Below are 113970 nucleotides of genomic sequence, written 5' to 3'. Positions count from 1 at the left end.
CTTCTCCGCCCGGTCCTCGTCATCGCCCGGGTTCCGCTTCTTCCCGTTCTTCCCGTCGTCGAGCATCCGGGCGCAGAACGCGTCCACCCCGTCGGGGCCCCCGGCGATCCGCTCCAGGCGCCGCTGGCGCCCGGGGTCGAGGGTGCCGGCCCGGTGTTCACGGCACGCGGCCTTCAGCCGGTGGCGCTTGCCCTCGCCCCACTCGCCGGTCCACCCGTCCCGGTCGGCCTCGTCCCGGTCCGCGTCACCGTCACCATCCGCGTCACCGTCGCCGTCACCGTCCGCGTCGCGGTCCCGGTCGTCGCCGGTGTCCCCCGGTGGCCGGGTCCCGGGTCCGGAAGGTGCCGGGGTCTCGGTGCCGGGCGCGCCGTTCACCCTCGGGGGCACCGACGGCGGCACGGCGGGAGGGGACGCGGGCGGTGCCGATCGGGGCGGCGGGGACGGCGGCTCACCGATGGCGAACCCGGCCTCGCCCCCGGGAACCCCGGCTCCGGCCGGGCTCCTGTCGAACGGGGAGGGCAGCAGTCCGGAACCCGCCGCCACCGCCACCCCGCCGAAGGCGAATCCGGCGACCGCGGCGACCAGACCGAGGCGTACCGGACGCAGCAGCCGGCGCCGGGCGCGGTGGGAACGCGGTGACGGAGTGAGCCGTACGATGCCGAGGCTCACGCCCTCCGCCGGTGCCGGGTGGTCCCCTCCGGCCGTGCGGGGGCCCGGGTCCGCCCGCGCCTTGCGGAAGGCGGCGGTCGCGGCGGCCTCTCCCTGCATGTCGCCGCCCTCGGGGTGGAGGGGGAGTCGCGGCCTGTCCACCGAGCGCAGGGCCCGGTTCAGCCGAGCGGCCTGGGTACGGGCTTCGCCCTCGGGCGCTTCGACGGGTTCACCGCGCAACAACCGTTCCGCTGTGTCCTTGTCAAGCCACTCGTACCGCTCGTCGGCCATCACATGTCCTTCTGCGTCCTCAGCCGTGTATGCGTCACACCGGCGGGCGCTGTGGCACCCGCCCGTGACACGCGCTGCGGAGGCACACCCTGGAGATCCGTATCACGGTCGGCGGGACCGGCGCTCACGCCCCTGTCATCGGTGCCGACACCGTCCGCACCGTACGCTCTCGGGACCGGATCGACGTATTCCGCTCTCGCCCGGGGGTCCTGGCCGCCGCCGTAGTCGGCATGCGCGCCGAGCAGTTCGGCCAGTCGCTTGAGCCCCCGGTGGGCGGCGGTGCGGACGGCTCCGGGGCGTTTGCCCAGGGTCTGCGCGGCGCTCTTCGCGTCGAGTCCGACCACGACGCGGAGCACGACGGCCTCGGCCTGGTCCTGCGGCAGCTGGGCGATGAGCGCCATGGTGCTGCCGGTGGCGAGGGCCTCCATCGCCTCGTCGGCGGTGTCCGAGGCGGCGGGTCTGCCGGTCAGCTCGGTCTCGTCGCCGCCGACGGCGGGGCGGCGGCCCCGCATCCGCACATGGTCGAGCGCCCGGTTGCGGGCTATGCGCGCGGCCCAGCCCCGGAACCGGTCCGCGTCGCCGCTGAAGCGGTCCAGATCGCGGGCTATCTGGAGCCATGCCTCGGATGTCACGTCCTCGGCGTCCGGCTCGCCCACGAGAGTCCGTACATAGCCGAGCAGTCGCGGATGCACGGCGCGGTACACAGTACGGAAGGCGCTCTCGTCCCCGCCCTGCGCCGCGAGCACCGCGGCGGTCAGCTCCGCGTCGTCCCCCAGCACTACCTCAACCTGTTTCCGAATCGCAGCTGGTCACCACTGCTCGCGCCACCGGGCGCGCATCTGCACGCTACGGCGTCCCCAGTCGCCGCGTCCATGGTTTGTACAACTTGCAACAAAATGAGGACTCAGTTGGGTGTGACAGAAATCGCCTGCCCGGCGCTGAGTGAAGTACGGGGACGCGACGCGACCCCGTCGAAGGACGACCGGTGCCTCTCCTGTGGGGGGTGGCGGCATCCGGTCGTCCTTCCATCTGCCACGGCTCGCGCCCGGTAAACCCGGGCCCCCGTGGATCACCACGCGTTGGCCGGTTCTGGGCGGTCCGGGGCCGTGATCCGCTCCTCGGGGCCGGGCCCCCGGCACGTCCCGTACCGGGCGGACCCCGCCCCGGCCCACGGCCCTACCGGGGCATCGGATCAGCGGGGGATCACCGGATCGGCTCGGACCGGATCGGCCCGGACCGGCTCAGCCCTGGACACGGGCCCGCCGCGACACCACCGCGCGCAGCACCCGCTGCCCCTCGGTCGAGACCCGCAGCACCTGGCGGAGCCCCGCCCCGCCCTCCCCCGCGGCGAGGATCTCCAGCACCCGCAGCTGGCGCCGCAGCTCGCCCGTGACCAGCGGACCGGCCCCGGTGGGCTCGCCCTCGCGGCAGCCCTTGAGCACCTCGACGACGGCGGCGGCGGACGGCTCCGTCTCGCCGGGGCCCGCGTCGAGCCGGTGGTGGAGTTCGAGGGCCGCGACCGAGCAGTCGTCGGCCCACTCGCGCAAGGGGCCCGTCTCCCACGCGGCGGGCGCCGCGTCCAGCATCTGCTGGACAAGGGCGACGGCCTCGTCCCCGGTGTCCGTGTCCGCGTCCGCCATCGCCTCCCTGCACCGGGCCAGCGAACCGGACCAGCCGTCCGTGCCCTTCGCCAGGCCGGTCCACAGGGGTGCCAGCGCGCCGGACCCGTCCTCCAGCGGAGGCAGACAGCGCTCCAGACAGGCCACACCGCTCGCCGCCAGACCCCGCTCGTCCGCCGCGGCGATCAGTTCCCTCAGACTCTTGGACCTCTTCGACGTCATGGACGCCTCCCCTCCCGTACGCGCCCGCAGAATCCGGAGGACGCGTCCAGCGGCGCGGTTTTCGGGCCGCTTGGCGCAAAGTACCCCCTTCCGCACCCCGGCCGCCATGGGTTCCACGGAGCTGGGGGGAGTTGCCCGCCCTGCGCCTTAATCCATCAAGTGCGTGCTAACCACACACATTTGCGCCACATATCTGTTACATTCTGCCCACTCGGAGCCGGCCGAGGAGCGCCCCCGCGCCCCCGCCGGACCTCCGGGACCAGCGGTGCGAGTCCGCACACCCCCGGGCGGACTCGCACCGCGCCCCCCTGCCCCGGACCGGGCGGCGGGCAACCGGCGGCAGGCGACCGGCAGCGGAAAGCGGGCAGCCGGCGGCAGGCAGCGGGCGCTCAGTCCAGCTGCCCGGCCAGGGCGCGGAACTCCGGCCAGCCCCGCTCCGGGGTGCGCGGGTCCCAGACTTTCTGGGCCGTCGCCGCCAGCGGCAGCGCGATGCCCTCGGCGATCCGTTCCGGGGTCTGCGCCTGGGCCAGGTCGCACCAGATGGCGAACCGGGCGCCCAGGATCTGGTCCGAGTACTTCTCCGGCACCGGCCGGGTGCCGCGCAGCACCAGCGGGGTCCACTGCTCGTAGATCCGCTGCCCGGTCGGATAGGTGAACTCGTTGGGCTCGCCGAGGACGTAGTAGAGGTACTCGTCGTTGAGATTGATCACCGGCCGGCCCTCGTCCAGATACTCCAGCGGCGGGCGCGCGCCGATCTCCTTGCCCGTCCAGTACTGGACCTGGATGTCCTGGTCGACACCGACCCGGCCGCCCCGGAAGTAGCCGTCGTTCCACGCCTGGAGCGTGCGGCCGTCCGGGCGCAGCACCGCGGCGCGGTCGTTCACCCAGGCGCTCGCCAGGTCCTGGATGCGGCCCTCGGGTCCGTACTCCTCGCGGGCGAGGGCGGCGAGGGAGGGGAAGGACGCCTCCGGGTCCCGCCGGGTGAGCGCCTGGTACTCGTCGCCGCCGAGGTTCCAGTAGGCGCCGTCGAACAGCTCGGCGTACTCCTTCAGCAGCCCGTCCACCAGCCGGCCCGACGCGGGGTTCCCGATGTCGATCGCGCCGGGCACGACCCGGCCCGCCGTGTCCTTCAGCTTCAGCTCGGGGTACTGGGCGAGCACCGCGCCGAGATGGCCCGGGGAGTCGATCTCGGGGATGACGGTGATGTGGAGCGAGGCGGCCAGCTTCAGAATCCGCCGGACCTGGGCCTTGGTCAGATGTTCGCGGGAGACGATCCGCGGGTGGGTGTCCGAGGCGATCCGGAAGCCCTGGTCGTCCGAGAAGTGCAGGCCCAGCTGGTTGAGCTTGAGATCGGCCATCTCCCGCACCCGGTCCTCGATCCAGCCGGCGCTGAAGCTCTTGCGGGCGATGTCGACCATCAGTCCGCGCTGCGGCCGGTCCGGCGCGTCCCGCACCGTTCCCTCGGGCATCGCCCCGCCGGAGCGCACCGCCTGTTTGAGGGTGCGGGTGCCGTAGAAGACCCCGGCCTCGGCGGGGCCCGATATCCGCACCCGGCCGCCGGAGGTGACCAGGGTGTACGACTCCGGGTCGGCCTTGGCGCCGCCGGGGGCGGCCGGGGCGAGCGCCAGTTCCACATCGCCCGCGCGGGCCGGCACCGCCCCCCGGAAGGCGATCCTCAGCTCCCCGGCGAGCAGTCTGGCCTCGTCGTCGAGCCTCTCGGCGCCCTCGGCGACCACGACCCCGGCGCCCGGCCCCGGCCGCCAGCCCGGGCCCCGGGCCGGCTCATGGGTCCGTACGGCGGGGATGGTCGCGGGCGCCGAGGAGAGGGGATACGTCCGGGAGGGTGACGGGCTGGTGGCGTCCGTCCCGGGTATCCGGTCGCGGCCACCCGCTTCCGTACGACCGGAATCGGGCGATCCGCCCGACTCGCCCGAGCCTCCGGCGGAGCAACCGCTCAGCGAGAGGGACAGCGCGGCGGTCGCGGCGAGCGCCGTGACCGCGAGACGAGCGCCAGAAGAGTGCCGTATCACTCGAATACCTCCAGATTGGTAAGAATGCCGATGAATCGCCCCATACCGCCCATCAATTCATGGGGATCTCCCGTTCGGGTGAAGATCGCGCATCCATCGGACCGCCACTCGCCCACGCCGCTGCCATGCGACCCGTCCATCCCTCCAGCCTCACCGGGCCCGGCCGTCCCGCAAGCCGAGCGGCGCCGGGCGCCACGCGCCCGGGGAGGGCGAGCGGCCCGGCACCGGCGCCGCGGGGGCGGCCGTATCCGGCCGGGAGACCGGTCGTGAGCGCGCCGCGGCGGCGGAGGGACCGGGCGGGCAGGCCCGGGCCCGGCCGGCCCGCCCGGCGGCGCGGCCAGTGCGATATCCGGCGCGCGAGGGGCTTTTCGATAGCCCGTCCGAGGCTGTTTGATTGCCTGTTTGATCACACCTGAGGACCCGGCGCGAACGAACCGACAAGTCGTCGCTACGATGGCCGGGGCCGGTGGACCGTACCCGGCCGGGTCAGACCGACAACCCAAGCCGGCAGGCCCTAATCCCCGCTCCCGGAGGGTCTTCCGTGCCGGCTGGAACGCTGTACCGCGGCCGGGAAGGAATGTGGTCCTGGGTGGCTCATCGAGTCACCGGCGTCCTCATCTTCTTCTTCCTGTTCGTCCATGTCCTGGACACCGCACTCGTCCGTGTCTCCCCCGAGGACTACGACAAGGTCGTAGCCGTCTACAAGACACCGCTCGTCGCGCTGCTGGAGTACGGCCTCGTCGCCGCAGTCCTGTTCCACGCGCTCAACGGCCTGCGCGTCATCGCCGTGGACTTCTGGTCCAAGGGCCCCCGCTACCAGAAGCAGATGCTCTGGACCGTGGTGGGCATCTGGGTCGTACTGATGGCGGGCGCGCTCTACCCCGTCCTCGGCCACGCCGCACGCGAAGTCTTCGGGAGCTGACGCCGGACATGTCTGCTGACACCTCTTCCGCGATCGGTCCCGTCGAGGGCGAGAAGCTCTACGACGTGGACAACCCGGCGCCCCTCATCGAGGCCCCGCGCAAGCGCACCGGGAAGACCCCGCGCGCCACCCGCGGCAACTTCGAGATGGCCGCCTGGCTCTTCATGCGCCTCTCCGGCGTGGTGCTGGTCGTCCTGGTCATCGGCCATCTGCTGATCCAGCTGGTGCTGGACGGCGGCGTCTCCAAGATCGGCTTCGCGTTCGTCGCGGGCCGCTGGGCGTCCCCGTTCTGGCAGGTCTGGGATCTGCTGATGCTCTGGCTCGCCATGCTGCACGGCGCGAACGGGCTGCGTACCGTCATCAACGACTACGCCGAGCGCCCGAACACGCGCCTGTGGCTCAAGGGCCTGCTGTACACCGCCACGGTGTTCACCATCCTGCTGGGCACGCTGGTGATCTTCACCTTCGACCCGAACATCCGCTAAAGCCGGGGCTGACGAACCAATGAAGATCCACAAGTACGACACCGTCATCGTCGGCGCCGGCGGCGCGGGCATGCGCGCGGCCATCGAGGCCACCAAGCGCAGCCGTACCGCGGTACTGACGAAGCTCTACCCCACCCGCTCCCACACGGGCGCGGCGCAGGGCGGCATGGCCGCCGCGCTCGCCAATGTGGAGGAGGACAACTGGGAGTGGCACACCTTCGACACGGTCAAGGGCGGTGACTACCTGGTCGACCAGGACGCCGCCGAGATCCTGGCGAAGGAGGCCATCGACGCGGTCCTCGACCTGGAGAAGATGGGCCTGCCGTTCAACCGGACACCGGACGGCACCATCGACCAGCGCCGGTTCGGCGGGCACTCCCGCAACCACGGCGAGGCCCCGGTCCGCCGCTCCTGCTACGCCGCCGACCGCACCGGTCACATGATCCTCCAGACGCTGTACCAGAACTGCGTCAAGGAGGGCGTGGAGTTCTTCAACGAGTTCTACGTCCTGGACCAGCTGATCACCGAGGTCGACGGGGTCAAGAAGTCGGCCGGTGTGGTCGCCTACGAGCTGGCCACCGGCGAGATCCATGTCTTCCAGGCGAAGGCCGTGATCTACGCCTCCGGCGGCACCGGCAAGTTCTTCAAGGTGACCTCCAACGCGCACACCCTCACCGGCGACGGCCAGGCGGCCTGCTACCGGCGCGGGCTGCCGCTGGAGGACATGGAGTTCTTCCAGTTCCACCCGACGGGCATCTGGCGCATGGGCATCCTCCTCACGGAGGGCGCCCGCGGTGAGGGCGGCATCCTGCGCAACAAGGACGGTGAGCGCTTCATGGAGAAGTACGCGCCCGTCATGAAGGACCTCGCCTCCCGCGACGTCGTCTCCCGCTCCATCTACACGGAGATCCGCGAGGGCCGGGGCTGCGGCCCCGAGGGCGACCATGTCTTCCTGGACCTCACCCACCTGCCGCCGGAGCAGCTGGACGCGAAGCTCCCGGACATCACCGAGTTCGCGCGCACCTACCTCGGCATCGAGCCCTACACGGACCCGATCCCGATCCAGCCCACCGCGCACTACGCCATGGGCGGCATCCCGACCAATGTCGAGGGCGAGGTCCTCCTCGACAACACCACGGTCGTCCCGGGTCTGTACGCCGCCGGCGAGGTCGCCTGTGTCTCCGTGCACGGCGCCAACCGGCTGGGCACCAACTCGCTGCTGGACATCAATGTCTTCGGCAAGCGCTCCGGCATCGCCGCCGCCGAGTACTCCGCGACGGCCGACTACGTCGACCTCCCGGAGGACCCGGCGTCGCTGGTCGTGGCGCAGGTCGAGCGGCTGCGGAACTCCACGGGCAACGAGCGGGTCGCGGAGATCCGCCGTGAGCTCCAGGAGACCATGGACGCCAATGTCATGGTGTTCCGCACCGAGCAGACGATCAAGACCGCGGTCGAGAAGATCGGCGAGCTGCGCGCCCGCTATCTGAACGTGTCGATCCAGGACAAGGGCAAGCGGTTCAACACGGATCTGCTGGAGGCCGTCGAGCTGGGCAACCTGCTCGACCTGGCCGAGGTCATGGCCGTGTCGGCCCTGGCCCGCAAGGAGTCCCGCGGCGGCCACTACCGCGAGGACTACCCGAACCGCGACGACGTCAACTTCATGCGCCACACCATGGCGTACCGCGAGGTCGGCGACGACGGCACCGAGACCATCCGTCTCGACTACAAGCCGGTTGTCCAGACCCGCTACCAGCCGATGGAGCGTAAGTACTGATGGCTACCCCCGTACTGGACAAGGCCGAGGCGGACTCCGCCGCCTCCCCGTACATCACGGTCACCTTCCGCATCCGGCGCTTCAACCCGGAGCTGTCGGAGCACGCGGTCTGGGAGGACTTCCCGATCGAGATCGACCCGAAGGAGCGGGTCCTCGACGGCCTCCACAAGATCAAGTGGGATGTCGACGGCACCCTGACCTTCCGCCGCTCGTGCGCCCACGGCATCTGCGGCTCCGACGCGATGCGGATCAACGGGAAGAACAGGCTCGCCTGCAAGACCCTGATCAAGGACATCAACCCGGAGAAGCCCATCACGGTCGAGCCCATCAAGGGCCTCACGGTCCTGAAGGACCTGGTCGTGGACATGGAGCCGTTCTTCCAGGCCTACCGCGACGTGATGCCGTTCCTGGTCACCAAGGGGAACGAGCCGACCCGCGAGCGCCTCCAGTCCGCCGAGGACCGCGAGCGCTTCGACGACACCACCAAGTGCATCCTGTGCGCGGCGTGCACCACCTCGTGCCCCGTGTTCTGGAACGACGGCCAGTACTTCGGCCCGGCGGCGATCGTCAACGCCCACCGCTTCATCTTCGACTCGCGCGACGAGGCCGGCGAGCAGCGGCTGGAGATCCTGAACGACAAGGACGGTGTGTGGCGCTGCCGCACGACGTTCAACTGCACGGACGCGTGCCCGCGCGGCATCGAGGTCACCAAGGCCATCCAGGAGGTCAAGCGGGCCCTGATCACCCGCCGCTTCTGACGGCGTCCGCACGCGCGCCAGGGCCCCGCTCCGGGATGGGAGCGGGGCCCTGGCGCGTTCGGCGGGCGCCTTTCGCCGCGGGATGGCGTACGGGGTTCACCGGGCCGGGGCGGACCTGGCAGGATCGGTGGGACATTCGATGTGAACGTGGTGGAAGCGGGGAACACGACGATGACCGAACCGAATCCGTACCGGTCCGACGGGGAGCCGGAGTACCAGTGGGGGCCGGACCAGCCGGCCTACGGGTATCCGCAGGAGACACCGCCGGGGTACGTCCATCCGCCGCAGCATCCGGGGTACGCGCCGGTGCCGGCCGTCGGGGCGACCGTGCCCATGGGAATGGGCGGGGCGCCGCTGGTGGCGATCGGGGACATCACGGTGGTGGGTGACTCGATCATCACACCGGCCGGGTCCCTCGCGCTGCGGGGCGCGGTCTGGAACGCGACGGATCTCTCCAGGACGGAGGAGAAGATCCCGGTGTACGCCATCGTGCTGGCGGTCCTCTTCTTCGGCGCGTGCGGTCTCGGCCTGCTCTTCCTGCTGATCAAGGAGAAGTCGACCACGGGCTTCGTCCAGGTCACCGTCACCAACGACGGGCGGCACCACGCCACGATGATTCCGGCCCACAACCCCTATGTCTTCCAGCAGATCATGGGCCAGATCGGCTACGCCCGGTCGATCAGCAGCATGTAGCGGCACCGCCCCGGGCCCGTTCACCCCGCGCGGGAGAGGAACTCCTCGTGCGCGGGCAGCAACGGGAGCCCGAAGCGGCGGTGGAGGGCGAGGACATCGCGCAGGTCGTCCTCGTCGATGGCGTACCCCGTGTGGCTCGCGATCTGGGAAGCGGCCGACATGCAGTCGACCGTGCGGCCGAGGACGGTGCCGGTCGCGGTGAGCGAGCCCACGGGGTACGCGAGCCCGAGGGGGCCGTGGATCTCGGTGCCCGCCCCGTCGCGGCGGGTGGTGGCGAAGTCCACCTGGTGGATGTCGACATGGCGGCCCCCGGGGTCGGCGAGGACCTCGTTGAAGGGGCCGTCGTGGAGTACGTGGGTGAAGCCCGCGTCCGTCAGCGCCGCGCGGAGCCGGGCGAAGTCCAGCCGGTCGACGGCGATGTCGAGATCCTGGTGGGGACGGGTCTGCTCGCCGAGGAGCGCGTCCACCCCCCAGCCGCCGTCGACCCACACCCGGACGCCCGCGCCGGCGAAGAGGTCGAGCAGCAGATGGACGTCCCGGGCGCTCATACAGGGGCGGGCGTGTTCGGTGAGGAACTCCGTCAGCGCCCCGTTGATCTCCGCCGGGCGCTCCAGACCGGGCAGATGCCCCGCCCAGGGCAGCTCGCGGTGGCGGGCGCGCGGCAGTAGCCGGGGCAGCCGGGCCGCCGTGGCGCGGAAGTCCGGCAGGTCGTGGGCGCCGGAGAGGACCAGGGCGGGCGCGCGGACCGCCGTGAGCGCCGATACGTCGAAGTCGGTGTCCCCGCCGTACTCCTCGGCCGCCGCCGACTGCACCCGGAAGGCGTGCAGTTGCATGCGCCGTACCGCCTCCCGGGTCGCCTCGCCGGCCTCCGGGCCGAGCCAGGTCTCCGCGTTGAGCGCAGCGGCCCGCTCCAGGTCGCCGGCCTCGAAGAGCGCGGTCTCCGCCTCGTCGAACGCGGCGAGTCGGGGGCTCTCGCCCTGGTCGGGGAGGCCCGGGCAGAGCAGGGCGAGCGCGGTCACCCGGTCCGGTTCGCGGGCCGCGATCTCCAGGGCGACCCGGCCGCCGTAGGAGGAGCCGACCAGCGCGGCGCGCTCGATGCCGAGGGTGTTCAGCAGCGCGAGCACATCGCCGGCGTCGGTGTACGGGGCGGTCGCCGCGGGCGTCTCGCCGTACCCCCGGAAGTCGGGGCGCACCACGCGCAGTCCGGCCTCGGTCAGGGCGGGGAGCTGGGGGTCCCACATCCTGCGGTCGCAGACGGTGGAGTGCAGCAGTACGGCCACGGGGCCCGAGCCTGCCAGGTCATGAGTAAGCGTCACCGGGCCGAGGGTAGGTCGTCCCGTCCTCCGCCGCCTCCGGATTTCCGCCCCCGCCTCTCGTCTTGAACATGTTCAAAAAGAGGTCTACTGTCATCGTCGACAGCCTTTTTGAACGCGTTCAAGGAGCGTGGGGCATGGACCTCAATGTGGTCGGGTACATCGTCTATCTGCTGATCAGCGTGGCCCTGACGGTCTGGGTGGCCCGCACTCTCAGCCGCAACGGCAGGATCTTCCTCGCCGATGTGATGCACGGGAACGAGCGGCTCGCCGACGCCGTGAACCATCTCCTGGTCGTCGGCTTCTATCTGGTGAACCTCGGGTTCGTCGCTCTCTATCTCCGGGTCTCCAAGACCGTCGAGGACACCCGGGGACTCTTCGACGCGCTCTCGGTGAAGCTCGGTGTCGTCCTGCTGGTGCTCGGCGTGATGCACCTGTGCAACGTCTACGTCCTCAACAAGATCCGCCGGCGCGGTGTGATGGAGCGCGAGATGGTGCCTCCCGTACCGGCGCAGGGGTGGACCGCGCCCGCCGGCGGCCCGGCCGGAGCGTGACGCCATGACCGCGCGGCAGATCCACGGCACCCCCGGCGCGCACGGCCCCCACGGACGTCTCCCGGTCCGCCGGCTGACCGTCCTCTACGACGCCGGCTGCTCGCTCTGCGTCCATCTGCGGCACTGGCTCGGGCGCCAGCGCCAACTGGTGCCGCTGACGCTGGTGGCCGCCGGGTCCGAGCAGGCCCGGCGGCGCTACCCCGGACTCGACCACAGCCGGACACTGCGGGAGATCACCGTCATCGGCGACCGGGGCCAGGTCTACAGCGGGGCCGCCGCCTGGGTGGTGTGTCTGTGGGCGCTCGCCGAGCACCGGCCCAAGGCCCACTGGCTGGCCACCCCCGCCGGAGCGCCCTTCGTCCGGGTCACCATGCTCGCCGCGGCGAAGTACCGCGAGCTGTCCGGTTCCGGACCGGGCCCGGTGGGCGGAGCCGGGGCCGGGGCCGGCGTCCGCGCCGGGCCGGGCGATGTGGCGGGGGCCGGGAGCGGGGCCGCCGCTCCCTGCGACGACCGGTGCGCGATCCCCCGTTAGGCTCGGACACCGTGACAGACGCGCCGGCCCCCAAGAACGCCCCGAAGAGCGAGCAGACCCGCACGCTCATCCTCGAAACGGCCCTGCGGCTGTTCCAGGAGCACGGTTACGACAAGACCACGATGCGGGCCATCGCCAAGGAGGCCGGTGTCTCGGTGGGGAACGCGTACTACTACTTCTCCTCCAAGGAACACCTCATCCAGGGCTTCTACGACCGGATCGCCGCCGAGCACCGGGCGGCGGTCCGGCCCGTGCTGGAGGCGGAGACCGCGCTGGAGGCGCGGCTCGCCGGGGTGATGCTCGCCTGGCTCGACATCGCCGAGCCGTACCACGAGTTCGCGGCGCAGTTCTTCAAGAACGCGGCCGATCCCGAGAGTCCGCTCAGCCCCTTCTCGCAGGAGTCGGAGCCCGCCCGCGAGGAGGCCATCGCGGTCCACCGGCAGGTCCTGGCGGGGACGCGGACCAAGGTGCCCGCCGAACTGGCCGGCGCCCTGCCGGAGCTGATGTGGCTCTCCCAGATGGGTCTGGTCCTCTACTGGGTCTTCGACCGCTCGGAGGGCCGTGAGCGCAGCCGGAAGCTCGCGGCGCAGGGCGCCCGGCTCACCGCCCGGGGGATAGTCCTCGCCCGGTTCCGGGTGCTGCGGCCCCTGGTCCACGATGTGCACGAGCTGCTGACGGATCTGCTGCCCGGGATGGCGGAGTCGGTCGCGTCGCGGCGGACCACCGGTGCCGGGGGCCGGACCGGCGCGCGCGCCGGGGTCAGGGCCCGGAGGAAGACCGCCGGGGCCGGGGAGCGGGAGACGAAGCCGGAGGCGGAGTGATCCCCCGGGGGCACCGGGAGGGGCGCCGGGCCGCCGTCGGGCGGCCGGGAGGTCCCGGATTCCCGGGTCGGGCCGTCAGGCCTGGCGGGAGGCGAGCTGGACGATGGTGATGTCCGACGAGGCACCGACCCGCACGGGCGGGCCCCAGGCACCCGCGCCCCGGCTGACGTAGAGCTGGGTGTCGCCGTACCGCTCCAGGCCGGCGACGGTGGGGTTGGCCAGGGCGGCGAGGTGGTTGCCGGGCCAGAGCTGGCCGCCGTGGGTGTGGCCGGAGAGCTGGAGATCCACCCCGTGGTCGACGGCGTCGTGGATGACCACGGGCTGATGGGCGAGGAGCACCGAGGCCCGGGAGCGGTCCCGGTCGCCGAGCGCCCGGACGAAGTCGGGTCCCTGGCCGGTGTTCTCGCCCTCGATGTCGTTCACTCCGGCGAGGTCGAAGCCGCCGGCGATCTCCACGCGCTCGTTCTCCAGCGGTCGGAGCCCCAGCTCCCGCACATGGTCGACCCACTCGTCCGCGCCGGAGTAGTACTCGTGGTTCCCGGTGACGAAGAAGGAGCCGTGCCGCGCCCGGAGCCCGCGCAGTGGTTCGGCGGCGGTCCCGAGGTCGGCGACGGTGCCGTCGACCATGTCGCCGACGATCGCGACGAGATCGGGCTGGGCGGAGTTGATGGTGTCGACGATCCGCCGGGTGTGGCCGCGGCCGAGGATGGGCCCCAGATGGATATCGCTGACGACGGCGATCCGGAGGCCGTGGGCCGAGCGCGGGAGCTTGGCCAGCGGGACGGTGACCCGCTTGATCCGGGGGCCGCGCAGCACGCTGTGCGTACCGTGGCCGACCGTGGCCAGCGCCGCCGCCGCGGCTCCCGCGCCCACCGCCCGGGAGACGAACAGCCGCCGGGAGAGGGCGCGCCCGGCATCGGGCGCCCCGGGGGACGCCTCGGCCTTGACCTCGGCCGAGCCGCCGGCGGAGGGGGTGTCGAGGCAGGTGGGGAGGGAATTGGCGGGGGCGGGAGTGGGAGTGGAAGTGGGTGCGGGTGCGGTCGGGTCGGTGGTCCCGGCCAGGACGGGCCCGGGCGCGGATTCGGACGCGGGCCCGGAAGCCGACGCGGACACGGGCGCGGGCGCGGGTCCGGAGGACCCGGAGGAGGGCGCGGGCCCGGAGGGCGACGCCGGCACGGACGCAGGCCCGGCAGAGGACGCGGGCACGGGCTCCGACACGGAGGACCCGGAGGAGGGCGCGGGTCCGGAAGGCGACGCCGGCGCGGACGCGGGTCCGGCGGAGGTCTCAGGCCCGGAAGGCGACGCCGGCCCGGACTCCGGTCCGGCGGAGGACCCGGGGGTCGATACGGAGTCGGCGGGTCGCGCCGGGGGGCGGCGGGCCCCGTCGCCGGAAGCGGCCGGGGCTGCCGGGCGGCGGCGGTCGCGGCGCAGCCAGAGCGCCCGTACCACCTCCCCCACCCCCAGCCACAGCACCAGATAGAGCAGTACCACCAGCCACAGAAAGCCCGGCCAGGCGAGAATCTGCTGTACCCGGAACGGGAAACCCGCCCGCCCCGACACCAGGGCCCCGATGGAGAGCACCGGCAGGATGAGAATCGCCACCGTGCCCGCCCGGCGCGCCGCCCCTCCGCCGCGCGTCGTGTCATGGACGAGTCTCCGCCACACATACCAGTGCGCCCCCGCGAGGACGGCGATCACGGCGACCATGACCAGCAGGACGACGACCATCACAGGAAGCTCCCCTATCCTTCGCGCCGCAAGGCGCGGACCCCGCGCAACCCGATGACTCCGACGACCGTCCCCAGCAGCAGGGACGTAAGGGCGAGCAGCAGGTGGACCCAGAAGTACGCCGTCGGGTCGCCGGCGTCGTCGAACGCGAGCCCGCTGCCGTCCTGCCACAGGTTTTTGACGAAAGTGACCCAGATGAACCAGCTCCACACCCCGAAGGCGAGCAGGAACCAGGACACGGGGCGGCTGAGCTTCATGGACCCAGTATCCGGGGCGGCCCCGGACCGGGGCTTCCGGGGTGGGCTGTCCCGGCGGCCTCCCCGGCGAGTCACCGACCCGACAAGCATATTTTCTCTTTTTCCCTGTACTTTCACGTCCGTGCCCGCCCTGAAGAAGACCGTGAAGCGATCGCTGCTGACGGTCACCGCCGCCTCGCTCCTCCCCCTCCTCCTCGCCGTGCCCGCCTCGGCGGACACCCACGACGACAAGCCGAAGGGGAAGGCGGGCAGCAGTGAGAAGCGGAAGCGGCCGGACAAGCCGAAGAAGCCGGGGCACCCGAATCCCCCCGCGGCCATGTCCACCGTCGGCGGCTCCCTGCTTGGCAAGGCGGGCACCCAGGTCAGTCTCGGCGCGGGGGCACCCGTGCTGCCCAAGGATCTGAGCGGGCGCTCCTGGATCGTCGCCGACGCCGAGAACGGCGATGTGCTGGCCGCGCACAACGCCCACTGGCGGCTCCCCCCGGCCTCCACGATGAAGATGCTCTTCGCGGACACCCTGCTGCCGAAGCTGCCCAAGGCCACCACCCACAAGGTGTCATCGGAGGAGCTGGAGAACGTCGGCCCCGGGAGCAGCCTGGTCGGGGTGAAGGAGGATCTGAGCTACTCGGTCCACGATCTGTGGCTCGGGGTCTTTCTGCGTTCCGGCAACGACGCGGTCCATGTGCTCTCCGCGATGAACGGCGGCATCGACAGGACCGTCGAGGACATGCAGGCCCACGCCGAGGAGCTCCAGGCCCTCGACACCCAGGTCGTCTCGCCGGACGGCTACGACGCGGCCGGCCAGGTCTCGTCCGCGTACGACCTCACCCTCATCGCCCGCAGCGGGATGCAGAAGAAGGACTTCCGCGAGTACGCCTCCACCGTCAGCGCCGACTTCCCCGGCGGGACGGACGGCGGCAAGCGGGAGACCTTCGAGATCCAGAACACCAACCGGCTGCTCACCGGCGACTACGGCATCGCCCCCTACAAGGGCATCGCGGGCATCAAGAACGGCAACACCACCCACGCGGGCGCGACCTTCACCGGGGTCGCCGAGCGGAACGGGAAGGTGCTGCTGGTGACCGTCATGAACCCGGACTCCGGCGGGGGCAACGCCGTCTACCAGGAGGCGGCCGACCTGCTGGACTGGGGCTTCGCCGCCACGGGGAAGGTCGTCCCGGTGGGCGAGCTGGTCGCGCCGAGGTCGGCGCCCACCACCGCCACCAGCGCCGCGCCCAGCGAGGACACCGGCAAGGCGGGACCGGCGAAGGACGACGGCGACGCACCGGCGCGGACGGTCGCCACCGCCTCCGGCGAGGAGTCCTCCAGCGGTGTGGGGACAGCGCTCGCCATCGCCGGCGGGGCGCTGATCGCGCTGGCGGCGGCGGTCTTCGTGGTCAACCGGCGCTGGCCCTCCCGGCGCGGCTGAGCACCGGGAACACCGCGAGCAACGCGAGCACTGCGAGCACCGCGGACACCGGCCGCACCGGCCGCACCGGTCCGGTGGTGCCCGGCACCGCTCACGCCGCCCCGGTGGGGGCGGGAGCGCCCTCCACGGGGGTGCTCCCGCCCCCGGGAGCGGCCCCCGCCTCCTCCTCGCCGGACACCGGCGCCTTGCCGGTGGCCGTCCACGCGGCACAGAACAGCAGCAGCTTCGCCGTGAAGTTCATCCACAGCAGCAGGGCCACCGGCACACCGAAGGCCCCGTACATGCTCTTGGACGCGACCCCCTGCATATAGCCGCTGAGCAGCAGCTTCAACAGCTCGAACCCGATCGCGCCGATCAGTCCGGCGACCACCAGACGGCGGCGCGGCGGATGCACCCCGGGGAGCAGGGTCAGCAGATAGAGCAGGAGCAGGAAGTCGGCGACGACGGCGATGGCGATGGCCGCCGCCGACAGCAGCACCCCCTCGGCACCGCCCCGGTCGATCCCGAGCCGGTCGGCGCCCCAGCCGACCGCCGATGAGCCGAGCGCCGACGCGGCCAGCGAGGCGAGCGCGGTGGCGCCGAGGCCGAGCAGCACCCCCGCGTCCTTGGCCTTGCGGACCAGCGGATTTCCCTCGTCCACACCGTCGAGGCCCCACACCGCCCGCAGGCACTCCCGTATCGAGCCGACCCAGCCGATGCCGGTGAGGAGCAGCAGGGCGCCCGCGACCAGTCCGACCGTACCGGCGTTGGCGACCAGCGAGCCGATGTCGAGCTGGTCGGAGATCCCCGGGACCTGGTCGCTGATCCGGCTCTCCAGCCGGTGCAGCGCGTCATCGCTCAGCAGGGCGGCGCCGGCCGCCGCCGCCACGGTGATCAGCGGGAAGAGGGCGAGAAAGCTCAGGAAGGTGATGGCGGCGGCGAGCCGGGCCCAGTGCACCCGCTCCAGCGTTTCGTACGAGCGCCAGGCGTGGGTGCGCATCAGCCGGGCGAGCCAGGGGCCGATGAGCGGGAGCCTTGTCAACCAGTCCATGCCGGTACGCCTACCCTGCCGGGCCCGGTTTGTGCCACCCGGGTTCCGCGGCGCCACAGGTCACCGGGGCCGCTCAGAGACCGGCGACGGCGAGTGCGTACATCGCCGCCCACACCAGGCCGATGACGGCCAGCGCCCGGTCGCGCAGCACCACGTCCTCGGGGGCGCCCGCGGTGCCGCGGTCCGCGAAGACGGCGTACCGCAGCACGGCCAGGATGAAGGCGATCATCGAGAGCTGCCGCCAGGGCAGCAGGGACCGGTCGTCGGCGCCACCGCTCTCCAGGGCCCAGAGGCAGTAGGCGAGGACGGCGACCCCGGCGGCGAGCTGCCAGACGAAGCGCAGATAGCCGGTGGTGTACTCGGTGAGCAGGGCCCGGGTCGCGCCCTTGCCGCCCGCCATCTGGACGGCCTCGGAGTAGCGCTTCGCGGCGACCATGAAGAGCGCGCCGAAGCCGGTGGTGATGAGGAACCAGCGGGAGAGCGGGATGCCGAGCGCGACACCGCCGATCATCGCGCGGAGCAGAAAGCCGGTGGTGACGACGGCCATGTCGACCACGAGGACGTGTTTGAGCCAGATGCAGTAGGCGAGCTGCATGGAGAGGTACGCGGTGAGCAGGGCGCCGGTCATGGCGCCGCACAGGGTGGCGGCCCCGCCGACGGCGACCGCGGCGAGCAGGGCGGCGGCGGCGTGGGCGACGGGGACGGGAACCTCGCCGGCGGCGACGGGGCGGCGGCACTTCACCGGGTGGGCGCGGTCGGCCTCGGCGTCGCGGGCGTCGTTGACGAGGTAGACGGCCGCCGCGGCGGCCGTGAAGAGCAGGAAGACGATCGCGAGGCGGCCCGCGTTGTGGAGGGATTCCAGCTCCCCGGCGGCGGCGGGGGCGGCGGCGACGAGGGTGTTCTTGACCCACTGGCGGGGCCGGGCGGTGCTGAGCAGACCGCGGGGGAGGCTCCGGGCACGGGTCGGGACGGGCCTGCGTGCGCGCCGCCCGGGACGCTCGGGCCGCTCCAGCAGCACGGTGCCGGGCTCGGTCACGGGGCTCCCTTCCCGGAGATCCATGAACGGAGGGAGCCCGGGAGACCGGGGAGGCGCCGGAGACCAGGGAAGCCGGACGAGCCCGGGAGGCCTGAGGAACCTGGGAAGCCCGAGGAGCCCGCCGAGCCCGGGGAAACCCGGGAAACCCGGAAGCCCGGGAAGCCTGAGGAGTCAGGGAAGCCTGAGGAGTCAGGGAGGCTCAGGAAGCGCCGGACTCCAGGGAAACCCGAGGAGCCCGACGAGCCCCGGACGCCCCAGACACCCCGGACACCCAACGAGCCCGGGAGGCCTGAGGAACCTGGGAAGCCTGGGAAGCGGCGGAGGCCAGGAAAGCCTGAGGAGTCAGGGAAACCCGGGAAGCCCAGGAGGCCAGGAAGACCCGACGAGCCCCGGAAGCCCCGGACACCCGACGAGCCCGAGGAACCAGGGAAGCCCGACGAGGCCGACGAGGCCGACGAGGCCGACGAGGCCGACGAGGCCGACGAGGCCAGGAAACCCAGGACACCCGACGAGCCCAGGACGCCCGACGCGGCGGAGAAGCCCCGGGAGCCCGACCAACCCCAACCCCGGGCGCTTCCGGGACGCACGGTGCTCCAGGCACCCGGGACCCCGCCGGCGCCCCCGCCCCCGCCCCCGCTCCCGCTCCCGGGGCGGAGCGCTCCCTTCACCCACCGGGCCCCGAGCCGTGCGACGGCTCCGCCGAGCGCGGCGCCCGCCACGACATCGGACGGGTAGTGCACCCCGGCCACGAGCCGCGACACGCACATGGCCGCCGCCAGCGGCACCACCACCCTCTCCCCCGCCGGGAAGAGCGCCCCGAAGGCGACCACCGCCGCCGCGGCGGATGTCGCGTGCGAACTGGGAAACGCGTACGGCCCGGCCGTCCCCACCAGGGGCCGGCGGAGTTCCCGTCCCACGGGCCCCGGAAGGGCACCGGGAGCCGGGCCCGGGCGGCCGGCCGCGTGGCCGCCCGGCGGCCGGGGCCGCTCCCCCCGGCCGCCGCCGTCCCCGGCCGGACCCGGCCCCGTTCCGCTCCCGCCGGGTGCCCGGGTGCGGCCGGATGCCCCGTACGGAAGCGGCTCCCCCGGATCGCCCCCTCCCGGGACCCCGCCGGACGGCCCGCCCCCGGCCCCGGCCGGAACCCGCCGAGCGGCCGGAGCCGGGGACGGATCGGGGGCGGGCCGGCCGGCGGCGGCCGGTCCGGCGCCGGTGAGCCGGGGAGCCGGGCCGCCGGGGACGGCGGCGGCCGGGGAGAGCGGCCCCGGTCTCCTGCGGCGGACGGTGTACTTCACCCCGAGGCTCGCCAGATGGGCCCCGGCCACCAGGGCGGTGGCGCGGAGCCAGGCCGGGCGGCGGGCGGCGTCCGCCGCGGCGGCGGTCAGGCCCCCGGCGAGCCAGAGGGCGGCGTGCTCCCCCGCGAAGGAGAGCGCCCGGGCCGCCGGGGCGATCCCCGGGCGGCTGCCGCAGTCGCGCAGCACCACGAGCACCGCCCTGTCGGCCGCCGCGCAGTCGGCGTATCCCATGCGCCACCCCTTCTTCCTCATGAGCCCGGGCCCGGTGCTCCGGCTCTCCACCCGGCCCCGGGGGCTCCACCCGGCCCCGGTCGGCCCCGGACGACTCCTCCGGTCGACTCTTCTGGGCGCCCACCCGACAACTCAGGCCATTCTTTGATGACACTCGTTTAATCACCCATTTCGGCGAGTCCATCCAGTACTCCAAAAATGTGGGCATAACCGGCTATACGGTCTTCCCCATGCCTGCCGAGACCCCCCGGTCCGCCGTCGCGGAGCCAGCAGCGGCCGACCTCGCCCACCCCCCTGACCCCTTTGTCTCCGTCAGCGGCTGGGGCCGTACCTCCCCCACCACCGCCTCCGTGCTCCGCCCCCGCTCCCCCGACGAGGCCGCCACGGCGGTACGGGAGTGGGGCGCGCGCGGCGGCATCGCCCGGGGGCTCGGCCGGGCGTACGGGGACGCGGCGCAGAACGCGGGCGGCACGGTCCTCGACATGACCGGTCTGCGCCGCGTCCACGCCGTCGACACCGAGGCGGGCACGGTCGTCTGCGACGCCGGCGTCAGCCTCCACCGGCTGATGGAGGTCCTGCTGCCGCTCGGCTGGTTCGTCCCGGTGACCCCCGGCACCCGGCAGGTCACCGTCGGCGGCGCGGTCGGCGCGGACATCCACGGCAAGAACCACCACGTCAGCGGCGCCTTCTCCCGCCATGTCGGCTCGCTCGAACTGCTCACCGCCGACGGCGCGATCCGCACCGTGACCCCCGGCACCGACCTCTTCGACGCCACCACCGGCGGCATGGGCCTGACCGGGGTGATCCTCTCGGCGACCCTCCGGCTGCACCGGGTGGAGACCTCGCTGATGTCCGTCGACACCGAACGGGCCACGGACCTCGACGACCTGATGGCCAGGCTCGCCGCCACCGACCACCGCTACCGCTACTCGGTCGCCTGGATCGATCTGCTGGCGCGCGGCCGGGCGCTGGGCCGGGCGGTCCTGACCCGGGGCGAGCACGCGCCGCTGGACGCGCTGCCGGAGCGCGCCCGGCGCGCACCGCTCGCCTTCCGCCCGGGGCGGCTGCCCGCACCCCCCGACCTCGTACCGGCAGGGCTGCTCACCCGCACCACGGTCGCCCTGTTCAACGAGTTCTGGTATCGCAGGGCCCCCCGCTCGCGCACCGGCAGGCTCCAGCCGCTGACCGCCTTCTTCCACCCCCTGGACGCCGTGCCGCACTGGAACCGGATCTACGGCCGGGAGGGGTTCGTCCAGTACCAGTTCGTGGTCGGCCACGGCCGGGAGGAGACGCTGCGCCGGATCGTCCGGCGGATCGCCCGGCGCGGCTGCCCCTCCTTCCTCGCCGTCCTCAAGCGGTTCGGCGAGGCCGACCCCGGGTGGCTCTCCTTCCCGGTGCCCGGCTGGACGCTGGCGCTGGACATCCCCGCCGGGCTCGACGGTCTCGGGGAGTTCCTCGACGAGCTGGACGAGGAGGTCGCGGCGGCGGGCGGCCGGGTCTATCTCGCCAAGGACTCCCGGCTGCGCCCGGAGCTGCTCGCCGGGATGTACCCCCGGCTCCCGGAGTTCCGCGCCCTGCGGTCCCGGCTGGACCCGCGCGGGGTCTTCGCCTCGGACCTCTCCCGCCGGCTCGGGCTCTGAACCCGCGCCCCACCGACGTACACGCACCTCTGGAGCAGTCATGAAGGACGCCTTCGGCACCCCGCAGTCCCTGCTCGTCCTCGGCGGCACATCGGAGATCGGGCTCGCCGTCGCCCGCCGGCTGATCGCCCGGCGCTGCCGCACCGTCCGGCTGGCCGGGCGGCCGTCGCCCGCGCTCGACTCGGCCGCCGACGGGCTGCGCGGCCTCGGCGCCGAGGTCCGCACCGTCGCCTTCGACGCGCTGGACCCGGACTCCCACGAGGAGGTCCTGGGCAAGGTCTTCGCCGAGGGCGACACCGACATGGTGCTGCTCGCCTTCGGGGTGCTGGGCGATCAGGCGAGCGACGAGGGCGACCCGCCGGCGGCCGTCCGGGTGGCGCAGACCAACTACACCGGGGCCGTCTCCTCCGGTCTTGTCTGTGCCGCCGCCCTCCAGAACCAGGGGCACGGCTCCCTGGTGGTGCTCTCGTCCGTCGCCGGGGAGCGGGCCCGCCGGACCAACTTCATCTACGGCTCCAGCAAGGCCGGACTGGACGCGTTCACCCAGGGGCTGGGGGACGCGCTGTACGGGACGGGGGTCCATGTGATGGTCGTGCGCCCCGGTTTCGTCCGCACCGCGATGACCTCGCATCTGCCCGACGCGCCGCTCGCCACCACCCCCGACGAGGTCGCCGCCGCCGTGGAACGGGGGCTGCGGCGCCGTTCGGAGACGGTCTGGGTGCCGGGGGTGCTGCGGGTGGTGATGTCGGCGCTGCGGCATGTGCCGCGCCCGCTCTTCCGCCGGCTGCCGGTGTAGCGGTGCTACGAGGTGCGGGGCGCGGGTTCGTCCACCGGGGAGCCCTGCGCGGGCACGGACCCGGCCGCGCCCCCGAAGGGGTAGGAGTTGAGCTTGCGCCAGACGCTGTCCGCGCCCTGCTCGTACAGCGCGAAGGAGGCGCAGGTCCAGGCCGCCTCGAAGTCGGCCAGCTCCGCGTAGGCGCGGTCCATGGCCTCCTCGGCGATGCCGTGGGCGACGGTGACATGCGGGTGGTACGAGAACTGGAGCTCGCGCACCAGCGGCCCGGAGGCGTCCCGGACCCGCTTCTGGAGCCAGGAGCAGGCGGCGGCGCCCTCCACGATCTGGACGAAGACCACCGGTGACACGGGCCGGAAGGTCCCGGTCCCGCTCAGCCGCATCGGGAACGGCTGGACCGCGCGGGCGACCTCCGCGAGATGCGCCTCGACGGCGGGCAGCAGCGCGGGATCGGCCTCGGTCGGCGGCAGCAGGGTGACATGGGTGGGAATGCCGTGCGCGGCCGGATCTCCGAAGCTCGCGCGCCGCTCCTGGAGCAGGCTGCCGTAGGGCTCCGGGACCGCGATCGAAACGCCGAGCGTTACGGTCCCCACGTCGTTCTCCTTCGCACTTCGGGTGGGCGGCCGGCCCAGCGGACGGCCGCCCCGTCACAACGGGTGGTGTACAGCCGCCAGTGTGGCGGCTGGACGGCGTGTGTGGCCAGAGGCGTTGGCCACAGCGGGGCGGGGCCGGCGGGCCCCATACTGGAGGGCTCGGCCCCGCGGACCCCTCGGCGACGCGCCCGGGGCCGGGTCCCGGCGGCGGCCGGTCAGGGCCTGGCGGGGAGGAAGCCCACCCGGTCGAAGGCCGTGGCCAGGGTCCGGGCCGCGACCGCGCGGGCCTTCTCCGCGCCCTTGGCCAGTACGGTGTCCAGCGCCGCCGGATCGTCCAGATACTCCTGGGTCCGGGCGCGGAACGGCGTGACGAACTCCACCATCACCTCGGCGAGGTCGGTCTTCAGGGCGCCGTACATCTTCCCCTCGTACTCCTTCTCCAGCGCGGCGACCGTGGTGCCGGTGAGGGTGGAGTAGATGGTGAGCAGATTGCTGACCCCGGGCTTCTCCACGGGGTCGAAGCGGATCACCGTGTCGGTGTCGGTGACGGCGCTCCTGACCTTCTTCGCCGTCGTCCTCGGCTCGTCCAGCAGATTGACCAGGCCCTTGGGCGTGGAGGCCGACTTGCTCATCTTGATCGCCGGGTCCTGGAGGTCGTAGATCTTGGCGACCTCCTTGACGATGTGCGGCGCCGGGATGGTGAAGGTGTCGCCGAAGCGGGTGTTGAACCGCTCGGCGAGGTCCCGGGTCAGCTCGATGTGCTGGCGCTGGTCCTCACCGACCGGGACGGAGTCCGCCTGGTAGAGGAGGATGTCCGCGACCTGGAGGATCGGGTAGGTGAAGAGCCCGACGGTGGCCCGGTCGGCGCCCTGCCTGGCGGACTTGTCCTTGAACTGCGTCATCCGCGAGGCCTCGCCGAAGCCGGCCAGGCAGTTCATGATCCAGCCGAGCTGGGCGTGCTCGGGGACATGGCTCTGGACGAAGAGGGTGCAGCGGTCGGGATCGAGACCGGCGGCGAGGAGCTGGGCGGCGGCGAGGCGGGTGTTGGCCCGCAGCTCGGCCGGGTCCTGCGGCACGGTGATCGCGTGCAGGTCCACGACCATGTAGAACGCGTCGTGGGTCTCCTGCAGCGCCACGTACTGGCGGATCGCTCCGAGGTAGTTCCCGAGGTGGAACGAGCCGGCGGTGGGCTGGATGCCGGACAGGGCGCGGGGTCGGTCTTGGGCCATGCCGGTCATTGTCTCAGGTGCCCGGCGGGGTCCGGTTCTCCGGTGGACGGCCCCGCCCGGCGGGCCCCCGAGGGCTCCGCCGGACGGGGCGGCGGGCGGCGCCGGACGGGGCGGGCCCGGGGTCCGCTCCGGCTGGGTCGTCTCTTTCGGATCGTGCCGGGCTCGCGAGCCCCGGCACCGCGCCTCGCCGCGTTGTCGTCGGTCGCCGACGCTCCGCGTGGGCTCCCTCCTCCGCCTCGCGATCCACGGCACCGGACCCCGCTCACCGATCCGGCCCGACCCGAAAGAAACTCCCTAGCGGGGCAGCCCGGGGGCCGGGTACGCGGCCATCAGCTCGGCGACCTCGCCCCGGATCGCGGTGAGCGCCTCCTCGTCGCCCGCGCCGGCTGCCCGCACGCCCCGGTCGATCCAGTCGGCGACGGCGGGCATGTGCGCGGTGGTGAGCCCGCGCGAGGTGAGGGAGGGGGTGCCGATCCGGATGCCGGACGGGTCGAAGGGCTTTCTGGTGTCGTAGGGGACGGTGTTGTGGTTGACGACGATCCCGGCCCGGTCCAGGGCCTTGGCGGCGGTCTTGCCGGGGATCTCCCGGGCGGTGAGGTCGATGAGGATCAGATGGTTGTCGGTGCCGCCGGAGACCAGGTCGAGGCCCCGGGCGAGCAGGGCGTCGGCGAGCGCCCGGGCGTTGGCGACGACCGCGTGGGCGTACGCGCGGAAGGAGGGCTGGGCCGCCTCGTGCAGGGCCACCGCGATCCCGGCGGTCGTCTGGTTGTGGGGGCCGCCCTGGAGGCCGGGGAAGACGGCCCGGTCGATGGCGCGCGCGTGCTCCGCGCGGGACATCAGCATCGCGCCGCGCGGGCCGCGCAGGGTCTTGTGGGTGGTTGTGGAGATCACATCGGCGTGCGGCACCGGCGAGGGGTGGGCGCCGCCGGCGATCAGTCCGGCGAGATGGGCGACATCGGCCGCCAGGACGGCCCCGGTCTCGCGGGCGATCTCCGCGAAGGCGGCGAAGTCGATGGTCCGGGGCAGGGCGGTGCCACCACAGAAGATGATCTTCGGGCGTTCGGCGATGGCCACGGCGCGGACCTCGTCGAAGTCGATGAGCCCGGTGTCCCGGCGCACCCCGTACCGCACGCCCCGGAACCAGGTGCCGGTGGCCGAGACGCCCCAGCCGTGGGTGAGGTGGCCGCCCATGGGCAGGGCCATGCCGAGCACCGTGTCGCCCGGCTCGGCGAAGGCGAGGTAGACGGCGAGATTGGCCGGGGAGCCGGAGTAGGGCTGCACATTGACGTGCTCGGCGCCGAAGAGGGCCTTGGCGCGGTCGACGGCGAGCCGCTCGACCAGATCGATGTTCTGCTGGCCCTCGTAGTAGCGGCGGCCGGGGTAGCCCTCGCTGTACTTGTTCTGGAGGACCGTGCCGGAGGCCTCCAGGACGGCGCTGGAGACATAGTTCTCGCTGGGGATCAGGCGCAGGGTCTCGGCCTGGAGCCGCTCCTCGGCGCCGACGAGCGCGGCCAGCTCCGGGTCGGCGGCGAGCAGCGCGGGGTGGGCGGCGGGGGCCGGGCGGGCGGAAGGGGCGGCGGGTGCGGGATGGGGAAGAGTGCTCATGGTGTCCTCCGTATCCGTGAGACGACGGGAACCCCGGGGCGTGCCCGTGCGGTCCTCCGGTCGTGCGCGGAGGCGGGCGGCACCCCTGGGGCTGTCATCGGGACGCGTCCCGAGATCCCCGCCCGGAGAGGCAGGAAGCGGTCGGCGCCCCGCTGACGGGTTCGCCGGGGCACCCAGGCGGGCGGCACCTCGTCTGCTCCTGCGCACACGGTTTCCCCGCGGTCTCTTCCGCGTTCGCCAGTCGCCGTGCGTACCCTCCACCTTAAGCGCCGGGCCCTTCGGCAAGGTTTCCCCGTCCACGATGCGAGCGACGATAGAACCAGGGGCACCACCCCGCCCCGTGCCGGATGCCCTGCCTCTGAGAGATCCGAGGAAGAGGAAACGGAGACCCCGTGTCTGTGTCTGAGAGCGCCATCGCCGCCGCCGAGTCCCACAGTGCCCACAACTACCACCCGCTCCCCGTGGTCGTCGCCACCGCCGAGGGCGCGTGGATGACCGATGTCGAGGGACGCCGCTACCTCGATCTGCTCGCCGGATACTCGGCGCTCAATTTCGGCCATGGCAACCGCCGGCTGATCGACGCGGCGCGAGCGCAGCTGGAGCGGGTCACCCTCACCTCGCGCGCCTTCCACCACGACCGCTTCGCCGAGTTCTGCACCCGGCTGGCCGAGCTGTGCGGCATGGAGATGGTGCTGCCGATGAACACGGGCGCGGAGGCGGTGGAGACCGCCGTGAAGACCGCCCGCAAATGGGGTTACCGGGTCAAGGGCGTCGCGGACAACACGGCCAAGATCGTGGTCGCGGCGAACAACTTCCACGGCCGTACGACCACGGTGATCAGCTTCTCGACGGACCCGGAGGCGCGGGCGGACCACGGCCCCTACACCCCCGGTTTCCAGATCGTGCCGTACGGGGACCTCACCGCGCTGGAGGCCGCCGTCACCGAGAACACGGTGGCCGTGCTGCTGGAGCCGATCCAGGGCGAGGCGGGGGTGCTGGTGCCGCCGCCCGGGTATCTGGCGGGGGTGCGCCGGGTGACCCGCGAGCGGAATGTGCTCTTCATCGCGGATGAGATCCAGTCGGGCCTGGGCCGGACCGGGCGGACCTTCGCCTGTGAGCACGAGGGCGTGGTGCCCGACATGTATCTGCTGGGCAAGGCGCTGGGCGGCGGGGTGGTGCCGGTCTCGGCGGTGGTCTCGTCCCGGGAGGTGCTCGGGGTCCACCGCCCCGGGGAGCACGGCTCGACCTTCGGCGGGAACCCGCTGGCGTGCGCCGTGGCGCTGGAGGTGATCGCGATGCTGGACACCGGTGAGTACCAGCGGCGCGCCACCGAGCTGGGCGACCATCTCCACCACGAGCTGGAGCTGCTGACCGGCGGCGGCGCGGTGCGGGAGGTGCGCGGCCGGGGCCTGTGGGCGGGTGTGGACATCGATCCGGCGCTGGGCACGGGGCGGGAGATCTCCGAGCGGCTGATGGCCCGGGGGGTGCTGGTGAAGGACACCCACGGTTCGACGATCCGGATCGCTCCCCCGCTGGTGATCGGCAAGGAGGACCTGGACTGGGGTCTGGAGCAGCTCCGGGCGGTCCTGTCGGCGTGAGCGTGGGCGGGCGCCGCGCGGAGGCCCGGCGCCCGGCGGGCCCCCGCGCGTACGGCCCCGCGCGTACGGCCCCGCGCGGAGGGGCGTCAGCGGATGAGGTGGGGCAGAAAGCGCGCGTATCCGTCGGTGACGAGGTCGGACGACTCGCGGATGCCGAGCCCGGCCGCCTCGTCCTCCACCACCCAGGCGCCGAGCACCACCCGGTTGCCGTCGAAGTCGGGCAGCGGCGCCAGCTCCTGGTAGCAGCAGGGTTCGTCCCGTACGACGGGGTCGGCGCCGGCTCCGTGGACGGTGACGCCCGCGCCCTCCCGGCCGAGCAGCGGCTTGGCCACATAGCCCCGCCGGGCGGCGAGTTCACGGGGGCCGTCCAGATAGGCCGGAAGCAGATTCGGGTGGCCCGGGTACAGCTCCCAGAGGATGGCGAGCAGCGCCTTGTTGGAGAGGAGCATCTTCCACGCGGGCTCTATCCAGCAGGTGGTTCCGGTGCCGCCCCCGTTGTCCAGGGTGTCCAGGACATGGGGGCCGAAGCGGTCGGTGGCGAGCCACTCCCACGGGTAGAGCTTGAAGCAGGAGCGGATGAACCGCAGCCGGTCGTCGACGAAGCGGCCGGAGAGCCGGTCCCAGCCGATCCGCTCCACCGACAGCGCCTCGGTGTCGAGCCCGGCCTGCTGGGCGGTCTCGCGCAGATAGGCGACGGTCATCAGGTCCTCGCCGAGTTCGTCGCCGTCCGAGTGGGCGAAGTGCACCGGTCCCGGCGGCAGCAGCGGGGCCTGCTTGCGCCAGGCATCCACCAGCCGTTCGTGGAGGGAGTTCCACTGGTCGGCCCCGGGGAACCGTTCCTCCATCCAGAACCACTGCGGGCTGGCGGCCTCGACCAGGGAGGTCGGGGTGTCGGCGTTGTACTCCAGCAGCTTCGCCGGCCCCGTGCCGTCGTAGCGCAGGTCGAACCGGCCGTATATGGACGGGAGTTCGGCCCGGCGCCGCCAGGACTCGGAGATCAGCGAGGCGAGCCGGCGATCGGTGACGCCGAGTTCGGCGAAGCGGTCCCGCTCGACGATGTGCGCGGCGGCGGCCAGGCTCATGGCGTGCAGTTCCTCGACCACCTCCTCCAGCGCCTCGACCTCGGGGAGGGAGAACTCGTAGTACGCGCTCTCGTCCCAGTAGGGGCGCAGGGAGCCGTCGGGGAAGCGGGTCAGGGGGTAGACACACCCCTGCTCCTCGACGATCTCCTGCCAGCCGGGGCGGGGTTCGATGGTGTGGCGCTTCATCGCTCGCCGCCCGGCTCAGCCGCCGCCGGAGCCGGAGCAGCCGAAGCCGCCTCGGTCCACCGCCGACTTGTTGAAGCTGCCGCCCTCCACCAGGCCGCTCTTGACCTTGCCGCCGTAGTAGTGGCTGCCGCTGCCGCTCGAGTCGTCGCACTCGGAACTGGACAGATGTTCCATGGTCGACCGGTTGGCGCAGCGCTTGTCCGGTTCGGACCCGCACGAAGTGATCGTCAGCGCCAGTACGCCCATTCCGCCCAGCACCACCGTGCTCGACCTCAGCCTGCGCCGTGCCATCAGCAGCCCGCCCCCGTTCACTGTCAAACTGTTGTTCTGAATCGCCGCAAGACTAGTGGTCAACCCACTCGCCCCGCCCCCTGGGCCCCCGGGTGCCCCTGCTGGTGTCCCACGCGCGCGGGTGCCCGGCCGGTTCCTGAGCGGGTCGCGGAAGGTGCGCCCGCCGCTCCGGCGGACCGCTCCGGCGCCGGACGCCCGGCGCCAGGACCCGTACCGGAATCGGCCCCGAATCTGTCATGAAATCGACCGTGCCCGGCCGTGCCCCGGCGTTAGATTCGGTCATATGAGCACCGACAGAAACCCCGAACACCCACAGCGGCTGCCCTGGGTGAACCTGGCCCCCGAGGTCTTCAAGGCGATGCGCGCGCTGGACGCGGCGGCCCGCAAGGGCGTCGATCCGGTGATCCTGGAGCTGGTCAAGATCCGCGCCTCGCAGCTCAACCGCTGCGCCTACTGCCTGGACATGCACAGCAAGGAGGCGCTCGCGGCCGGTGAGACGGTGGAGCGGATCATCCAGCTCGGCGCCTGGGAGGAGTCCCGGCACTTCTACACGGCCCGGGAGATCGCGGCGATCGAGCTGACCGATGCGGTCACGGAGCTGACCGACGGATTCGTGCCGGACGAGGTGTGGGAGCGGGCGGCGAAGGAGTTCGACGAGAAGGAGCTGACCCATCTGCTCGCCTCCATCACGGTGATCAACTCCTGGAACCGCTTCCAGGTCGCCACCCGGGCCGTCCCGGGCCACTTCACCCCGGCGGCACCGGGCCACGCCCACTGATCACACCGTGGTGACGCACGGGGAGCCGGGCGAGCCGTGAGGGCGCGAAGCCGGGCGGCCGGCGCGGTCATCGGGCGGGCGGGCGCAGCCCGTTGAGGGCGTGCTCGACGACCGCGTCGGCGAACTCGGCGGTGAGCGGCCCCTCGCCGTGGAGCCAGCGACCGCGCAGCGGACCCCAGATCAGGTCGATGGCCAGGTCGAGATCGGCACCGGGGTCGAGCTGCCCGGCCCGCCGGGCGGCGCGCAGCCGGGCGCGCTTCAGCTCCCTGAGGGGCCGGTCGAGCCGGTCGGCGCAGTCGGCGGCGAGAGCGGGATCGAGAAGGGCCTCGATGGCGAGGGCGCGCAGGGGGGCGCTCCGGCGGGGATCGTCCAGTTCGGCCGCGGTGGCGCGGAGGACGGTCTTCAGATCGGCTTCGAGGTCGCCGGTGTCGGGCAGTCCGGCCGGCTGCCCGCCCTCCCCCTCGGCGAGGGCGAGCAGCGCGTCGAAGAGGACGGCCCCCTTGGAGGGCCACCAGCGGTAGATCGTCTGCTTGCCGGCGCCCGCGCGGGCGGCGATGGCCTCGATGGTGAGGCGCGCGTATCCGACCTCCTCGGCCAGTTCCCGCGCGGCGGTGAGGACGGCCCGGCGGACGGCCTGGCTGCGCCGGGAGGGGTCGGGGGGCCTGGGCGTGGTCGTCATGGGCCCAGCCTAGCCCGCAGCCGAGACGAGACGGGTCGTCTTGAACAGATCCCCGCCCCGCTCTAGAGTCGGAGCGAGACGGGACGACTCGTCTCGCACAATCCCTCCGACCCTCAAGCCCCGGGAGCCCTCCATGACCAGCACCCCCTCCACCGCCGGCCGCGTCTGGCTCATCACCGGGGCGAGCCGGGGCCTGGGCCGGGCCTTCGCCGAGGCCGCGCTCGCCGCCGGGGACCGGGTGGTCGCCGTCGCCCGTACCGTCGCACCGCTGGAGCCGCTGAGCGCCGAGTACGGCGAGCGGCTGCTCGTACGCCCCCTGGACGTCACCGACCGGGCCGCCGTGCGCACCACCGTGGACGAGGCGGTACGCCACTTCGGCCGGCTCGATGTCGTCGTCAACAACGCCGGCTTCCTCGCCATGGGCATGGTCGAGGAGTTCGGCGAGGAGCAGGCCCGGGCCCAGATGGAGACCAACTTCTTCGGCGCGCTCTGGGTCGCCCAGGCCGTCCTGCCCCATCTGCGCGAGCGCCGCGCCGGGCACATCCTCCAGATCTCCAGCATCGGAGCCCTCGGCGGCTTCCCGCTCACCGGGCTCTACAGCGCGAGCAAGTTCGCCCTGGAGGGCCTGAGCGAGGCACTGGCCGCGGAGGCCGCCGACTTCGGGGTCAAGGTCACCATCGTGGAGCCCGGCGGCTACTGGACCGGGCTCTACACCCGGGGGCTGACCACCACCGAACCGCTCGACGCCTACGCACCGCTGCGGGCGGAGATGGAGCGGCAGTTCGCCGAGGGGTCGTCGGACAGCCTGCCGCACCTCGCCGCCGAGGCCGTCCTGGAGGTGGTGGACAGCGACGACCCGCCCCTGCGGCTGCTGCTCGGCGGGATGGCCTACGACCTCGCCTTCGAGACCTCGCGCCGGCGGATGGAGACCTGGGCCGCCTGGGAGGAGACCAGCCGGGCCGCCGAGCACGCGGTGGCGGCGCCCGAGGGGTACGACGAGGGGTGACCGGCCGGCGGGCCGGGCGGGGCCGGCCGGAGCGGGGGGAGCGGGGGGAGCGAGGCGGGGAGGCCGGGAGCCGGGGCGCGGGGAGGGCGGGGCGCGGGGAGGGCGGGGCCGGGCCTCCGGCAGGGGCGGTGGGCGGGGCCGGGGATGGCGGGATCACAGGGCAACCATTCCCCGGCTCAGCGGGTCAAGCAGGTGCGTGCCGCGCCTCCGGGGGCGGGACACGCGCCGCTCCCGTCCCCGTCCACCCGTCACCACACTCACCGTAAGGGCTGATCATGAACTCGCTCAGTGTGGCCCGAGCTCTGGGGCCGGCCCTCGCCGTCGCGGTCACCCTCCTCCTCGTCGCCCCGGTGGGGCACGCCGCCACCGTCCGGGGACCCTCCCGGGAGTTCGTGGCCCCGCCGCAGACAACGGTGCGCGCCCAGCCGGAGGACGACTTCAACGGGGACGGCTACCAGGACCTCACGACCGCGGCACCCTTCGGAACCGTGGACGGCGAGAAGATGGCGGGGTACGTCGCGGTGCTGTACGGCTCCGCGTCCGGCGCGACCGCCGGCCGCCGGCAGATCCTCCATCAGAACACCCCGGGCATCCCCGGGGTCGCCGCCGCCGAGGAGTCGTACGGCACCGCCCTCACCTCCGCCGATCTGGACCAGGACCGGTTCGCGGATCTGGTCGTCGGCTCCCCCAACGAGGGGTCGGACGGCGGCGGGACCCTCTCCGTGATCTGGGGCGGCCCGAAGGGCCTCACCGGCGGTACGGCCCTGCTGGACGGCTCCGAGCGGCGCTCGGGCAGCCACATCGTGACCGGGGACTTCGACGGCGACCGCGTCCCCGATGTCGCCACCACCGGGCACGGCGGCGAACTGTGGGTGCTGTCCGGGCCGTTCGACCGGGACGGCTCCCCGGCCCGCACCCTGTGCGTCACGGGCGAGCGGAACCGGCAGATCGCGGCCCTGGCCGCCGGGGACGTGACCGGGGACGGCATCACCGATGTGGCGGCCCTGCGGAGCCCGGTGGCGGGGGCCGCCCCCGCGCTCGTGTTCTGGAAGGGCACCCCCGAGGGGCCGGCCTCCGTGTACACCGGGGGTCCCGGGCGCACCACCGTCAGGGGCGAGACACTCGACATCGGCGATGTGAACCAGGACGGCTTCAAGGATCTCGTCGTCGGCCACACCCGCGCCCACGAGAACGAGCCCCCCGTCCCCGAGGGCGGCATGATCACCTATGTGCCCGGGGCCCCCGGCGGCCCGGCCACCGACCGCGCCGGGGGCTTCCACCAGGGCAGCCCGGGCGTCGCGGGGGACGCGGGCCCCTCGGACCGGTTCGGCTCCGCGGTCTCCGTCGGCGACATCGACGGGGACGGGTACGAGGACATCGCGGTGGGCGCCGAGGGCAAGACCGTCGGGGAGAGCGCCCGGGCGGGCGCGGTCTTCACCCTGCCCGGCGGACCGGCCGGACCGACCGGGGCGGGGGCCCGGAGCTTCGTCCAGGGCCGGGGGTGGATGCGCGGCACCGCCGAGACCGACGACCGATTCGGCGCGGCGGCCCGTCTGATCGACACCGACGCCGACGGAGAGACCGAACTGGCGGTCAGCGCACCGGGGGAGAACGGGTTCACCGGGGCGGTCTGGGTCTTCCGGCCGAGGGCGGCGGCGGTCTCCGACTCCTTCGTCTACGGGCCCCGGGCGCTGCGGACCCCGCCGGCCTGGGGCTGGTTCGGCAAGACCTACACCGGCTGACCGCCCCTCCCCGGCCCGGGGCGCCGGGCCCCGGCCCGTTCCGGGCCACCGCACCGCGAGGCCCGGCCCGGTTCGCGGAGATCCGGGAACGCGACCGCCCCCGGTCGCCGGGAGGGCGGCCGGGGGCGGTCGGTGTACGGATCAGAGCAGGCCGAGCTGGCGGACCGCGTCGCGCTCCTCCGCGAGCTCCCGCACCGACGCGTCGATGCGGGCGCGCGAGAACTCGTTGATGTCCAGGCCCTGGACGATCTCGTAGCGGCCGTCCTTGGTGGTCACCGGGAAGGAGGAGATCAGACCCTCCGGCACACCGTAGGAGCCGTCGGAGGGGATGCCCATGGAGGTCCAGTCGCCGTCGGCGGTGCCGTTGACCCAGGTGTGGACGTGGTCGATCGCGGCGTTTGCCGCCGAGGCCGCCGAGGAGGCGCCGCGCGCCTCGATGATCGCGGCGCCGCGCTTGGCGACGGTCGGGATGAAGGTGTCCGCGAGCCAGGCCTCGTCGTTCACCGTCTCGGCGGCGTTCTTGCCGGCGATCTCCGCGTGGAAGATGTCCGGGTACTGGGTCGCCGAGTGGTTGCCCCAGATCGTCAGGCGCTTGATGTCGGAGACGGCGGCACCGGTCTTGGCGGCCAGCTGCGAGATCGCGCGGTTGTGGTCCAGGCGGGTCATCGCGGTGAAGCGGTCGGCCGGGACGTCCGGGGCGGCGGCCTGGGCGATCAGCGCGTTGGTGTTGGCCGGGTTGCCGACGACGAGGACCTTGATGTCGTCCGCGGCGTGGTCGTTGATGGCCTTGCCCTGGGGCTTGAAGATGCCGCCGTTGGCCTCCAGCAGGTCGCCGCGCTCCATGCCCTTGGTGCGGGGGCGGGCGCCGACGAGCAGGGCGACGTTGGTGCCGTCGAAGGCGACGTTCGGGTCATCGGTGATGTCGATGCCGCGCAGCAGCGGGAAGGCGCAGTCGTCGAGCTCCATCGCGGTGCCCTGGGCGGCGCCCAGCGCCGGGGTGATCTCAAGAAGGCGCAGCTTGACCGGCACGTCCGGGCCGAGCAGGTGGCCGGAGGCGATGCGGAAGAGCAGCGCGTAACCGATCTGGCCGGCCGCGCCGGTCACGGTGACGTTGACGGGAGTGCGGGTCATGGCGATCTCCGTAAGACAGCTGGCGGTGGGGGGTGGTGCCCCGGGTCCGGATGGCCCTCCCCCGGGTTGTCCCGGGGACGAATCTTGATGTGAAGAGACATCCGGCGCCCAGGCTATCCTCTGCCGCCTCCCCCTCCCCCACAGCCCCCCGCCCGTGGACACCCCCCGGAGCCCGCTCCGAGAAACCCCACCCCCGCCCCCGCCCCACGGGCGCCCCGAGCCCACCAAGCCCGCCCGGGGGCACCTCCCGGAGGCAGCTCCGGTGAAGCTTGAGACCGCCCCCCGCACCACAGGCACCCCGCACCACGGGCACCCCGCACCACGGGCGCCCCGCACAAACCCAGCCCGCCCAGCACCCCCAAGCCCGTCCGGCACCCCCAAGCCCGTCCGGCACCCCCAAGCCCGTCCGGCGATTGAGGACGGACCCCGCACCACAGGTAGCCCGAACAAATTCAGCCCGCCCGGCACACCCCAGCCCGTCCAGCACCCCCCAGCCCGTCCAGCACACCCCAGCCCGCCCAGCACCCCCCAGCCCGTCCGGCGCTTGAGGACGGACCCTGTGCCACAGGACCCCGCACCCTGCGGGCCACGGTCGGGGGCCAGCCCCCGAACCCCCGCTCCTCAAACGCCGGAGGGGCTGGGTTTGCTCAGGTCCCCGGAGGGGCTGAAGTGGCGCGGCTCAATCGCCGGAGGGGCTGGAGTGGTGCGGCTCAACCACCGGCGAGGCTGGAGTGGTGCGGCTCAACCGCCGGCGAGGCTGGATTTCGTGGCTCGGCCCGCCCGGAAGGGCTGCTCGGGTCGCCCGGGAGGACGGGTCCTGGGGGGGCAGGGGCCCGCGGCGCGAGGAGGGAGCCCGGGGCGGAGGCTACTTGTCCGTGCAGGACCTTGTCGCCGACTGGGTCAGAACCCCGCACGCGACAGCAACCTCCCCTTCCCCCACCGCCGTCATCGGCGTAAACGCGTCCTTGTCCGCGTTCACCAACCCCGTCTGCTTCCCTTCCCCACCCACAGCGATCTCCACCGTGTCCCCCGGCGCCGCGTCCGTGATCCGCGCCCAGGCGGCCCGGCAGACCTCGCTGTAGCGAACCTCCACCTTCGCCTCCCCCACCGTCGCGGACGAGACCGTCTTCGCGTACTCCCCGCCGCACCCCATCACCTGCGGGTCCTCCCCCGCGCACTTCTCCCCGCTGCACTTCACACCCTCCGGCAGCGGCGGCGCGCTCCGGGACTGCGACGGCGACGGCTTGGCCGTGACCGTGGTGGTGTCGTCGTCGCCGTCCCCGCCGAGGTCGGTCAGCAGCACCGCCCCCGCGATGACCACCAGCGCCGCGACCACTCCCCCGAGGAACAGGAAGACCTTGCGCCGGCCGCCCCGGCCCCCGCCCCCGCCCCTGCTCTGCGGCGGCGCCGCCCGGTGCCTGCTCTGGCCGCCGGGACGGCCGAACGCGGGCGCCTGCGCCGTCGCCGGGCCCACCGCCTGCTCCAGCTGGTCCTTGTAGGGCGGCCAGGCCGCCCGGCCCGCCGCCGGTGCCGCCGGCTCCCCGGAGCCGTACTCCCCCAGCGCCTCCCGGGCCTGGGATATCCGTATCTGCTCCATGGTGCGGTCGTGCCGCGCCTCCGCGCGGCTCCAGGCCCGCTCCGCCAGCTCCCACATGGTGGTGAGGTGGATCGGGCTGGTCCCCGTCACCTCGGCCAGCGCGACGATCGCGCCCTTGGGCGCCAGAATCCGCCCGTTGAGATACCGCTCCCAGGACGTCTTGCTGTAGCCCGTGTGATCCGAGACCGCCGCAATGCTCAGCCCGCTCCGGTCGACGAGCCGACGCAACTGCTCCGCGAATTCACGGACCTCCGGATCAAGCTCTTCCGGAAGCGGCTTCCAACGAGCCATGGACTACCCCCTTGTCCCCCGAACGTAGGTGCTGTGACCCGCGCTCACCCACCCTGCACCGACCTCGGATGCCCGACTTGTCGGACAACCTGAAGGGATGCGCAGGGATCAGGATGTCAGGTCCTGACAGCGGCGCGCACGGGAGCATGAGGGATACCGGCTGCGCCCCATGTGCGCCCCCATCCCTGCTGCCGCCACAGTCTCGCATCCACGGCACAGCGATCACACCGCGCCGGAATGCTCACTTCCGTGCCGCCGGCCACACCCCGCCGACTCTCTCCCGGCAATCCGAAGCCCGCCCTCTCACCAGGGAAAGGGCGGGCGACCACGGGAGGACACCGGGGTGAACGGCCTACTTCGGCTCCCGGACGGTGAACCGCACCAGGTCCTCCACGAACGGCAGCTCCAGCCAGGGGCCCGGCTGCGCCACCAGCGCCAGCAGCGTGATGGCGACGCCCAGCACCCCGTACGTCACCATGTCGGTGAAGCGGGAGCGCACGGCGAGCATGCCCACGGAGGGCACCACCCTGCGCATCACGGCGCCGGTGAGCAGCCCCACCCCGACCAGGATCGTCCCGACGCGGAAGGCCTCGGCGAAGGGGTCCAGGCCGACGATCAGCAGACCGGCCCCGACGATCGCGAGGACCGTGAGCAGGGGCCACTGCCGCGCGGGGGCGGGAGCGTCCCCCGGGGCGGCGCGACCGCCGCCCTCGGGGCGCGCGGTGTCGGTGGTGAGGGTCGGCGGCCTGCGCCGCGGAGGCCCGGATTCCCGCTCCTGCTCCTGCTCCTCCGAAGGCGAAGGCGAAGGCTCGCCCCCGGTATCCGGCTCCGGCTCGGCCCCCCGCCGAGCGCCGGACCCGGGCCCGGCCCCGGGCTCGGTCTCGGCCCCGGGCTCGGCACCCCGGGCCTCCTCCGGCGCCCCCGCCCCCTCCGGCTCCGGCTCCCGGTCCCGCCCGGCCCCCGGGCCGCCCTCCACCGCGCGGTCGTCGTTCATGCGTACGCCCATGAGGGCAGCCTCTCCCGTCTCAGCCCGCCGCGCCGGCGCCCGCCGCGCGCTCCGCGGCCTCGACCACATTGACCAGGAGCTGCGCACGGGTCATCGGACCGACACCACCCGGGTTCGGGGCCACCCAGCCCGCCACCTCGGCGACGCCCGGGTGGACATCGCCCACGATCTTGCCGTTCTCGTCCCTGCTGACACCCACGTCGAGCACCACGGCGCCCGGCTTCACGTCCTCGGGCTTGATCAGATGCGGTACGCCCGCCGCCGCGACGATGATGTCCGCCTGCCGCAGATGGGCGGCGAGGTCACGCGTACCGGTGTGGCACTGCGTCACCGTCGCGTTCTCGGACTTGCGGGTGAGCACCAGCGGCATCGAACGCCCGATGGTGATCCCGCGCCCGACGACCACCACGTTCGCACCGGCGATCTCGACACCGTGGTGGCGCAGGAGCTGGACGATTCCGTACGGAGTGCAGGGCAGCGGCCCCTCGACCCCGAGCACCAGCCGGCCGAGGCTCATCGGGTGCAGCCCGTCGGCGTCCTTCTCCGGGTCCATCAGTTCCAGCACCCGGTTGGCGTCGATGCCCTTCGGCAGCGGCAACTGGACGATGTACCCGGTGCACTCGGGGTTCTCGTTCAGCTCCCGGACGACCGCCTCGATCTCCTCCTGCGTCGCGGTGTCGGGCAGTTCGCGCTGGAGGGACGCGAGACCCACCTGGGCGCAGTCCCGGTGCTTGCCATTGACGTACCAGCGGCTGCCCGGGTCGTCCCCGACCAGCAGGGTTCCGAGGCCGGGCGTCACTCCCTTCGCGTGGAGGGCCGCCACACGGGCGGTCAGATCGGATTTGATCGCGGCTGCGGTGGCCTTGCCATCGAGAATCTGGGCGGTCATGGCCCCATCCTCGCGGATGGACCCGCCCCGGTTCCACTTGCGCCCGCGCCCCGGACCCCGCGGCCCCCGAATCCGGCCCCGCGGCCCGCGCCCCCGCCCGGAACCGGACGTTGCACTTGCACAACACATACAGCTACCGACTGGACAAAATACCCGCGCCGAACCAGCATGACCGCTGCCAGTGCCGCGGAAAGGCTGGGGGGCGAACCGCCGATCATGTGATGCTCCTCCACTCGGACCGCGCAGTCCCCGCACCCCACACGGAGGAGTCCCCGCCATGAGCTTCGGCGACCCGAACAACCCCTACGGCCAGCAGCAGGGCGGTCAGCCGGGCTACGGCCAACCGCAGCAGGGGCAGGCGCCGGGGCAGCCCGGACAGCCCCCCTACGGTTACCCGCAGGCCCCGCCCGTCCAGCCCTACGACGGTGGTTACGGCGGCGGTTACGGCGGCCCGCCGACCACGATGCCCGGCACCCTGAGCGCCGCCCGCGTCATGCTCTATGTCATCGCCGCTCTCCAGCTGATCGGCGCGGCGCTGATCCTCCTGGGCGCCGCCGCCATCGACGCCGCCAAGAGCAACGAGGAGCTGAAGAACGACGTCCAGTTCCAGGAACTGGCCGAGTTCTCCAGCGGCCAGGTGTACGCCATGGGCGTCTTCGCGATCCTCTGGGGCGTGCTCGCCGTCTTCCTGGCCGTCAAGTTCGGCAAGGGCGGCAACGGCATACGCATCACCGCGCTGGTCTTCGGCGTCATCACGGCGATCCTCGGCATCTGGCCGTTCATCGTGGTCGGTCTGATCCACACGATTCTCGGCATCCTCATCGCGGTGTTCGTCGCGAAGTCCGACGGCTCGGCCTGGTTCAACCGTCCGCGCCACTGATCACATCCGCGTACCGAAGGCCGCGACTCCCCGGAAACCCGCCCGGGACGAGGGGAGTCGCGGCCTTCCGCGTGTCCGGACGGCCCTGGCGGACGGCGGGTCCCGGCCACGGCGGAGGCGTCCCGCGCGGGCGGTATGCATTCGTTGTGCAGACGTTTATCGCGCTTCCCTACCGTGAGCACCGTGCCCCATCGAGCGGGAGTCCACGGGAGGGAGCCAACCGTGTACGGAGCCATCGCGGTGGCCCGGGCCCGGCCTCTCCTCCTCGGTGAGACCCCAGAAGTCGAGCCTGGAGTGGAGCGGGTCCGATGACTATGCATTTCGACTCACTGGCACTGCCCGTCCCGCCCGGATACCGCGTCGGCCCCTGGGAGGTCCGCGAGCCGCTCGGCTCCGACGCGTTCGCGACCGTGTACGCGGCCCGCCGGACGACCCCCGCGAGGGACGCCCCCGCCCAAGTGGCCCTGAAATTCCTTCCCACCGGCACCCGCACCCCCCGCCAACTCCGCCACCTCGAAGAACTCGCCGCCCGCGAGGCCCAGGTGCTGCGCCGGCTCCGACAGCCCCGGCTGATCCGGATGTACGAGACCCTGACCGTGGACGACCCCGCCGAGCCCCTGCTGCACGGCGCCACCGTGCTCGTGCTCGAACGGGCCGAGGGCTCCCTCGACGCCCTGCTCCGGCGCTGCCCGCGCCCCGCCGACGGGCCCGCGCTCCTCGCCCAGGTCTGCGAGGGCCTCCATCAGCTCCACCACGCCGGCTGGGTGCACGGCGATCTCACCCCGGACAATGTGCTGCTGCTCCCCGACCGGAGCGTGCGGCTCGGCGACTTCCATCCGGCGGCCGAACCGCACTCCGCCCACGGCTACGCCCCCGCCTTCCGCACCACCGACTACACCGCGCCCGAACTCCTGTGGGCCGGAACCGCCGAGCGCGCCCGGCAGCCGCGCGGCGCCGCGGACATCTGGGCGTTCGGCGTCCTCGCCCATGTGGTGCTGACCGGCGAACTGCCCCTGGCCGGCGCCACTCCCGGAGCCCGCAGGGAGGCCGCCGCGCGGTACGCGAGCGGTGGCGCGGAGCTGACCCTCTCGCCCGCCCTGCCGCGGGAGTGGCGGGGGATCGTGGCGGGGTGTCTGGCCCGTACCCCGCGGGAGCGGGCGGAGCTGGACACGGCGGAGCTGCTGCGCCGGGTCGAGACGGTCTCGGGCACCCGGCCCTCGCCCCGGCTGCCGCGCCGTCTCCCGGGGCGGCGTCCCCTCGGACAGCGTCCCGTGCGAAGACGGCTGTTCGGGTGCCGGCCCGGATCGGCGCTCGGCTCCACGGTCGGCTGGGGCTCCACGGCGGCGGCGCTGGTCGCGGCCGTGCTCATGGTGATGGTGCTGCGGGACACCCCGACGGCGGAGGCGGCGGGGTACGACCGGTGCGCCCTGGGCCATGTCTGCTTCTTCAGCGAGCGGGACGGCGCGGGGGAGATGTGCGCCTGGTACGACGACGAGCGGGACTGGCGGTCCGGGCCGGCCGCGTGCGACTGGGGCCGGGCCCGCGCGCCGAAGTCGGTGATCAACAACGGCTATGTGGAGAACCACCCCGGCGCCCGGCTCTTCAGGGAGCGGGACTTCAAGGAGCCGGTGGGGTGTGTGCAGCCACTGGAACGGCGCAATCTCCAGGGCGAGGTGGTGATCCGCTCGCTGAAGCTGCTGCCGAGCTGCTGAGCAGCGGGACTTCCGGGCTGCCGGGCCGCCGGGCCGCCCGGCTCCCGGAGGGGGAGCGGCCCGGGCGGCCCGGTACCGATCAGCGCGGATCAGTACCGGACCGTACCCGGGCCGTACCGGGCCGTACCCGATCAGTACCGGGCCGTACCGGTCAGTGGAAGAAGTGGCGCGTGCCCGTGAAGTACATCGTCACGCCGGCCTTCTCCGCCGCCTCGATCACCTGCTCGTCACGGACCGATCCGCCCGGCTGGACCACGGCCCGGACACCGGCGGCCGTGAGGATCTCCAGCCCGTCCGGGAACGGGAAGAAGGCGTCCGACGCGGCGTACGCGCCCCGCGCCCGCTCCTCGCCCGCGCGCTCCACCGCGAGCTTGGCGGAGTCCACCCGGTTCACCTGACCCATGCCGACCCCGACCGAGGCACCGCCCTTGGCCAGCAGAATCGCGTTGGACTTCACCGCGCGGCAGGCCCGCCAGGCAAAAGCCAGCTCGGCCAGCTCATCGGCGTCCAGCGCCGTGCCGGAGGCCAGGGTCCAGTTCGCGGGGTCGTCGCCCGGCGCCTGGAGCCGGTCGGTCATCTGCACCAGCGCCCCGCCGTCCACCGGCTTGGCCTCGGCGGCGGCCGTGGGCGCCCCGGTACAGCGCAGCACCCGGATGTTCTTCTTGCGGGCGAGCACCTCGACGGCGCCGTCCTCGTACGCCGGGGCGACGACAACCTCGGTGAAGATCTCCGCCACCTGCTCCGCCATGGCCACCGAGACCGGCCGGTTGACCGCGATCACCCCGCCGAACGCGGAGAGCGGGTCGCAGGCGTGCGCCTTGCGGTGGGCCTCGGCGACATCCGCCCCGGTCGCGATGCCACAGGGGTTGGCGTGCTTGATGATCGCCACACACGGCTCGGCGTGGTCGTACGCGGCGCGCCGCGCGGCCTCCGTGTCCGTGTAGTTGTTGTACGACATCTCCTTGCCGTGCAACTGCTCCGCGCCGGCCAGCCCGCCGCCGGCGGCGGTCACGTACAGCGCGGCGGCCTGGTGCGGGTTCTCGCCGTAGCGCAGCACGTGCGAGCGCTGGTAGGTGACGCCCACGAAGTCGGGGAAGCCCGACTCGTCGGCGGGGGCGTGCGAGGAGGCGAACCAGGAGGCCACGGCGACGTCGTACGCGGCGGTGTGCTGGAAAGCCTCGGCGGCGAGACGCTTGCGGGCGGTCAGGTCGAAGCCGCCGCCGCGGACCGCGGTGAGCACGTCCTCGTACCGCCCGGGGCTGGTGACGACGGCGACCGAGGGGTGGTTCTTGGCCGCGGCGCGGACCATCGAGGGCCCGCCGATGTCGATCTGCTCGACACACTCGTCCGGGGAGGCGCCGGACGCGACGGTCTCCCGGAACGGGTAGAGGTTGACGACCACGAGGCCGAAGGGCTCGACGCCCAGCTCCGCGAGCTGCTCCCGGTGGGAGTCGAGCCGCAGATCGGCGAGGATTCCGGCGTGGACCCGGGGGTGCAGCGTCTTGACCCGGCCGTCCAGGCACTCGGGGAAGCCGGTCAGCTGCTCGACCGGGGTCACGGGCACCCCGGCGGCGGCGATCCGCGCGGCGGTCGAGCCGGTGGAGACCAGCTCCACACCCTCCTGGTGGAGACCGAGCGCGAGCTGCTCCAGGCCGGTCTTGTCGTACACGCTGATCAGCGCGCGCCGGATGGCCCGCTTCCCGGCCACAGCAGCCTCGGCAGCGACGGCAGCCACACTGGCCTCAGTAGCGTCAAAAGTCACGGGAAAACTACCTTTCGTCCCTCAATGCGATAGCCGTGACGGGCCAGACGCCCCACGACCTCGACGAGCAGCGCTCGCTCGACTTCCTTGATCCGCTCGTGCAGAGCGGCTTCATCGTCCGCGGTCCGGACCTCGACCACGCCCTGGGCGATGATCGGACCGGTGTCGACGCCGTCGTCGACGAAGTGGACGGTGCACCCGGTGACCTTGGCGCCGTACGCGAGCGCGTCGCGCACTCCGTGGGCCCCGGGAAAGCTGGGCAGCAGGGCGGGGTGCGTATTGACGACCCGTCCGCCGAACCGGGCGAGGAACTCCTTGCCCACGATCTTCATGAATCCGGCCGAGACGACGAGATCCGGCTCGTACGCGGCGGTGGCCTCGGCCAGCGCGCGGTCCCAGGCGTCACGGGAGTCGTGGTCCTTCACCCGGCAGACAAATGTCGGCAGCCCGGCCCGCTCGGCCCGGTCCAGGCCGGCGATGCCGTTCCGGTCGGCTCCGACGGCGACCACCCGGGCGCCGAAGCCCTCGGGGTCGGCGGCGATGGCGTCGAGAAGGGCTTGGAGGTTGGTACCGGAGCCGGAGACCAGGACCACCAGACGGGCGGGGCGGGAGGAGGGGGGCGGGGAGGCCACAGCGGGTCTCTTTCTCGCGTGCGTTGCCAGTGCGGTTGCCGGTGCGGTGCCCGTGGGACGGGCGCGGTCGTGCGTCATCGTGCGGGGGCCTGCGTGGATGGTTCGTGGACCTGCGTGGACTGCGTGGTGGACTGCGCGGATGCGGCCGGCCGTGCGTCTCCCCGCGGTTTTCCCGCGCGGAAACGGAAGCCTGCGTACTTGTACGGTCGTACGAACGAATCGTGATCCCCGATACGGGGAACTCTACGAAGAGGCCGACCGTCAGCAACGATACCGGCACACGGGACGGCCCCCACGGGACGGGGGCGTGGCCGGGAGGTAGCGTCAGGGGACAACCACCCGTCTTCCGACGGGCACGACGACACACGGCCCGTCTGCACAAGGGTCTGAGGGGAAGACGTTCACCAGATGCCGGACCGACGCCGCCGTACGGACCTCCTGTTGCCGCGGGAGCGCCAGTCCACCGACGACAACAACCCCTTCGCGCCACCGCCGGAGGGGAAGCCGGACCAGCCGTGGCAGCCGCGGCAGCCCTCGAACTCGAACTCGAACGACAATCCCGATCAGTCGGGGTCCGGCTCCTCCGACGGTTCCTCGGACGGCTCATCGGGCGACCGGGGCGGGCGGGGCGGCTGGGGCGGCCAGTGGAGCAGCCGCCAGCCGGGCCGCTCGTCCGGCGGCGGCTTCGGCGGCCGCCCCGGACCGAACGGGCAGAACGGCGACAAGCAGGGCCCCTCGGGGGGCATGCGCTGGGACCCGACCGATCCGTCCCAGCGCCGCGCGCGGTACGCGCTGCTCTCGGGCATGTGGGCGTTCTTCTTCGCGATCTTCGACTTCACGGAGATCGCGCTGCTGCTCGGCGCGCTGGCGCTGTACTGGTCGATCAGCTCGCTGCGGGCGCCGCAGAAGAGCGGACGCGTGGGCGCCGACGCGATGACCGCCCCCGCACCCGCACCCCCGGCCGGGACCGCGCCCGGTGCCGCACAGGGGGGCGACAAGTCGCTGTCCAACCGGTCGCAGCGGACGGCCGCGGTGACCGGGCTGGTGATGGGCGGCATCGCGCTGGCCATCGTGGCCGCGGCCTTCACCGCTCAGCTCGTCTACCGCGACTTCTACACCTGCGAGCGGGACGCGCTGACGAAGGAGGCCCAGCTCTCCTGCAACCAGGAGCTGCCGAAGCCGCTGCGGGATGTGATCGGCGTCAAGGAGTAGGCCGCTCCGGCCCGTCCCCGGGCGGTTGCGTTGGCGACTGCCCGGGGGAGGCGGCGGTGGCCTCGGGGCCTGCCGCCCTCTCCGTGTTCTTCGTGTGCTCCGTGCTCTCGGTGTTCTCCGTGTTCTCCGCGCTCTCCGCGCTCTCCGTGGATTCGGTGCTCGTCGGGGTTCCGGTGGCCCCGGTGCGCGTCGGGGCTCCGGTGGTCTCCCTGCCGGTGGGTGCGGGCCAGCCGAAGGGGGCGGGGGCCCGGGGCCAGGGGCTCGCGGGAGCCGCCCAGGGCTCGGGCAGCGGTGCCGGCTCGGGCTGCGGCTCGGGCTCGGGCCGTGCCTCGCGCTCGGGCTGCGGCTCGGGCTCGGGCCGTGCCTCGCGCTCGGGCTGCCGTGCCGGCTCCTGGGCCGGTCCGGAGCCGGGGTCCTGTGCCCGGTCGGGGTCCTGTGCCCGCTCCGGGTGCTCCGCCCGGTCGGAGTCCTGTGCCCGGTCGGGGTCCTGTGCCCGGTCGGGGTCCCGCGGCCGGTCCGGGTCCCGCGGCTGCCCGGGACCCGATGGCGCGGGGCCGTCCTGGGCCTCCCCCGCACCGGCCGCCCCCCGCACCGGGCGCTCCGGCAGAAAGTCGTACCCCTCGCCCGTCGTTCCGCCCACCGGCGGGACCGGCGCCCGGGAGAGCGTGTCGGACGGCGTCTCGTCCGGCGCCTCCCCGTGCGCCTTCGCGCCCCCCTCGCCACGCGTTCCGCCGAACGGCCACCGGCCGGGCCGGCCCACCCCCATGCCCCGGCCCGTCCAGGCCGCCATGAGCACCCGCCAGGTGCGCACCACCACCGCCAGCGGCACGGCGATCAGCAGCGACCAGCCCAGGGCCACCGCGCCCGTCCGCCACCACACCGGACCGAACGCCACCAGCCGCCCCGTCCCCATCGGGCCCCCGGCGGCAGCCGCCGCCAGCGCCATCAGCACCCCGCACCCGGCCGCGCCGAGCCCCGCGGCCAGCGCGGTGTCCCGCATGCTCCACGCGCTCTCCCGCTCCCCGTGGCGGGGCGCGGCCGCCTCCACCGTGAACCGGGCGATCACCAGCGCGGCCACCACGGGCAGGGCCGCACACGCCCAGTTCATCGGCGTGCCCGGCCCCTCCGCCGGGACGGCGGCGAGCAGCGGGAAGCGCGGCAGGGCGGGGTCGCCGGTGACCGCCAGCGGCGTGGCGACCGACCCCGTACCGAGCGCGAACCCGGGCCCGAGGCCGTACGCCGCCCCCCACACGGCCGCGTTGGGCACCAGCGCGACGGCCAGCAGCAGCACCGCGAGCCGGCCCGACCAGCCGCCGGCGAGGTGGAGAAAGGAGTCCTGGGCGGCGTCCGCGTGCCACACCAGCGCCGACCCGACCAGCAGCGCGCCGCCGCCGATCAGCACCAGCGCTCCGGCCGCCGCCGACCGCAGCGCCACGGTCACCCGGGTGCGGGCCAGCAGGACGCGTACCCGCCCCGGCAGCCACTCGGGCAGCGGCCCATCGGGGCGGCGGCTCGCCGTCCACACCCCGGCCACCGCCGCGCAGCCGGTCACCAGCGGCATCCGGACCAGCGCGCTCCAGGGGTCAGCGGTCAGCGGCCCGCCCGCCGCGTAGAGCGTCACCACCGCGCCGACCAGCAGATATCCCAGGCTGACCGCGCATACCGCACCCCAGGGGGCGGGCCGTGGCAGCCGTCCGTCCTCATCCGGCACCAGCCCGTCGCGCGCGGCCCGGTGGATCAGCCAGACCGGCAGGACCATCAGCAGCAGCGGTACGACACCGATCGGGGCGGGGGTCCCGGAGAGGGTGCCGGCGCGGACGAGTTCGGTGCCATGGGCCAGCAGCCAGCAGGCCGCGGCGGTGTGCAGCGCTCCCTCGGGCCCGTTGTCCGGGTACGGGGAGCTGATCCACACCGCCATCACCAGCACGGTGACCGCGCCGAGCCCCAGCCCGGCGGCGGTCGCCCCGCGCACGAGACACGCCATCAGGGCGGCTCGCCGCCCGCCCTGCACGAGGACCGGGGTCTGCGAGTACGGCGGGCCGTGATCGGTCATCTGGGTCACGCCGCCATGCTGCCAACGACACGCGCTTTATCCATGTAACAGGCGAATAACCGTTGTGTCGCTCAAGATACGGTTATGTACTTTTATGCCGAGTGCTGCGCTTCGGGGAGTTCTTCATGACGCAGGGCACCACCCACTCCGCCGCGGACAACCCCCTGCCCTCTCCCAAGGAGCGGCGCAGACTGCGCGAGGCGAAGTCGATGAGCGAGCAGGAGGTGGCAGCGGCGGTCGGCGTCACCCGGGCGACGGTCCGCGCGTGGGAGAAGGGCCGCAGCGAGCCGAGGGGCCGCAGACGCGAGGTGTACGCGAGGCTGCTGGAGTGCCCCGGACGGGCGCCCGGCACCGAGGGGTCCGGGTCCGGGCTCGCCCCCGAGGCCGGGGCGGAGGCCGGACACGCACCCGATGCCGGGGCCGAAGTGCTGACCCCGGCTCAGCCGGCAGCGGCAGCGGGAGCGGGAGCCGGGACGGGGGCCACGGCCGAGGCCACCGGCACGACGCCGGCCGAGCCCGAGGTGAAGGCCGAGGCGCAGGCCGAGCCCGAGGCGCAGGCCCAGGCCAAGGCGCAGGCCGAGGGCAAGGGCGAGGTCAAGGGCAAGGGCAAAGCCGAGGCCAAAGCCGAGGTCAGGCTCAAGGCCGGAGGCGCGATCGACGCGCGGAGCGACCCCGCGAGCGCGGGCGGGCCCGGAGGCACCGCCTCCCCCGAGAAGCCCGGACAGCCGCACTCCCTCACCCGTCCCGCCCCCGCCGTCAAGCGCGCCGCCCGCCCGGCCCCGTCGCACCCGCCGAGGACGGCACCCCCCGTCGTCCACCCGGCCGCCCGGCCGGAGCGGCCCGCGCCGCCCCCGGACGCGCCCCCTGAGCCCGTGGAGAAACCGGGCCCGGACGCGCGGCCGGTCCCGGGGGTGACATCGGAACCGGGGATGGAGCAGTCGCCCGCCGACGCCTTCGACGCGCTCTACGCGCACGCCGCCCCCGGTCTCGTACGCCAGGCCTATCTGCTCTCCGGCCGCCGGCGGCTCTCCCATGAATCCGTCGAACGCGCCTTCCACCTCGCCTGGCAGAGCTGGCCCGAGGTCGCCCGCGACCGGGACCCGGTGGGGTGGGTGCGGATCGCCGCGTACGAGTGCGCGATGTCGCCCTGGCAGCGGCTGCGGCCCTCCCACCGGCACCCCGACTCCCCTCCCCTGGACCCGGAGCGGCGGGCGCTGCTCGACGCGCTGCTGGAGCTGCCGCCCCCGTACCGGCGGACGCTGGTGCTCTACGACGGTCTGGGCCTGGATCTCCCGGAGACCGCGGCCGAGACCGAGGCCAGCACCCCGGCCACGGCCAACCGGCTGCTCAACGCCCGCCAGGCCATCGCCCGCCGGCTCGGGCTCGGCGAGCCCGACTCCCTCCACGATCTGCTGACGGACCTCGCGGACGCCTGCCCGGTCCCCCAGCCCGCCCCCGCGCGCTCGGTACGGGAGGGCAGCGAGCGGGTGGTCTGGTTCTGGACCAGGACCGCGCTCACCCTGACCGCGCTGATCATCGGCGCGACGGGGTTCACCCTGGTCACGGCGGACCGGAGCTATCAGCCGGAGGTGGCGCCGGGGCAGCGGGTCTCGGGCATCCCGCCGCACGCCGGCCCCCAGCGGCTCACCGAGGGGGACCGGAAGCTGCGCGACAGGCTGCGCTCCGAACCGGCCCACGGGCCGGGGCGGCTGGTCCCCCGGATTCCCTGACTCCCCCCGGGTCCGGGCCCCGGACACGGCACAGGGGCCCGTGCCTCCGGCTGAGCCGGGGGTCCGGGCCCCTGTGTCACGGGTGGTGCGGTACGCGTCAGCCGTTGAGCAGCTCGCGCGCCAGCTTGGCCGTCTCGGTCGGGGTCTTGCCGACCTTCACGCCCGCGGCCTCCAGGGCCTCCTTCTTGGCCTGCGCGGTGCCGGAGGAGCCCGACACGATGGCGCCGGCGTGGCCCATGGTCTTGCCCTCGGGGGCGGTGAAGCCCGCGACATAGCCGACGACCGGCTTGGTGACGTTCGCCTTGATGAAGTCGGCCGCACGCTCCTCGGCGTCGCCGCCGATCTCGCCGATCATCACGATCAGCTCGGTGTCGGGGTCGGCCTCGAAGGCGGCCAGGGCGTCGATGTGGGTGGTGCCCACGACCGGGTCGCCACCGATGCCGACGGCCGAGGAGAAGCCGATGTCGCGCAGCTCGTACATCATCTGGTAGGTCAGCGTGCCGGACTTGGAGACCAGTCCGATACGGCCGGGCTTGGTGATGTCGCCCGGGATGATGCCGGCGTTGGACTGGCCGGGGGTGATCAGACCGGGACAGTTCGGACCGATGATCCGGGTCTTGTTGCCCTTGCTGATCGCGTACGCCCAGAAGGCGGCCGAGTCGTGGACCGCGATGCCCTCGGTGATGACGACGGCGAGCGGGATCTCGGCGTCGATCGCCTCGATGACGGCGGCCTTGGAGAAGGCCGGCGGCACGAAGAGGACGGACACGTCGGCGCCGGTCTCCTTCATCGCCTCGGCGACCGTGCCGAAGACGGGGACCTCGGTGCCGTCGAAGTCGACCTTCGTCCCGGCCTTGCGCGGGTTCACACCGCCGACGATGTTGGTGCCGTCACCCAGCATGAGCTTGGTGTGCTTCATGCCCGTGGCACCGGTCATGCCCTGGACAATGACCTTGCTGTCCTTGGTGAGGAAGATAGCCATGGTGGTCTGGATTCCCTTACTTCGCCGCGAGCTCGGCGGCCTTGTCGGCCGCGCCGTCCATGGTGTCCACGCGCTGCACGAGCGGGTGGTTGGCGTCGGAAAGGATCTTGCGACCCAGCTCCGCGTTGTTGCCGTCGAGGCGCACGACCAGCGGCTTGGTGACGTCCTCGCCCTTCTCCTTCAGCAGCTCCAGGGCCTGGACGATGCCCTTGGCGACCTCGTCACAGGCGGTGATGCCACCGAAGACATTGACGAAGACGGACTTGACGTCCGCGTCGCCGAGGATGATCTCCAGGCCGTTCGCCATGACCTCGGCGGAGGCGCCGCCGCCGATGTCGAGGAAGTTGGCGGGCTTGACGCCACCGTGGTTCTCACCGGCGTAGGCGACGACGTCGAGGGTCGACATGACCAGACCGGCGCCGTTGCCGATGATGCCGACCTCGCCGTCGAGCTTGACGTAGTTGAGGTTCTTGGCCTTGGCTGCGGCCTCCAGCGGGTTGGCCGCGGCCTTGTCCTCCAGGGCCTCGTGCTCCGGCTGGCGGAAGTCGGCGTTCTCGTCGAGGGAGACCTTGCCGTCGAGGGCGATGACCCGGCCGTCGGCGACCTTGGCCAGCGGGTTCACCTCGATGAGGAGGGCGTCCTCGGCGATGAAGGTCTTCCAGAGGGTCACCAGGATGTCGGCAACCTGCTCCGCGACCTCGGCCGGGAACTTCGCGGCCGCGACGATCTCGCGGGCCTTCTCCGGGCCGACACCCTCATTGGCGTTGACCGGGATCTTCGCGAGGGCCTCGGGCTTGTTGGCCGCGACCTCCTCGATGTCCATGCCGCCCTCGACGGAGGCCATGGCCAGGAAGGTGCGGTTGGTGCGGTCGAGGAGGTACGAGACGTAGTACTCCTCGGCGATCTCGGGGGCGGTCTCCGCCAGCATGACCTTGTGGACCGTGTGGCCCTTGATGTCCATGCCGAGGATCTGGCCGGCCTTCTCCACAGCGTCTTCCGGGCTGGAGGCCAGCTTCACGCCGCCGGCCTTGCCTCGGCCACCGACCTTCACCTGCGCCTTGACGACCGACCGGCCGCCCAGACGCTCGGTCACCTCGCGCGCCGCCTCAGGCGTGTCGATGACTTCACCGGCCAGCACCGGTACACCGTGCTTGGCGAAGAGGTCCCTCGCCTGGTACTCGAACAGGTCCACGCGCGTCCGTCCCTTTTCTGATGATCGCGGTTCGTTGTCTGCGTGGGCGTGCCGCGAAGGGCAACGTGACTGCGATGTCACAAGGAAGGCGCACACGGTGTCCGAGCACGCGGCATGTCCGCCTCGCAGAGTATCCCCGTGGCTCCTGCGTCCCTAAATCGGAGGTCACACATCAGTGGTGATAACGGTCACAGGCGGGATCGGGGCGGATGGCGTCAGGGAGCGGGTACCGGCAGGGGGCGCTTCTCGATCGCCGCCGCCATGACCTCGGGAAAGAGATCCGGCGTACAGGCGAAGGCGGGGGCGCCGAGCGCCGCGAGGGCGGCGGCGTGCTCCCGGTCGTACGCCGGGGTGCCCTCGTCGGAGAGGGCGAGCAGGGCCACGAACTGGACCCCCGACGCCTTCATCGCGGCCACCCGCCTCAGCATCTCGTCCCGTATGCCGCCCTCGTACAGATCGCTGATCAGGACGACGACGGTGTCGGCGGGGCGGGTGATGCGCGACTGGCAGTAGGCCAGGGCGCGGTTGATGTCGGTGCCGCCGCCGAGGCGGGTGCCGAAGAGGACATCGACCGGGTCGTCCAGCTCGTCGGTGAGATCCACGACGGAGGTGTCGAAGACGACGAGCCGGGTGGCGATGGCGCGCATCGAGGCCAGCACCGCGCCGAAGACGGAGGCGTGGACCACCGAGGCCGCCATGGAGGCCGACTGGTCGACGCAGAGCACCACCTCCTTCCGCACCGAGAGGGAGGCGCGCCCGTGGCCGATGAGGCGCTCGGGGACCACGGTGCCGAACTCGGGGAGGTAGTTCCTGAGGTTGGCCCGGATGGTGCGGTCCCAGTCGATGTCCCGGTGGCGGGGCCTGCTGACCCGGGTGGACCGGTCGAGCGCCCCGGCCAGTGCTGACCTGGTGCGGGTGGTGAGCCTGCGCTCCAGCTCCTCGACCACCTTCCGCACCACCGCCCTGGCGGTCTCCCTGGTGGTCTCGGGCATGGCCTCATTGAGGGAGAGCAGGGTCGCGACCAGATGGACATCCGGCTCGACCGCCTCCAGCATCTCGGGCTCCAGGAGCAGGGCGGAGAGGCCGAGCCGGTCGATGGCGTCGCGCTGCATGATCTGCACGACGGGGGTGGGGAAGTAGGTGCGGATGTCGCCGAGCCAGCGGGCCACGGAGGGCGCGGACGCCCCGAGCCCGGCGCCCCGGCCCCGCCCGGCGCCGTCGCCCGGGGTGTGACCGCTGCCCGCGCCACCGGCCCGGCCGTAGAGGGAGGTCAGGGCGGAGTCGATCGCCGGGTCCGTCCCCGTGAGGGTGTGACCGGTGCCGTCGGCCGGACCGCCGCCGAGCACCAGCCGCCACCGCCGCACCCGCTCGGCGGGGTCGGCGGGGTCGGCGGCCGGGTGGGCGGGAGCGGCGGGGTCGGCGGCCGGGGCCGCGCGGTCCACCGGGCCGGGCCGGCCCGCGCGGTCCGTCTGTGCTGCTGTCGGGCTCATGTCCCCACCCCCGAGAGATTCTTGATGTCGGTTCCCGCGGTCCCGGCGGGGCCGGCCGCGCCTGTGCGGTCCGCACCGCCCCCGCCGCTGGTGGCGCCCGTGGCGCCCGTGCCCGGTGGTTCCGGTGGGCCGTCCGTGCCGCTCGTGCCGGGCCCGGCGGCCGGACCGAGGAGCAGCCGGAGCACCGGCAGCACCGCGTCGGCCCGCTCCCGGTGGAGACCGGCCCCGAACCCCGGTATCGCCCCGGCCGCCGCCCCGGCCCCGCCGGCCGTCTGGCCCGGGCCCCGGCGGACCAGCTCGCCCAGGGTGCGCCGGACACCCGCCTCATGGGCGGAGAAGGTGCGGCGCAGCAGCGGCAGCACCGCCGTGAACGTCTCCGCCGGCACACCGGCCAGCCAGCCGTCGACCAGGGCGAGCAGCCGCTCGTCGTGGACGAGGAGCATCCCGCCGCCCGAGGTGCCGCCGATGAAGCCCTCGATCCAGGCGGCCGCCTCGGCGGGCGGAGTGCCTGCCGAGAGGGCCAGGCCCATGAGCCGGGCGGCCCGGTCCCGGTCGAGCCGGCCCTCGTCCAGGAGGAGCCGGGCGGCCCGGCCCCGGATCACTCCGGCCACGGTGTCGCGGGCGGCGAGCCGGTGCAGGACGGCGCTCCACCGCCCGCCCAGGTCCTCCGCGGCGGGCAGCAGCCCGATGGCCGTGTGCACCGCGTCGAGATGGCCGCGCATCGCCTCGGCGCCGTCGGCGTCCAGTCCGGTGCAGGCAGGGGGCAGCCCGACGCAGATCCGCTCGGCGAGACCCGTGGCGACCTCGGCGAGCGCGGTGGTGTCCGTGGAGCGCACGTCCCCGTACCGCAGGGAGCGGGCCAGGGCGGGGAGGGCCCGGGCGAGCCGGCCGGTATCCGTGTCGAGCGCGGCCCGGTCGGCGAGCGCGCGCATCACCACCGGGAGGGCGTCGGAGAGCCCGGCGAGGAGGCACTCCTCGGCGAGCGCGGTGACACCGGCGAGGTCGGCGGTGGCGGCCCGGTGCTCGGCTCTCGCGGTGGCGGCGGAGAGCACGGTGGTGCCCCACATCCCCGCCTCGGCGACCCGGACGGACAGCTCGGGCTCCCAGCGCAGCCGCCAGCTCTCCCGGAAGGTGCCGGTGCTCCCCCGCCCGGCGACGGGCTCGCCCCAGCCGATGGAGAGCAGCCGGAGCCGGTGCAGCAGCCGGCTCCGGGCCGCGTCCGTCTCCTTGCGCAGGTCGAGCGCGACCTCCCGCTCCCGCGCCTCGGGGCGGAGCCGCAGGGTGCGCTGGGTCCGGTGCAGATCACGCTGGAGGGGGACGGCGGGCGCGGTGTCCGGGACCTCGCCGAGGACATCCCCGATGACCAGCCGGTCCCGGATGAGGTCGAGCGGGACCGCGGAGCCGTCGCACATCACCGCCTGGACGGCTTCGGTGGTCTCGGTCAGGCCGGGCAGGGGCCGTCCGCGCAGGGCGGCGAGGGTCTCGGCGAGCCGGACCGCCTCGATGACATGGGCGGAGGAGACGATCCGGTCCTCGTCGCGGAGGAGGCCCGCGACTGCGGTCAGCCAGCGCTCGATGGGGCGGTCGGGGGCCTGGAAGAGGTGGCCGTACCACCCCGGGGAGTCGACCCCGGCGCCGTAGCCGCTGCGCCGGGCGAGTCTGCGGTGGGTCCAGGGCACCCAGGTCATCTCGGCCCTGATTCTGGGAAGCCCCTTGAGAACGGCCCGGTCGGCGGCGATCGTGGTCCGCTCCCGGAGCGCGGGCACATGCCACGCCCCGCAGACGACGGCGATCCGGTCCCCGAACTCCTTGCGCGCGGCCCGCAGCCGGAGCCGCATCCAGGCCTCGCGGACGGCGTCCCGCTCGTGCCCGCCGTGTCCGTAGGCGGCGCGCAGGGCACCCATGGCGTCGGCGAGGACGGCGAAAGGCGCGAGCGGATCGGCGCCGCGCTCTGCCGCGCGGTGCTCGACGACATCCTCCCACCAGCGCTCGGGGTCGTCGTATCCGGCGGTCTCGGCGAGCACGGCGAGCGGGTCGATCCCGGTGTCCCCGGTGCCGCGTGCCGGAACCGCTCCCCGCCCGCCGGCCGCGCCGGCCGCCGTCCCCGGTCCGGGCACCGCGTCCCATCCGGAGTCGCCGGAGCGGGCGGGATCACCGGAGCGGGCGGGGCTGCCCGGAACCGCGTCCCACTCCGGGTCCCGGCGGGCCCGGCCCCCGGGTGCGGCATACCGCTCCGGGCCGGACGGGGACGGCGCGCGTCCGGCGGCGCCGGACGCGATGGCCGGGCCGCCCCCGCCGGGCGCGGCGCCGTCGTCCGGGCTCTCCGGGCGGGCGCGCCCGGCCGCCGCGAGGTCATCCGCGGCGGCCAGGGCCAGCGAATGAGCCGCCGGGAGGTCGATGAAGCGCACCGGCACCCCGTGGTCCAGCGCCCAGCGGAGCGCCACCCACTCCGGGGAGAAGGCAGCGAGCGGCCAGAACGCCGACCGGCCCGGGTCGTCCACCGCGTGGGCCAGCAGGGCGACGGGTGGGCGCATCCGCTCGTCGGCGGCGAGGGCGACCAGCGCGTCCGCCTCCGAGGGGCCCTCGATCAGCACCGCCGCGGGCTGTTCCGCCTCCAGGGCCGCCCGCACGGCACGGGCCGAACCCGGGCCGTGGTGGCGCACTCCGAGCAGCAGCGGGCCGCTCACGCGCTCACCTCCCGGCAGGCGCGGTAGAAGTCCTTCCAGCCGGACCGCTCACGGACCACGGTCTCCAGATACTCCTGCCAGACGACCCGGTCGGCCGCCGGGTCCCGCACCACCGCGCCGAGGATTCCGGCGGCCATGTCCGCCGGTCTGAGCACTCCGTCGCCGAAGTGCGCGGCGAGCGCGAGCCCGCCGGTGACCACGGAGATCGCCTCCGCCGTGGAGAGGGTCCCGGAGGGCGATTTGAGCTTGGTCCGGCCGTCCGCCGAGACGCCTTCCCTCAGCTCCCGGAAGACGGTGACGACCCGCCGGATCTCCTCAAGTCCCTCGGGGGCGGCGGGGAGATCGAGGGAGCGCCCGATCTGGTCGACGCGGCGGGAGACGATGTCGACCTCCGCGTCCGGTGTCGCGGGCAGCGGCAGCACCACGGTGTTGAAGCGGCGGCGCAGGGCGCTGGAGAGGTCGTTGACCCCTCGGTCCCGGTCGTTGGCCGTGGCGATGAGATTGAACCCGCGCACTGCCTGCACCTCCTGTCCCAGCTCCGGAACGGGGAGGGTCTTCTCCGAGAGGATCGTGATCAGGGTGTCCTGCACATCCGCGGGGATGCGGGTCAGCTCCTCGACGCGGGCGGTCATCCCCTCGGCCATGGCGCGCATGACGGGGCCGGGCACCAGCGCCTCCCGGCTGGGGCCGTGGGCGAGGAGGCGGGCGTAGTTCCAGCCGTAGCGGATGGCTTCCTCGGGGGTGCCGGCGGTGCCCTGCACGAGCAGGGTGGAGTCTCCGCTGACGGCCGCCGCCAGATGCTCGGACACCCAGGTCTTGGCGGTGCCGGGCACGCCGAGCAGCAGAAGGGCGCGGTCGGTGGCCAGGGTGGTCACGGCGACCTCGACGATCCGGCGCGGCCCCACGTACTTGGGGGTGATGACCACGTCGTCCCCGGCCGGGCCGCCGGGGATCGTGCCGCCGAGCAGATAGGTGGCGACGGCCCACGGAGAGAGCCGCCAGCCGACCGGGCGGGGGCGGTCGTCGGCTGCGGCGAGCGCCTTCAGCTCATCCGCGAAAGCGTCCTCCGCGTGGGGGCGCAGGGCCTGCGCGCCGGCGTCGGCGGCGGTTTCGGACACGGTCATGTATCCCCCTTCAGATCGTTGGACCCGATGTGTTTCCCACCCTGCACCACGCCACTGACAATGGGTCATCTCCGCAGGTCGGAGCCGATTGTCAGTGGCCGCCCCTAACGTTTTCGGCATGCTGCGATCGAACGGGGGAGAGTCCCCGGACAGATGCGACCCTGCCGTGCGGATGCCGCGCTGGTCGGCGGATCAGGTGCTGCTGCTGGCTCCTGACCCCGCGTCACGCGCCGCGGGGGCCAGGCTGGGCGCGTCCGGCCCGTGGTCGGCCGCGGGGGCGGACGGGTCGGGTGCCGTCTGGGGCCTGTGCAAGGGCGGTGGCCGCACGCCGTATCGGACCGTCGTCGACACCATCGGCCCCGCCTGCCGGTGCAGTTGTCCGAGCCGCAAGTTCCCGTGCAAGCACGCGCTGGGCCTGCTGCTGCTCTGGGCGGGGGACGAGCGGGCGGTGCCCGGCGGCGCCGCCGCGCCGCCCTGGGCGGAGGAGTGGCTGGGCGAGCGCCGTGAGCGCGCGGAGAAGAAGGAGAAGGAGAAGGAGGGAGAAGGGGATCGGGAGGATCGGGGGCAGCCGGGCGCGGGGCGGCCCGGGAGGCCCGCCGACCCGGAGGCGGCCAGGCGCCGGGCACAGCGGCGGGCGGCGAGCATCGACGCGGGCGCGGCGGAGCTGGAGCGGCGGCTGGCGGATCTGCTGCGCGGCGGTCTCGCGTCGGCCGAGCAGTCGGGGTACGGCCTGTGGGAGGAGACCGCGGCCCGCATGGTCGACGCCCAGGCGCCCGGGCTCGCCGCCCGGGTGCGGGAGTTGGGCTCGGTCCCGGGGTCGGGCCCGGGGTGGCCGGCGCGGCTGCTGGAGGAGTGCGCGCTGACCCATCTGCTGGACACCGCGTGGCTGGGGGTGGAGCGGCTGCCGGAGCCGCTGGCCGCCACGGTCCGTACGAGGGTGGGGCTGGCCCCGGCGGCCACCGGGGCGCCGGTCCGCGACCATTGGCTGGTCCTCGCGCAGTACGACACATCGGACGGGCGGCTGACCACCCGTCGCGTCTGGGTCCACGGCAGGAGCTCGGCGCGCACCGCGCTGCTGCTGTCGTTCGGGGGCGGCGGGCGGGCTCCGCGGCTGGCGCTGCCGGTGGGGTCGGTGATCGAGGCCGAGCTGACCCCGTATCCGGGCGGCGGCCGGCTGCGGGCGGAGCTGGGCGAGCGGGTGGGGGTACCGGTCCCGATCGACACCCCTCCGCCCGGCGGCCCGGTCGCGTCGGCGCTCGACGCCTACGGCCGGGCCCTGTGCGACGACCCCTGGCTGGACTCCTGGCCGGTGACGCTGACGGAGGTGGTCCCGGTCCCGCACGGCACCGGCTGGCAACTGGCGGACGCGGCGGGCGGCGCGGCGCTGCCCATCGCCTCGTCGGCGCTCTCCCGTCCCGGCCTCTGGCGCCTGGCGGCCCTGTCGGGCGGGCGCCCGGTCACCGTGTTCGGCGAATGCGGACACCGGGGGGTGACCCCCCTGGCCGCCTGGTCGCCCGACTCCCCGGAGACGGTCCCCCTCCTGTGAGCCCACCGCCCGCCGTGCCCCGGCCCACCCAACGGCCCGGGCCCGGGGCCACTCCGGGACTCGGGACGAGCGGGCCCCGATCACCCGGGACCGCTCCAGGGCGAGCGGCTCGCGAACCCCGGACCCGCAGCCCGGCGCCACCACCACACACCGGAACACCCCGACCGCCGGAGGCCACCGGCACCACCGGGCCGGCCGCGAGGCCACCCCCACCGGAGGCCCGGCACGCCGACCCGGGGCCGGGACCGCCTCACGGCAAGCGCCCGACCCCGGCGCACCCCGACCCGCGGCCCGGCGCCACCGAGCCCGCGAACAGCTGCCTCACCCGCGACCGCGACCGTACGGAGGACGACTTGACCGCCATCGCCGGCACCTCACCGTGGGAACAGCTCATCACCTCCGCCCTGCTCGGCACCGACCGCAGGCCACCGCCGGAAGGAGTGGTGGCCCCGGGGCGGGACGCGCCGCTCGCGCTGCTGGACGCGGCGGCGCTGCACACCGTGCGGCGGCGGGCCGGGATGGTGCCCGCGGTCGCCGCGCCGCTGCCCGAGCCCGCCGCGCCCGATGAGCGCCGGCCGCTCCCGGCGGCGGCCCGGCGGCGGCTCGCCCAGTTGCTGGCGGACCGCTCGGCACCTCCGTCGGGAGGGCGCCGGGGCGCGGCTCCGGACCTCACCGAGCTGCTCCCCCAGTGGCTGGCCACAGCCAATGAGCGCGGCTACCGGGCCCCCGCGCCCCTGCTGCCCGCGCTGCTGGACGCGGCCCGCGCGCGGACCGATCTGCGTCCGCAGGCGCTCGCGCTCGCCGGGGCCCGGGGGCTGTGGCTGGCCCGGTTCAACCCGGAGTGGAAGTTCGCGCTGCGGGGGGCCTCGGGCGCGGGGGTGCCACTGCCGGAGGTGACGGACACGGCGGCGGTCGAGCGGCTGTGGGCGGAGGGCCTGTTCGCCGAGCGGGTGGCGCTGCTGACGGCGGTCCGGGAGCAGGACCCGGCCCGGGCGCGGGCCCTGCTGTCCGGGACCTGGCCGGGCGAGCGGGCCGAGGACCGGCTGATGTTCCTGGACTCCCTGCGGACCGGGCTCTCCGGCGCCGATGAGCCCTTCCTCGATCAGGCGCTCACCGACCGCAGCCGCAATGTCCGGGCCACCGCCGCCGAACTGCTCTCCGCGCTGCCGCACTCGGCGCTCGCGGGACGGATGGCGGCCCGGGCCGTCTCCTGTGTCGGCCTGGACCGCTCGGGCGGCGGCGCGGCGATAGCCGTGGAGGCGCCGAGTGCGTGCGATGCGGAGATGCAGCGGGACGGGGTGGTCCCGGCGCCGCCCACCGGCCGTGGCAGAAGGTCCTGGTGGCTGGGCCAGTTGGTGGAGGCGGCCCCGCTCGCCACCTGGACGGAGCGGCTCGGCGGGCGCGGAGCGCGGGAGATCGTGGCGCTGCCGGTGGCGGACGGCTGGCGGGAGGAGCTCCACGCGGCCTGGTGCCGTGCGGCGGTGCGCCAGCGCGACGCGGAGTGGGCACGTGCCCTGCTGGGCGCGCCGGGCTCGTCGCCGGAGACCGGGCCCGGTCCCTCGTCCCTGGCCGAGCGGGCGAAGCTGCTGGCGACGGTGGAGCCCGGGGAGCGGGCGGACTGGGTCGCCGGGTTCATCGCCGCGCACGGCCTCTCGGAGGCGTTCCAGCTGCTGGGTGTCTGCGCGGTGCCGTGGTCGGAGCCGCTGGGCCGCTCGGTGGTCGACGCGCTCGACATCGCCAGGGACGCGGGGAGCTACCCCTGGAGTTTCAGCGGGGTGATGGGGCTGGCGGAGCGCTGTCTCGCGCCCGGGGAGGCGGACCGGCTGGTCCTGTTGACCGCGCTGCCGGACGAGACGGAGAGTTCGTCCCCGGGAGCCGGGGGTTACTGGTCGGAGGCGTTCCAGCGGCTGGTCTCCACACTGCGGCTGCGCGAGGCCCTGCACCGCGAACTGACCGGCCCGGACCCCGCCTCGCCGGAGGGCGAGGGAGCGGCGCTCCCGGCCGGCGGCTGAGGGCCGGGGCCGGCCGGGTGCGGGCAGCCCCGGCGGCCGAGACCGGCGGACTCCCGCTCACCGCGCGCGGTACCCGGCTGCTCCCGCTCACCGGCACAGGCACAGGGACAGGCACAGGGACCGCGGTGGCACCCGCACCCGCACCCGCGAGGCCCCGGGCGCCGGGTGTCGCCCGGGCCCGGGGCCTCGCCGGCGAACGGCCGTCTCAGGCCTCCGCCGGCTGGCGGACATGCGCGTTGACCCAGTCGACGATCGCCGTCGTCGTCGCCCCGGGGGTGAAGATCTCGGCCACCCCGAGCCGCTTCAGCGGAGCGATGTCCGCCTCCGGGATGATCCCCCCGCCGAAGACCTTGATGTCCTCCGCCTCACGCTCCTTCAGCAGCTCGATCACCTTGGCGAACAGCGTGTTGTGCGCGCCCGACAGGATGGACAGGCCGATCGCGTCGGCGTCCTCCTGGATCGCGGTGTCCACGATCTGCTCCGGCGTCTGGTGGAGGCCCGTGTAGATGACCTCCATCCCCGCGTCGCGCAGCGCTCTCGCGATCACCTTCGCCCCCCGGTCGTGCCCGTCGAGCCCCGGTTTGGCCACCACCACGCGGATCGGACCAGTCACACCCATCGCTGCCTCCACACATCCGGCTCCGCCGCCAGTGAACGAACGTTATCTCCAGCATCCCGCACCCGGCTGTTTCACGGAGGGCGTGGAGGGGGAAATCACACAGTGGGACATGTTCGCTATGCGGCGTATCCGCACCAGAGGGCACCAAAGCCCCGCGGGTCCGTCGCATGGGAGCCGCTTCAGGGCCGTCCCCCCGTGCCGTTCCAGCCGCCCGGCACGGTGGGGCGGTGCCGTTGCCACACATCAGCAGCCGACACGGAGACCCGGTCCACGGAGACGATCCCGGGCAGCGCTGAAGGGGCCCCCAGGAGGGCACACAGGGGCCGATGCCGTCCCCCGTGTGTCGTACGGAGGTCGGCCCATGAAGGTCCTTCCCTTCCCGCTCACCCTGAGCGCCCTCGCGCTGAGCGCCCTGGGCCTGCGTCCGCTGAGCCTGAATCCGCTGAACCCCGGGGCGATCCGGCGCCTGAGCGGCCTCCACGATCTGCGCGCGCCCGCCACCCTGGTCCGCGCCACCGCCCTGGAGCTGGCGATCCTCGCCGGCCATGTGCTGCTCTACCCCACCGGGCTGACCGCCGAGCGCCCGACGGGCCGGGAGCGCGCCCCCCGCGCCCGCGAGCCGCAGCCGGAGGAGACCGACGCCGCGGCGGGGCCCTCGGCCGGGAGCACCACCGGGCTCCCCTCGGCCGGCGCGGCGGACCACCCTCCCGTCGTGATGCTCCACGGCTTCGTCGACAACCGCTCGGTCTTCGTCCTGCTCCGCCGCTCCCTGGCCCGGCACGGCTGGCGCGATCTGGAGTGCCTCAACTACTCCCCGCTGACCTGTGACGTACGGACCGCGGCGGAGCTGCTCGGCCGTCATATCGCCCAGGTGTGCGCCCGTACGGGCCGGAACGAGGTCGACATCGTCGGCCACAGCCTCGGCGGTCTGATCGCCCGCTACTACATACAGTGCCTCGGCGGCGACCTCAGAGTGCGCACCCTCGTCACCCTCGGCACCCCGCACTCGGGTACGACCGCCGCCCCGCTCGCGAGCGCCCACCCCGTGGTCCGCCAGATGCGCCCCGGCTCCGCGCTGATCGAGGAGTTGCGCGGCCCGGCGCCCGGCTGCCGCACCCGATTCGTGAGCTTCTGGAGCGATCTCGACCAGTGGATGGTCCCGATCGAAACGGCCCGGCTCGACCACCCCGATCTCATCACGGAGAACGTGCAGGTCAGCAGCATCGGCCATCTCGCCCTGCCGGTGCACCCCGCGGTCGCCGCGGGCATCCGGCAGGCGCTGGAGAAAAATGAGTCGACAGGCACCCCGGGAGCCGTCTCGGTGGCCTGATCCCCAGTCGAAAATCTCGAACTAATTTCGAACATAGGGCCAAAGCTCTGCCTGTAGTCCTCCGAAAGACGGTCGAATGCCCGTTTCCTGAATCCTCAAAACCTCCGGAAGATTGTCGCCGTCGCATACCGCCGGGTACAGTCGCGCCACTGGTTCCCCTCTGGGACCGGTCTTCTTCAAGGCCCCAGAATCCAGGTCCTGCTGCCGAGGCGAGAGAGAAGTTGGTGAACGACCAGCACGCCCACGCCGGGCACGTCGGCCACGACCAGTACCCCACCGGCAGCTTTGACATCGATCCGCTCTTCGGTGCGCTGCCGGACGGACAGACCGGTTACGAGGCCGGTCACAGCGGCCAGTACGAGGCCGCCCAGTGGGACACCGGCGCACACCGGACCGTCGGCGGTTACGACATGTACGCCGGTCAGGACCAGGGGCAGCAGTTCCCGGCACCCGACTCCACCGGTGCGTACGAGACCGTGACGCAGTGGGACTCGGGAGCCTGGGAGCAGGTGGCCGCGACGGCCCCGTTCGAGCCCGCCGCCACCTTCGCGTACGGCACGGCCGATCAGTGGGCCGCCCCCGGCGGATTCGACAGCGGCTCCTACGACGCCACCGCCTGGAACACGGAGAGCGGCGCGGAGGCCCTCGTACCGCAGCAGTTCGCGGCCGAGCGGGAGTTCACCCCGGAGTACGGCGCGGAGTTCACCGCCGAGCGGCAGTCCGCCGACGCGGCGGCGGAGCACGCGGCCGAGTTCGGCGCCGAGAGCACCGGTTACGAGACCGAGTACGAGAACGGCTTCGACGCCGCTCCCCTCGGCGGCGACACGCCCGGCCCCGATCCCGATCCCGGCCACACCGGGCCGGACGAGGGCGAGACCCCCGGAGCCCCCGCCCTGGGCGACACGGCGAGCTTCCCCGTCATCTCCGACACCGACGGAGAGCACGGGCGCGAGGCGGAACTCGTCGCGATCGCCGCCGATGAGCCCGCCGCCCCGCGCTCGGGCCGCCGGTCCAGCGGCGGTGGCGGCAGCGGCCGAGGCCGTCGGCGCACCCCCGCCAAGCGCTCCGCGATCTTCACCATCGCCGTCCCGTCCGCCTGTGTGATGGGCGTCGCGGGCATCGCCGCCGCCTCCGTCGGAGGTCTCAGCGGTGGCGGTGAGGAGCCCAAGAAGAACGACACCAAGCTCGCCGCCGCCGATGTCGCCGAGACCGCCGCGAAGACGGCCGCCGCGAACAACAAGATGGACACCCAGCTCGCGGCGCTCGACGCCGAGGCGCGCAACTTCGGCGACCGGGCCTCGCGCACCCAGGAGCGCATCGACCTGAAGGCGCGCCAGGAAGCGGACCGGAAGAAACGGGTGGCGGAGGCGGAGCGGCGCGAGGCGCTGCGCCCCAAGTTCGCCATGCCGGTCGAGAGCAGGGGCCTGAGCACCTACTACGGCGAGTCCGGCGTCAACTGGATGGCCCTGCACACCGGCATCGACTTCCCCGTGCCGCTCGGCACCAATGTCTTCGCCGCCAGCGACGGCACCGTCCGTACGCAGTTCAACAGCGCCTACGGAAACATGATCATCCTGACCGCCCCCGATGGGACCGAGACCTGGTACTGCCATCTGAGCAGCGCCAAGATCCGCTCCGGCACGGTCAAGGCCGGCGATGTCATCGGTTACGCGGGCAACACCGGCAACTCCACCGGCTCGCACCTCCACTTCGAGGTCCGTCCGGGCGGCGGCTCGACGATCGACCCGCTGGCCTGGCTCCGCAGCAAGGGCCTCGACCCCACCTAGGACCAGGCCCCCGAGCGACTGAGCCTGAGGGCTTGCAGGGCTTGCAAGGCTTGCAAGGGAGGGCGAACGACGAGAGCGGACACCCGACCGGTGTCCGCTCTCCCGTCTGTCAGAGCTTCTCGACCGGCGCGTACCGCAGCAGCAGCTTCTTCGGGCGCTCGTCGCCGAAGTCGATCGTCGCCTGCGCGTCCGAGCCCGAGCCGTTCACCGCGACCACGGTGCCCAGGCCGAACTGGTCATGGGTGACCCGGTCGCCGACCGTCAGTGAGACCACCGGCTTCTCGGAGGCACCGCGCCGGGTCGCGAAGCCCGAGGGGCCCGACCGCGAGGACGGCATCGACGGCAGCCGGGAGCCCAGCCCCGACGTGGGACCGGCGGGCGCGGCCATCGGCCCCGTCCGCTTCCACTCCAGATACGAGCCGGGGATCTCGTCCAGGAACCGCGACGGCGGGTTGTACGAGGGCTGGCCCCAGGCGCTGCGCATGGAAGCCCTGGTCAGATAGAGCCGCTCACGGGCGCGGGTGATACCGACATAGGCGAGCCGGCGCTCCTCCTCCAGCTCCTTGGCCTGGCCGAGGGCGCGCATGTGCGGGAAGACGCCGTCCTCCATGCCGGTGAGGAAGACCACGGGGAACTCCAGGCCCTTGGCGGTGTGGAGCGTCATCAGGGTGATGACCCCGGAGCCTTCCTCGTCCTCGTCGGGGATCTGGTCGGAGTCGGCGACCAGCGCGACCTTCTCCAGGAACTCCGCGAGGGTGCCCGCGCCCTCCTCCTCCGTACGGTCCTGCTCGAACTCCAGTGCCACGGCGGCCAGTTCCTGGAGGTTCTCGATCCGGGTCTCGTCCTGAGGGTCCGTCGACGCCTGGAGCTCGGCCAGATAGCCGGTCCGCTCCAGCACCGCTTCGAGGACCACGGCCGGGCCCGCGCCGGAGTCCACGATCGTCCGCAACTCCTCCATCAGGACATTGAAGCGCTTGACGGCATTGGCCGAGCGGGCCGCCATGCCATACGCCTCGTCCACCCGGCGCAGCGCCTGGGGGAAGGTGATCTTCTCCCGCAGCGAGAGCGCGTCGATCATCGCCTCGGCACGCTCGCCGATGCCCCGCTTGGGGACATTGAGGATGCGCCGCAGCGGGACGCTGTCCTCCGGGTTGGCGAGGACGCGCAGATAGGCCAGGACGTCCCGGACCTCCTTGCGCTCGTAGAAGCGGACCCCGCCGACGACCTTGTAGGGCAGCCCGACCCGGATGAAGATCTCCTCGAAGACACGGGACTGGGCGTTCGTGCGGTAGAAGACGGCGACATCGCCGGCCTTCGCGTCGCCCGCGTCGGTCAGCCGGTCGATCTCGTCGGCGATGAACTGCGCCTCGTCGTGCTCGGTGTCGGCGACATAGCCGGTGATCACCGCGCCCGCGCCCGCGTTGGTCCACAGATTCTTGGGGCGGCGGCTCTCATTGCGCTCGATGACCGCGTTGGCGGCGGAGAGGATCGTCTGGGTGGAGCGGTAGTTCTGCTCCAGCAGGATCGTCTTCGCCTCCGGGTAGTCCTCCTCGAACTGGAGGATGTTGCGGATGGTGGCGCCCCGGAACGCGTAGATCGACTGGTCGGCGTCGCCCACGACACACAGCTCGGCGGGGGGCAGGTCCTCGTACCCCGTGCCCACCAGTTCACGGACGAGGGTGTACTGGGCGTGGTTGGTGTCCTGGTACTCGTCGACCAGGACATGGCGGAACCGGCGCCGGTAGTGCTCGGCGACATCGGGGAACGCCTGGAGCAGATGGACGGTGGTCATGATGATGTCGTCGAAGTCCAGGGCGTTGGCCTCGCGCAGCCGCCCCTGGTACATCCGGTACGCCTCGGCGAGCGTCTTCTCGAAGCCGTCGACCGCCTTGTCGGCGAAGGACTCCTCGTCGATCAGCTCGTTCTTCAGATTGGAGATCTTGGCGCTGAAGGCCTTCGGCGGGAACTTCTTCGGGTCGAGGTCCAGATCGCGGCAGACCAGCGCCATCAGGCGCTTGGAGTCGGCCGCGTCGTAGATGGAGAACGACGAGGTGAAGCCCAGCTTCTTGGACTCCCGGCGGAGAATCCGGACACAGGCGCTGTGGAAGGTGGAGACCCACATCGCCTGGGCGCGCGGGCCGACGAGCTGCTCGACGCGCTCCTTCATCTCCCCGGCGGCCTTGTTGGTGAAGGTGATCGCCAGTATCTGCCCGGGGTGGACGCTGCGGGTCGCCAGCAGATGGGCGATCCGGTGGGTCAGCACCCGGGTCTTGCCGGAGCCGGCACCGGCCACGATGAGCAGCGGTGATCCGGCGTGCACAACGGCGGCGCGCTGCTGCTCGTTCAGCCCTTCGAGGAGGGCGGCGGGGTCGATGACCGTGCGGGGGGCGCCGTCGCGGTGGTAGGCGTCCCGTGCCGGGGGCACGTCGAAGGCGCCCTGGAAGAGATCGTCGGGGATCTCCTCCCGGGCCCGGCCCTCATGGTCCTCGTGGTCCTCGGGCGGGGGCGGGGGCTCCTCCGGGGTGGACTGGAGGCTCGCCAGGAAGTTGTCGTCAAAGAGGCTGCTCATCGCTCTCCGAGTCTAGGCCGCCCCACTGACAGCTCGCCCCCGGATTGGCCGCGTCCGCGCCCGGTGCCCGGCGCGGGGGGCGCCGGCCCGGTGCGCGGGGCCGCTCCGGCGGGCGGCTCAGGTCCAGAGCGTCGCGATGAAGACATTGACGACGGTGAGCCCGCCCACCGCGCCGAACAGCGCCTTCTCCACGGTCTCCTCGTCGCGCTTGACGTAGACCAGGCCCAGGACGACCACCAGCACCGCCAGCTTGATGCCTATCTTGATGTTGTTCACCGTCTGGCCGTCGGCCTGGTTGAGGCCGACCAGCGCCACACCCGTGACCAGCATGGTCAGCGCGCCGTGCAGCATCGCCGGGGTGAAGCGGGCGGTGCCGGCGCCCATCGCCTTCATCTGAGTGAGGAATCCGCCCAGCAGGGACGCGATACCGATGATGTGCAGGGCGACCAGGGCATTGATGAGTACGTCCATGAAGCGGAGCCTAACCATCCCCATAGCAGCCCCCCGAAGTCAGGTGAACCTCATTCGCCGCATCGGTCGCGGTGGTGTCCGGAAGCCACCCTCCGTGAGCAATCCGTCGCCATAAGGTGTGGCGAATCATCCACCTTCGAACAGAATCCGTCGTTCCGTCCCACCCCCGTGACCTCCCGGAATAGCGTCCTGCTGACACCCGAGCCAGAGCCCGGCAGAACCCCGCCGGCCGCACGGAAGGACGTGGACGCCCCCGTGGCTGCACACCGGAAGCACCGGAAACCCAGGCAGTATCCGTTCCGCGGGCCCGCTGCCCGGACCGCGGGGTCCCTCGCGCTCGCCGGCGCGGCGACCGCGGGCGCGTTCAGCGGGACCGGTCACGCCGAGCCGACGCTCACCCCGGCCCAGATCAAGGCCAAGGTGGACAAGCTCTACCAGGAGGCGGAGGAGGCGACCGAGCGGTACAACGGGGTCACGGAGCGGGCCGGCCGGGAGCGGGAGGCGCTGGAGCGGCTGCGGGACGAGGCCGCACGCCGTACGGAGCGGCTCAACGCCACCCGTAACGCACTCGGCTCGATCGCCACCGCCCAGTACCGCGCGGGCGGTATGGACCCGGCGCTGCTGGTGGCGCTCGCCTCCGACCCGGACAGCTATCTGGAGCGCGCCGCCCTCGCGGAGCGGGCCGGGGAGCGGCAGGCAGCCGCCGTCGCCGGTGCGCGCCGGGAGGTCGCCGAGATCGAGCGGGTCAGAACGGAGGCCGGGCGGAGGATGGCCGAGCTGCGGGAGCGCGGGAGCGAGCTGGCCCGCCACAAGGCGGCCGTGCGGGAGAAGCTCGGCGCGGCCGAGGGGCTGCTGCAGCGGCTGACCGCCGGGGAGCGCGCCTCCTACGCCGCCGGGGCCGATGGGGACCGGGCCGCTGGGCCGCCGGCCAGGGCGTCCGGCCCACGGGCCACCCGGGCCGTCGCCCACGCGTACGGAGCGCTCGGGAAGCCCTATGTCTGGGGGGCGACAGGGCCAGGGGCCTACGACTGCTCGGGACTGACCCAGGCCGCGTGGAAGGCGGCCGGGGTCTCCCTGCCCCGGACCTCGTACGCGCAGATCGGCGCCGGGCAGCGGATTCCGCGATCGGCGCTGGCCCCCGGCGATCTGGTGTTCTTCTACCCGGGTGTCAGCCATGTCGGTCTCTATGTCGGCGGCGGCAGGATGATCCACGCGCCCAGGCCGGGCTCCCCCGTCCGTATCGCCCCGATCGACGAGATGCCCTTCGTGGGGGCGACCCGCCCGGTGTGACATCCGCCCGCCGCCGGGCCGGCCCGGCGGCGCCTCAGTGGGGCCGCTGCTGTGCCGCGTAGGCGACGAAAGCGGCCCAGGCCCGGGGGGCGAGGCCGAGTTCCGGTCCGCCGATGTCCTTGGAATCGCGGACATGGACGGCGCGGGGGCGGGCTGCGACCTCCACGCACTGTCCCGCGCCGCTGGCGCTGTAGCTGGATTTGCGCCAGATGAAACCGGCTTCGGGGCCTGTGCCGCCCCCGGTGCCGCTGTAGCTGGTCCTGAACCCCACCGACGTGCCGCTCACGGTTCCTCCGCCAACTCGTGATGAACTGGGCCGACTGCTCAGGGCGATACTGCCATGGCTGTGGGTCACCACACAGGGCACTGTCCAGGAATTGATCCGGCTCTCCGCCATCGGGGGGCGGCGGGCGGAAGGCCGCCCTCACTCTCGATGTCCGGCGTTACCTGCGAGAACGTGAAGGACGGATTCCGGCGGGGTGCCGGGACCACCGGGCTGCCGGGGACCGGCAGTTGGCCGCTTTGCACAGGTCGGCCGGGCGGCCGGCCCCGGAAGTCCCCTCGCGGGCCGCCCGCCCGGCCGTCCGATCAGTGCGCTCGCGGGCCTGCCCCGCCGCCGGGCCGGGCCGCCGTCAGACCAGCCGGCGGGCGGTCGCCCAGCGGGTCAGCTCGTGCCGGTTGGAGAGCTGGAGCTTGCGCAGCACCGCGGAGACATGCGACTCCACCGTCTTCACCGAGATGAAGAGCTGCTTGGCGATCTCCTTGTACGCGTAGCCGCGGGCGATCAGGCGCAGCACCTCGCGCTCGCGCTGGGTGAGCCGGTCGAGATCCTCGTCCACCGGGGGTGCGTCGGTGGAAGCGAAGGCGTCGAGGACGAATCCCGCCAGCCTCGGGGAGAAGACGGCGTCCCCCTCCTGGACCCGGAAGATCGAGTCCACCAGATCCGTGCCGGTGATCGTCTTGGTGACATAGCCGCGCGCGCCGCCGCGGATCACCCCGATCACATCCTCCGCCGCGTCCGACACGGAGAGGGCGAGAAAGCGGACCGGGTCCTCGGGCGACGCCATGAGCGGGGCGCACCGCCGCAGCACCTCCACCCCGCCGCCGCCGGGCAGATGCACGTCGAGCAGCACGACCTCGGGCCTGGTCGCCGTGATGACGGTGATGGCCTGGTCGACATCGGCCGCCTCGCCGACCACCTCGACGCCGGTCTGCTCGGTCCTGCCGATCTCCGCCTGTACGCCGGTGCGGAACATCCGGTGGTCGTCGACGAGCACCACCCGCACTCGGCGCCCGGCGCCTCCGCTCGCTGCCTCGGTCGTCATTCGTCCGCCGCCCTCTCCATCTCCAGCTCCACTTCCGTGCCCCCACCGGGTGCCGGGCGGAGCCGGGCCGTCCCGCCGTTGCGCTGCATCCGACCGATGATCGACTCCCTGACGCCCATTCTGTCGCCCGGCACCGCGTCCGGGTCGAAGCCCGGGCCCCGGTCGCGGACGGACACATAGACCATACGTCCGTCGACCTCGGCGAAGACCTGGACGGCACCGCCCTCGCCACCGTACTTGGCGGCGTTGACCATCGCTTCGCGCGCGGCCTGCATCTGTGCCGCCAGCCCGTCGTCGAGCGGGCAGTCGCCGACGACCACGACCTCCAGCGGGACGCCGTGCTTGTCCTCGACCTCGGCGGCGGCCCTCTTCACCGCCTCGGCGAGGGTGTCGGGCTCCTCGTCCTCGTCCTTTCCGGTGCCCTCCGGCCGGTAGAGCCAGTTGCGCAGCTCGCGCTCCTGGGCGCGGGCGAGGCGGCGGACCTCGCCCGGGTCGTCCGCGTTGCGCTGTATCAGGGTGAGGGTGTGCAGGACGGAGTCGTGGACATGGGCGGCGACCTCGGCGCGCTCCTGGGCGCGGATGCGCATGGTCCGCTCCTCCGTGAGGTCCTGGGTCATCCGCACCAGCCAGGGGCCGATGAGCAGACCTATGCCCGCGAGGACGGCTATGGCGGCGGTGAGCACATTGCCGAGCTGGGCGGCGGAGCCGCGGACCACCATGAAGAGTGCCAGTCCCATGCCGACAAGGGCGACGCCCGCGAGCGCCCGGCCCAGCTGGAACAGCCTCCGGCTGCGGTTGCCGGCCTCGGTCCAGCGGGCCCGCCGGGCGTTGTCGGCCTGCCGCCACACCAGCACCACACCCGCGCCGATCAGCAGGGTCGGCCAGACATAGCGATGGGTGCTGTCGTTGGTCTCCAGATCGCCGATGAAGACGGCGACGCCGAAGGAGAGGGCGATCATCGCGAAGAGCTGGCCCTTGTCGGGCTTGCGGAGCCTGCGCCCGCCGTCGCTGGTGACCTCGAAGACGGAGCGCGGCTCGGCGGGGCGGCCCCCGACGCCGAGCGGGACCACGATCCAGAACACCGCGTACAGCAGGGCGCCGAGGCCGTCGGCCATGAAGAGACCGAGGAAGATCACCCGCACCCAGATGACCGGGAGCCCGAGATGCCCGGCGAGACCCCGCGCCACGCCGCCGAGGAGACGGCCGTCGGCGCTGCGGTAGAGCTTGCGCGGCGGGAGGTCATCGGGTGCGGGGGCACGCGGGGACGAGGCGGGTCGTGGCGTGGCGACGGGCATGCCTCGATCGTCACACGCCCGGCCGGAGGGCGGTATCAGGGACGACCCCTGAAGCAACCCTGACCGGAGGGCGGGCACCGGCATCCGGATATCAGGGACCGGCCAGGGTCGATCCGGGTGCCGTACCGGCCCCGGGGCCGTCACCATGGACGTATGACTCAGCCGACCCCGCCGCACCCCGCGGCACCGGACGGACCCTCGGCGGCGGCTCCGGAGCTCTCCCCCGAGCTGCCGCCGCTGCGCCGTACGCCTCACCGGAAGGTGCTGGGCGGGGTCTGCGGGGGCCTCGGGCGGTATTACGACATGGACCCGGTGATCTTCCGGATCGTGGCCGGCGCCCTCGGGGTGGCCGGCGGGCTCGGTCTGATCCTCTACGGCTTCGCGTGGCTGCTCATCCCCGTCGAGGGCGAGGAGGAGAACGAGGCCCGCCGGCTGCTGTCGGGGCGCGGCGAGGGCGCGGCTCTGACAGCGGTGCTCCTGGCGCTCGTCGGCTCCGGCCTGTTTCTGACGATGCTGAACAACAGCGGGGTCCTCGCCTTCGCGACGCTGCTCGGTCTGGCGATGTCCGGCGCGGCCGTGTGGTCGCGGCGGCGCCGTGCCCTCACTCCCGAGAGCGGCCCGCTCGATCCGGCGACCGCGCAGGCGGTGTCGGTCGCCCCGCCGGAGACCAAGGCCCCGCCGACACCGGGCAGCCCGTCGTGGTGGCGGGACCCGATCGTCAAGGAGAGGGAAAGGGAAGGGGACACGGGCGCGGCGCCGACCGGCTATCTGTGGGGGCCCGAGGACAGCGAGGAGCCGGGCGGCCGCAAACGCCGCCCGGGCCGGCCGGACACCGCGGGCCGCCGTGGCCCCCGGCCCATCGGGGGGACGGTCTTCGGTTTCGCTCTGGCGGCGTTCCTCCTGGGCACCAAGCTGAGCTGGGACGGCAGCCCGCTGGGCACCAGTCTGCAGATGGGGCTGGCCTGTGCGCTGGGGGTGTTCGGCCTCGGCCTGGCCGTCAGTTCGATACTGGGCCGCACGGGGCTGGGCACGGTGCTGATGACGATCGTCACGGCGGGGCTGCTCGCGGGCTCCGCGGTGCTGCCGAAGGACATCAGCACCCAGTGGATCGAGACCGAGTGGAAGCCGTCGTCCGTGGCGCGCGTGGAGCCCCGGTACGAACTGGGTTCGGGGGTGGCGACGCTCGACCTCTCGGCGCTCTCGATTCCGGCCGGGCGCACGGTGTCGACGCACGCGGAGGTCGGCGCGGGCCGGCTGAAGATCCTCATACCCGGGGACGCCCCGGTGAAGGTGCGGGTGCAGGCGGGGCTCGGCGACATCAGCCTCCCCGGCGAGAAGAAGAACGACATCGACATATCCCCGGACCAGAGCAGGAACACCGAGCTGCGGGCCCCCGAGGGAGCCGGTCCCTCGGGCACCCTGGAGCTGAACGTCCAGGTGGGCGTCGGACAGGTGGAGGTGACCCGTGCGGCATCGTGACTCGCGGGACCAGCCGCCCGTCGCGGACCCGGCGCGGGACCGGGGCGCGGCACGGCGGGAGTTGCCGCACGGCTTCCGGCCGGGCCGGCTGATCGCCGGTGTGACGGCGCTGACGGCGGCGCTGCTCTACGCGGGCGACGCCGGCGGCACCTGGCACACCCCCTGGTATGTGGCCTTCCCGGTGGTGTTCACCGGGATGTCGCTGGCCGGGGCGGCGGGGCTCGCCCACTACCGCGTCCGCCGGCGCCGTTCCGCGAGCAGCGCGTCCACCGACGGCGCGGCGGCCCCGGCGAGCAGCAGCGGCACCCAGGCCACGAAGTAGACGAGGTCGTTGCCGAGGTAGTACGGCTCGACCTGCCAGCTCACGGTCAGCCAGAGGCTCAGCGAGATCAGCGCCCCGCCGAGTGCGGCGACCCGGGCCAGCAGCCCGATGAGCGTGCCGATGCCGGCGGCCAGTTCACCGAGGGCGATGGCGTAGCCGAAGGTCTCGGGGCTGGAGAGCGCCAGGTCCACCAGCCAGGGGACCGCGGAGCCGTCGCGGATGCCGCGCATCTGGTCGCCGATGGAGCCGGGGCCGCTCGCCGCGAAGAACGCGCTGTCCGTGAGCTTGTCGATGCCCGCGTAGACGAAGGTGACGCCGAGGAAGATCCGCAGCGGCAGCAGGGCGAGGCGGCTCGCCCGGTCCTTCCGGCCGCCGCCTCGCCCGGTGCCGGACGGGCCGCGTCCGGCCGTCGCCCGGTAGGTGTGCGTCATCGCGCTCTCCCCGCTCTCGGATCGGAACCCATGGGCCGTTCGACTCTCAACTGAACATACGGAGCAGCGGGCCGAAAGGCTCAGTGTCCGGGGTTCTCGGCGGCACGGCCGGGGGCGGGAGCCCGCTCCGGAGGGCCGAGCCGCCGCCACAGCGGCCGGTGGTCGACCCGGGCCGCGAGGTCGGCGCCGACCGGGTCCCGGGTGGCCACCGCGTCCCGGTGGCCGGTCCGTACGGGTCTGCCCGCCGCGCGGGCGGTGAGACCGGCCGGACACCCCCTCCTCGTCACCGAGCCGTCCGAAGATCCGCAGCGCGCCGGGCGGGTGTGTCCCGCGGTGGGCGCGCCCGGCCTCCGGGGAGTCGCGCACGCGCGTCAGCCCGAAGCGGAGCCCGGTCCACCGGGGCCGGGGGCGGGCGCGTCGGTCATGGGCCGGAAGGCAGCACCGGACCCGGGAAGCCGCCAGACCCGCGCGCCCCGGAGGTGCCCTCCCCACGGCGCGGAGTGCCCGCCCTCCCCTGCGGCGCGGGAGTGCCCGCTCCCCGCCCGTCCTCGTGGCGCGAGCGGGTGCCCGGACGTCCTCCCTCGTGGGCCGGGGGCGGACAGGGCGATGCCGCCGCTCACTCGCGTGGGCGACGGCATCGGGACCGGTCCGTGCGGGCCGGGAGGACTACCCGGTCGGCGGGACCGCTACTCCCACTCGATGGTGCCCGGCGGCTTGCTGGTCACGTCCAGAACAACCCGGTTGACCTCAGCGACCTCGTTGGTGATGCGGGTGGAGATCCTCGCGAGGACCTCGTACGGCATCCGGGTCCAGTCCGCCGTCATGGCGTCCTCGGAGGAGACCGGGCGGAGCACGATGGGGTGGCCGTAGGTCCGGCCGTCGCCCTGGACACCGACGCTGCGGACATCGGCGAGCAGCACCACCGGGCACTGCCAGATCTCCCGGTCGAGACCGGCGGCCGTCAGCTCCTCGCGGGCGATGGCATCGGCCTCGCGCAGCAGGTCGAGCCGCTCGCGGGTGACATCGCCGACGATACGGATACCGAGGCCGGGGCCCGGGAAGGGCTGGCGCTGGACGATCTCGTCCGGCAGGCCCAGCTCCTGGCCGACCATCCGGACCTCGTCCTTGAAGAGCTGGCGCAGCGGCTCGACGAGCTGGAACTCCAGGTCCTCGGGGAGTCCGCCGACGTTGTGGTGGGACTTGATGTTGGCGGTGCCGGTGCCGCCGCCGGACTCCACCACGTCCGGGTAGAGCGTGCCCTGCACGAGGAAGGCGACTTCCTCGCCGTCGGCGGCGCCCTCGGCGACGATCTCGGCCTGGGCCTGCTCGAAGACGCGGATGAACTCGCGCCCGATGATCTTCCGCTTCTCCTCGGGGTCGGAGACCCCGGCCAGCGCGCCGAGGAAGCGCTCCTCGGCGTCGACGACCTTGAGCTGGACGCCCGTGGCGGCGACGAAGTCCTTCTCGACCTGCTCGGTCTCGCCCTTGCGCATCAGGCCGTGGTCGACATAGACGCAGGTGAGCTGGGAACCGATGGCCTTCTGGACCAGGGCGGCGGCCACAGCGGAGTCCACCCCGCCGGAGAGGCCGCAGATGGCGCGCTTGGTGCCGACCTGCTCGCGGATGGCCGCGACCTGCTCCTCGATGACGTTCCCGGTGGTCCAGGTCGGCTGGATGCCGGCGCCCCGGTAGAGGAAGTGCTCCAGGATCTGCTGGCCGTGGGTGGAGTGCATCACCTCGGGGTGGTACTGCACGCCGTACAGCTTCTTCTCGTCGTTCTCGAAGGCGGCGACCGGGACGACGTCCGTGGACGCGGTGACGGTGAAGCCCTCGGGCGCGGCGGAGCAGGCGTCGCCGTGCGACATCCACACCGGCTGCTCGACCGGGGTGCCCTCGAAGAGGGTGGAGCCGGGCTTGCTGACGTGCAGCGGCGTACGTCCGTACTCGCGCGCGCCGGTGTTGTCGACGGTGCCGCCGAGCACGGTCGCCATCAGCTGGAAGCCGTAGCACATGCCGAAGACGGGAACGCCGGCCTCGAAGATCTCCCGGTCCAGCCGGGGAGCGGCGTCCGCGTAGACGGAGGAAGGGCCGCCGGAGAGGATGATCGCCCGGGGGTTCCTGGCCAGCATCTCGGCGACCGGCATCGAGGACGGGACGATCTCGCTGTAAACCCGGGCCTCACGGACGCGGCGGGCGATGAGCTGGGCGTACTGCGCGCCGAAGTCGACAACGAGTACGACATCGGGCGCGGCAGCGGGAGACGCTGAGGACACTGGCGGCCTTCCGGCGGGGGGTTTCGGTTCTCCCGATTCTACCGGGGTGTGGCGACTCGTCTCCCGTCTCACCATCCGGGCCGGTCTTTGGTCCGGTGTCCTCTCCCGGTCCATACTGTGCGCATGCGTCAGCAGCAGATCTCCGTCTTTACCTATGGCACCGGGCCCGTCCGGCTGCCATGGTCGTGCTGCTTGAGCCACTGACAAGCGACTTCCCAGGCGCCCCGGGCCGACAGGTCCGGGGCGCCTCGCTGTTTTCCGGGTCTGTCGGAGCGGGGCCGAGATCACAGGAGCCCCCAGAGATGATCACGCACCCGAAGACCCCGAACCCCGACCCGGCCTCGGCATCGGCCTCGGCATCGACTGCGGCACCGGCACCGGCACCGGCACCGATCCAGGACACCGCCTCCGCCGTGAGGCCGGCCGCGAGGAGCACGGCGGCGGAGCGGACCGGCGCCCGCACCGACGAGGCGGCGGGCCTGATCGCCGGCGCCCGGGAGCGGATCGACACGCTCGACGACCGGATCATCGGCCTCGTCCATGAACGGATGGCCGTGTCGGCGGTGATCCAGGACGCCCGTATCTCGTCCGGTGGCCGCCGGGTGAATCTGGCGCGCGAGACGGAGGTACTCACCCACTTCCGCGACGCGCTCGGAAAGCCGGGCACATCGCTGGCGATGACGCTGCTGGAGCTGTGCCGGGGCCGCGTCTGACGGGTGGGCGCGGGTGCGCGTCCGCGCGTATCGGTACGCGTCGGTACGCGTCGGCGCGCACCGGTACGTATCTGAGTTCGGGTCCGCTCTCACCCGTCCGGAGCGTGACCGGGGCCGGCGGGGGTTCGTTGGTCCCCATGTCCGCACCGGCCAGGGGCGGCACCGGAGAAGCACCACGGGTGACTCCGCTGGAGCGTGTGACGTGCCTCGGGCACGTCGTGGGACCTCGCGCCAGCGCGGGTGACCGGTCGGCAGGGGACAGCAGCCCGGTCACCCCGGGCGGCCGGTTCCGGGGACGCCCGGAACCGGCCGCAATCCGCTCCAGCGGTTGCGCGAGCCGCGCGCCGTCCCGCACGATGCGACTGAACCCGGATCGAAGCACGGCGCATGTCCCGCGCCTGCCCCGCACGCCCCCGGCGCGCCGGGTCCGAGACACCTCTCCCAGGGCGGCGCAACCCCCCGGCGCCGCCCCGGCACCGACCCACAGCCCTGCTGTCGGTGCCGCCGCCAAGGGCCCCGCGGTCACTCACCGCGGGGCCCTTGCCCGTGCTCCGCGACGCCCCACTCCACCCCGGCGCATGCCTAGTGACGCAGATCACATAAGTTTCTTGTCAGGGCGGGCACAACCTTCCCGGCCGTATACCGGTCAATCAGGCGTATCAATGGCCTCACCCGTGTATTCCCGCTCGGAAGGCCCTTGCCCATGCGGTGCCGCCCTGGCGCGGCCCCCGGACGTCGTTGAGGTCTTCATGAAGCTCCGCCGCGCCATGGCCGTCGCCGCCGCGACCGCCGTCATGGCCCCTGCCACCTTCCTTGCCGCGTCCGCGGCACAGGCGACGGAGAACACGGGTGCCGACGGGCAGTCGTCCTCCGTGTCGCCCTCCATATCGCCCTCCGCATCCACTTCCGTCGCGCCCTCCGGATCGGCTTCCACCCCGGCCCCGGAGAACAGCAGCCCGACCACGGGCGAGTCGAGCCCTGGCACGGAGAGCTCCTCGCCGGCCCCGGAGTCGAGCAGCCCCGGCCCGAGCGTCTCCACCTCCCCGGCGGCGAGCGGCTCCACCTCGCCGAGCCCCAGCGCGAGCCTCCCGAACCCCTCGCCCGGCGAGCCCGAGCCCGAGGAGTCGGAAGAAGAGGGCGAGGAGGGCGAGGAGTTCCCCGACTGGTGCGAGGAGTCCACCGTCGCGATGTCCCTCACGGGGCTCCCCGGCAAGATCGCCGCCGGCAGCGGCTGGCACAAGTTCACCATCACCACCCGCAACAACTCCCAGGACACCCTCGCGGGCGTGGCCTACTTCGCGGGCGCCTCCGGCGACCGGATGGGCGAGGAGCTCTTCAACGACCGCCAGGTCCGGCTCCAGGCGCTCGACCCGGACTCCGGCACCTGGCAGGACCTCCAGGGCGAGGACGGGATTCCGGCCGGTTTCGCCGGCTGGTCCGACGAGCTCAAGCCGGGCCACAAGGCGGACATCAGCCTGCGCATCAACGTGCTCGCCGGTGCCCCGGCGGGTGCGGCCTTCACGCTCGGCGCCAGCCTCTACATGACCGAGGACGGCTCCTGCGAGGGCGTCGGCGAGGTCTCGTACCGCTTCGAGATCGTGAAGGCCGGTACGAACACGGACGGCACCAAGCCGCAGGAGGGCGGCCGGGCCCCGGTTCCGACCAAGAAGCCGGTCGCGGTGGGCACCGGCACCGGCTCCAAGGTCACCGGCACCCTCGCGGCGACCGGTTCCGACTCCGTGCTGCCGGTCATCGGCATCGTCGGCGGCATCGCCGTCGTCGCGGGTGCCGGAGTCGTCTTCGCGGTCAAGCGCCGCCGTGAGGACGCCACCGCGTAGGACCGTCGGACACCCCGGGCGCGCGGCACCGTGCGCGCGCGGTGGCGCACACCCGTACAGCACCGATGGAACGGGTCACAGGACACAGCGAGGCCGCTGCGCTCGGAGGGGGGCGCAGCGGCCTCGCTGTGTCCGGTGGCGCGGGACGGCCGGGTGACGGGGTGCGGAGCCCGGTGACGGGCCGGGTGACGGGGTGCGGAGCCCGGTGACGGGCCGGGTGACGGGGTGCGGAGCCCGATGGATGCGGAGCTGTGATCAACGCCGTGCACAACCTTCACGGCTGTACAACGGTCAACCAGTTACTCCCCAACAGCCCCATCCGTGTACCCCCACCCCGGACGGCGCTCCCGACCCTGGTGCCGCCCAGCAGCGCGGCCCCCAGACTCCGCCGAGGTCGTCATGAAGCTCCGCCGCGCTCTCGTGGCAGCCGCCGCAACGGCTGTCATCGCCCCCGCCGCCCTCCTCGCCGCTCCGGCCGCACACGCGACGGGGGACGAGAACCCCTCATCCCCCTCGCCCTCCGTCTCCGCCTCGGCGAGCGACCCCGCCACCGACGGCCGGAGCAGCCCCGCACCGGACGCCTCACGGGGCGCGATCGGCTCCCCGGGTGCCTCGCCCGGCGGCGGCCCCGCGCCGGAGCCCTCCGCCTCTGCCTCTGTCTCTGTCTCCGCATCTCCTTCCGCTTCTGCTTCTGTTTCCTCTTCTGTCTCTGCTTCTGCCTCTGCTTCTACTTCCGTCACCGGCCCCTCCCTGGGGAAGCCCGAGCCCGGCGACGAGGGCGGGAGGGAGCCGTGCGACACGGTCGTCGACCCGAGCGACGAGATCGGCACCGAGATCCTCGGACTGCCCGCCAGGATCGTGGCCGGCTCGGGCTGGGTCGACTTCTCCTACCGGCTGACCAACAGGTCGGAGCGGACCAAGAGCGGTGTCTCGGCGTACGCGGAGGTCTACACCCCCGACGAGGACGGCGAGCACACCGCCCGCCATGTCACCCTCCAGTGGCAGGTCGACGGACGGTGGGAGCGGATCGACTTCGAGAAGGGGTACTTCGGCACGGCCGGGAGCCTGGAGCCCTGGGAGTATGCCGAGGTCAGGATGAGGCTGAGCATCGATGTCAAGGCGGAGCCCGGGACGGCTCCGGCGTTCAGCGGCGGGACGTACATCGAGAGGACGGAGGGCGGCGTCCACTGCGAGTTCGGCGAGGGCGCGGTTCACCGCTTCGAGGTGCTCGCCCCGGGCGGCAGACCCGGGGAGGTGGACGAGTCCACGGGAGAGCGGGGCGGGGAGGAGACCGGGGGGCCGGGGGGAGGCCGGACGGAGGGGCCCGCGGGGCGACCGGCGAACCGGCCCGCTCCGCAGGGTGGGCTCCAGGAGTTGCCGGTGACCGGCAGTCTCGCGCGGACCGGGGCCGGGTCCGCGCTGCCAGTGATCGGCGCGATCGGCGGGGTTGCTGTGGCCGCGGGTGCGGGAGTTGTCCTCGCCCTCAGGCGCCGCAGCCACGGGTGACCCGAACGTCCCCGGATGGCCCGGGCGACCCCGGCTCTCCCGGGGGCACCTCCCGGAGCCGGCTCCGGGAGAGCTTGCGGACGCCCCCTCACACCACAGGCAACCCGAACAAACCCAGCCCGCCCGGAGGCAACCTCCCGGAGCCGGCTCCGGGAGAGCTTGCGAACGACCCCCGCACCACCAGGAAACCCGAACAAATCCAGCCTGTCCGGCGATTGAGGACGGACCCCGCACCACAGGACCCCGCACCCTGCGAACCACCGCCGGGGACCGGCCCCCTCAGACGCCGGAGGGGCCACAGGGCCGTGGCGGCACCGCCGGCATCCCCAGGAAGGGGAGCCTCAGCTCCCCGAACGCCCCCTTCGGCACCACCGGTGACCTCGGCTCCACCGGAGCCAGCCGCGCATAGGCCGCCCCCTGCGCCGGGCGCGGGTCCTCTTCGCCCTTGTTCGGCCAGAGCGACATCGCCCGCTCCGCCTGGGCGGTGATCGTCAGCGAGGGGTTGACCCCCAGGTTCGCCGTCACCGCCGCGCCGTCCACGACCGAGATCCCCGGGTGCCCGAAGAGCCGGTGGTACGGATCGATCACCCCGGACTCCGCCGTCGCCCCGATCGGACAGCCCCCCAGGAAGTGCGCGGTGAGCGGGGTCCCCATCAACTCCCCGATGTTGGACCCCGCGAAGCCGTTGATCTCCTCCGCGAGGAGGGACGCCGCCCGGGTGGCCGCCTCGATCTGGGTGGGGTTGGGGGTGCCGTGGCCCTGCCGGGCCGTGAGCCGCCCCCGGCCGGGGCCGCTCCGCTTGCGGTAGGTCGTCAGGGAGTTGTCCACGGACTGCATCACCAGCCCGATGATGGTCCGCTCCGACCAGCGGCGGACGGAGAGCGAGCGCACCGCGAGGACCGGATGGCGCGCCATGTTCCCGAGCCACGCCGCCGCCCGCGCCCGGGTGCGGTACGGCACCTGGAGGATGGTCAGCCCGCCCATGGCGTTGGAGCCCCTGCCGTACCGCACGGGCTCGATATGGGTGTTCTCGTCGGGGTGGACCGATGAGGTGATGGCGACCCCCCGGGTGAAGTCCACCCGGTCGCCGCCGTGCCGCCTGCGGTAGCGGCGGCTGTCGGTCTGCGCGCCCACCAGCGCCTCGGAGTTGGTACGGGTCAGCTCCCCGAGCCGCCCGGCGATGCGCGGCAGCAGGCCGGTGTCCTTCATGGTGTGCAGCAGGGTCTGGGTGCCGTGGGTGCCGGCCGCGACGACCACTCGGGCCGCCGTGAACGTACGCCCCCGGCCCCTGCGGCGGCGGTCACTGGGCAGGGTGCCGACGGCGAAGCCGCCCCGGGAGTCATCGGTGAGGGTGACGACCCAGGTCATGGGGTGCACCACCGCGCCCGCGCGCTCGGCGAGGTGGAGATAGTTCTCGTTGAGGGTGTTCTTCGCTCCGTGGCGGCAGCCGGTCATGCACTCGCCGCACTCGGTGCAGGCCCTGCGGGCGGGCCCGGCCCCGCCGAAGTACGGATCGGGCACCGACTGGCCCGGCGACGCCACGGCGGTGCCGTCCGCGTCCGCGCCGTCGCCGAAGAACACCCCCACCGGGGCGTGGTGGAAGGTGTGCCCGATCCCCATCGCGTCCGCCGCCGCCTTCAGATGGACATCGGACGCGGTGGTGGTCGGGTTGATCCTGACTCCGAGCATCCGGCGTGCCTGGTCGTAGTAGGGCGCCAGCTCCTCCCGCCAGTCGGTGATGTCCTTCCACTGCGGGTCCCGGAAGAACGGTTCGGGCGGTACGTAGAGGGTGTTGGCGTAGTTGAGCGAACCGCCGCCGACCCCGGCGCCCGCCAGCACCATCACCTTGCCCAGCAGATGGATGCGCTGGATGCCGAAGAGGCCGAGCGCGGGGGCCCAGAGGAAGTTCCGCAGGTCCCAGGAGTTCTTCGGCAGGCTCTCCCGGGTGAAACGGCGCCCGGCCTCCAGGACGCCGACCCGGTACCCCTTCTCGGTGAGCCGCAGCGCCGCGACCGAGCCGCCGAAGCCCGAGCCGATCACGATCACGTCGTAGTCGTAGTCGTAGTCGCCGCCGTCGCCGTCGCGGTAGTCGTCGCCGTCATGATCAAGCCCGCGTTCGCGGTCAGGCACCGGGCCGGACTCCGGAGCGGGCTTCTGAACAGGGGTGATCTCGGACATCGCTCTCCTCACCGCGGAACAGCAACGGAACACACCACGGACACGGAAACGGCCGGGGCCGGGGCCGGGGCCGGGGTCAGCGCAGCCCCAGGGCCTTCATCACCCGCAGGAACCGGCTCATGAGGACCGCGTACCCCTCGTCGTCCATCCCGAGCGCCGGCGCGAGCGGGAGCAGCCGCTGCTGGGAGACCGTCTGCGACTCGGTGTACTTGAGGATGCCCTCCGAGCCATGCCGCCGCCCCAGTCCGGAGTCCTTCATTCCGCCCATGGGCGACTGGACGCTTCCGTACGCGGCGGCGTACGCCTCATTGATGTTGACCGTGCCCGTGCGCAGCCGGGCGGCGAGGGCGTGGGCCCGCCTCGCGTCGCGGGACCAGACGGAGGCGTTCAGTCCGTACGCGGTGGCGTTGGCGCGCTCGATCACCTCGTCCTCGTCCGTGAACCGGTAGAGGGAGACCACCGGGCCGAAGGTCTCCTCGGCGCAGACCGCCATCGGCGGCTCCACCCCGTCGAGGATGGTCGGCTCGTAGAACAGCGGACCGATGTCGGGGCGCGCCACCCCGCCCGCGACGACGGTGGCGCCCTTCGCCACGGCCTCGTCCACATGCCGTACGACGGTCTCCAGCTGGCGTTCACCGGCGAGGGAGCCCATGTCGGCGCCGTACGCGAGGGAGTTGCCGAGACGCATCGCCCTGGTGCGCGCCGCGAACCGCTCGATGAAGCGGTCGGCGACCGACTCGTGGACGTACAGCCGCTCGACGGCAACGCAAAGCTGGCCGGCCGAGGAGAAGCAGGCGCGGACCGCCCCGGCCGCCGCCTGCTCGATGTCGGCGTCCGCCAGGACGAGCATCGGGTTCTTGCCGCCGAGTTCGAGGGAGACCCCGATCAGCCGGGCCGCCGCGCCCAGGGCGACCTCGCGTCCGGTGCGGGTGGAGCCGGTGAAGGAGACATAGTCGGCGCGCTGGACGATCTCGGGGCCGATGACCGGGCCCTCCCCCAGGACGACCTGGAAGACCTCGGCCGGCAGCCCCGCCTCGACCAGCAGATCACGGGCCCACAGGGCGGTCAGCGCGGTCTCGGTGTCGGGCTTCATCACCACCGCGTTCCCTGCCGCGAAGGCGGGGAACGCGTCGCCGATGGACAGCTCCAGCGGGTAGTTCCAGGGCGCGATCTGGCCGATGACCCCGCGCGGATGGCGCAGTTCGGTGGTCCTGGTGAGCACCGGGACGACACCCGCGTGGCGGCGCGGGCGCAGATGGGCCGCGGCCCGGCGGCCGTAGTGCCGGGCCGCGACGGCGACGGCCTGGATCTCCTCGTGGGCGTGGAGGCGGGCCTTGCCGGTCTCCAGCTGGATCAGGTCGAGGACCTCGGCCTGCCGTTCGAGCAGCAGATCGTGGAAGCGCAGCAGGGCGGCGGCGCGGGTGCGCACGGGTGTCGCGGCCCAGACGGGCTGGGCCGCGCGGGCCCGCTCGAAGGCCTCGGCCACATCGTCCGGGGTCGACTCGGGCAGATCCGCCAGTTTCGCCCCGGTGAAGGGGGTGTGGTTGGCGGTCCGGCCGGTGCCGACGACACCGCGGACGAGCTGGGCGACCACCTCGGGAGTGACCACGTCGGCGGCGGTGCGCGCACCGGCCGGGGCGGGGGCCGCGGGGTTGGTGCCGGGGGCGGCGGCGGGGGCCTTCGAGTCCGTCATGAGGGCGAGCGTATGCGGCGCTCGCCCTCTTTGGGTACCCGCGGGTAACAGCTTTCACCGGGCCTGCACCACCGCGCCAGCGATCGCTGGCACATCGGCCCTGATCAGGGGCTTGTCACCGGGAGCGGCCGGCGGGCGGACGGCTCGCAGATCCGCTGCCGCCACCCTGCTCCCGGGAAGGCGCGCCAGGCCACGGGGGCGGCGGCGGTTCGTCGCCCTCCTCGGCCGTCCCGGCGGTGGGGCGGCGGCGGTTCGTCGCCCTCCTCGGCCGTCCCGGCGGTCCCGACCCGCTCCGGACAGATCCGGAGGACCCCCGCCCCGGTCCCGGCGGGTGACGCCGGAGCCCGGACCCCCTTCGACCCGGCGGTACGGAGACCGTCCGGGGCGGGGCCGGCGGGGAGCGGGCTCACTCGGGGGGCCGCCAGCTCTGGAGCATGGTGTCGAACTGCTTCCGGCTCTCCGCCCAGTCCTCGACGGGGGCGGACAGGTAGATCGCGTACTCGGTGCCGTCGTCGCCGTAGTAGACCTGGTTGATGCCGCGCCGGGAGCCGGCGGAGGCCCCTGCCGTCCAGGTGAACTCCCACACCGCGGACTTCTCGTAGTCCCGGAAGTCATTGGGCTCCAACCGCACCCTGGTGTAGTCCGGGAGCCGGCTGAGCGCGCCCTTCTCCAGCTTCAGCAGATGATCGTTCGGATGCTCGAAGTCGGGGGCGGGGTCGATACCGACCCGGATGTGGTGCTTCCCGTTGTCGGGTGTGTAATCGACCTGATCGGGGACAACGATCTGCCGGTTCCAGCCCTCCGGCACGAGGAGACCGAAGCCCTTCGGGTCCTGCACCCTGCGCCAGCCCTCCGGCGCCCGGTCCGTCCCCTGGGAGACACCGTTCTCCGGGGCATCCGGGCCCTTCGGGGCATCCTGACTCCCCCCGGCCCCGGAACCCGCCTGGGTGCCGGGGCTCTTCGCGGTGTCCGGGCCGGACCCGGCACCGGCACCGGCACCGGCTCCCGTGCCGGCGGACTCCTCGGCCGTCATCGTCTTCCCGGCGGACGGGTCCGTCTCGTCGTTCCCGTAGTTCATGACCCCGTACCCGGCGCCCAGTCCCACCAGGACGGCCAGCGCCGCGGCCGCCGCCACCGTGCGCCGCCGCACGCGGCGCCGCACGCCGGGGGCGGGCGGCTCGCCGGAGGCGGGCGCCAGGGGCTGGTGCACGGTCGGCGGCTCGGCGGATTCCGGGAGGACCCGGGTGCGGTACGGGGCCGGGCTCCGCCCCTCCGTGACCTCCTGGAGCATCTCCTCGGCCCGTGCGGTGGAGGGGCGGTCGGCGGGATTCTTGGAGAGCAGCGCCGTGATCACCGGCCCCAGGGGGCCCGCGTGCACCGGAGGCTGCGGTTCCTCGCCGACCACGGCCTGCATGGTGGTCATCGGCGATGTGCGCCGGAAGGGAGAGACGCCCTCCACCGCCGTGTAGAGCGTGGCGCCCAGCGACCAGAGGTCCGACGCCGGGCCCGGGTCCGCGCCCTGCACCCGCTCGGGCGCCAGATAGTCGATGGAGCCGACGATCTCCCCGGTCCGGGTGAGCGTGGGATCGCCCTCTATGGAGGCTATGCCGAAGTCGGTGATCAGGGCCCGGCCGTCCCGCGCGAGCAGCACATTGGCGGGCTTGACGTCACGGTGCAGGACTCCGGCCGTGTGCGCGGCGTCCAGGGCGCGCAGCACCTGGAGCCCTATCCGGGCGGCCTCCGGCGCGGGGACCCGCCCGGAGTCGCCGGTCGCGTCGGCGAGTGACGGGCCGTCGACGTACTGCATGACGATCCAGGGGCGGGCGTCGTGGTCGAGCACGTCATGGACCGTGACCACCCCGGGGTGGCTGATCCGGGCCGCCGCTCTCGCCTCCGTTCTGGTGCGGGTGTGGAACACGGCGCGATCGGCGCCGGATGCGTACATTCCCGCCGTCAGTTCCTTGATGGCGACCACCCGGTGCAGCACTTCGTCGTGTGCGCGCCACACCCTGCCCATGCCGCCCCGGCCGATGCTCTCGGCCAGCCGGTACCTGCCCGCTATGAGCAGCCCGGTCTCCGTACTCGGTGAGTTCTCCACGTCCCCGCCCTCACTTCCCGGTGGCCCAGATTACGGAAAGGGATCACGGGTGGGGAACCTCGGCCCTCCCATGTGCCCCACGCGTAACCGGACATGACGTGCGAACGCGGGGCGATTCTCCGGGCTGGTCTCCGGCATGGTCTCCGGATCGCCGGCCCGGCGGGGCGTTCAGCGGGTCTTGCGGTAGGAGTCCGCGGCGGCGCGGAACGCCTGGGTCACCTTGTCCCGCTGCTCGTCCGGGCCGATCACCTGGACCACGTGGTAGCGGCCGTCGAGGATCATCGCCAGGTTGCGGACGTACACCTGGCGGCCGTTGGTGTCCTGCCAGCTGAACTGCCCCTCGGCCATGACCCGCTGACCGACCTGTATGCGGCGCAGCCCCGTCGCCTCGGCCCAGGACGAGTCGCGGTACGGCTGGAGTTCGCGCTCCTTGTCCCGCTGGTAGACCAGCGGATCGTCGCCCTCCGTCGCCACGCTGTCCCGGCCGGGGACGACGATCAGGGTGAAGTCCCCGTTGCTGTAACGGACCTGGCCTATGTCGTTGATGGGGCTGCGGCGCCAGTCGCTGTCGACGGCGGTACGGAAGCCCTCGGGGTCCGTGCGCAGCGCGAAGCCGGTGGGGGCGGTACCCGCCGGAGCGGAGGTCTGGGGCTGCTGGGTGCCGGGCGAGCCGGTGCGGGACGGCGCCGGGGTGGCCGGCTCAGGACCGGGGCTCCTGGAGGCCGTGGCCCGGGGTTCCGAACTGCCCTGCGGCTCCGGGCCCTCCTCCTCGCCGGCCTTCGGCATGAACTTCACGGCATAGGCGATCGCCGCCGCCATGAGCAGCAGGATCAGCACCAGCAGCAGCCGGCCCAGCGTCCGGGGGCCGCGCCGCTCCGGGCGGGGCTTCTTGTGGCGGTGGCGGCCGTGGACGACCTCGGCCGAGCCGCCCCGGCGCTTGCGCACCAGCTCGCCCCGGCGGCGCACGACGGGGAGCCGGCTGCCGTCCACCGCGCCCGGCGGCAGCGGCACCACGCCCACGCCCGCCTCGGGCTCGGGGGCCGAGCGCACCAGTGAGCGCAGCCAGCCCCTCAGCTCCTCGACATCGGGGCGCTCGGTGGGGTCCTGGCGCAGCAGGGACTCGACGACCGGCCGCAGCGGGCCGCACTCCTCGGCGAAGGCGGGCGGCTCGGAGCAGACCAGCTGGACGAGTTCGGGTGCGCTCTCCTCGGGGTAGGGGGCGTGGCCCTGGACGGAGCGGTAGAGCAGCGCGCCGAGGGCCCAGAGGTCGGTCGCGGGGCCCACGGGTGCGGCGAGCTGCCAGTTCTCGTGGACGGGGCCGGCCTGTTCGGGCGCCCAGCGCTCGGTGACCGCGCCGACGACGGCGATCCGTGCCTGGCGGGCCCGCTCGGCGGCCAGCGGGGTGGCGGGGCCCCGGTAGACGGGGGCCTCCGCGCCCGCGACGACCTCGTCCCAGCGCCCGGCGGCGGGCCGGCCATCGGCGGCGGGCAGGGGCTGCCGCTGGGCATCGGCGCGCAGGGCGTCGGCGGCGCCCCGGTCCCAGCTTCCGGAGCCGGAGGACGAGGCCGATGCCGCGGGCAGGGGCGTGCCGGCGGAGCGCGGCTCGGGCAGGGCGGGGGGCCGCTCCTCGGGGCGCGGCGCGCGCACGCCGTAGGGGTCGTTCTCGCGGATGGTGCCGGGGGTCCCTGGCCCGGCGGGCGGGACCGGTGGCAGCGGGCGGGGAGCCGGGGCCGGGGGGAGCGCCCGGGGCTCGGCGGGGAGGAAGCCGCCGCCGGCGGGGAGCGGCGGGGGGCCGTCCTGGCCGCCGGGGAAGGGGCGGTCGTGCCAGGTGCCGGCGAGCCGGGCGTACCCGGGCCGGTCGTCGTCCCCGCCGTCCCCGTCGTCCCAGCCGTCCGGGCCGTGGGCGCCGTCGCGGTCGCGGTCGCGGTCGCGCGGATCGGGCCGGTCGTGAGAACCGTCCCGGTCGTTGTACCGGTCGTCGTTCTCGTCCTCGTCGCCGGGCGGGATCGCGCGGGAGGGCTCGCCGGGCCTGCGGGCCCACCAGTCGGGGTCGTGGCCGCTCTGCACGGGCGGCCCGCCGCGCCGCTGCTCCTCGCTGTCCCGGGCGGCGGCGCGCGCGCCCGCCCGGTAGGCCGCGATCGCACCGGAGCGCGCGGCCCGCGCGTCCGGTACACCGCTCTCCGGTACGGGAGGGAGGCGCGGGGGGCCGGTGTCGTCCGCGTAGGGGTCGTGGCCGGAGCGGCCGGCGTACCCGCCGCCGGGTCCGTCCCCGTACTCCCCGTACTCCCCGCCGTATCCGTCGTGGGACCCGTGGGCCCGGTGGATCTCCTGGCCGCCGCCGCCCATGTCGTCGTCGGCATCGGCATCGTCGTCGGCGTCGGCATCGGCGTCGGCGTCGGTGTCGGTGTCCACAGTTTCGATGTCGGCGTAGTGGCCGTCGTCGTCCTCGGCGGTGCCGGCCTCGGGATAGGCGGTGAGCGGGCCGTCCTCGTCGTCGTAGAGCGGGAGGTCGTCGGCGAAGGGCTCCGGCACGTCCTGCGGGACCGGGGCGTATCCGCACAGCGCCTCCTCGGCGGCGCCCGCCGCGAGGCCGGTGAGGACGACCCGTCCGTCGTCGCAGACCAGGACCGTGCGGGTGGTGATGTTCCGGTGGGTCCAGCCGTGCGCGTGCAGGACGAGCAGGGCGGTCAGGACATCGGATGCCACCTCGGCCGCCCGGTAGGGCGTCAGCGGCTGTTCGGCGAGGAGGGCGGCGAGCGGGCGGGCGGCGACGCGCTCACTCACTATCCACAGGGACCCGGCCTCGGCGAAGACATCGAAGACCTGGTCGAGCCGGGCGTGGTCGGGGATCGAGGCGGCGGCCTGCGCGGCCTCGACGGCGCGCAGAACGGCGGGGTCGGTGGGCCTGCGGACGGCGCGGCCCTGGGTCCTGCGGGGGGCCACGGCTCCCGGCGGGCCGTCGGTCTCGACGACCTCGGCCTCCACGACCTCCGGCAGCGGGACCTGGCGCACCAGCACTTCCTGGCCGCTGTAGGTGTCGAACGCCCGGGTGACGACCAGTTCGTACTCATCGGCCGGGGGCAGCGGAAGGCGGTAGCGGTCGGCCAGCACCCTTCCCGCGTAGTCGTCCATGTCGCCTCCCCTCGAACGAGCCGCCGTTCACCGGCCCCGGCAGGACACCGGAGCGCCGACGTACTTCCCTATGGGTCAATTCCGGTCGTGCGTCCGGCTGTTGCCGTGGCCTCTCCGCCGTGAGCACTCACGATACGTGGCCCGGCTCAGCCTTTGGGCTTGAACGTGTCGAACGCCGTCTCGCGCAGCCGGGTGCACTCGGAGCCGTTCCACTCGCTCGCCCGGCAGCTCACCATGATCGAGTAGCCACGCTTCTCATCGACCTTGAATCCCCTGTTCAGGACCCGTATTCGGTCGCCCTGCTGGCGCCGCTCGAACTCCCAGTCCGCGACGGTCGGGTACCCGTTGAACTCGGCCTCCCTGACACCCAGGTGCTTGTACGCGGTGCTGGTCGAGCGCGTACCGGGGACCGCCGCGTTCCAGGCTGCCGCCGCGTCGTCGCCGGGGCTGCTGTTGAAGTCGACCTGGACCCGGGGGAAGCCTCCGCTCCTGCTGAAGATGCCGCCCGAGTTCTGGCCGGCGACACCGGTCATGGTGAAGCCCTCGGGCATGGCCATGGCGAAGCGGAAGCGGCCGTTCGACACCGGGGTGTAGCCGTCCGGGACTCCGCCGTCGGGCTCGGCGTCCGAGGACGCGGAGGAGTCGGTCTCCTTCTCCTTCTCCTTCTCTTCCTTCTCCTTCTCGTCCGCGCCGTTGTCGGCGGACTCCTCCGGGGAGCCGTCGGAGGTGGGCCCGGTGCCGGGGCCCGGCTCGGCCGAACCGCCCGTCTCGCCGGCGGTCGTCTTCTCGCCGCCGCCCGGCGTCCGGGCACCGGTCGACGCGGTGGTGTCGCCCTTGCCGTCGGAGCCGGCGCTCTCGCCGTCCCCGTCGGAGCCCCGGGTCAGATAGAGCACGGTGGCCACGACGGCGAGCACCACCACGGCCGCGATGACGGCCAGGGTGCGGCGGGAGACCACATCGGTGAGCGGCGCGCGGGCCCGCTGGACCGGCGGCACCGGCGGGCCGCCGTGCTGCGGGGCGACGGCCGGGGCACTCGCCAGCGGCGCGGGCCCGCCGCGCCCCCGGTCGGCGGCCGGGGACTTCGCCCGCGGCTTGACGGGCTGCGGGATCGGCGGCAGCGCCATCGCCCGGGTGGCGTCCACCGGCGGCTCCGGCGCGGCCGTCTCGGGCGCGAAGACCACCTTGGTCAGCAGGGCGCGGGCGCCCCGGTCGTCGAGCCGCTGGGCGGGGTCCTTGGCGAGCAGGCCGTAGATGACCTCTTCCAGGGGGCCCGCGTTCTTCGGCGGGTCGAGCGACTCGGTCATCACGGCGGTCAGCGTCGCGATGGCGGAGCCCTTGTCGTAGGGCGGGCAGCCCTCCACGCTCGCGTAGAGCAGTCCGCCGAGCGACCAGAGGTCGGCGGCCGGCCCGGGGCGGTGGCCGCGCGCCCGCTCCGGCGATATGTACGACGGGGCGCCGACCAGCATGCCGGTGGAGGTGATCGACGGGTCGCCCTCGACCTGCGCGATACCGAAGTCGGTGAGGACCACGCGCCCGTCGTCGGCGATCAGCACATTGGACGGCTTCACATCGCGGTGCAGGATGCCCTCGCGGTGCGCGGAGCGCAGCACGTCGAGAATGGCGAGCCCGACCTCGGCGGCCCGGCGGGGTGTCAGGGTGCCGTCCTCGCGGATGACTTCGGCGAGGGACTTGCCCTCGACCAGCTCCATCACGATCCAGGGGCGGTCGTCCTCGTCCACCACGTCGTAGACCGTGACCGCGCTGTTGTTGCGAATCCGGGCGATGGCCTTGGCCTCGCGGAGGGTGCGGGTGATGAGGCGGCGCTTCTCCTCGTCGTCGATGCTGTTGGGGAAGCGCAGTTCCTTGACGGCGACGGTGCGGCCGAGGGTCTCGTCCACCGCGCGCCAGACCGTGCCCATGCCGCCCCGGCCGAGAACGCCGCCGAGCCGGTACCGCCCGGAGAGCAGCCGCCCCTCGGAGTCCCGCGCCGGGGTGCCGGTCCGGCCCGAGGCGGAGCCGCGCCCGGGGGCCGATTCCCCCCGTCCGGAGGGCGTTTCACGGGGTGGGCTCTTCTCGGAGCCCGCGCCGCTGGTGGGGCGGGCGGGCTTCGCGGAGGTGTCACCCGGGCGGGAGCCGCGCGGCGTGCCGCCGCCCCGAGCCGCGGCCTCCCGCTCACCCGCTCCCGCGGTGACGCTCTCCTTGCCGGTCGTCTGGCGGGGCACGGTCCCGGAGCCGCGCGCCACGGGAGCGGCATCGGCCTTCGCCGCCGCGCCGCCCGCGGCGCGGCCGTCGGCCTCGCCGTGCGCGGAGCCGTCGCCCGCCGGCCCGGCCGGGTCGTCGCCGGACGGCTCAACCTCCGGGTCCGCCGCCGCGTCTGTATCCGCGTCAGCGGACGTGTCCCGGGCCCCGGAGCCGGACCGAGTCCCCGATTCCGCCGCGGTGTCCGCGTCCGGCGCGCCGGTGCCCCGGGACGCGCCGCCGGCTCCGCCCGGCTCCGGCGCCTTCGGGTCGGTGGACTCGTCCTGCTGGGGCTCCCGCGACTGCTCCGCCTCCGACATGCGTCCCCTCTGCGATCCGTGGTCTTCGCCCGCGCCTGCCGCTCCCGCGCGATGCGGTAACACGCCTTGGCAGAGCCATCATTGTCCCTCACTCCGGGACCGGCACTTCTCCCGGGTCCGCCGACCACCGGCGCGGCCCCGAGGGTCCGAGCATCCACCATGCCATTCCCCGGCGCGAACCCGGCCGTCCGTCCACGCCGGTGGCACGGGGCGGACGGACGGTGCGTCACGCGCCGCGCGCCCCCGGGGCCGTGGCCCGGAAGGCGCGCCCCGGACGCCGCCGGGTCAGAGCGGCACGATGTCCGGCGCTCCCAGCCGCGCCGCGTCGGCCGTCAGGTCGTCGGGCTGCCGCTGCGATTCCCGCTCGGCCTGGACCCGCTTCTCGTAGTGCTCGACCTCCTTCTCGACCTGCGCCTTCTCCCAGCCCAGCACCGGGGCCATCAGCCGCGCGCACTCCCGGGCGCTGAGGGTCCCCCGGTCGAAGGTCTCGATCGAGATCCGGGTGCGCCGGGTCAGCACATCATCGAGATGGCGGGCGCCCTCGTGGGAGGCGGCGTAGACGATCTCGGCCCGCAGATAGTCGTCGGCACCGGTGAGCGGCTCACCGAGCGACGGATCGGCGGCGATCAGCGCGAGCACCTCCTCGGTCAGCGAGCCGTACCGGTTGAGCAGATGCTCCACGCGCACCACATGGAGGCCGGTGCGGGCGGCGATCCTCGCGCGCGCGTTCCACAGGGCGGTGTAGCCCTCGGCGCCGACGAGCGGGACATCCTCGGTGACACAGTCGGCGACCCGCTGGTCGAGTCCGTGCACCGCCTCGTCCACCGCGTCCTTCGCCATTACCCGGTAGGTGGTGTACTTTCCGCCCGCGACGACCACCAGACCCGGCACGGGGTGGGCCACCGTGTGCTCGCGGGAGAGCTTGCTCGTGGCATCCGACTCCCCGGCGAGCAGGGGCCGCAGGCCCGCGTAGACGCCCTGGACGTCATCGCGGGTGAGGGGGACGGCCAGCACCGAGTTGACGTGCTCCAGCAGATAGTCGATATCGGCGCTGGAGGCCGCCGGGTGGGCCTTGTCGAGATCCCAGTCGGTGTCCGTGGTGCCGACGATCCAGTGCCGCCCCCAGGGGATGACGAAGAGCACCGATTTCTCCGTGCGCAGGATCAGCCCGGTGGTGGAGTGGATGCGGTCCTTGGGCACCACCAGGTGGATGCCCTTGGAGGCGCGCACATGGAACTGGCCGCGCTCGGCGATCAGCGCCTGGGTGTCGTCCGTCCACACCCCGGTGGCGTTGACCACCTGCTTGGCGCGGATCTCGTACTCGCCGCCGCCCTCGACGTCCTGGACACGGGCGCCCACCACCCGCTCGCCCTCGCGCAGAAAGCCGACGACCCGGGCGCGGCTGGCGACCCGCGCCCCATAGCTCGCGGCGGTGCGCACCAGCATCGCCACATAGCGGGCGTCGTCCATCTGGGCGTCGTAGTACTGGAGGGCGCCGACCAGGGCGTCCTTCTTCAGGCAGGGCGCCACCCGCAGGGCGTGCCGCCGGGAGAGATGGCGGTGCACCGGCAGACCCCGGCCGTGGCCCGACGACACCGACATCGCGTCGTAGAGCGCCACGCCCGATCCGGCGTAGATCCGCTCCCAGCCCTTGTGCTGGAGGGGATAGAGAAAGGGCACGGGCTTGACCAGGTGCGGCGCCAGCCGCTCCAGCAGCAGCCCGCGCTCCTTGAGGGCCTCGCGGACCAGCGCGAAGTCCAGCATCTCCAGATAGCGCAGCCCACCGTGGATGAGCTTGCTGGAGCGGCTCGATGTGCCCGACGCCCAGTCGCGGGCCTCCACCAGTCCGGTGGAGAGCCCTCTTGTCACCGCGTCCAGTGCCGTGCCCGCGCCGACCACGCCGGCGCCCACGACCAGGATGTCCAGCTCCCGCTCGGCCATGGCCGCGAGAGCCTGGGCGCGCTCCTCGGGTCCCAGTGTCGCTGTCTTCACTGCGCTTGCCTCCCGTCGCCCCCGTGTACCCCTGCGCGGGCCCGGTACTCCCCCGTCCCGACCGGGCTCACCACATCGATTCTGTCCGCAGTGGCCCACTTCAGCCACCGCCTGTGGACAAACCCCCCGCCGACGCGGACAACCACGGCCGCGCAATACCGCATAACGGTCATATTTACGCCTAGTCTGACATTGCGCCCGCCCGTTCCGCCCACAGGGCTTGCGCCCACGCTCCCCTCCGGCTAAGGGAAGGACGGCCACTCATGCCCGCAGACCTCGCCGTCATCGGACTCGGTCACCACGGCCTGCCCCTCGCCCAGGCCGCCGTGGCCGCCGGCATCGAGACGATCGGCTACGACACCGACCCGCGACAGCTCACCGAACCGGCGGCGGGCCGCACCCCCGCCGACATCCGCCGCATGCTCTCCGGGGGGTTCCGGACCGTCACCGACCCGGCCGAGCTGGGCCGCGTGCGCACCGCCGCCGTCTGCGCCCCCACCCCCCTCGGCCCGGACGGCAATCTCGACCTCACCGCGCTCGGCGAGGCCGCCCGCGCCCTGGCCGCCCGGCTCCGCCCGCACACCACGGTGCTGCTCGAATCCGCCGTACAGCCCGGGACGACGGAGTCCTTCCTGCGCCCGATCCTGGAGGACGGCTCGGGGCTGCGCGCGGGCCGCGACTTCCACCTCGCGTACTCCCCCGGCCGGGTGGACCCCGGCAGCCGGACCCACGACTACGCCAACACCCCCAAGGTCATCGGCGGCCTCACCCCCGCCTGCACCGAGTCGGCCGCCGCGTTCTACGGACGGCTCACCGACAAGGTCGTCCGCGCCCGGGGGCTGCGCGAGGCCGAGACCGTCAAGGTTCTGGAAACCAACTTCCGCCATGTGAATATCGCGCTGGTCAATGAGATGGCGGTGCTCTGCCATGACCTGGGCGTCGACCTCTGGGACGTCATCCGCTGCGCCGAGACCAAGCCGTACGGCTTCCAGGCCTTCCGCCCGGGCCCCGGCGTCGGCGGCCACGGCATCCCGCTGGACCCGGGGACCATCCCGTGCGGCGGACGCACGCCCGGCCACCCACTGCGCATGGTCGGCCTGGCACAGGAGATCAACACCCGGATGCCCCAGTATGTGATCCAGCGGTGCGCGACCCTGCTGAACGAGCACGGGAAGTCGGCCCGGGGCGCCCGGGTGCTGCTGCTCGGCGTCACCTACAAACCGGACCTCGCCGATCTCGCCGGCTCCCCCGCCGACGAGATCGCCCGGCGGCTGATGGATCTGGGCGCCTCGGTCAGCTACCACGACCCCTGGGTGCCCGACTGGCGGGTGCGCGAGCGGCCCGTCCCCCGCGCGGACTCCCTCTACGAGGCCGCGGCGGCGGCGGATCTGACCGTGCTGGTCCAGCACCACCGCACCTACGACCTCCAGAGCCTGGCCGTGAAGGCCCAGCTCCTCCTGGACACCAGGGGCGCCACCCCGGCGGGGGCCGCCCACCGGCTGTAGCGCGCGAGGGATACGCGGGAGGGGCCCGGCACCGATTCCCGGTGCCGGGCCCCTCCCGCGTATCCCTCCCGCCGAACCGTCCGGGACGGTCAGCGGCTGTGCTGCGAGTCCGCGACCGTCACCTCGACGCGCTGGAACTCCTTCAGCTCGCTGTAGCCCGTGGTGGCCATCGCGCGGCGGAGCGCCCCGAAGAAGTTCATCGAGCCGTCCGGGGTGTGCGAGGGGCCGGTGAGGACCTCCTCCATGGTGCCCACGATGCCCAGGTCCATCAGCTTGCCGCGCGGCACGTCCTCGTGGACGGCCTCCATGCCCCAGTGGCGGCCCCGGCCCGGCGCGTCCGTGGCGCGGGCCAGCGGGGAGCCGATCATCACCGCGTCCGCGCCGCAGGCGATGGCCTTGGGGAGGTCGCCGGACCAGCCCACACCGCCGTCGGCGATGACATGGACATAGCGACCGCCGGACTCGTCCATGTAGTCCCGGCGGGCGGCGGCGACATCGGCCACCGCGGTCGCCATCGGAACCTGGATGCCCAGCACATTGCGGGTGGTGTGGGCGGCGCCGCCGCCGAAGCCCACGAGGACACCGGCCGCGCCGGTGCGCATCAGGTGCAGCGCGGCGGTGTAGGTGGCACAGCCACCGACGATCACCGGAACATCCAGCTCATAGATGAACTGCTTCAGGTTCAGCGGCTCGGCCGCGCCGGAGACGTGCTCGGCGGAGACGGTGGTGCCCCGGATGACGAAGATGTCCACACCCGCGTCGACCACGGCCTTGGAGAACTCGGCGGTCCGCTGCGGGGAGAGCGCCGCGGCGGTCACCACGCCGGAGTCGCGCACCTCCTTGATCCGCTGCCCGATCAGCTCCTCCTTGATCGGAGCCTCGTAGATCTCCTGGAGGCGGCGGGTCGCGGTCTCGGCCGGCAGCTCCGCGATCTCGTCGAGCAGCGACTGCGGGTCCTCGTACCGCGTCCACAGGCCCTCCAGGTTGAGGACCCCGAGGCCGCCCTGCTCACCGATGCGGATCGCGGTCTGCGGAGAGACCACGGAATCCATCGGAGCGGCCAGGAAGGGCAGGTCAAAGCGGTAGGCATCGATCTGCCAGGCGATCGAGACCTCCTTCGGGTCCCGTGTGCGCCTGCTCGGAACGACGGCGATGTCATCGAACGCGTACGCCCTGCGACCGCGCTTGCCGCGCCCGATCTCGATCTCAGTCACCTTGTATGGCCTTTCCCTCTACGTCTGCGCTACCAGTATCCCCGACACACCCGAAAGGGCGGCTCCGGAGACCGGAGCCGCCCTTTCCGGACGCGTACGCCCGCTTGCCCGCCCGCTACTTCCTGCTGTAGTTCGGCGCCTCGACCGTCATCTGGATGTCGTGCGGGTGGCTCTCCTTGAGCCCCGCCGAGGTGATCCGGACGAACCGGCCCCGGTCCTGGAGCTCGGGGACCGTGGACCCGCCGACATAGAACATCGACTGGCGCAGCCCGCCCACGAGCTGGTGGACGACGGCGGAGAGCGGACCCCGGTAGGGCACCTGGCCCTCGATGCCCTCGGGCACCAGCTTCTCGTCGGAGGCGACGCCCTCCTGGAAGTAGCGGTCCTTCGAGAAGGAGCGCTGCTCGCCGCGGGACTGCATCGCACCGAGCGAACCCATGCCCCGGTAGGACTTGAACTGCTTGCCGTTGATGAAGAGCAGCTCGCCCGGCGACTCCTCGCAGCCCGCGAGCAGCGAGCCGAGCATCACCGTGTCGGCGCCCGCGACCAGGGCCTTGGCGATGTCGCCCGAGTACTGGAGGCCGCCGTCGCCGATGACCGGGACACCGGCCGCCTTGGCGGCGAGCGCCGCCTCGTAGATCGCGGTGACCTGCGGTACGCCGATGCCGGCGACCACGCGGGTCGTACAGATGGAGCCGGGGCCCACACCCACCTTGATGCCGTCGACACCGGCGTCGATCAGCGCCTGGGCGCCGTCGCGGGTGGCGATGTTGCCGCCGATGACATCGACGCCGGAGGCATTGGACTTGATCTTGGCGACCATGTCGCCGACCAGCCGGGAGTGGCCGTGGGCGGTGTCGACGACGATGAAGTCGACGCCCGCCTCGATCAGCACCTGGGCCCGCTCGAAGGCGTCACCGGCGACACCGACGGCGGCGCCGACGAGCAGCCGGCCGTTCTTGTCCTTGGCGGCGCTCGGGTACTGCTCGGCCTTGACGAAGTCCTTGACCGTGATCAGGCCCTTGAGCACACCCGCGTCGTCGACCAGCGGAAGCTTCTCGATCTTGTGGCGGCGCAGCAGCTCCATGGCGTCCACACCGGAGATCCCGACCTTGCCGGTGACCAGCGGCATCGGGGTCATGACCTCGCGCACCTGACGGCCGCGGTCCGACTCGAAGGCCATATCGCGGTTGGTGACGATGCCCAGCAGCTTGCCGCCCCGGTCGGTCACCGGGACACCGCTGATCCGGAACTTCGCACACAGCTCGTCGGCCTCACCGAGCGTCGCGTCCGGGTGGACCGTGATCGGGTCGGTGACCATGCCGGACTCGGAGCGCTTCACCAGGTCGACCTGGTTGGCCTGGTCGGCGATGGAGAGATTGCGGTGGAGCACGCCCACGCCGCCCTGGCGGGCCATGGCGATGGCCATCCGGGACTCGGTGACCTTGTCCATGGCCGCGGAGAGCAGCGGGATGTTCACCCGTACGTTCTTCGAGATGTACGAGGAGGTGTCGATCTGGTCGGGCGCCATGTCCGAGGCGCCCGGCAGCAGCAGCACATCGTCGTAGGTCAGCCCGAGTGTCGCGAATTTCTCGGGCACTCCGTCGACGTTGGTCATGACACCTTCCCCAATGGCCTTGATCGGTGCGGATGTCCATGCTAACGGCCCCGGACGCCCACTCATTCCACGATCAAGAACACCCGGTGGCCCGCACCGCCCGCGCGGGCCACCGGCTACTGCTCGGCGAGGGCGCGCAGCCGGCTGAGCGCCCGGTGCTGGGCGACCCGGACGGCACCGGGCGACATGCCCAGCATCTGCCCGGTCTCCTCCGCGGTCAGACCGACCGCGACCCGCAGCACCAGCAGCTCCCGCTGGTTCTCCGGGAGGTTGGCCAGCAGCCTCTTGGCCCACTCCGCGTCATCGCTGAGCAGGGCGCGCTCCTCCGGGCCGAGCGAATCGTCGGGGCGCTCGGGCATCTCGTCCGAGGGGACGGCCGTGGACCCCGGGTGACGCATGGCCGCCCGCTGGAGATCGGCGACCTTGTGGGTGGCGATGGCGAAGACGAAGGCCTCGAAGGGCCTGCCGGTGTCCCGGTACCGGGGCAGTGCCATCAGCACCGCGACACAGACCTCCTGGGCGAGGTCCTCCACAAAGTGGCGAGCGTCACCGGGCAGCCGGTTGAGCCGGGTGCGGCAGTAACGCAGCGCGAGCGGATGAACATGCGCGAGGAGATCGTGCGTGGCCTGCTCGTCGCCGTCGACGGCACGGTGAACGAGCGCACCGATCACCGTGGTGTTGTCGTCACGCATCGGTCCATGGTGCATGGACCGCGGCTCATCCGTGGCACTGTGCCCCATGTTGTGCACCGAAGCGTTATGAGCAGGTGCGCCGGAACTCATCGCCTGCGCCCTCCCCTTCCGCTCGCCGGACTCGTCCCCGAGGAACTCCACACCTCAAGGATGCGGCATCGCGCGGGAAACGGGCGCCCGCGGTCGCCCGTCTCCCCGCCCACCGTACGGCGGGCGGGGTTCCCCGCATGCTCCCGGCACCCGTCAGCGGCGCCCGGGCCGCCCTCTAGCGGACCAGGCCCCAGCGGAATCCGAGCGCGACGGCGTGCGCCCGGTCCGACGCGCCCAGCTTCTTGAACAGCCGGCGCGCATGGGTCTTGACCGTGTCCTCGGAGAGGAAAAGCTCACGGCCGATCTCCGCGTTGGACCGGCCGTGGCTCATCCCTTCGAGCACCTGGATCTCCCGTGCGGTGAGGGTGGGCGCGGCGCCCATCTCGGCCGAGCGGAGCCGGCGCGGGGCGAGCCGCCAGGTCGGGTCGGCGAGCGCCTGGGTGACGGTCGCGCGCAGCTCGGCCCGCGAGGCGTCCTTGTGGAGATAGCCGCGGGCCCCCGCGGCGACCGCGAGCGCCACCCCGTCGAGATCCTCGGCGACCGTGAGCATGATGATCCGGGCCCCGGGGTCGGCGGAGAGCAGCCGGCGGACGGTCTCCACGCCGCCGAGGCCGGGCATGCGGACATCCATGAGAATGAGATCCGAGCGGTCGGCGCCCCAGCGGCGGAGGACTTCCTCGCCGTTGGCCGCGGTCGTCACGCGCTCGACGCCGGGCACGGTCGCGACCGCGCGGCGGAGCGCCTCTCGGGCAAGCGGGGAGTCGTCGCAGACGAGGACGGATGTCATGGCCGCCCTCCGCAGCTGATGCGCGTCACCTTGAGCCTCCAGGCTGGGTACGTTTCTTCACCTGAGCGGTTGAACGCCTTCGGACATGTGCCCGAGCGCCTGTTCCTGCAACCGCCTCCGCACTATCAACGACGGTCACTCGAAAGAGTTACGGCCCTGCCCGCACTCTTCAGCACTCCCCGTGAGGGGGCGTGCGCGGCGGTGAGCACTGCGGGGGAACGGTTCTCCTCCCACCCCTCCTGCCACGAATGCACCATTTAGCTGATTTTCTTCACATTGAGTGGTGTCTGTGGCTAGATTCGCAATGAGTCATATTTACATCTACTAACACAGTAGATGTACGGTCGTGGGGCAGCGTGGGTGCCGGATGCGGCTCGCATCTCCGCTCGCGCGCCCACCCGACCGATCCGCTCAGCACGGTTTCAAGGGGCAAGCGCTATGGCAGATTTCTCCCGCCTTCCCGGACCCAACGCCGATCTCTGGGACTGGCAGCTCCTCGCGGCCTGCCGCGGGGTGGACAGCTCGCTCTTCTTCCACCCCGAGGGAGAGCGGGGCGCGGCGCGCAGCGCGCGCGAGAACTCGGCGAAAGAGGTGTGCATGAGGTGCCCGGTCCGCGCGGAGTGCGCGGCACACGCCCTGGCGGTGCGCGAGCCGTACGGCGTGTGGGGCGGCCTGACGGAGGACGAGCGCGAGGAGCTGATGGGGCGGGCGCGGCACCGGCTGGTCCCGGCGGCGAGCGCGGCCGGGGCCGGAGGGCCGGGGGGACAGAGCGGCCCCGATGGTCCGGGCGGCCCGGGCGGCCCGGGCGGCCCGGACCACGACTGAGGCCCCCACCCGGCCGGCTATCGGCAGAAACGTTCCTTCTCGGCGCGCGCGGCCGGGATTCCCCCGCCCCGGGAGCGTCAGCGAGAGGCCGCGCGGCTCAGCTCGTCCAGGGTGGCCGCCACCGCGGGGACCTGCGAGAGGTCCGGCAGAGTGAGGGCGACGATCTCGCGGATCACCGGCGGCTCGACGGCGACCGTCCGCGCCCCCTTGGGACGTACCGACTCCAGCGCCAGCTCCGGCAGCACCGCCACCCCCAGACCCGCCCCGACCAGGCCGATCACTGCCGGGTAGTCGTCGGTGGCGAAATCGATACGGGGAGTGAAACCGGCCTCCTCGCACACCTCGACCAACTGGCGGCGGCAGCGCGGGCACCCCGCGATCCAGGGGTCCTCCGCCAGATCGCCGATGGTGACGGCGCCCGCGCCGGCGAGCCGGTGACCCTCCGGGACCAGCCCGACGAGCCGGTCCGAGAGCAGCGGCCGGACGATCAGATCGCCCCAGTCGGCCTCCCGCTCGGGCGCCCCCCGGTAGCGGAAGGCCAGCGCGATGTCGCAGTCCCCCTCGCGCAGCATCTCCACCGAGCGCGGGGGCTCCGCGTCCACCAGGGAGACCCGGGTGCCGGGGTGGGCGGCGCGCAGCGCCGCGAGGGCCGCGGGCACCAGGGTGGAGCTGCCGCTGGGGAACGAGACCAGCCGGACCCGCCCGGCCCGCAGCCCCGCGATGGCCGCGATCTCCTCCTCGGCGGCGGTGAGCCCGGCGAGAATGCCGGAGGCGTGGCGCACCAGCACCTCACCGGCCTGGGTCAGCCGCATCTCCCGGCCGGTGCGGATCAGCAGCGGAGTGCCGGCGGAGGTCTCCAAAGCCTTCATCTGCTGGCTGACGGCGGGCTGGGTGCAGCCCAGGGTGCGGGCGGCGGCGGAGAAGGAACCGCTGGCGGCGACCGCGCGCAGGACTCGGAGATGACGGGCCTCAATCACCCTTCGAATATAAGCGACCCTTGGAGATATGGGTAATTATTCGCTGGATTGTTTGATCTAGAGGGGTTTAGCGTGACCTCCATGAAGCTTCTGACCGTGAACACGGGCCCGCGCAGGCCCACCGAGTACAGCGACGCCGCCCTGACCGCCATCGACAAACGGCCGGTCGACGGGCCGGTCTGGGTCTCGGGCCCCGGGCCCAAGGGAGTGGGCGGCAGCGGGCTGGCGGGTGACGAGATCGGCGATCCGCGCCACCACGGCGGGGACGATCAGGCGGTGTACGCGGTCGCCCGGGAGGATCTGGACTTCTGGGAGGGGGAACTCGGCCGCCCGCTGCGCAACGGGATCTTCGGCGAGAACCTCACCACCTCGGGGATCGAGGTGAACGCCGCGCTGGTCGGCGAGCGGTGGCGGATCGGCGGGCGCGCGGTGCTGGAGGCGACCACCGGCCGCATCCCCTGCCGCACCTTCGCGGCGTGGATGGGCGAGAAGGGCTGGGTGCGGCGCTTCACCCGGCAGGCCAGGACGGGCGCCTATCTGCGGGTCGTCGAGCCGGGCCCGATCCGGGCGGGCGACCCGGTGGAGATCGTGCACCGGCCGGACCACGGGGTCACGGTGACCATGGCCTTCCTCGCCGGGACCACGCAGCGCACCCTGCTGCCCGAGGTGCTCGCGGCGGGCGAGGCGCTCCACTCCGAACTGCTCGCGACCGCCCGGGCGTACACCGCCGCGCGGAGCGCCGGCTAGGGCGGGGCGCCGCCGGGCGCACGGGCGGGTGCGCCGCCGTCCGGCGCGGGCACTAACGTGCCGCTTATGACAACTGCACTGATCACGGGCGCGACGGCGGGCATCGGGGCCGCCTTCGCGCGGCGACTCGCCTCCGATGGACACAATCTGGTGCTGGTCGCCCGTGACAAGGCGCGGTTGGAGGAGTACGCCACCGAACTGCACGACCGGCACGGCATCGAGGCCGAGGTGCTCACCGCCGACCTCGCGGAGGAGGAGGGGATCGCCTCGGTCGCAAGGCGGCTCTCCGATCCCCGCAACCCGGTGGACCTGCTGGTCAACAACGCCGGCTTCGGCAACAAGGGCCGCTTCCTCGATGTGTCCATGGCCGATGAGCTGACCATGCTGAAGGTGCACTGCGAGGCGGTGCTCCGGCTCACCGAGGCGGGCGCGCGGTCCATGCGGGAGCGCGGCCGGGGCGGGGTGGTCAATGTGGCGTCGGTGGCGGCCTTCGTCCCCCGGGGGACCTATGGCGCGTCCAAGTCGTGGGTGGTCCAGTTCACCCAGGGCGCGGCCCGGGACCTCGCCGGGACCGGCGTGCGGCTGATGGCGCTCTGCCCCGGTTTCGTACGCACCGAGTTCCACCAGCGGGCGGGGATGGGAACGGAGAACATCCCGGGGTGGATGTGGCTGGACGCGGACAAGCTGGTGGGGGCGGCGCTGACGGATCTGGCGCGCGGCCGGACGGTCTCGATCCCCGATCCCCGGTACAAGGCGCTGATGGGGCTGGTGAAGCTGGCGCCCCGGGGGGTGCTGGGCGGGGTCACCTCCCGGACGGGCCGCAAGTACGGACCGCGGTAGCCGGGGCGGCTCCCCGGCATCCGGGCACCCGGGCACCCGACGGCGGGACGGCACCGGGCGGGCGGGGTCGGGCGGCACCCGGCCGGGCCGCACCCGGGCGGGCGGCCCTCGGCGGAACGGCACCGGGCCCGGTGTCCCCATGGCGGGGGCACCGGGCCCGGATGCGGTTCAGCGTGCCGCTACCGACGCGGAGTCATGCGTCAGTGGGAGTGGCCGTGGCCGCCGTGACCGGCGTCGCCCTCGTCCTCGGCCGGCTTCTCGACGACCAGGGTCTCGGTCGTGAGCAGCAGGGAGGCGATCGAGGCGGCGTTCTCCAGCGCGGAGCGGGTGACCTTGACCGGGTCGATGACGCCGGCCTTCACCAGGTCGCCGTACTCGCCGGTGGCGGCGTTGAAGCCCTGGCCCTTGTCCAGCTCGGCCACCTTGGAGGTGATCACATAGCCTTCGAGGCCGGCGTTCTCGGCGATCCAGCGCAGCGGCTCGACGGCGGCGCGGCGGACGACGGCGACACCGGTGGCCTCGTCGCCCTCCTTGCCGAGGTTGCCCTCCAGCACCTTGACGGCGTGGACGAGCGCGGAGCCACCACCGGAGACGATGCCCTCCTCGACCGCGGCGCGGGTCGCGGAGATGGCGTCCTCCAGACGGTGCTTCTTCTCCTTCAGCTCCACCTCGGTGGCGGCACCGACGCGGATCACGCAGACACCGCCGGCCAGCTTCGCCAGGCGCTCCTGGAGCTTCTCGCGGTCCCAGTCGGAGTCCGTGGACTCGATCTCGGCCTTGATCTGCGCGACGCGGCCGGTGATCTCCTCGGAGCTGCCGCCACCGTCGACGATGGTGGTGTCGTCCTTGGTGATGGTCACGCGGCGGGCGGAGCCCAGCACGTCCAGGCCGGCCTGGTCGAGCTTGAGGCCGACCTCCTCGGCGATGACGGTGGCGCCGGTGAGGACGGCCATGTCCTGGAGCATCGCCTTGCGGCGGTCGCCGAAGCCGGGGGCCTTGACGGCCACGGCGTTGAACGTGCCGCGGATCTTGTTGACGACCAGGGTGGAGAGCGCCTCGCCCTCGACATCCTCGGCGATGACCAGCAGCGGCTTGGAGCCACCCGCCTGGATGACCTTCTCCAGCAGCGGGAGCAGGTCCTGGATGGAGGAGATCTTGCCCTGGTTGATCAGGATGTACGGGTCGTCGAGGACGGCCTCCATACGCTCCTGGTCGGTGACCATGTACGGGGAGAGGTAGCCCTTGTCGAAGGCCATGCCCTCGGTGAAGTCCAGCTCCAGGCCGAAGGTGTTGGACTCCTCGACGGTGATGACACCGTCCTTGCCGACCTTGTCCATGGCCTCGCCGACCAGCTCGCCGACCTGCTGGTCCTGCGCGGAGAGCGCGGCGACGGCGGCGATGTCGGCCTTGTCCTCGATGGGACGGGCGGTCGCGAGGAGCTCCTCGGACACGGCCTTGACGGCGGCGTCGATGCCCTTCTTCAGGGACGACGGGGAGGCGCCGGCGGCGACGTTGCGCAGGCCCTCGCGGACCAGCGCCTGGGCCAGCACGGTGGCGGTGGTGGTGCCGTCACCAGCGATGTCGTTGGTCTTGGTGGCCACCTCCTTCACCAGCTGGGCGCCGAGGTTCTCGTACGGGTCGTCGAGCTCGACCTCGCGGGCGATGGTGACGCCGTCATTGGTGATGGTGGGGGCGCCGAACTTCTTGTCGATGACGACATTGCGGCCCTTGGGGCCGATGGTCACCTTCACGGTGTCGGCAAGCTTGTTGACGCCGCGCTCGAGGGCGCGACGGGCGTCCTCGTCGAACTTCAGGATCTTCGCCATGGAGCGTTTCAGTCCTCTTCGTGTACGAACCGCGCCCCCAGCGCCCGGGATATGACTGTCAGCGGGGGCCAGGGGCGCGGTTCACAAAACAAACGGGGTACGGAGACTCCGGGGCGAGCCCCGGTAATCCGACCTACTTCTCGATGATCGCGAGTACGTCGCGGGCCGAGAGGACGAGGTACTCCTCGCCGTTGTACTTCACCTCGGTGCCGCCGTACTTGCTGTACAGAACGACGTCGCCGGTCTTGACGTCGAGCGGCAGGCGCTCACCGTTCTCGAAGCGACCCGGGCCGACCGCGAGGACGACGCCCTCCTGGGGCTTCTCCTTCGCGGTGTCCGGGATGACCAGGCCAGAGGCCGTGGTCTGCTCGGCGTCGAGCGGCTGGACCACAATGCGGTCCTCAAGCGGCTTGATGGCAACCTTGGAGCTGGTGGTCGTCACGGTCCGACCTCCCCCTTCGGAGATCTCGGGGTTCATCTGTCTGAGTGGCGACCAGGTCGATCCGTCGTCGCGGGTGCCGGATCTGCCCGTCGCTGTGCTGGCACTCTCCGGTGGGGAGTGCCAGACCCGAGACTATGACCGCGGTTAGCACTCGGTCAAGCGGAGTGCCAATCCCGTGCGTCGATCCCGGCCCCGGGGGCGCGCCGTGCGGCGAGCCCCCGGGCCGGACCGGACCCGCACCGTGCGGGTCTCCCCGGGCGCGGGGTCCGTCCTCAAACGCCGGACGGGCCGGGATTTGCCCAGCTCGGGTGCGGGGGCCGCGCTCAGACACCGGACGGGCGGGGATTCGCCCAGCTCCGGCACTCCCGGCACAGAGCAGTCCTCAGACGGCGGGACGGGCCGGGGCTCGGGCCGGCAGGGTCAGACGTAGTCCTCCAGGCGGGCCACCGCGTACCCCTTCTCCGTCACCGTCCTCATCACCTGGCGCACCATGTCCGCCATCGACCCCTCCCACTCATCCGTCCCCCTGAAGTGCGTCAGGATGATGTCCCCGGGATGCAGATCCCGATCCCACTCCCGCCACTCCATCCGGTCCGGGAACGCCTCCGCCGCCCACAGCGGCACCGCCTTCACCCCGCAGGCCCGGGCCGCGCGCAGGGTGTCCTGGTTGTAGTTGCCGTACGGCGGGCGGAAGAGCGGGGGGCGCGTGCCGTACAGCTTGGTGAGGTTGTCCTGCTGGCCGCAGATCTCCCGCTTCTGCGCGGCGTAGTCGAGGCCGGGCATGTAGCGGTGGTTGAGGGTGTGGTTGTGGAGCGAGACACCCAGGTCCCGCATCTCGCGGAAGTACCCGTAGTTGTCGTTGATCACATAGTCGCTGAGGAACGAGCTGTACGGGATCTGGAGCTCGGACATCATCCGCAGCAGCTCGGGGTCCTTCTCCCTGCCGTCGTCGATCGTCAGGAAGACCACCCGCTCGGTCACCGGCACGGTGGTGAAGACCGGCGGCAGATACTCGCCGCCCTCGACCTCGAACCCCTTGCGGGTGGTGATCTCGGGCTTGACGGCCGGCGGCGGGGGCGCCGTCAGCGGAGTGCGCTCCAGACCCCACTTCTGGGCGGCGGCGGCCCGGACGGCCTGGGCGCGCTTGCGGCTCTCGGCGCGTTCGGCGGGCGAGCCGCCCGGCCCGGCGGAGCCCGTCCGCTCGCCGGCCGACCGGCCGGGGGCGGCCCCCGCGCCCTCCCGGGGGCCGGGGGTCTCGGCCGCGCACGCCGAGCCGAGGAGGACGGCGAGCAGCGCCGCCGCCAGCGCACGGCGACGCCCCGCCCTCCCCACACCTTTACCCATCATTTTTACGTTTTGTCCGCTTAGCTGCATGGCGCCGCATCCTGTCAGCACGGACCCCGGAGATCCGGCCGACACCCGCCGGGGCGGGCGGACCGTCCCCCGCCTGGCCCACAATGGCCAGGTGAACGACGTCTCCCCGCTCCTCACCGACGAGGGCCAGGCCCTGCTCGCCGCACTCCGCGGCTTCGACCCCGCCCAGGAACTGGCCATCGCCACCCGGCTGCGCCGCGACCACCCGGCCGCGCTGGTCTCCGCCGCGCTGGGGCAGGCCCGGCTCCGGCAGCGCGCGGCGGCGAAGTTCGGCGAGCGGGACGCCCAGCGGATGTACTTCACGCCCGGCGGTGTCGAGCAGTCGACCCGTACCTCCGTCGCCGAGTACCGCGCCGGGCGGTTCGCCGCGCTGGGCGTGCGGAGCGTGGCGGATCTCTGCGCCGGTATCGGCGGGGACGCCATCGCGCTCGCCCGCGCCGGAATCCGGGTGCTGGCCGTGGACCGCGACCCGCTGACCGCCGCCGTCGCCCGCGCCAACGCGGACGCCCTCGGCCTGGCGGAGCTGATCGAGGTCCGCTGCGCCGATGTGACGGAGACCGATGTCTCGGCGTACGACGCGGTCTTCGTGGACCCGGCCCGGCGCGGCGGCCGGGGCAGGATCTTCAACCCGGAGGCGTACTCCCCGCCGCTCTCCTGGGCGATCGGCGCGGCCCGGACCCGTCCGCTCGCCGCACTCAAGATCGCCCCGGGCATTCCGCACGAGCTGGTGCCGGACGACTTCGACGCGGAGTGGATCTCGGACGGCGGCGATGTGAAGGAGGCGGTGCTCTGGTCGGGGGCGCGCGCGCCGGGCGCTCCCCCGGGCCCCGCGATCACCGCGACCCTGCTGCCCGGCCCGCACTCCCTCACCGGGCGCGGTCTGCCCGACCCGCCGGTCCGTCCGGTCGGCCGCTATCTGTACGAGCCGGACGGGGCGGTCATCCGGGCGCATCTGGTCGCGGAGGCCGCCGAGCGCCTGAACGCCGGGCTGATCGACGAGACGATCGCCTATCTCACCTCCGACGAGCTCCACCCGGGGCAGCCGTTCGTCACCGCGTACGAGATCACCGATGTGCTGCCCTTCCATCTGAAGCGGCTCAAGGCGCTGTTGCGCGAGCGCGGGGTGGGCGTGCTGACGGTGAAGAAGCGCGGTTCGGCGGTGGAGCCGGAGGAGCTGCGCCGCCGGGTGAAGCCCCAGGGGCGGAACGCGGCGACGGTCTTTCTGACCCGGGTGGCGGGGGCGCCGTCGATGCTCATCGGCCGCCCCGCCGGGGAGGGCTGAGCGGCCGTCACCCGCCGAGGGGCCGCCACCCGACTGAGCCGCCGTCAGCCGCCGTCAGCCGCCGAGGCCCTCCGCGCGGGCCCGGAGGAGTTCGCGCTCCCGTCCGTTGCGGGCCAGCTCCGCCGCGCGGCTGAACTCCGCGCGGGCCGCGGCCGCGCGGCCGAGCCGGGCCAGCAGATCGCCGCGGACGCTCGGCAGCAGGTGGTACTCCTTCAGCGCGGGCTCCTCCGCCAGCGCGTCGACCAGCGCGAGGCCCGCCTCCGGGCCGTCCGCCATCGAGACGGCCACCGCCCGGTTCAGCTCCACCACCGGCGACGGGACGAGGGCGGCCAGCTGCCCGTACAGCGTGGCGATCGTGCGCCAGTCGGTGTCCTCGTACCGGACGGCCCGGGCGTGGCAGGCGGCGATGGCGGCCTGGAGGACATACGGGCCCGGGGCGGCGCCCAGGGCTCCGGCGCGGGCGAGGGCGGCGTAGCCCCGGTGGATGAACGACTGGTTCCAGCGGGTGCGGTTCTGGTCGGCGAGCAGCACCGGGGCGCCGTCGGGGCCGGTGCGGGCGGCGGTCCGCGAGGCCTGGATCTCCAGCAGCGCCACCAGCCCGTGCACCTCGGGCTCCCGGGGCATCAGCCCCGCCAGCACCCGCCCCAGCCGCAGTGCGTCCTCGCAGAGGGCCGGGCGGAGCCAGTCGTCGCCGGCGGTCGCGGAGTACCCCTCGTTGAAGACCAGATAGATGACCTCCAGCACGGAGCCGAGGCGGGCCGCGCGGTCCGGCCCGTACGGCACCTCGAAGGGGACGCCGGCCTTCGCGAGGGTGCGTTTGGCGCGGACGATGCGCTGGGCGACGGTGGACTCGGCGGCCAGGTGCGCGCGGGCGATCTCCTCGGTGGTGAGCCCGCCGACCAGCCGCAGGGTGAGCGCGATCCGGGCCTCCGTGGAGAGCACCGGATGGCAGGCGGTGAAGATCAGCCGCAGTACGTCGTCGTCGATGGCGTCGATGGCGTCGATGGCGGTCGCCTCCGGCGGCGGTACGTCCTCCAGCGCCCGGCCGACCTGCGCGAGCTTGCGCGCATAGGTCTCCTTGCGCCGGACCAGGTCGATCGCGCGGTGTTTGGCGGTGGCCATGAGCCAGGCGCCCGGCCGCTCCGGGACGCCCGACTCGGGCCACTGCTCCAGCGCGGCGACCAGAGCGTCCTGCGCGATCTCCTCGGCGATGCCCACATCCCGGACGATCCGGGTGACACCGGCGATGATCCGCGCGGACTCGATCCTGAATACCGTCTCCACCGCGTTCGCTGCCGTCACCGGCTCATCAGAACAGGCGTCCGGCGGACGGGCAAACGAGCGGGCCTCAGCCCTCGACGATCTCCCGGATCTCGGAGGTGACGGTCCAGTACTCCTCGTGGACCTGGAGGAAGCGCCTGGTCCATTCGAGGACCTCGGCCTTGTCCTTCGCGCGCAGGATCGCGTACCCCCCGACGACCTCCTTGGTCTCGGTGAAGGGGCCGTCGGTGTAGCTGAGCTTCCCGTTCGACCAGGTGACCCTGGTGCCCTCCGAGGTCGGGGTGAGCCCGGCCGTCTCCAGCATGACGCCCGCCTCGGTCATCTCCGCGATGAGCGCGCCCATCCGCTCCATCAGCCCTTCGCTGATGCCCTCGGCGGGGACGTTCCGCTCGTCGACGCGGACCAGTGTCAGATAGCGCGGCATGGTGACTCCTCGGGTGGTTCCGTGAGCGGTGGGGCGGATTCCCCGCCGCTCACCCCTCTGTCGAACGGGAGACGGCCGGATCGACATCCCCTCCGGAATTCTTCGCGGAATTCCCTCCGGGGGCCACCGCCGCGGTCCGCTCCCGCCCCGGCAGCAGCGCGAGGGCGATCAGCGAGCCCGCGGCGAGCAGCCCGGCGCACACCCAGTAGGCGGTACGGTGCCCTTCCGCGAGCGCGGCGGGGCCGGTCGCCCCGCCGGTGGCGGAGGCCGCGACGGTCACCAGGACGGCCAGCCCCAGGGAGCCGCCGATCTGGCGGGCGCTGTTGAGCAGCCCGGAGGCCATGCCCGCCTCGGCGGGGGTCACCTCCGTGGTCGCGGCCGTGCCCAGCGGTACGAAGCTCATCCCTATGCCGAAGGCGCCGAGGAGCGAGGGGCCGAGGATGGAGCCGAGGAAGGTTCCGTCGGTGGTCGCCCCGGCGGCGAACCAGGCGAGCCCGGCGGACCCCAGCAGCCCGCCCAGGACGAGGAGGTTCCGCACGCCGGCGGTGGCCATCGCGCGGGCGGCGGTCAGCGAGCCGGCCACCACGCCCACACAGAAGGGCAGAAAGGCCAGCCCGGTGGTGGAGGCGTCGTAGCCGAGGACCTGCTGCATGTAGAGCGAGCAGAAGTAGAAGGCGGCGAACTGCCCCGAGCTGAGCAGCAGCGAGAAGACATTGGCGCCGAGGACCGGACGGACCCCGAGCAGCCCTATCCGCAGCAGCGGCTGCCGGACGCGCCGCTCCACCAGGACGAACACGGTGAGCAGCACGGCAGACGCGCCGAGTGTCGTCACGGTCTCGGGCGATGTCCACGGCCGGCTCTCGGTGCGGACGACCCCGAGGACCAGCAGCGACATGGCGCCGGTGATCAGCAGCGCGCCGGCCACGTCGAGACGTGGTGCCGTGGCCCGGTCCCGGGTCGTGGGCAGTCCGCTGCGGGCGGTCGCCAGGAGCGCGAACAGGACGATGGGGACGTTCACCAGCATCACCGCGCGCCAGCCCGCGAGGTCGGTGAGCACTCCGCCCCCGAGCACTCCGACGGCCCCGCCGGCGGCGCTGGTCATGCCCCACAGGGCGAGCGCCCTGGAGCGGGCGGGCCCGGCCGCGTAGGCCATGGTGATCAGGGCGAAGGCGACGGGCGCGAGAGCCGCGGCGCCGACGCCCTGCACGGCGCGGGCGGCGATCAGCGCGCCCGGCGACTGCACCAGCCCGCCGGCGAGGCTGGCCAGGCCGAAGACGGCGAGCCCCGCGGTGAGGATGCGGCGGCTCCCGGCGATGTCGGTGAGCCGGCCGCCGAGCATCAGCAGTCCGCCGAAGGTGAGCGCGTAGGCGCCCACGACCCATTGGAGGCTGTCGGGCGTGAAGCCGAGATCGTCGCGCATATCGGGCAGCGCGACATTGACCACGGACAGGTCGAGCGCCACCATGAATTGCACGGTGAGCACCGCCGTCAGGACCCAACGCGCCGTCCGCGCCTGGTCGTTCATCAGTTCCCCCTCGCGTCGTCGATCCCTTCGGTCCCGCGGTCCGGCACATTACTATACGCGTATAGAAACTCTGAGGGCCCTGGCACGGGAGAATGCACAGGTGGTCGAAGGGGAGAAGAAGAAGCGAAGCGCGGGGCGCCCGCGCAGGCTCGACGCCGGGACGATCGTCGCCGCCGCGCGCCGCGTCATCGACGAGGAAGGGGTGGACGCCGTCTCCATGCGGCGGGTGGCCCGGGAGGTCGGCTCCACGCCGATGGCGCTCTACCACCACGTCCGGGACAAGGACGAGCTGCTGCTGCTCACCCTCTCCGGGGTCTCGACGGCCTTTCCCCGGCCGGAGCTGCCCGGCGATCCGCGCGAGCGGCTGCACACGGTCTCCCTGCACATGCACCGGGTGCTGAGCGAGATCCCCTGGGTGCTGAAGGTGCTGGCGCTCGGCGACCTCACCGACAGGCACGCGCTGTGGATCGCCGAGGAGATCATCGACAGCGCGATCGCGTGCGGACTGACCCCCGAGCAGGCGGTGCGGGCATACCGGACGATCTGGTACTTCGTCTACGGGGATCTGACCTTCCGGGCCGCCCTGGCGGAACGGGCCCGGGAGCCCGGGCGCAGACGGTACTTCCCCGAGACGCTCACCGAGGAGGACCGGGCGGAGCTGCCGCGCCTGACGGAGCTGGCCCCCCGCTGGGAGGAGCTGCGGAGCTACGACATCGGCGAGCAGCTCGCGGCGGTCATCGACGGACTGCTGGGCCGGGCAGCCCGCTGAGCCCGGCCCGCCGGGCCCGGCGGGCGGCCCCGCTCACTCCGCGCCGAGGGACTCGAACCGCCAGCGGTGCACCGCGCGGGTGATCAGATCCGCCGACGGCTCCGGCAGCTCGGGCGGCTCCGCGCCCGGGTCGCCGGCCTCCCACCAGGTCATCACCAGCACCCGGTCCTGGGAGGCGCGGAAGGTCTCCCGGCGCAGCGGCCGGCGGGCCAGCTCCTGGGCGCGGGCCCACTCCAGCAGCTCGGCGCCCCGGCCCCGGACCGCGCGGGCCTCCCACATCAGCGTGACGACACCCGTACCGCCCGCGCCTCCCGCACCGCCCGCGCCGGTCACCTCTGTCGTGCCCGTCGTGCCCGTCGTGCCCGTCGTGCCCGTCATGAGTAGAGATTGTCCTTGCTGATCTCGTGCACATGGTCGTGGGTGTGGGTGTGGGTGTGCGGGTGGCCGTTTCCGGGGACATGGGTCTCCGTCACCGGCAGGGAGGAGTCGGCGGACAGCTCCAGATCCGACGCGGGGCGGTTTCTGGCCACCATCTCGGCACCCAGCGCCGCCACCATCGCGCCGTTGTCGGTGCAGAGCCCCGGCCGGGGCACCCGCAGCCGGATGCCCGCGCGCGCGCAGCGCTCCTGGGCGAGGGCCCGCAGCCGGGAGTTGGCCGCCACCCCGCCGCCGATCATCAGATGGTCGACGCCCTCGTCCACACAGGCCCGTACCGCCTTGCGGGTCAGCACATCGACCACGGCCTCCTGGAAGGACGCGGCCACGTCCCGGACCGGCACCTCCTCGCCCGCCGCGCGCCTGGCCTCGATCCAGCGGGCCACGGAGGTCTTCAGCCCGGAGAAGGAGAAGTCGTACGCCGGGTCGCGCGAGCCGGAGAGCCCGCGCGGGAAGGCGATGGCCCCCGGGTCGCCCTCGCGGGCCAGCCGGTCGATCACCGGACCGCCCGGGAAGCCGAGATCGAGCACCCGGGCGATCTTGTCGAAGGCCTCGCCGGCCGCGTCGTCGATGGTCGCGCCCAGCGGACGCACGTCACTGGTGATGTCGGGCGCGAGCAGCAGCGAGGAGTGGCCGCCGGAGACCAGCAGCGCCATCGTCGGCTCGGGGAGCTTCCCGTGTTCCAGCTGGTCGACGCAGATGTGCGAGGCCAGATGGTTCACCCCGTAGAGGGGCTTGCCCAGGGCGTACGCGTACGCCTTGGCCGCCGAGACGCCCACCAGCAGCGCGCCCGCGAGACCGGGGCCGGCCGTGACCGCGATGCCGTCGAGGTCGCGGGCGGAGACCCCGGCCTCCTTCAGCGCGCGCTCGATGGTGGGGACCATCGCCTCCAGATGCGCCCGGGAGGCGATCTCGGGGACCACCCCGCCGAAGCGGGCGTGCGTGTCCACGCTGGACGCGACGGCGTCGGCCAGCAGTGTCGTACCGCGCACGATGCCGACACCGGTCTCGTCGCAGGAGGTCTCGATACCGAGTACCAGCGGTTCGTCAGCCATCAGTAAACATTCCCTTGTACATGGAGCCGCATCACGAGCGCGTCGACATTGCCGGGCTGGTAGTAGCCGCGGCGGAAGCCCATGGGCTCGAAGCCGAAGCGCTCGTACAGCTTCTGGGCCCTGAGGTTGTCCACCCGCACTTCGAGGAAGACGTCCTCGCACTCGAAGGCGGTGGCGTGCCGGAGCAGATCGGTCAGGAGCCGGGCACCGAGTCCCGTGCCCCACTGTTCCCGGGCGACGGCGATCGTCTGGATGTCGCCCAGACCGCCGGCCGCCGCGAGACCGCCGTACCCGACGGTCTTCCCCTCGCACTCGGCGACGACATAGCGGCGGGTGGCGCGGGGGCCGCGGGCATGGGCGAGTTCGGACCAGAACATCCCGGGCGACCAGGCGTCCTCGGGGAAGAGGGCGTGTTCGAGATCGAGTACGGGTCCGAGGTCCCACCAGCGCATCTCGCGCAGCTCGGGGGCCGGAGCGTCGGTCACTGCGGGGTGACCACCTTGTAGTTCTTCGGCACCTGCGCGTCCGGCCTGCGCAGATACAGGGGCAGCGGGGGCAGGAACTCCTCCCCCGCGGCCAGTTTCGCCACGGCCAGCGAGGCCAGGGCGCCGGCCGAGACATGCTCGGGGTCCCGGGCGTCGGGGAAGGTCTCCGGGTAGAGCAGGGCGCCCGCGCCGACGGCGGGCAGCCGGGCGACCCGCTCGGCGATATCGGCGGGCCGGTCGACGGAGGGGTCGCCGGCGCGCTCGCGCGGGGATTCGTACCTCGCCCAGTAGACCTCCTTGCGGCGGGCGTCCGTCGCCACCACGAAGGGGCCCTGGCCCTCCAGTCCCGAGGCGTACGCGAGAGCGTCCAGCGTGCACACCCCGTACACCGGTACGCCCAGGGCCGAGCCGAAGGTCGCGGCCGTCACCAGGCCGACCCGCAGTCCGGTGTACGGGCCGGGGCCGACGCCGGTCACCACGGCGGTGACGGCGTCCGGTTTCACCCCGGCCGCCGCGAGCACCCGGTCGACGGCGGGCAGCAGGAGCTCGCCGTGGCGGCGGGCGTCCACCCGGGTGGACTCGGCGACGACGGAGCTGCCGTCGTGGAGGGCGGCGGTGACGGCGGGGGTGGCGGTATCCACTGCGAGCAAGAGCACGCAAACAGCCTACGGCTCCGGCGCCCGGGGCACGGCGCCCCGGTGCGGGGGAGCCCGACTGCTAACGTCGCCGAAGACATAAACATTCAAAAGACTGCGAAAGACTGCGAAAGGTGGACACGGTGGCACGGAGCAGTTCGGGACTGGTGGCCGGGCTCACGGCAGCCGCGCTGGCCACCGTGTGTTTCCTCGCGTATCAGGCGTCGGCGAACGCCCCCGCCGCCCTCGGCAAGGCCGGGTCCCCGAGCGCGTCCCCCTCGGCGAAGAGCCCCGCCAAGCCGAGGAACCCGCTGGCGCTGCCCGCGGACTCCGGCTCGGGGACCCGGGTCGTCTACGCGCTGGCCGAGCGGCGGGTGTGGCTGGTGACCGGGAGGAAGACGGTCGGCCGCACCTTCGCGGTGATGCCCTCGACGGTGCACCCCGCGCCGGGCACCTACTCGGTGACCTCCCGGTCGGGCCAGGTCTCCGGGTCGGACGGGGTCGCGATCGAGCACGTGGTGCGGTTCGCGAGCGCCGGCGACGTGGTGATCGGCTTCAGCGCGGCGGTGAACGGGGCGCTGGCCGAGCCGGACCCGAGGAAGCGGACGGGCGGGGTGCGGATGCTGCGCTCGGACGGGGACGCGATGTGGAGGTTCGCGACGATCAGCACCAAGGTGGTCGTGGTGCCGTAGGCGCGGGCGCGCGGAAGTCGCTCGTACGCATGACGCGGACTGTCCGGTTTGCCGGGTTACCCGGGTTGCCGGGTGCCGGGTGCCGGGTTTCAGGCGGCGTCGCGCTGCTGGGCGGACGCGGCCGGGGGCGGGGTGGAGATCGCGGTGGCGGCGGCGCAGGAGGCGAGGAGGTCCTGCATGGAGGGGGGGCCGGGGACGAGGAGGACGGGGGCGGGTGAGGGGGTGGCGGGGTGCGGCCTGGGGGTGCGCTCGGGCGCTGACATGGGTGCCTCCTGGGGCGCGGGGGCGCAAGGCATCGTTAGGTTAGGCAGCCCTAACCTGTCTCTCCCTACCATAGGACCACGCACGGCACCCCCCACGCAACATTTTCCCGACATGGTGTCGGAATACTCCTCCCGGAGGGGGATTGAGGAGCGGGGTTCGGGGGTGCGGGGGGGGGCGGGCCGCCGGCCGGAGGGCGCACCGTGCGGGCCCCTGTGGCGCGGGGTCCGTCCTCAAACGCCGGACGGGCTGAGGTTGCCCAGCGCCGCCGGAGACGCCCCCCGAGACGGCTCCGGGAGCCACCAGCCCGGGGGCGCGCACAGAGTCACGTCCTCAAACACCGGACGGGCTGAGGTTGCCCAGCACCACCGGGGGACGCCCCCGAGACGGCTCCGGGAGCCACCAGCCCGGGGGCGCGCACAGAGTCACGTCCTCAAACACCGGACGGGCTGAGGTTGCCCAGCACCACCGGGGG

At 73.2% G+C, this 113970-nt stretch carries 95 protein-coding genes, 1 pseudogene and 1 riboswitch (1 of these 97 only partly in view); of the genes and pseudogenes, 37 read left to right on the top strand and 59 right to left on the bottom strand.

Annotation, left to right across the window (positions count from 1 at the left end):
- The 4 genes from ACWCRA_RS04240 to ACWCRA_RS04225 all read right to left on the bottom strand — a co-directional run.
- Positions 1 to 939: the 5' portion of a hypothetical protein gene (locus tag ACWCRA_RS04240; protein ID WP_451066821.1), read on the bottom strand. The gene continues 156 nt to the left of window position 1, outside the view; the window shows 939 of its 1095 coding nt (coding positions 1–939); the start codon lies at positions 937 to 939; its stop codon lies beyond the left edge, outside the window.
- Positions 939 to 1718, bottom strand: a complete 780-nt coding sequence (locus ACWCRA_RS04235; RefSeq protein WP_351555174.1) for an RNA polymerase sigma factor — start codon at positions 1716 to 1718, stop codon at positions 939 to 941. Before ACWCRA_RS04235 ends, ACWCRA_RS04240 begins: the two co-directional genes overlap by 1 nt.
- Before the next feature lie 462 nt (positions 1719 to 2180).
- Positions 2181 to 2780: a hypothetical protein gene (locus ACWCRA_RS04230; RefSeq protein ID WP_451066820.1), complete on the bottom strand. Its 600-nt coding sequence runs from the start codon at positions 2778 to 2780 to the stop codon at positions 2181 to 2183.
- A 389-nt stretch (positions 2781 to 3169) separates the two neighbouring features.
- On the bottom strand, positions 3170 to 4810 hold the full coding sequence (locus tag ACWCRA_RS04225) for a beta-N-acetylhexosaminidase (RefSeq protein WP_451066819.1): 1641 nt from the start codon (positions 4808 to 4810) through the stop codon (positions 3170 to 3172).
- A 541-nt stretch (positions 4811 to 5351) separates the two neighbouring features.
- Here ACWCRA_RS04225 and sdhC point away from each other — a divergent pair.
- The 5 genes from sdhC to ACWCRA_RS04200 all read left to right on the top strand — a co-directional run bounded on the left by sdhC (position 5352) and on the right by ACWCRA_RS04200 (position 9442).
- On the top strand, positions 5352 to 5732 hold the full coding sequence (gene sdhC, locus ACWCRA_RS04220) for a succinate dehydrogenase, cytochrome b556 subunit (protein ID WP_351555186.1): 381 nt from the start codon (positions 5352 to 5354) through the stop codon (positions 5730 to 5732).
- Between the two features lie 8 nt (positions 5733 to 5740).
- A complete protein-coding gene (locus ACWCRA_RS04215) occupies positions 5741 to 6217 on the top strand; it encodes a succinate dehydrogenase hydrophobic membrane anchor subunit (RefSeq protein WP_351555189.1) in 477 nt (158 codons plus the stop codon).
- 19 nt (positions 6218 to 6236) lie between these two features.
- Positions 6237 to 7991 carry a succinate dehydrogenase flavoprotein subunit gene (gene sdhA / locus ACWCRA_RS04210; protein ID WP_351555192.1) on the top strand — a complete coding sequence of 585 codons (1755 nt, stop codon included), beginning with the start codon at positions 6237 to 6239 and terminating at the stop codon, positions 7989 to 7991.
- Positions 7991 to 8749 carry a succinate dehydrogenase iron-sulfur subunit gene (locus tag ACWCRA_RS04205; RefSeq protein ID WP_351555195.1) on the top strand — a complete coding sequence of 253 codons (759 nt, stop codon included), beginning with the start codon at positions 7991 to 7993 and terminating at the stop codon, positions 8747 to 8749. Before sdhA ends, ACWCRA_RS04205 begins: the two co-directional genes overlap by 1 nt.
- Before the next feature lie 171 nt (positions 8750 to 8920).
- The gene (locus ACWCRA_RS04200) at positions 8921 to 9442 is read left to right on the top strand and encodes a hypothetical protein (protein ID WP_351555198.1); all 522 of its coding nucleotides are present in this window, start codon (positions 8921 to 8923) and stop codon (positions 9440 to 9442) included.
- Positions 9443 to 9462: 20 nt separating this feature from the next.
- Here the strand turns inward: ACWCRA_RS04200 and ACWCRA_RS04195 are convergent, their stop codons facing one another.
- Positions 9463 to 10758: an alpha/beta fold hydrolase gene (locus ACWCRA_RS04195; protein ID WP_351555201.1), complete on the bottom strand. Its 1296-nt coding sequence runs from the start codon at positions 10756 to 10758 to the stop codon at positions 9463 to 9465.
- A gap of 134 nt (positions 10759 to 10892) precedes the next feature.
- Between ACWCRA_RS04195 and ACWCRA_RS04190 the strand changes: the two genes are divergently transcribed.
- Genes ACWCRA_RS04190 through ACWCRA_RS04180 form a run of 3 tightly spaced genes read left to right on the top strand, consistent with a single transcriptional unit; the run spans position 10893 to position 12662 of the window.
- Positions 10893 to 11309 (top strand): hypothetical protein, encoded by a 417-nt coding sequence (locus ACWCRA_RS04190; protein ID WP_351555203.1) that lies wholly within the window; start codon positions 10893 to 10895, stop codon positions 11307 to 11309.
- Positions 11310 to 11313: 4 nt separating this feature from the next.
- The gene (locus ACWCRA_RS04185; protein WP_451066818.1) at positions 11314 to 11841 is read left to right on the top strand and encodes a thiol-disulfide oxidoreductase DCC family protein; all 528 of its coding nucleotides are present in this window, start codon (positions 11314 to 11316) and stop codon (positions 11839 to 11841) included.
- Positions 11842 to 11852: 11 nt separating this feature from the next.
- Complete coding sequence (locus ACWCRA_RS04180; protein ID WP_351555209.1) at positions 11853 to 12662, top strand: TetR/AcrR family transcriptional regulator; 810 nt, start codon at positions 11853 to 11855, stop codon at positions 12660 to 12662.
- Between the two features lie 75 nt (positions 12663 to 12737).
- Here the strand turns inward: ACWCRA_RS04180 and ACWCRA_RS04175 are convergent, their stop codons facing one another.
- Complete coding sequence (locus ACWCRA_RS04175) at positions 12738 to 14393, bottom strand: metallophosphoesterase (protein WP_451066817.1); 1656 nt, start codon at positions 14391 to 14393, stop codon at positions 12738 to 12740.
- Between the two features lie 11 nt (positions 14394 to 14404).
- Positions 14405 to 14647: an SCO4848 family membrane protein gene (locus tag ACWCRA_RS04170; protein ID WP_451066816.1), complete on the bottom strand. Its 243-nt coding sequence runs from the start codon at positions 14645 to 14647 to the stop codon at positions 14405 to 14407.
- On the opposite strand from ACWCRA_RS04170, the gene ACWCRA_RS04165 reads away from it, so the two are divergent.
- Positions 14586 to 16076, top strand: coding sequence for a D-alanyl-D-alanine carboxypeptidase (locus ACWCRA_RS04165; protein ID WP_351555214.1), 1491 nt, complete (start codon positions 14586 to 14588; stop codon positions 16074 to 16076). The two genes, ACWCRA_RS04170 and ACWCRA_RS04165, sit on opposite strands and share 62 nt — an antisense overlap.
- A gap of 91 nt (positions 16077 to 16167) precedes the next feature.
- On the opposite strand, the gene ACWCRA_RS04160 is transcribed toward ACWCRA_RS04165, so the two are convergent.
- The 3 genes and pseudogenes from ACWCRA_RS04160 to ACWCRA_RS04150 form a co-directional block, all read right to left on the bottom strand.
- Positions 16168 to 17106, bottom strand: coding sequence for a YihY/virulence factor BrkB family protein (locus ACWCRA_RS04160; protein WP_351555215.1), 939 nt, complete (start codon positions 17104 to 17106; stop codon positions 16168 to 16170).
- 73 nt (positions 17107 to 17179) lie between these two features.
- Complete coding sequence (locus ACWCRA_RS04155) at positions 17180 to 18142, bottom strand: decaprenyl-phosphate phosphoribosyltransferase (RefSeq protein WP_451066815.1); 963 nt, start codon at positions 18140 to 18142, stop codon at positions 17180 to 17182.
- Between the two features lie 659 nt (positions 18143 to 18801).
- Positions 18802 to 19095 (bottom strand): annotated as a pseudogene (locus ACWCRA_RS04150) (phosphatase PAP2 family protein); the annotation flags it as partial.
- Between the two features lie 256 nt (positions 19096 to 19351).
- Between ACWCRA_RS04150 and ACWCRA_RS04145 the strand changes: the two are divergent.
- From ACWCRA_RS04145 to ACWCRA_RS04135, 3 genes are all read left to right on the top strand, one after another.
- A complete protein-coding gene (locus ACWCRA_RS04145) occupies positions 19352 to 19813 on the top strand; it encodes a hypothetical protein (RefSeq protein ID WP_451066882.1) in 462 nt (153 codons plus the stop codon).
- 82 nt (positions 19814 to 19895) lie between these two features.
- Positions 19896 to 21305 (top strand): FAD-binding protein, encoded by a 1410-nt coding sequence (locus ACWCRA_RS04140; RefSeq protein ID WP_351555221.1) that lies wholly within the window; start codon positions 19896 to 19898, stop codon positions 21303 to 21305.
- Between the two features lie 40 nt (positions 21306 to 21345).
- Positions 21346 to 22101 (top strand): decaprenylphospho-beta-D-erythro-pentofuranosid-2-ulose 2-reductase, encoded by a 756-nt coding sequence (locus tag ACWCRA_RS04135; protein WP_351555224.1) that lies wholly within the window; start codon positions 21346 to 21348, stop codon positions 22099 to 22101.
- Between the two features lie 5 nt (positions 22102 to 22106).
- Here ACWCRA_RS04135 and ACWCRA_RS04130 read toward each other — a convergent pair whose 3' ends face one another.
- From ACWCRA_RS04130 to ACWCRA_RS04120, 3 genes are all read right to left on the bottom strand, one after another.
- On the bottom strand, positions 22107 to 22691 hold the full coding sequence (locus ACWCRA_RS04130; RefSeq protein ID WP_351555227.1) for a 2'-5' RNA ligase family protein: 585 nt from the start codon (positions 22689 to 22691) through the stop codon (positions 22107 to 22109).
- 215 nt (positions 22692 to 22906) lie between these two features.
- Complete coding sequence (gene trpS / locus ACWCRA_RS04125) at positions 22907 to 23920, bottom strand: tryptophan--tRNA ligase (protein ID WP_451066814.1); 1014 nt, start codon at positions 23918 to 23920, stop codon at positions 22907 to 22909.
- 294 nt (positions 23921 to 24214) lie between these two features.
- Complete coding sequence (locus ACWCRA_RS04120; RefSeq protein WP_351555231.1) at positions 24215 to 25525, bottom strand: serine hydroxymethyltransferase; 1311 nt, start codon at positions 25523 to 25525, stop codon at positions 24215 to 24217.
- Between the two features lie 164 nt (positions 25526 to 25689).
- A riboswitch (ZMP/ZTP riboswitch) is annotated at positions 25690 to 25780 on the bottom strand.
- Between the two features lie 137 nt (positions 25781 to 25917).
- Here ACWCRA_RS04120 and rocD point away from each other — a divergent pair.
- A complete protein-coding gene (gene rocD / locus ACWCRA_RS04115) occupies positions 25918 to 27123 on the top strand; it encodes an ornithine--oxo-acid transaminase (protein WP_451066813.1) in 1206 nt (401 codons plus the stop codon).
- Positions 27124 to 27209: 86 nt separating this feature from the next.
- Here the strand turns inward: rocD and ACWCRA_RS04110 are convergent, their stop codons facing one another.
- Complete coding sequence (locus ACWCRA_RS04110; RefSeq protein ID WP_351555235.1) at positions 27210 to 28391, bottom strand: glutathionylspermidine synthase family protein; 1182 nt, start codon at positions 28389 to 28391, stop codon at positions 27210 to 27212.
- A gap of 15 nt (positions 28392 to 28406) precedes the next feature.
- On the bottom strand, positions 28407 to 28682 hold the full coding sequence (locus ACWCRA_RS04105) for a hypothetical protein (protein ID WP_351555288.1): 276 nt from the start codon (positions 28680 to 28682) through the stop codon (positions 28407 to 28409).
- 283 nt (positions 28683 to 28965) lie between these two features.
- Between ACWCRA_RS04105 and ACWCRA_RS04100 the strand changes: the two genes are divergently transcribed.
- Positions 28966 to 29460, top strand: a complete 495-nt coding sequence (locus tag ACWCRA_RS04100; protein WP_351555238.1) for a carboxymuconolactone decarboxylase family protein — start codon at positions 28966 to 28968, stop codon at positions 29458 to 29460.
- Between the two features lie 67 nt (positions 29461 to 29527).
- On the opposite strand, the gene ACWCRA_RS04095 is transcribed toward ACWCRA_RS04100, so the two are convergent.
- Positions 29528 to 30139, bottom strand: coding sequence for a TetR/AcrR family transcriptional regulator (locus ACWCRA_RS04095; protein WP_351555241.1), 612 nt, complete (start codon positions 30137 to 30139; stop codon positions 29528 to 29530).
- Positions 30140 to 30272: 133 nt separating this feature from the next.
- Here ACWCRA_RS04095 and ACWCRA_RS04090 point away from each other — a divergent pair, with 133 nt between their 5' ends.
- Positions 30273 to 31145 carry an SDR family NAD(P)-dependent oxidoreductase gene (locus tag ACWCRA_RS04090; protein WP_451066812.1) on the top strand — a complete coding sequence of 291 codons (873 nt, stop codon included), beginning with the start codon at positions 30273 to 30275 and terminating at the stop codon, positions 31143 to 31145.
- Positions 31146 to 31420: 275 nt separating this feature from the next.
- Positions 31421 to 32887 (top strand): FG-GAP and VCBS repeat-containing protein, encoded by a 1467-nt coding sequence (locus ACWCRA_RS04085; RefSeq protein WP_351555247.1) that lies wholly within the window; start codon positions 31421 to 31423, stop codon positions 32885 to 32887.
- Between the two features lie 141 nt (positions 32888 to 33028).
- On the opposite strand, the gene ACWCRA_RS04080 is transcribed toward ACWCRA_RS04085, so the two are convergent.
- The 4 genes from ACWCRA_RS04080 to ACWCRA_RS04065 form a co-directional block, all read right to left on the bottom strand.
- A complete protein-coding gene (locus ACWCRA_RS04080) occupies positions 33029 to 34018 on the bottom strand; it encodes a malate dehydrogenase (RefSeq protein WP_351555250.1) in 990 nt (329 codons plus the stop codon).
- A gap of 865 nt (positions 34019 to 34883) precedes the next feature.
- Complete coding sequence (locus ACWCRA_RS04075) at positions 34884 to 35906, bottom strand: XRE family transcriptional regulator (RefSeq protein WP_451066811.1); 1023 nt, start codon at positions 35904 to 35906, stop codon at positions 34884 to 34886.
- Between the two features lie 352 nt (positions 35907 to 36258).
- Positions 36259 to 36912, bottom strand: a complete 654-nt coding sequence (locus ACWCRA_RS04070) for a DUF3017 domain-containing protein (RefSeq protein ID WP_351555256.1) — start codon at positions 36910 to 36912, stop codon at positions 36259 to 36261.
- A 19-nt stretch (positions 36913 to 36931) separates the two neighbouring features.
- Complete coding sequence (locus ACWCRA_RS04065; RefSeq protein WP_351555259.1) at positions 36932 to 37801, bottom strand: bifunctional methylenetetrahydrofolate dehydrogenase/methenyltetrahydrofolate cyclohydrolase; 870 nt, start codon at positions 37799 to 37801, stop codon at positions 36932 to 36934.
- 277 nt (positions 37802 to 38078) lie between these two features.
- On the opposite strand from ACWCRA_RS04065, the gene ACWCRA_RS04060 reads away from it, so the two are divergent.
- Positions 38079 to 38681, top strand: coding sequence for a hypothetical protein (locus ACWCRA_RS04060; protein ID WP_351555262.1), 603 nt, complete (start codon positions 38079 to 38081; stop codon positions 38679 to 38681).
- Positions 38682 to 38995: 314 nt separating this feature from the next.
- A complete protein-coding gene (locus ACWCRA_RS04055) occupies positions 38996 to 40393 on the top strand; it encodes a protein kinase domain-containing protein (RefSeq protein WP_451066876.1) in 1398 nt (465 codons plus the stop codon).
- Between the two features lie 151 nt (positions 40394 to 40544).
- Here ACWCRA_RS04055 and purH read toward each other — a convergent pair whose 3' ends face one another.
- On the bottom strand, positions 40545 to 42128 hold the full coding sequence (gene purH, locus ACWCRA_RS04050) for a bifunctional phosphoribosylaminoimidazolecarboxamide formyltransferase/IMP cyclohydrolase (protein WP_451066810.1): 1584 nt from the start codon (positions 42126 to 42128) through the stop codon (positions 40545 to 40547).
- Between the two features lie 23 nt (positions 42129 to 42151).
- On the bottom strand, positions 42152 to 42787 hold the full coding sequence (gene purN / locus ACWCRA_RS04045; protein WP_351555268.1) for a phosphoribosylglycinamide formyltransferase: 636 nt from the start codon (positions 42785 to 42787) through the stop codon (positions 42152 to 42154).
- Positions 42788 to 43195: 408 nt separating this feature from the next.
- Here purN and ACWCRA_RS04040 point away from each other — a divergent pair, with 408 nt between their 5' ends.
- Positions 43196 to 43999 carry a hypothetical protein gene (locus tag ACWCRA_RS04040; protein WP_451066809.1) on the top strand — a complete coding sequence of 268 codons (804 nt, stop codon included), beginning with the start codon at positions 43196 to 43198 and terminating at the stop codon, positions 43997 to 43999.
- Here ACWCRA_RS04040 and ACWCRA_RS04035 read toward each other — a convergent pair.
- Complete coding sequence (locus ACWCRA_RS04035) at positions 43989 to 46052, bottom strand: cell division protein PerM (protein ID WP_451066875.1); 2064 nt, start codon at positions 46050 to 46052, stop codon at positions 43989 to 43991. The two genes, ACWCRA_RS04040 and ACWCRA_RS04035, sit on opposite strands and share 11 nt — an antisense overlap.
- 125 nt (positions 46053 to 46177) lie before the next feature.
- Here ACWCRA_RS04035 and ACWCRA_RS04030 point away from each other — a divergent pair, with 125 nt between their 5' ends.
- A complete protein-coding gene (locus ACWCRA_RS04030; protein ID WP_451066808.1) occupies positions 46178 to 47782 on the top strand; it encodes a sigma factor-like helix-turn-helix DNA-binding protein in 1605 nt (534 codons plus the stop codon).
- A gap of 97 nt (positions 47783 to 47879) precedes the next feature.
- Here the strand turns inward: ACWCRA_RS04030 and sucD are convergent, their stop codons facing one another.
- The 5 genes from sucD to ACWCRA_RS04005 all read right to left on the bottom strand — a co-directional run bounded on the left by sucD (position 47880) and on the right by ACWCRA_RS04005 (position 55257).
- Positions 47880 to 48764, bottom strand: coding sequence for a succinate--CoA ligase subunit alpha (sucD, locus tag ACWCRA_RS04025; protein WP_351555277.1), 885 nt, complete (start codon positions 48762 to 48764; stop codon positions 47880 to 47882).
- A gap of 16 nt (positions 48765 to 48780) precedes the next feature.
- Positions 48781 to 49956, bottom strand: coding sequence for an ADP-forming succinate--CoA ligase subunit beta (gene sucC / locus ACWCRA_RS04020; protein ID WP_351555279.1), 1176 nt, complete (start codon positions 49954 to 49956; stop codon positions 48781 to 48783).
- 215 nt (positions 49957 to 50171) lie between these two features.
- On the bottom strand, positions 50172 to 51446 hold the full coding sequence (locus tag ACWCRA_RS04015) for a vWA domain-containing protein (RefSeq protein WP_451066807.1): 1275 nt from the start codon (positions 51444 to 51446) through the stop codon (positions 50172 to 50174).
- The gene (locus ACWCRA_RS04010) at positions 51443 to 54133 is read right to left on the bottom strand and encodes a DUF5682 family protein (protein WP_451066806.1); all 2691 of its coding nucleotides are present in this window, start codon (positions 54131 to 54133) and stop codon (positions 51443 to 51445) included. The genes ACWCRA_RS04015 and ACWCRA_RS04010 overlap by 4 nt, the downstream gene beginning before the upstream one ends.
- The gene (locus ACWCRA_RS04005; RefSeq protein ID WP_351547659.1) at positions 54130 to 55257 is read right to left on the bottom strand and encodes an ATP-binding protein; all 1128 of its coding nucleotides are present in this window, start codon (positions 55255 to 55257) and stop codon (positions 54130 to 54132) included. The genes ACWCRA_RS04010 and ACWCRA_RS04005 overlap by 4 nt, the downstream gene beginning before the upstream one ends.
- Positions 55258 to 55375: 118 nt before the next feature.
- On the opposite strand from ACWCRA_RS04005, the gene ACWCRA_RS04000 reads away from it, so the two are divergent.
- Both ACWCRA_RS04000 and ACWCRA_RS03995 read left to right on the top strand, forming a co-directional pair.
- Positions 55376 to 56803 carry an SWIM zinc finger family protein gene (locus ACWCRA_RS04000; protein WP_451066805.1) on the top strand — a complete coding sequence of 476 codons (1428 nt, stop codon included), beginning with the start codon at positions 55376 to 55378 and terminating at the stop codon, positions 56801 to 56803.
- Positions 56804 to 57156: 353 nt separating this feature from the next.
- On the top strand, positions 57157 to 58815 hold the full coding sequence (locus ACWCRA_RS03995; protein WP_351547665.1) for a DUF5691 domain-containing protein: 1659 nt from the start codon (positions 57157 to 57159) through the stop codon (positions 58813 to 58815).
- Positions 58816 to 59020: 205 nt separating this feature from the next.
- Here the strand turns inward: ACWCRA_RS03995 and ACWCRA_RS03990 are convergent, their stop codons facing one another.
- Positions 59021 to 59434 (bottom strand): cobalamin B12-binding domain-containing protein, encoded by a 414-nt coding sequence (locus tag ACWCRA_RS03990; protein ID WP_351547668.1) that lies wholly within the window; start codon positions 59432 to 59434, stop codon positions 59021 to 59023.
- A 361-nt stretch (positions 59435 to 59795) separates the two neighbouring features.
- Here ACWCRA_RS03990 and ACWCRA_RS03985 point away from each other — a divergent pair, with 361 nt between their 5' ends.
- Positions 59796 to 60764 (top strand): esterase/lipase family protein, encoded by a 969-nt coding sequence (locus ACWCRA_RS03985; RefSeq protein WP_451066804.1) that lies wholly within the window; start codon positions 59796 to 59798, stop codon positions 60762 to 60764.
- 224 nt (positions 60765 to 60988) lie between these two features.
- Positions 60989 to 62551 (top strand): M23 family metallopeptidase, encoded by a 1563-nt coding sequence (locus ACWCRA_RS03980; protein ID WP_451066803.1) that lies wholly within the window; start codon positions 60989 to 60991, stop codon positions 62549 to 62551.
- 109 nt (positions 62552 to 62660) lie between these two features.
- On the opposite strand, the gene pcrA is transcribed toward ACWCRA_RS03980, so the two are convergent.
- Together pcrA and ACWCRA_RS03970 are read right to left on the bottom strand one after the other, a co-directional pair.
- Entirely contained in the window at positions 62661 to 65120 is a 2460-nt protein-coding gene (gene pcrA / locus ACWCRA_RS03975) for a DNA helicase PcrA (protein WP_451066802.1), read from the bottom strand.
- 117 nt (positions 65121 to 65237) lie between these two features.
- The gene (locus ACWCRA_RS03970) at positions 65238 to 65591 is read right to left on the bottom strand and encodes a hypothetical protein (protein WP_351547678.1); all 354 of its coding nucleotides are present in this window, start codon (positions 65589 to 65591) and stop codon (positions 65238 to 65240) included.
- Between the two features lie 255 nt (positions 65592 to 65846).
- On the opposite strand from ACWCRA_RS03970, the gene ACWCRA_RS03965 reads away from it, so the two are divergent.
- Positions 65847 to 66881 carry an NlpC/P60 family protein gene (locus tag ACWCRA_RS03965; RefSeq protein WP_451066801.1) on the top strand — a complete coding sequence of 345 codons (1035 nt, stop codon included), beginning with the start codon at positions 65847 to 65849 and terminating at the stop codon, positions 66879 to 66881.
- Between the two features lie 34 nt (positions 66882 to 66915).
- Here the strand turns inward: ACWCRA_RS03965 and ACWCRA_RS03960 are convergent, their stop codons facing one another.
- From ACWCRA_RS03960 to ACWCRA_RS03950, 3 genes are all read right to left on the bottom strand, one after another.
- Entirely contained in the window at positions 66916 to 67167 is a 252-nt protein-coding gene (locus tag ACWCRA_RS03960; RefSeq protein WP_351547682.1) for a DUF397 domain-containing protein, read from the bottom strand.
- 346 nt (positions 67168 to 67513) lie between these two features.
- Positions 67514 to 68206, bottom strand: coding sequence for a response regulator transcription factor (locus ACWCRA_RS03955; protein WP_351547685.1), 693 nt, complete (start codon positions 68204 to 68206; stop codon positions 67514 to 67516).
- Positions 68203 to 69501 (bottom strand): PspC domain-containing protein, encoded by a 1299-nt coding sequence (locus tag ACWCRA_RS03950; protein WP_351547688.1) that lies wholly within the window; start codon positions 69499 to 69501, stop codon positions 68203 to 68205. Before ACWCRA_RS03950 ends, ACWCRA_RS03955 begins: the two co-directional genes overlap by 4 nt.
- Positions 69502 to 69654: 153 nt before the next feature.
- On the opposite strand from ACWCRA_RS03950, the gene ACWCRA_RS03945 reads away from it, so the two are divergent.
- The gene (locus ACWCRA_RS03945; RefSeq protein WP_351547690.1) at positions 69655 to 70980 is read left to right on the top strand and encodes a PspC domain-containing protein; all 1326 of its coding nucleotides are present in this window, start codon (positions 69655 to 69657) and stop codon (positions 70978 to 70980) included.
- The gene (locus ACWCRA_RS03940) at positions 70967 to 71302 is read left to right on the top strand and encodes a hypothetical protein (protein WP_351547693.1); all 336 of its coding nucleotides are present in this window, start codon (positions 70967 to 70969) and stop codon (positions 71300 to 71302) included. Before ACWCRA_RS03945 ends, ACWCRA_RS03940 begins: the two co-directional genes overlap by 14 nt.
- Here the strand turns inward: ACWCRA_RS03940 and ACWCRA_RS03935 are convergent.
- The 3 genes from ACWCRA_RS03935 to guaA all read right to left on the bottom strand — a co-directional run bounded on the left by ACWCRA_RS03935 (position 71209) and on the right by guaA (position 74006).
- Positions 71209 to 71733, bottom strand: coding sequence for a DoxX family protein (locus ACWCRA_RS03935; RefSeq protein ID WP_451066800.1), 525 nt, complete (start codon positions 71731 to 71733; stop codon positions 71209 to 71211). The genes ACWCRA_RS03940 and ACWCRA_RS03935 overlap by 94 nt on opposite strands.
- A gap of 80 nt (positions 71734 to 71813) precedes the next feature.
- Entirely contained in the window at positions 71814 to 72020 is a 207-nt protein-coding gene (locus ACWCRA_RS03930; protein ID WP_451066799.1) for a hypothetical protein, read from the bottom strand.
- A gap of 399 nt (positions 72021 to 72419) precedes the next feature.
- Positions 72420 to 74006, bottom strand: coding sequence for a glutamine-hydrolyzing GMP synthase (gene guaA, locus ACWCRA_RS03925; RefSeq protein WP_351547698.1), 1587 nt, complete (start codon positions 74004 to 74006; stop codon positions 72420 to 72422).
- Positions 74007 to 74308: 302 nt separating this feature from the next.
- On the opposite strand from guaA, the gene ACWCRA_RS03920 reads away from it, so the two are divergent.
- From ACWCRA_RS03920 to ACWCRA_RS03910, 3 genes are all read left to right on the top strand, one after another.
- The gene (locus tag ACWCRA_RS03920) at positions 74309 to 74719 is read left to right on the top strand and encodes a chorismate mutase (protein WP_451066798.1); all 411 of its coding nucleotides are present in this window, start codon (positions 74309 to 74311) and stop codon (positions 74717 to 74719) included.
- A 749-nt stretch (positions 74720 to 75468) separates the two neighbouring features.
- Positions 75469 to 76557 carry an LPXTG cell wall anchor domain-containing protein gene (locus ACWCRA_RS03915; protein ID WP_451066797.1) on the top strand — a complete coding sequence of 363 codons (1089 nt, stop codon included), beginning with the start codon at positions 75469 to 75471 and terminating at the stop codon, positions 76555 to 76557.
- Between the two features lie 399 nt (positions 76558 to 76956).
- Positions 76957 to 78063, top strand: a complete 1107-nt coding sequence (locus ACWCRA_RS03910) for an LAETG motif-containing sortase-dependent surface protein (protein WP_451066796.1) — start codon at positions 76957 to 76959, stop codon at positions 78061 to 78063.
- Between the two features lie 279 nt (positions 78064 to 78342).
- On the opposite strand, the gene ACWCRA_RS03905 is transcribed toward ACWCRA_RS03910, so the two are convergent.
- The 6 genes from ACWCRA_RS03905 to ACWCRA_RS03880 all read right to left on the bottom strand — a co-directional run bounded on the left by ACWCRA_RS03905 (position 78343) and on the right by ACWCRA_RS03880 (position 91714).
- Positions 78343 to 80241, bottom strand: a complete 1899-nt coding sequence (locus ACWCRA_RS03905; protein ID WP_451066795.1) for a GMC oxidoreductase — start codon at positions 80239 to 80241, stop codon at positions 78343 to 78345.
- A 76-nt stretch (positions 80242 to 80317) separates the two neighbouring features.
- Entirely contained in the window at positions 80318 to 81934 is a 1617-nt protein-coding gene (locus ACWCRA_RS03900; RefSeq protein ID WP_451066794.1) for a succinic semialdehyde dehydrogenase, read from the bottom strand.
- Positions 81935 to 82340: 406 nt separating this feature from the next.
- Positions 82341 to 84032 (bottom strand): serine/threonine-protein kinase, encoded by a 1692-nt coding sequence (locus tag ACWCRA_RS03895; protein ID WP_451066793.1) that lies wholly within the window; start codon positions 84030 to 84032, stop codon positions 82341 to 82343.
- 168 nt (positions 84033 to 84200) lie between these two features.
- The gene (locus ACWCRA_RS03890; RefSeq protein ID WP_451066792.1) at positions 84201 to 87164 is read right to left on the bottom strand and encodes a serine/threonine protein kinase; all 2964 of its coding nucleotides are present in this window, start codon (positions 87162 to 87164) and stop codon (positions 84201 to 84203) included.
- 146 nt (positions 87165 to 87310) lie between these two features.
- A complete protein-coding gene (locus ACWCRA_RS03885; RefSeq protein ID WP_451066791.1) occupies positions 87311 to 89722 on the bottom strand; it encodes a protein kinase domain-containing protein in 2412 nt (803 codons plus the stop codon).
- A gap of 285 nt (positions 89723 to 90007) precedes the next feature.
- The gene (locus ACWCRA_RS03880) at positions 90008 to 91714 is read right to left on the bottom strand and encodes a glycerol-3-phosphate dehydrogenase/oxidase (protein WP_351547722.1); all 1707 of its coding nucleotides are present in this window, start codon (positions 91712 to 91714) and stop codon (positions 90008 to 90010) included.
- A gap of 263 nt (positions 91715 to 91977) precedes the next feature.
- Here ACWCRA_RS03880 and ACWCRA_RS03875 point away from each other — a divergent pair, with 263 nt between their 5' ends.
- Positions 91978 to 93219, top strand: a complete 1242-nt coding sequence (locus tag ACWCRA_RS03875) for a nucleotide sugar dehydrogenase (RefSeq protein ID WP_351547725.1) — start codon at positions 91978 to 91980, stop codon at positions 93217 to 93219.
- A gap of 89 nt (positions 93220 to 93308) precedes the next feature.
- Here the strand turns inward: ACWCRA_RS03875 and ACWCRA_RS03870 are convergent, their stop codons facing one another.
- The 4 genes from ACWCRA_RS03870 to ACWCRA_RS03855 form a co-directional block, all read right to left on the bottom strand.
- Entirely contained in the window at positions 93309 to 94433 is a 1125-nt protein-coding gene (locus ACWCRA_RS03870; RefSeq protein ID WP_351547728.1) for a GuaB3 family IMP dehydrogenase-related protein, read from the bottom strand.
- 115 nt (positions 94434 to 94548) lie between these two features.
- Complete coding sequence (gene guaB, locus ACWCRA_RS03865; protein WP_451066790.1) at positions 94549 to 96051, bottom strand: IMP dehydrogenase; 1503 nt, start codon at positions 96049 to 96051, stop codon at positions 94549 to 94551.
- 116 nt (positions 96052 to 96167) lie between these two features.
- Complete coding sequence (locus tag ACWCRA_RS03860) at positions 96168 to 96743, bottom strand: sigma-70 family RNA polymerase sigma factor (RefSeq protein ID WP_351547734.1); 576 nt, start codon at positions 96741 to 96743, stop codon at positions 96168 to 96170.
- Positions 96744 to 97008: 265 nt separating this feature from the next.
- Positions 97009 to 97620, bottom strand: coding sequence for a response regulator transcription factor (locus tag ACWCRA_RS03855; RefSeq protein ID WP_003948568.1), 612 nt, complete (start codon positions 97618 to 97620; stop codon positions 97009 to 97011).
- A gap of 438 nt (positions 97621 to 98058) precedes the next feature.
- Here ACWCRA_RS03855 and ACWCRA_RS03850 point away from each other — a divergent pair, with 438 nt between their 5' ends.
- Entirely contained in the window at positions 98059 to 98445 is a 387-nt protein-coding gene (locus ACWCRA_RS03850; RefSeq protein ID WP_451066789.1) for a WhiB family transcriptional regulator, read from the top strand.
- A gap of 77 nt (positions 98446 to 98522) precedes the next feature.
- On the opposite strand, the gene ACWCRA_RS03845 is transcribed toward ACWCRA_RS03850, so the two are convergent.
- The gene (locus ACWCRA_RS03845; RefSeq protein WP_451066788.1) at positions 98523 to 99422 is read right to left on the bottom strand and encodes a LysR family transcriptional regulator; all 900 of its coding nucleotides are present in this window, start codon (positions 99420 to 99422) and stop codon (positions 98523 to 98525) included.
- 81 nt (positions 99423 to 99503) lie between these two features.
- Here ACWCRA_RS03845 and ACWCRA_RS03840 point away from each other — a divergent pair, with 81 nt between their 5' ends.
- Together ACWCRA_RS03840 and ACWCRA_RS03835 are read left to right on the top strand one after the other, a co-directional pair.
- The gene (locus ACWCRA_RS03840) at positions 99504 to 100169 is read left to right on the top strand and encodes an MOSC domain-containing protein (protein WP_351547742.1); all 666 of its coding nucleotides are present in this window, start codon (positions 99504 to 99506) and stop codon (positions 100167 to 100169) included.
- Between the two features lie 66 nt (positions 100170 to 100235).
- Positions 100236 to 101009, top strand: coding sequence for an SDR family NAD(P)-dependent oxidoreductase (locus ACWCRA_RS03835; protein WP_351547745.1), 774 nt, complete (start codon positions 100236 to 100238; stop codon positions 101007 to 101009).
- A gap of 200 nt (positions 101010 to 101209) precedes the next feature.
- Here the strand turns inward: ACWCRA_RS03835 and groL are convergent, their stop codons facing one another.
- From groL to ACWCRA_RS03820, 3 genes are all read right to left on the bottom strand, one after another.
- Entirely contained in the window at positions 101210 to 102835 is a 1626-nt protein-coding gene (groL, locus tag ACWCRA_RS03830) for a chaperonin GroEL (protein WP_351547747.1), read from the bottom strand.
- 133 nt (positions 102836 to 102968) lie between these two features.
- The gene (gene groES, locus ACWCRA_RS03825) at positions 102969 to 103277 is read right to left on the bottom strand and encodes a co-chaperone GroES (RefSeq protein ID WP_190121666.1); all 309 of its coding nucleotides are present in this window, start codon (positions 103275 to 103277) and stop codon (positions 102969 to 102971) included.
- 420 nt (positions 103278 to 103697) lie between these two features.
- Positions 103698 to 104621: a polysaccharide deacetylase family protein gene (locus ACWCRA_RS03820; protein WP_451066787.1), complete on the bottom strand. Its 924-nt coding sequence runs from the start codon at positions 104619 to 104621 to the stop codon at positions 103698 to 103700.
- Positions 104622 to 104742: 121 nt separating this feature from the next.
- Between ACWCRA_RS03820 and ACWCRA_RS03815 the strand changes: the two genes are divergently transcribed.
- A complete protein-coding gene (locus ACWCRA_RS03815; RefSeq protein WP_451066786.1) occupies positions 104743 to 105933 on the top strand; it encodes a THUMP-like domain-containing protein in 1191 nt (396 codons plus the stop codon).
- 54 nt (positions 105934 to 105987) lie between these two features.
- Here the strand turns inward: ACWCRA_RS03815 and ACWCRA_RS03810 are convergent, their stop codons facing one another.
- From ACWCRA_RS03810 to ACWCRA_RS03800, 3 genes are read right to left on the bottom strand one after another with little or no spacing between them, the layout of a single operon-like run.
- A complete protein-coding gene (locus ACWCRA_RS03810) occupies positions 105988 to 107235 on the bottom strand; it encodes an RNA polymerase sigma factor (protein WP_451066785.1) in 1248 nt (415 codons plus the stop codon).
- 46 nt (positions 107236 to 107281) lie between these two features.
- The gene (locus ACWCRA_RS03805) at positions 107282 to 107638 is read right to left on the bottom strand and encodes a YciI family protein (protein ID WP_351547759.1); all 357 of its coding nucleotides are present in this window, start codon (positions 107636 to 107638) and stop codon (positions 107282 to 107284) included.
- Between the two features lie 49 nt (positions 107639 to 107687).
- Entirely contained in the window at positions 107688 to 109163 is a 1476-nt protein-coding gene (locus ACWCRA_RS03800) for an MFS transporter (protein WP_351547762.1), read from the bottom strand.
- A 100-nt stretch (positions 109164 to 109263) separates the two neighbouring features.
- On the opposite strand from ACWCRA_RS03800, the gene ACWCRA_RS03795 reads away from it, so the two are divergent.
- Positions 109264 to 109932: a TetR/AcrR family transcriptional regulator gene (locus ACWCRA_RS03795; protein ID WP_351547765.1), complete on the top strand. Its 669-nt coding sequence runs from the start codon at positions 109264 to 109266 to the stop codon at positions 109930 to 109932.
- Positions 109933 to 109965: 33 nt separating this feature from the next.
- Here ACWCRA_RS03795 and ACWCRA_RS03790 read toward each other — a convergent pair whose 3' ends face one another.
- The 4 genes from ACWCRA_RS03790 to tsaB all read right to left on the bottom strand — a co-directional run bounded on the left by ACWCRA_RS03790 (position 109966) and on the right by tsaB (position 112563).
- Positions 109966 to 110211: a hypothetical protein gene (locus tag ACWCRA_RS03790; RefSeq protein WP_351547902.1), complete on the bottom strand. Its 246-nt coding sequence runs from the start codon at positions 110209 to 110211 to the stop codon at positions 109966 to 109968.
- Positions 110212 to 110306: 95 nt separating this feature from the next.
- Positions 110307 to 111422, bottom strand: a complete 1116-nt coding sequence (gene tsaD / locus ACWCRA_RS03785) for a tRNA (adenosine(37)-N6)-threonylcarbamoyltransferase complex transferase subunit TsaD (RefSeq protein WP_351547768.1) — start codon at positions 111420 to 111422, stop codon at positions 110307 to 110309.
- Positions 111422 to 111874 (bottom strand): ribosomal protein S18-alanine N-acetyltransferase, encoded by a 453-nt coding sequence (rimI, locus tag ACWCRA_RS03780; RefSeq protein WP_351547905.1) that lies wholly within the window; start codon positions 111872 to 111874, stop codon positions 111422 to 111424. Before rimI ends, tsaD begins: the two co-directional genes overlap by 1 nt.
- A 29-nt stretch (positions 111875 to 111903) precedes the next feature.
- On the bottom strand, positions 111904 to 112563 hold the full coding sequence (gene tsaB / locus ACWCRA_RS03775) for a tRNA (adenosine(37)-N6)-threonylcarbamoyltransferase complex dimerization subunit type 1 TsaB (protein ID WP_351547771.1): 660 nt from the start codon (positions 112561 to 112563) through the stop codon (positions 111904 to 111906).
- A gap of 122 nt (positions 112564 to 112685) precedes the next feature.
- Here tsaB and ACWCRA_RS03770 point away from each other — a divergent pair, with 122 nt between their 5' ends.
- Positions 112686 to 113234, top strand: a complete 549-nt coding sequence (locus ACWCRA_RS03770; RefSeq protein WP_351547774.1) for a hypothetical protein — start codon at positions 112686 to 112688, stop codon at positions 113232 to 113234.
- An 89-nt stretch (positions 113235 to 113323) separates the two neighbouring features.
- On the opposite strand, the gene ACWCRA_RS03765 is transcribed toward ACWCRA_RS03770, so the two are convergent.
- Entirely contained in the window at positions 113324 to 113497 is a 174-nt protein-coding gene (locus ACWCRA_RS03765; protein WP_351547777.1) for a hypothetical protein, read from the bottom strand.
- Positions 113498 to 113970 lie beyond the last annotated feature (473 nt).

The organism is Streptomyces sp. NPDC001889 (assembly GCF_053594535.1).
Note: the sequence above shows the minus strand (reverse complement) of the source record. Positions and strands in the feature narration are given on the sequence as shown.

Bases quoted from the DNA above. Each gene is read 5' to 3' on its own strand.
- ACWCRA_RS04230 (WP_451066820.1), bottom strand. From the start codon at position 2,780: ATGACGTCGAAGAGGTCCAAGAGTCTGAGGGAACTGATCGCCGCGGCG.
- ACWCRA_RS04215 (WP_351555189.1), top strand. From the start codon at position 5,741: ATGTCTGCTGACACCTCTTCCGCGATCGGTCCCGTCGAGGGCGAGAAG.
- sdhA (WP_351555192.1), top strand. From the start codon at position 6,237: ATGAAGATCCACAAGTACGACACCGTCATCGTCGGCGCCGGCGGCGCG.
- ACWCRA_RS04205 (WP_351555195.1), top strand. From the start codon at position 7,991: ATGGCTACCCCCGTACTGGACAAGGCCGAGGCGGACTCCGCCGCCTCC.
- ACWCRA_RS04200 (WP_351555198.1), top strand. From the start codon at position 8,921: ATGACCGAACCGAATCCGTACCGGTCCGACGGGGAGCCGGAGTACCAG.
- ACWCRA_RS04190 (WP_351555203.1), top strand. From the start codon at position 10,893: ATGGACCTCAATGTGGTCGGGTACATCGTCTATCTGCTGATCAGCGTG.
- ACWCRA_RS04185 (WP_451066818.1), top strand. From the start codon at position 11,314: ATGACCGCGCGGCAGATCCACGGCACCCCCGGCGCGCACGGCCCCCAC.
- ACWCRA_RS04165 (WP_351555214.1), top strand. From the start codon at position 14,586: ATGAACCAGCTCCACACCCCGAAGGCGAGCAGGAACCAGGACACGGGG.
- ACWCRA_RS04170 (WP_451066816.1), bottom strand. From the start codon at position 14,647: ATGAAGCTCAGCCGCCCCGTGTCCTGGTTCCTGCTCGCCTTCGGGGTG.
- ACWCRA_RS04160 (WP_351555215.1), bottom strand. From the start codon at position 17,106: ATGGACTGGTTGACAAGGCTCCCGCTCATCGGCCCCTGGCTCGCCCGG.
- ACWCRA_RS04140 (WP_351555221.1), top strand. From the start codon at position 19,896: ATGCCTGCCGAGACCCCCCGGTCCGCCGTCGCGGAGCCAGCAGCGGCC.
- ACWCRA_RS04135 (WP_351555224.1), top strand. From the start codon at position 21,346: ATGAAGGACGCCTTCGGCACCCCGCAGTCCCTGCTCGTCCTCGGCGGC.
- trpS (WP_451066814.1), bottom strand. From the start codon at position 23,920: ATGGCCCAAGACCGACCCCGCGCCCTGTCCGGCATCCAGCCCACCGCC.
- ACWCRA_RS04120 (WP_351555231.1), bottom strand. From the start codon at position 25,525: ATGAGCACTCTTCCCCATCCCGCACCCGCCGCCCCTTCCGCCCGCCCG.
- ACWCRA_RS04110 (WP_351555235.1), bottom strand. From the start codon at position 28,391: ATGAAGCGCCACACCATCGAACCCCGCCCCGGCTGGCAGGAGATCGTC.
- ACWCRA_RS04105 (WP_351555288.1), bottom strand. From the start codon at position 28,682: ATGGCACGGCGCAGGCTGAGGTCGAGCACGGTGGTGCTGGGCGGAATG.
- ACWCRA_RS04100 (WP_351555238.1), top strand. From the start codon at position 28,966: ATGAGCACCGACAGAAACCCCGAACACCCACAGCGGCTGCCCTGGGTG.
- ACWCRA_RS04095 (WP_351555241.1), bottom strand. From the start codon at position 30,139: ATGACGACCACGCCCAGGCCCCCCGACCCCTCCCGGCGCAGCCAGGCC.
- ACWCRA_RS04090 (WP_451066812.1), top strand. From the start codon at position 30,273: ATGACCAGCACCCCCTCCACCGCCGGCCGCGTCTGGCTCATCACCGGG.
- ACWCRA_RS04085 (WP_351555247.1), top strand. From the start codon at position 31,421: ATGAACTCGCTCAGTGTGGCCCGAGCTCTGGGGCCGGCCCTCGCCGTC.
- ACWCRA_RS04080 (WP_351555250.1), bottom strand. From the start codon at position 34,018: ATGACCCGCACTCCCGTCAACGTCACCGTGACCGGCGCGGCCGGCCAG.
- ACWCRA_RS04075 (WP_451066811.1), bottom strand. From the start codon at position 35,906: ATGGCTCGTTGGAAGCCGCTTCCGGAAGAGCTTGATCCGGAGGTCCGT.
- ACWCRA_RS04070 (WP_351555256.1), bottom strand. From the start codon at position 36,912: ATGGGCGTACGCATGAACGACGACCGCGCGGTGGAGGGCGGCCCGGGG.
- ACWCRA_RS04065 (WP_351555259.1), bottom strand. From the start codon at position 37,801: ATGACCGCCCAGATTCTCGATGGCAAGGCCACCGCAGCCGCGATCAAA.
- ACWCRA_RS04060 (WP_351555262.1), top strand. From the start codon at position 38,079: ATGAGCTTCGGCGACCCGAACAACCCCTACGGCCAGCAGCAGGGCGGT.
- ACWCRA_RS04055 (WP_451066876.1), top strand. From the start codon at position 38,996: ATGCATTTCGACTCACTGGCACTGCCCGTCCCGCCCGGATACCGCGTC.
- ACWCRA_RS04040 (WP_451066809.1), top strand. From the start codon at position 43,196: ATGCCGGACCGACGCCGCCGTACGGACCTCCTGTTGCCGCGGGAGCGC.
- ACWCRA_RS04035 (WP_451066875.1), bottom strand. From the start codon at position 46,052: ATGACCGATCACGGCCCGCCGTACTCGCAGACCCCGGTCCTCGTGCAG.
- ACWCRA_RS04030 (WP_451066808.1), top strand. From the start codon at position 46,178: ATGACGCAGGGCACCACCCACTCCGCCGCGGACAACCCCCTGCCCTCT.
- sucD (WP_351555277.1), bottom strand. From the start codon at position 48,764: ATGGCTATCTTCCTCACCAAGGACAGCAAGGTCATTGTCCAGGGCATG.
- ACWCRA_RS04015 (WP_451066807.1), bottom strand. From the start codon at position 51,446: ATGAGCCCGACAGCAGCACAGACGGACCGCGCGGGCCGGCCCGGCCCG.
- ACWCRA_RS04005 (WP_351547659.1), bottom strand. From the start codon at position 55,257: ATGACCGTGTCCGAAACCGCCGCCGACGCCGGCGCGCAGGCCCTGCGC.
- ACWCRA_RS04000 (WP_451066805.1), top strand. From the start codon at position 55,376: ATGCTGCGATCGAACGGGGGAGAGTCCCCGGACAGATGCGACCCTGCC.
- ACWCRA_RS03990 (WP_351547668.1), bottom strand. From the start codon at position 59,434: ATGGGTGTGACTGGTCCGATCCGCGTGGTGGTGGCCAAACCGGGGCTC.
- ACWCRA_RS03985 (WP_451066804.1), top strand. From the start codon at position 59,796: ATGAAGGTCCTTCCCTTCCCGCTCACCCTGAGCGCCCTCGCGCTGAGC.
- pcrA (WP_451066802.1), bottom strand. From the start codon at position 65,120: ATGAGCAGCCTCTTTGACGACAACTTCCTGGCGAGCCTCCAGTCCACC.
- ACWCRA_RS03970 (WP_351547678.1), bottom strand. From the start codon at position 65,591: ATGGACGTACTCATCAATGCCCTGGTCGCCCTGCACATCATCGGTATC.
- ACWCRA_RS03955 (WP_351547685.1), bottom strand. From the start codon at position 68,206: ATGACGACCGAGGCAGCGAGCGGAGGCGCCGGGCGCCGAGTGCGGGTG.
- ACWCRA_RS03950 (WP_351547688.1), bottom strand. From the start codon at position 69,501: ATGCCCGTCGCCACGCCACGACCCGCCTCGTCCCCGCGTGCCCCCGCA.
- ACWCRA_RS03945 (WP_351547690.1), top strand. From the start codon at position 69,655: ATGACTCAGCCGACCCCGCCGCACCCCGCGGCACCGGACGGACCCTCG.
- ACWCRA_RS03935 (WP_451066800.1), bottom strand. From the start codon at position 71,733: ATGACGCACACCTACCGGGCGACGGCCGGACGCGGCCCGTCCGGCACC.
- ACWCRA_RS03920 (WP_451066798.1), top strand. From the start codon at position 74,309: ATGATCACGCACCCGAAGACCCCGAACCCCGACCCGGCCTCGGCATCG.
- ACWCRA_RS03915 (WP_451066797.1), top strand. From the start codon at position 75,469: ATGAAGCTCCGCCGCGCCATGGCCGTCGCCGCCGCGACCGCCGTCATG.
- ACWCRA_RS03910 (WP_451066796.1), top strand. From the start codon at position 76,957: ATGAAGCTCCGCCGCGCTCTCGTGGCAGCCGCCGCAACGGCTGTCATC.
- ACWCRA_RS03905 (WP_451066795.1), bottom strand. From the start codon at position 80,241: ATGTCCGAGATCACCCCTGTTCAGAAGCCCGCTCCGGAGTCCGGCCCG.
- ACWCRA_RS03900 (WP_451066794.1), bottom strand. From the start codon at position 81,934: ATGACGGACTCGAAGGCCCCCGCCGCCGCCCCCGGCACCAACCCCGCG.
- ACWCRA_RS03890 (WP_451066792.1), bottom strand. From the start codon at position 87,164: ATGGACGACTACGCGGGAAGGGTGCTGGCCGACCGCTACCGCCTTCCG.
- ACWCRA_RS03885 (WP_451066791.1), bottom strand. From the start codon at position 89,722: ATGTCGGAGGCGGAGCAGTCGCGGGAGCCCCAGCAGGACGAGTCCACC.
- ACWCRA_RS03875 (WP_351547725.1), top strand. From the start codon at position 91,978: ATGCCCGCAGACCTCGCCGTCATCGGACTCGGTCACCACGGCCTGCCC.
- guaB (WP_451066790.1), bottom strand. From the start codon at position 96,051: ATGACCAACGTCGACGGAGTGCCCGAGAAATTCGCGACACTCGGGCTG.
- ACWCRA_RS03860 (WP_351547734.1), bottom strand. From the start codon at position 96,743: ATGCGTGACGACAACACCACGGTGATCGGTGCGCTCGTTCACCGTGCC.
- ACWCRA_RS03855 (WP_003948568.1), bottom strand. From the start codon at position 97,620: ATGACATCCGTCCTCGTCTGCGACGACTCCCCGCTTGCCCGAGAGGCG.
- ACWCRA_RS03850 (WP_451066789.1), top strand. From the start codon at position 98,059: ATGGCAGATTTCTCCCGCCTTCCCGGACCCAACGCCGATCTCTGGGAC.
- ACWCRA_RS03840 (WP_351547742.1), top strand. From the start codon at position 99,504: ATGAAGCTTCTGACCGTGAACACGGGCCCGCGCAGGCCCACCGAGTAC.
- ACWCRA_RS03835 (WP_351547745.1), top strand. From the start codon at position 100,236: ATGACAACTGCACTGATCACGGGCGCGACGGCGGGCATCGGGGCCGCC.
- groL (WP_351547747.1), bottom strand. From the start codon at position 102,835: ATGGCGAAGATCCTGAAGTTCGACGAGGACGCCCGTCGCGCCCTCGAG.
- ACWCRA_RS03820 (WP_451066787.1), bottom strand. From the start codon at position 104,621: ATGGGTAAAGGTGTGGGGAGGGCGGGGCGTCGCCGTGCGCTGGCGGCG.
- ACWCRA_RS03805 (WP_351547759.1), bottom strand. From the start codon at position 107,638: ATGCCGCGCTATCTGACACTGGTCCGCGTCGACGAGCGGAACGTCCCC.
- ACWCRA_RS03800 (WP_351547762.1), bottom strand. From the start codon at position 109,163: ATGAACGACCAGGCGCGGACGGCGCGTTGGGTCCTGACGGCGGTGCTC.
- ACWCRA_RS03790 (WP_351547902.1), bottom strand. From the start codon at position 110,211: ATGTGGGAGGCCCGCGCGGTCCGGGGCCGGGGCGCCGAGCTGCTGGAG.
- tsaD (WP_351547768.1), bottom strand. From the start codon at position 111,422: ATGGCTGACGAACCGCTGGTACTCGGTATCGAGACCTCCTGCGACGAG.
- rimI (WP_351547905.1), bottom strand. From the start codon at position 111,874: ATGCGCTGGTGGGACCTCGGACCCGTACTCGATCTCGAACACGCCCTC.
- ACWCRA_RS03765 (WP_351547777.1), bottom strand. From the start codon at position 113,497: ATGTCAGCGCCCGAGCGCACCCCCAGGCCGCACCCCGCCACCCCCTCA.